We start from the raw sequence: 115,343 nt of genomic DNA, 5'->3' as shown, positions 1-115,343 counted from the left end.
CAGGCGAAGGCGCGCCCGCGCCCGGCGGCCTGATCGGACTGTTTCCAGTGTTGAGCGAGACGCCGGAGCGGCTGATCGCCGGCTTCAATGATTATCACCTCGATTTTCGCATTGTCGTGGACGTGGCCGGGGATGCACCGAGCCGCGAGGTCACATTGACCACGCTGGTGAAGACCAACAATCTTCTCGGCCGGACCTACCTCATGATCATCACGCCGTTCCACAAGGTCGTGGCCCGCAGCATGATCGGGGGGATCGCGGAGCCGGCGCGATGACGCTGTCCGTCGACCTCTTTTATTCGTTTCGGAGTCCCTACAGCTATCTGGCACTGCCCCGGACGCTGAAGCTGGTCGATGAGTATGATCTCGCGGTGAACTTGCGGCCGGTCTACCCGATCGCGGTCCGCGTGCCCGGCTTCTTCAAGAAGGCCAGCCCGCAATTCGCGCGCTACATCGTGCTGGACAGCCGCCGTGTCGCCGAGCACGCAGGCATTCCGTTCCGCTTTCCCCGGCCCGATCCGATCGTGCAGGACATGACGACGCTCGACGTCGCGGCCGAGCAGCCCTACATCCATCGCCTGACCCGGCTAGGCGCCATGGCGCAGCTCGAGGGCCGCTCGCTCGAATTCACTTATGCGATCGCGCGTGTGCTGTGGGACGGTTCGGTCGCGGGGTGGAACGAAGGCGACCATCTCGCGCGCGCCGCCGCGAAGGCCGGCTTCGACCTCGCCGCCATGGACGCCGCGATCACTGCCGACCCGGATCGCTACGAGCAGGTGATCGCGGAGAACGAGAAGGACCATGCCGCGTCGGGCCATTGGGGCGTGCCGACCTTCGTGTTCGAGAACGAGCCATTCTTCGGCCAGGACCGCATCGACCTCCTGGTCTGGCGCATGGCGGCGAAGGGGCTGGCGAAGCGGTAAAGCCCTACTTGGCTCGAAAGCGCTTTAGCCCGCCGACGTGAACCGATATCTCCAAGCGCGCGACTGAGACGTGGTGCCCCGATGCCGGCGGCGCCTTCGGAGGCCGCATGCATCTGGCAAAATTCTTCCACCGTCCGCCCGGCGACGACGACCGCGAGCTGATGCTGATCCCGGGAAGAGATTCCATGGTGATCGGCGTCCACATGAACTGGAAGGGCGATCCCGATTCGAACGAATTCCTGCGCAAGACATTTTCCGGCATTGCCGACGCGGCCTCGGCGTTTCGCCGTCACGTCGCCGATCTCGTCGCGGCCGGCTATGTCGAGACCAGCCACACCAATTACACGCTGCGCGACCTGCCGCCCGATCCGGAAACCAAGCCGGATTGGCAGAAGGGCCTGGACGAGCTGATGATCCTGGCGCTCGCCGCGCCGATGGACGAGCAGGCAAGGCAGCTCGAGGCGCTCAGGGGCACGCCGGCCGAGCATGAGCCGCTCTATCTCTGGCATGCCGCGCGTCGCAGCTCCTCTGCCGGAGACGACGCGGCACGGACAGTGCGCCTCGCCGAGCAGGCGCGCGACACGCTCCTTGCACGGCGCGCCGCCGGACAGCCGCATTATGCGTGGTCCATCTACGAAGGCGATCTCGAAGGACGCATTCTGGAATTGCTGAGCGACGCCCAGCTCGAGGCCGGCAATCCCGACGCCGCGCTGAAGACGATCGAGCATCTGTGCAAGGTCGCACCGGACCAGGAGCGCATCATCAAGCGCGCCGAGCTGCTCTGCGGCTATTTTCCCGAGCGGCAGGAGGAAGCCTTCGACGATGCCTATCAATGGTCGCGGTTCGGCGGCTACGAGGACATCATGGCGCTGCCCGGCTATGCCGAATATGAAGCACGTCGCAAGGCGACAAAGTCCGCCAAAGGCTGGCGCTGGAAGCGCGGCACGCCCGCCAGCAAGACCGATGTCAGCGCAGCCGAAGAGGCGCTCGGTGTCCGGCTGCCCGACGACTATCGCAATTTCCTGCTGAAGCGCGGCGAGGCCGAGCTCCTGGTGCGGCTGCCGGAATCCTCCTCCGAGCTCCGCTTCTATGCTCCTGGCGAGCTCGCCACGCAGCAACGCAATGTGCTCGACTTCATCGCCCATTCCGAGGACGAGCTCGAAGAGGCCTGCGCCTATTTCCGAAAGGAATACGGCGTGTCGCTGAAGCACCTGGTGCCGGTCGCCGAGCCCTCGCAACTCAGCCGCTGCCTGCTGCTCCATGTCGAGCCCGGCGAGCGCTATGGCCAATGCTTCCAGTGGGACCATGACGGCGCATGGGAGCTGGAGCAGGAGCAGCCGAGTTTTGAAATCGCGCTGAAGGCGCTGACGGATGGCATCGCGCAGCGCGATTCGACGCAGCTCGCGTTCTTCGATCTCTAGAGAAAAGAACTACTCCGCGACGCGCACCGACTTGTCGCTTGCGGCCTCCGACCATTCGCCGACGACGCGATCGAGATCGCAGAGATTCTGGTGCATCTGCTCCAGCGAGAAGCCTAGCGCGAAGAAGCGCTCGGCGGTGTCGCCGGGCTGGCCGCGGATCAGGCCGTCATGGCGGACCGACGCGACGGCCTCGGCGTAGTGCTGGAGCGCGACGTGGACGGGATGGATCGGCGGCGCGCCGGCGCCTTCGCGCAGCGCGCTGGCTGCGGAGCGCAGGAAGCGCGCGATCACGGTCGAGACCTCCGTGAGCGGGCCTGCCAGCCGCGTCTGCACCTCGGCCGGCAGCGGCACCACGGTGGCGCGGCCGATCATCACGACGTCGTGGCGCAGCCGCAGCACGGTGCGCAACAGCGGCCCGGTGTCGGGCCCGCTCGACAGCCGCACCGCGCGCTCGCGCTCGGCTTCAGCGCCGATGGCATTCATGCCCACCATGGCCGTGCCGATGCCGTCCTGGATCCGGTGTAGCGCGTCGTTGTCGCGGCCGCGCGTCAGGCCCGCGAGCAGCTCGGTGAAGGCATCGGCGATCAGCTCGAGCAATTGTGCCGCGGCGGCGCGGATCTGCCGCACCGCGCGCGAGGGCAGCACCAGGAACGAGACCAGCAAGCCGGTGATGGCGCCGACGCCGACCTCGCTGACACGGTCGATCGCCGAGGCCATGGGATCGGAATGATGCATGGTCGGGACCAGCAGCACGATGATCGCGGTCACCGTCGCCGCGTTGAGGCTCGGGTTGATCGCGGCCACGAAGGCGAGCGGCGCGACCGCCAGCACCAGCAGCGCCAACAGGCCCACCTCGGTGGAATAAGGGATCAGGACCGCGATGGCGCCGCCATAGATCGCGCCGCCGATGGTGCCGAGCACGTAGTCGCGCGTCGCCTTCAGCGAGCGGCCGACGCTCAGCTGGGTCACGATCAGCGAGGTCAGCACCGCCCAGAGCGGCAGCAAGAGATGCAGCGCGGTGGCGATGGCATAGGCCGCGGTCGCGGCGACCGTGACCCGGATCGCGAGCCCCAGCTGCGTGCGCCGCGCCCGGACCCGCTCGAACACCTTCCCTGCGAATGCCATGCTCGACTGTCCCGGTCCGATCCCAAATCACCAAAAGCATGGCTGATGCCCGCGGCCGCAAGGCCGCTTGAAAGGCCAAATCAGCCCGCCTAACTTGCGCGCCAAAACGAGGAAACACGATGGCCCACGAAACCGCAACGCTCGCCGCCTATGTCTTCAATCTGAAATACCAGGATATTCCGGCGGAGGTGCTGGAGCGTGCCAAGGTGCTGACGCTGGACTTCCTCGGCAGCGCGATCCGGGCGCGGCGCGAGGCGGAATCCACCCCGTCGATGCTGAAGATGCTGGAGGCGCTGGCGCTCGACACCAAGGGCGAGTCCACCGTGTTCGGCGATACCAAGACCTGGACCCCGGCGGTGGCGGCGCTGCTCAACGGCGCGCTCGGCCATTCCCTCGACTTCGACGACACCCACGCCGATTCCTCGCTGCATCCGAGCGCGCCGGTGGTTCCAGCCGCTTTCGCCGTCGGCGAGATGGTGGGCGCCTCGGGCCGCGACGTGCTGACCGCGATCGTCGCGGGCTATGAGGTGTGCTGCCGGCTCGGCAATGCGCTCGATCCGACCTCGCATTATGCGCGCGGCTTCCACCCGACCGCGACCGCCGGCACCTATGGCGCAGCGGCGGCCGCCGGCAAGCTGTTCGGCCTGTCCGAGAAGCAGCTGGTCGCCGCGTTCGGCGTCTCCGGCAGCCAGGCCGCGGGCTCGCTGCAATTCCTGGTGAATGGCGCCTGGAACAAGCGCTACCAGGTCGGCGCCGCCGCGATGAACGGCGTGATCGCCGCAACGCTGGCGCGCAACGATTTCGTCGGCGCCACCGAATCGGTCGAGGGCAAGCACGGCCTGCTCGCCGGCTACACCGACGATGCCCATCCCGACAAGGCGGTCGCCGGGCTCGGCAACACCTACGAGACCATGAAGATCGGCGTGAAGCCGTATCCGAGCTGCCGCTACACCCATGCCGCGATCGACGCGCTGATCGCGATGCGGCGCGAGCACAATCTGACGCCGGACCAGGTCAAGCGCGTCGAGATCGGCCTGCACCGCAACGGCATCACGCTGACCGGCGATGCCGCGACCAAGCGGCATCCGACGTCGATCGTCGGCGGCCAGTTCTCGATGTTCTTCACCGGCGCGCTTGCGCTCGACCAGGGCTCGTTCGGATGGGACGATTACAACCGCCTTGGCGATGCCGCCATCGACGCGCTCGCCGACAAGTTCGACGTGGTGCAGGACGACCGGCTCGAGGTCGGCCGCACCCATCCATTCGGCGCCCGCGTCAGCATCACCACCGACGACGGCGTGCATGAGCGGCTCTATGCCGATCCCTCCGGCGAGCCGACCTCGTTCCCCGATGCGCAGGCGATGCAGCAGAAGTTCTTGACGCTGGCGCGTCCGGTGCTGAACGCGCGCGCGGAAAAATTCGCCGACGCGATCATGACGCTGGAACGGTTCGATCGCGTGACGAAGGCGACGGAGCTGGGGAGGTAGTCGGCGGCGCGTCTTCTTTCCTTCTCCCCTTGTGGGAGAAGGTGGCGCGAAACGCCGGATGAGGGGCACGTCTCCGCGAAATCAACTGCATTAGAAGTGCGCGGAGAGATACCCCTCACCCGTCTCGCCGCTACGCGGCGAGCCACCCTCTCCCACAAGGGGAGATGGGAAGAAAGCGCCGCACTTCGCGCTTCTCTCAATCCACCCCCGCCAGCTTCCCCTTCTCGCGCGTGGCCGCCACCACGTCGCGCACCAATTCGAACACGCCGTCTGCTTCCGGCGGGGTGTTCGGCGAGCGGCCCAACCGCACGATCACCAGTTTCTCCGACGGGATCACGATGGTGTACTGCCCGATCGTGCCCTTGGCGAAGAAGGCATCGCGCGGCCAGCCGTGATTGACGCGAAACTTCGCGCCAAAACTGTCGTCCTGGTTGGTCCAGAAGCCGGCGCCGATGCCGACCCAGGCATTAGGCGTCGCCGTCGCCGAATAGTTCACCCAACCCTCGGGCAGGATGCGCTTGCCGCCGACGACGCCGTCGTTGAGATAGAGCTGGCCGAAGCGCGCCCAGTCGCGCGCAGATGCGAGCATCTCGCCGGAGCCCTCGATCGTGCCTGCAGCGTCGAGCTGAAGCGTGACGTTGTTCATGCCGAGCGGCGCGAACAATTCGCGGCGCGCAAAGCGGAGCGCGTCAGCGGGCTTGCCGCCTGACGCATCGCGCAGCAGGTGCGCGAGGATGACGAAGTTGCCGTCGTGATAATTCCACACCGTGCCCGGCGCGGTCGCAAGCGGCGTGCGCTCGGCAAAGCTCGCCATATCGTCCTCGGCGTATTTCATGGTGTTGACCGGCTCGAGCACGGAGCCGAGCGAGGCCTGCAACGAACTTCCGAGCGCAAGGCCCGCGGTGTGACGCAGCAACTGATCGACGGTGACGGCATGGCGCGGATCATCCGGATTTTTCCAGGCGGCGACGGGTGCGGGCCCGTCGAGCGTCAACTTGCCCTGGCGCACGAGAATGCCCATCAATGCCGACATCACCGACTTCGTCATGGAGAAGCCGAGCAGCTGCGTCTCCGGTCCGATGCCGTCGGCATAGTGTTCGGCGATGACGCGGCCGGCCTTCATGACGACGATCGCGCGGGTGCGGCGGTAGGGCGGCTGCGCGGGCTCGGCGAAGGCGCGGTCGAGCGCGGCTGCCAGGACCTCGCTTTGCGGAAGCACGAGCCCGCGGCCGGCGATCTCGGGGAGCAACGTGGGCTGCTTATCGTCAGGCGGCAACGCAACGTCGGCGATCCCCGGGCCATGCTCGAGCGCGCAACCAAGTCCTTCACGATAGACGGCATGGCTGCGGCCGATCCCGAACAGGGACACCGTGACATCCTTGCGTGCGCGATCGACCTGAAAATCCATCGCGCGGGTGAGCAGCCCCGCGCCCGGCATCGCGTCGATGGTCTCGGCGAGGTCGTGCACGGGATCGAGGCCGGAGACGAAGACCTCCGAACAGAGCGTGTGGGCGATGAATCCGGTCGCAACCCTGGGCACGTCGCGGGCCCGCGCCATGCCGAACGCGAGGCCGGCACAGGCGATGGCGGTGGTGACAAGGAGGATCTTACGGCGACGGGTCACGGGCTTTCTCCGGCTGCGGGGTGTGTGCCGGAGAGCGAGCCGGATGCGGGCGATACGCGCTCGCCGGATTTGGAAATCGGCCTCGTCGAAACTGATCGGGGCTAGTCGATTTCGAAATTCCTACATGATTCCAATAATATGAAAATCTAGACCGGATCGGCCTTGGGCCGCCGGTACTCCGTCGGCGTCACCCCGGTGACCGCCTTGAAGGCGCGGTTGAAGGGGCCGAGCGACTGGAAGCCGGCGTCCATCGCGATGGTGATGACGGGAACCTCGGCTTGCGCCGGATCGGCGAGCGCGGCCTTGGCTTCCTCGATCCGGTGGTTGTTCAGGAACACATTGAAATTGCGATAGCCGAGCCGCTGGTTGATCAGCCGGCGCAGCCGGTATTCCGGAAGTTTCAGCCGGGTGGCCAATACGCCGATGGTGATGTTCTCCTGGCGGTAGATCCGCTCGTCCGCCATCAGGCGCATCAGGGCGTCGACGAGCTTTTGATCGGCGGAATCATCGGCCGCGGGCTGACTGAAAATAGTCGGCGGCGCAGGCTCCGCCGCGGCCTGAAACAGACCTGCGCCATCAACGCGCATCATGGCATAGACGATCGCCGCGACAGTGCAGGCGAGCACGCCGGCATTGATGGTTTCGGCGACGGCGCCGACGTGGTGGCCGGCGACGGCGATCTGGAGCACCGCATTCAGCCCGCCATAGAGCGCGATCGCGCAGACGATGAAGACACGAACGCGGCGGCGGCGCTCGACCAGGTCGGCCGGCCAGGAGGCAATCATCTGCCCGACCGCAAGCGCGATGAAACCCAGCACGATCAGATTGACCACCGTCACCGAGAATCGCACATGGCCGCTGGGAGCAATCCAGACGCAACCTGCGAAGCTGAAGGCAGCCACCAGCGCCCAGATCAGACCGTGCCACCAGCGGAGGCGAAACTCGTCGTCGAACAGGGCGCGTGTGAACAGCCAGAACACCACGATTGTCCCGGTCGACAACGCGATCAGCGGTGCATGCCAGAGCGGGACGGGCGACGTGACATCCAACGAATAGCTCACGGCATGCGCGACCACGCCCAGCACGAAGGCCGCACCGAGGCGGGCGGCCAGCACATTGCGGAAATCATGTAACAACGACGCCGCCAGCACCAGCAGCAGCGCAACGCTGGCAGCGCGAAAGGCGAACTCGAGATTGGTCAGCAGCATCCCATCGGTCCGATCGTCAGGGCCGCGAACTTAGGTCAGATCGGAGATCGATTCAATTTTGCCGCCACGCCGCGCGCGTGGTGATCCAGGCATCCGCGGGCTTGCCGAACAGATCGATCTCGCGATCCCTCCGTGCGCCCAGGCTGCGCGCCACGGCTTGCGACGGTGCGTTCGCGCTCTCGATGCAATGCATGATCTCGTCGATCTCAAAACTGTCGAACGACCAGTCGATCGACGCCCGGGCGGCTTCGACCGCATAACCCCGGCCGCGAAATTCCGGGGCGATGCCCCAGCCCACTTCGAAGGCGGGCCAGCCCGGCGGACACCAGGGACCAACGCGCCCGGCATATTTGCCGCTCGCCTTTTCCTCGACCACGAACATGCCGAAGCCATAGAGCGCCCAGTGGCCGGATATCACGGCCGCATTACGCCAGCCGGCAATTGCGGTGGCGACCGGCTTGCCGGCCGCGGCGATGAAGCGCGCCGTGCCGGGATCGCTCAGCATCGCCGCATTCGGGGCGATATCGCTCGCGCGCCATGGGCGCAGAATCAGGCGTTCCGTCTCGATTTGGGGACCCGAGGCCTGAAGCAGCACGGCGCCGGGCTTGAGCGGCGGAATCATCACGCGTCTCCCGTTTGCAGCATTGTTCTGCTACGATCATACCAGCAAGAAAACAGGAGTTCACCATGAGCTGGCAACCTTCCAACGATCCCGTGCTCGGCGATCCCATGTCCTGCGACGCGCTCGATCTCGTCATCGTGCCGCGCACGCGCGACCTCGGCGACGGATTTCAGGTGCGGCGCGCGCTGCCGCATGGCAAGCGGCAGATGGTCGGCCCCTTCATCTTCTTCGATCATTTCGGGCCCGTGCAGTTCGTCTCCGGCAAGGGCATGGACGTGCGACCGCATCCGCATATCGGGCTCGCCACAGTCACTTATCTGTTCGACGGCTCGATCATGCACCGCGACAGCGAGGGCAACGTCCAGGAGATCGCGCCCGGCGCGATGAACCTCATGACCGCCGGGCGCGGCATCGCCCATTCCGAGCGCACGCCGGATGCGCAGCGCGCCTCGGGCCAGAAGATGCTGGGCCTGCAGAGCTGGATCGCGCTGCCGGCCGGCTCCGAGGAGATCGATCCCTCGTTCCAGCACTACGGCGCGGGCGATTTGCCGATGATCTCCGAACGCGATTTCACCGCGCGGATGATTGCGGGCTCGTCGTTCGGCATCAAATCGCCTGTGACGATGGTCTCGCCCTGGTTCTACACCGAAGTCACGGCCGCCGCCGGCGCGAGCGTGCCGCTCGACCCCGATCATGAGGAGCGCGCGATCTACATCGTGGACGGCGAGGTCGAGATCGCAAACGAGCGCTATGAGGCGCCGCGACTGCTGATCTTCCGCCCGGGCGACCGCATCACCGTGAAGGCGCTGAAAGCGACGCGGATGATGTTTCTCGGCGGCGATGCGCTGGAGGGGCCGCGCCACGTCTGGTGGAATTTCGTCTCCTCCAGCAAGGAGCGGATCGAGCAGGCCAAGCAGGACTGGAAAACCGGCCGCTTCGCCGCGGTTCCGCAGGAACATGAGTTCATTCCGCTGCCGGAATAGGCTAATCCGGTCTCCGGCCGCACCATCTGGTGCGGCCGGATTCTCTGCCCGAAAGATCTGCCGATGACAGCCATGCTCTCCAGCGACCTGCCCCTGACCAAGATCGGCCGCGGCAAGGTGCGCGATATCTACGCCGTCGACGACGACCGCCTGCTGCTGCTCACCACCGACCGCATCAGCGCCTTCGACGTCGTGATGGGCGAGACCATTCCGATGAAGGGCGCGGTGCTGACGCAGATCAGCGCCTTCTGGTTCAACAGGCTGGAAGGCGTGGTGCCGCATCACATGATCAGCGCCGACACCGACGAGATCATCGCGGCCGTGCCGGCCTTGAAGCCGCACCGCGCCGAGATCCTCGGCCGCGCCATGCTGTCGCGCCGCACCACCGTGTTTCCGATCGAATGCGTGATCCGCGGCTATCTCTCGGGCTCGGCCTGGAAGGAATATGCCGCCTCGGGCACGCTCGCCGGCGAGAAGCTGAAGGCGGGTCTCGTCGAGAGCGAGAAGCTGGAGCCGTCGATCTTCAGCCCCGCGACCAAGGCCGAGACCGGCCATGACGAGAACATCACCATCGCGAAGATGCGCGAGGTCCTCGGCGACGACGTCGCCTACACGCTCGAGAGCATGACGCGCGCGATCTACACGCTCGGCGAGGAGCTGGCGCGCGAGCAGGGCATCATCATCGCGGACACCAAGTTCGAATTCGGCCGCGACAAGGACGGCCGCATCATCCTGATCGACGAGGTGATGACGCCGGATTCGTCGCGCTTCTGGGCGGTCGATGCCTACAAGCCCGGCCAGCCGCAGGCGAGCTTCGACAAGCAACCCTTACGCGACTATCTCGACGTCGAGCGCCGCGCCGGCCGCTGGAACGGCGACGCCCCGCCCCCGCCGCTGCCGGCAAGCGTGGTGGATGCGACCAGCAAGCGGTACCTGGAGGCGTATCGGCGGGTGACGGGGCAAGAGCTGAAGATCTAGAGCGGCTCTCGTTGTCGTCCCGGCGGAAGCCGGGACCCATACCGCGTGATCTATCGATTGCGGATTGGTAGACGTACCGAACGACTGATCTTCGCCAAACATCTGCCTGTGGCTATGGGTCCCGGCCTCCGCCGGGACGACAGTCGAATGTGGGGTATCAGCTTCAATCCACCCACGTCGTCCTGGACAAGCGTAGCGAAGCGGAGCGCCGATCCAGGACCCATTACCACAACTTATCATTTGACGAGGATTCGCAGTTTCGAGTCTTCGTCAATCTGCACCCTGGGGTAATGGGTCCTGGCTTTCGCCAGGACGACGCTGGATGCGCGATCTTCGGTTTTTCTACCCACCGTATGATCGACAGTTCACACGCCGGGGTCGCAAGAACTGCCGGATATTTCATAGGTCCAAGAATCCTGTTGCGCTAAGCCCGCGTTCGTCTACGTCTCGGACGAGATTTTCAGGGGCGAGCGCAATCGCGTGACCGATCCAGCAATCATTTTGAGTCCGGCTCCCCGAGCCAATCCATCTCTGAAGCATGCGCTGAATGACATATTGGGCGGTAGCGCCGCGAGCGTTCTGACCGTCACGTTCGGGCTCTCCTACGCGCTGCTGATCTTCGCCGGGCCGCTCTCGCCCTATCTGTCCTACGGGATCACGGCGACCTTCGTCAGCTCCGCGGTGCTTGCAGCCATCGTCGCGCTCGGCAGCTCGCTTCCTTTCGCGGTCGCCGCCCCCGACAGCTCGACCGCCGCAGTCACGGGCATTCTGGCGGCCTCGCTGGTCGAGCGGATCGAAGCGGCCAACCTCTCGACGCCGCTGCTCTCGCCGGTGCTGATCACGCTCGGCCTGTCGACGGTGCTGACCGGAATGGTGCTGTGCGGGCTGGGGCTGACGCGGATGGGCCGCGCCATCCGCTATGTGCCCTACCCCGTGGTCGGCGGCTTCCTCGGCGCCACCGGGCTCCTGATCGTGATGGGCGCGATCCGGGTCATCACCGATCATCCCGTGCAGTTCACGACGCTGCTGCGCTTCACCAACACCACCACATTGCTGGAGCTCGGCGCCGCCTGCGCCATGGCGCTGGTGCTGTATCTCACCTGGCATCGCTCGCGCAGCCCGTTCGGACTGCCGATCATCCTGGTCGCCGGCGTGCTCACGGCGCATCTGGCGTTCTGGGTCACGGGCGTCCCGCTCGGTGAGGCCCGCGCGCTGGGCTGGACCTTCCAGCCGCCGCCGCAGGCAGCCTTCATGGTGCCTTGGCACACCGACGCTCTCATTCATTATCCCTGGTTCGCGGTGCCTGACCTGCTCGGCAACCTCGTCGCCGTGATCTTCGTCACCGCGTCGAGCACGCTGTTCAACACCACCGGCATCGAGGTCGCCGTGCACCGCGAGGCCAATCTCGAGCGCGAGCTGAACGTCACCGGCGCCGCCAACATGCTGACCGGCGTGCTCGGCGGCTATGCCGGCTGCGTCTCGATCAGCCGCTCGATCCTCAATTTCAGCAGCGGCGGCCGCGGGCGCCTGTCCGGCCTCACGGTCGCGGCGATGTCGCTGCTGATGCTGGCGGTGGCGCCGGATCTGCTCGGCTTCATCCCGAAATTCGTGCTCGGCGGCCTGCTGCTCTATCTCGGCGCCGACCAGCTGCACAAGTGGATCATCGAGTCGCGCAAGCGGCTGTCGAAGCCCGAATATCTCTCGCTGATCGCCATCATCGCGATCATCGTGGTCTGGGGTTTCGTGCCGGGCATCCTGATCGGTGTGATCATCGGTTGCGCCACGTTTGCGTTCAGCGCCGCAAGGGTCGAGTCGATCAAATACAGCTTCGACGGCTCGGAATACCGCTCCTCGCTCGATCGCTCGCGTGACGACCAGGAGGTGCTGCTCGCCCATGGCGGCAAGATCCAGGGCCTCAATCTGCAGAGCTATCTGTTCTTCGGCTCGGCCAACCGGCTCTACCAGCACGTCAAGCGGCTGCTGCAGGAGCGCCCCGAATGCCGCTATCTGCTGTTCGACTTCAAGCTGGTCACCGGTGTCGATTCCTCTGCCGCCTACAGCTTTGCCCAGATCAAGCGCAGCGCGCGCGACCTCGGCGTCGAGCTGATCCTGGTGCACCTGTCGGCCGCCGCCGAGAAGGTGCTGCGCTCCAGCGATTTCATCGGCGAGGGCGTCACCATCATCCCCGAGCTCGATCACGCGCTGGAATGGTGCGAGAACGAGATCATCTCCCAGCATCAGGACCTGGCGCAGGAGGAGGCCTCCTTGCGCGACTGGTTCGCGCGCCTCCTCGAGAGCGAGAGCGACGCCGACGAGCTGATCCGGCGCTGCCAGCGCATCGAGGTTGCGACCGGCGAGATCATCGTGCGGGCCGGCGATCCCGCCGATTCCATGCATTTCATCCTCGACGGCCGCGTCGGCATCATGGTGCCCGCCGACGACGACCGCACCACGCGCGTGCGCAGCCTCGGCCGCTACACCACGATCGGCGAGATGGGCCTGGTGTCACACGCCCCGCGCAGCGCCACGATCCAGGCCGAGGTCGACAGCGTGCTCTACGTGCTCAACACGCATCAGTTCGATGCGATCAAGGAGGAAGATCCCGTGCTCAGCCACAAGCTGCTGACCTATTTCGTGTCGGTGATGGCAGAACGGCTGACGTTTGCGAACAGGACGATCGCGGTGCTGCGGCGGTGACAGGTCCGCAGCCCGGATGGCGCGCAGCGCAATCCGGGGTCGTGCCACAAGCAAAAAAGGCCCCGGACTGCGGCTACGCCCATCCGGGCTGTGACACCTACAAGGCACGCTCAACCGTCGAGAAACGTTCTGCAGTGTGCGACGAACAGTTGCGGGTACTGGAAGAGCGCGCCGTGCCCGGAGTCCGGATACAGGATGAGCTGCGCATCCTTCATGGCCTTGAACATGGCGTAGGCATTGATGCTCGGGAACATGGTATCGTCGCTGCCGTGGACGATGAGCGTGGGTTGATCGATCATCCGAAGCATGTCTGCGCTTTCATCTTTCCGGGCGCACCATTCGATGATCGCTTTTGCCTGAGGGCCGCTCACACTCTCGCCGCTTTCGGGATCGCGGTCCTTCGAACGCATGAGCGCCCGCGCGATGAATTCGCGCCCGGCGCGCTGGCTGGCCTCGGTCGGCGTAAAAAACAGCGGCAACCGAATATCCGCCGCGCCGCGCGAGAATGCGTTCTCTACAACCGAGAGAAGATGCTCCTCGCCACCGAGAGGTGCTGCTCCAACCACGACGATCTTCCGGATCCTGCCGCGATTTCGCGTGGCGAGAACCTGGGCAAGCATGCCGCCGAGCGAGAAGCCGAGAAGATCTATCTCCGGCAGGCCGAGGGCCTTGATGAAAGTTTCGGCGTCTGCCGACATCTGCTCGACACTGTCGGGGGTGACGCCGGTCGTCGTACCGACACCGGCATTGTTGAAAACGATGACCGGCCTCGTCTCGGACAAACCGTTCACGACAGCCGGGTCCCAGGAATCCATATTGCCGGTGAAATGCTGGAGAAGGACCACAGGCGTGCCCGTGGCCACGCCAAGGCGCCTGAACGCGAAGCGAATGCCTCCTGCTTCGATGAACTCAGTTCTCGTCGTTTCGAGTGACATGCCATGTCCCGTTTGATGATGTGCAGAAGCGCGGCGTATCAGCCGGAACCCGGCACCGACAGGACATAGTTGCCATCATTTCGGCCATGCGATTGACGTGGCGCGGGCGCACGACCACATAGGTTGGGCCGTGCGTCGAGGAGAGATCATGAGAGTTGGCTTGGTTCTGTGCCCAGGCTTCCAGGCCGTTTGTTTTGGTGCGATCGCTGCCTTCGACGTCGCCAACAAGCATGCCGGAGAGAGCGTCTACGACGTCCACGTGCTGTCCGAAGAAGGCGGGGTCGTGACATCGTCGGCGGGCGTTCGGGTCCTGACCGAGCCGTTCGGCCGGGTTCCGTTCGACACGCTCATTGTCGCGGCCGGCCTTGAAATTCCGACCTCATCGCCGGGCCTGATTCGGCTGCTGCGGGCATCTGCCCAGGACGCGCGGCGTGTCGCATCGATTTGTCTCGGCTCGTTCGTTCTCGGCGACGCCGGGCTGTTGAACGGGCGGCGCGCGACCACGCACTGGCGATACGCCCGCGAGTTGCAGGCGAGATTTCCAAGCTGCCAGGTCGACATGGACAAGATCTTCATTGAAGACGGCCATGTCTGGACGTCCGCGGGGATGAGTGCCGGCACCGATCTGGTGGTTGGGATGATCGAACGCGATCTGGGCCCCGAGCGCGCCCGTGCCGTCGCCAAGGGGATGGTCATGTACCATCGTCGCTCCGGTGGGCAGTCGCAGCATTCAGCCCTGCTGGATCTGGGTACGAGCGAAGACAGGGTGCAGAAGGCACTCAATTACGCCAGACAAAATTTGCGTGAGAGCCTGACGATTGACGATCTGGCGCGCGCCGCTTGTCTCAGTCCGCGGCAGTTTACGCGCCTCTTCCGGTCCGAGACGGGAACGACGCCGGCCAAGGCGATCGAAGCGTTACGCATCGAATCCGCGAAATTGATGCTCGAACAGAGTCGGTTGCCCATCGATGTCGTTGCGCGCGAGACCGGCTTCGCTAACCGCGAGCGGATGCGGCAGGCCTTCGTGCGCGTGCATGGCGAGGCACCGCGTGCCATCCGCAAGGAGGCGGGCCCCCTCGCCATGCTGTAGCGTCCGCGCGTCAGCTCAGGCGGATGTTGGATAGATCGATCGAGACCACCAGCGGCTCGGTGCTGAAGCTGCCGTCGGGTTGCCGCGCGAAAATGCGCCGCTTGGTCGGAAATCGGATGCCCGAGACTTCGACGTAGTCGCTGATCAGATGGGCGCCAGGCGTGTTGCCCGCGATCTCGACGTCATAGTCGTGGCGCTTCAACAACCCATCCGCGTCGAAGTAGAGCGTCTGCACGGCGCTGTGGGTCGCGATGTCCTTCGGAAACCGAACCGCAAGACGGCGCCAGAGGCCATCGCTCATGCGCAGCGGCTCCATTTCCTCCGTCTCGACACCAGGCCAGGCCAGCACGAACGGCGTGTTGAGATAAGTCCACATGGCACAGCCGGCGAAATATGCCAGCTGGAGCTCCGTCCATGGCGTTTGCAGGGTGTGACTTGCAAAACTGCTGCGGGGATCGCCCAGTTCATCCAGCAGCGTACCGTCGACGGATTCGAGTGCGACCCGGCCTGGTTCGAATCTCGAACGCCGGCGTTCCGGACCAAAGGGCGCGTGCGACGCCCATTCCTTGCGCAAACCAACGGTTACAGTCGTCTGCTGGAGGGTTTCCGGCTGCCCCTTCAGGGACCACAGCGCCCCACCCTGCCTGAGATCGGCCGAGACCTGCTTGAACTGCTTCCAGCGCTGTAGGCCTCCGTGCGCCTCGATCGCCAGCTCACTCAACTTCGTCATGACATGCTCCTGCTTACGGACCATTTCATTCGGCCCGCGTCGCAGGGAACGCTACGCGCTCATGACGCAGCGGCGAACGCCGTAGATGCCATGTTTCCGGCCACGGCGGAGCGGCGGTCCTAAACCCCCGCCATCATCACGTATTTGATCTCAACATATTCTTCCATTCCGTGACGGGAGCCTTCGCGGCCGAGGCCGCTTTCCTTGACGCCGCCGAAGGGCGCGACTTCCGTGGTGATCAGGCCGGTGTTGACGCCGACCATGCCCGACTCCAGTGCCTCGGCGACGCGCCAGACGCGGCCGAGATCGCGGGAATAGAAGTATGACGCGAGGCCGAACGGCGAAGCGTTGCACATTGCGATGACGTCGGCCTCGTCCTTGAAGCGGATCACCGGCGCGAGCGGGCCGAAGGTCTCTTCCTGCGATACCAGCGAGTCCGCCTTGACGTCGGCGAGCACGGTCGGCTCGAAGAAGGAACGGCCGAGCTCGCTGCGCTTGCCGCCGGTGACGATCTTGGCGCCGCGCTTGACGGCATCCGCGATGTGGCGCTCGACCTTGTCGACCGCCTTCAAATTGATGAGCGGACCCTGGGTGACGCCGGCTTCCGTGCCGTCGCCGATCTTCATCGCCGCGACCTTCTTCGACAGCTTCTGCACGAACTCGTCGTAGATCTTGTCCTGGGCGTAGATGCGGTTGGCGCAAACGCAGGTCTGGCCCATGTTGCGATATTTCGAGACGATCGCGCCTTCGACGGCGGCATCGATGTCGGCATCGTCGAACACAACGAAGGGCGCGTTGCCGCCGAGCTCGAGGCCGAGCCGCTTCACGCCGACCGAGGCCTGCTGGTAGAGGATCTTGCCGACGGCGGTCGAGCCGGTGAAGCCGACGAAGCGCACCGCGGGATGCTCGCACAGCACCTTGCCGATCGGCGGCGCATCACCCGTGATGATGTTGAGCACGCCCTTGGGAATGCCGGCCTTCTCGGCGAGCGCAGCCAGCGCCAGCGCCGACAGCGGCGTCTCGTTGGCGGGCTTGAGCACCACGGTGCAGCCGGCGGCCAGCGCCGGCGAAACCTTGCGGGTGATCATCGAGTTCGGGAAGTTCCATGGCGTGATCGCGCCGCAGACGCCGATCGGCTGCTTGATCGCGAGCAGGCGCGCATCGGCGCGCTGGGTGGGAATGGTCTCACCATAGACGCGGCGGGCCTCCTCGGCGAAGAACTCGATATAGGCGGCGCCGATATCGACCTCGCCCAGCGCCTCGGAGAGCGGCTTGCCCTGCTCGGAGGTGAGGATCAGCGCGAGGTCCTCGCGGTTGGCGGTGATCAGCTCGAACCATTTGCGCAGGATGTTGGAGCGCTGCTTGGCGGTGTGCTTGGCCCAGGCCGGGAACGCGCGCTCGGCGGCTTCGACCGCCTTGGTCGTCTCGGCCGCGCCAAGCTGCGGCACTTTGGCAAGCTCGATGCCGGTCGCGGGATTGTTGACGGCAAAAACCGGCGTGCCGACCCAGGCGCCGTCGATGTAGCAGGCTTCCTTCAGCAGCGAGGGGTCCTTCAGCCGGTCGCGCAGGGTGGCGGTGGCTTGCGGGGCGCGGGCGGCGGCAGTCGGGGTCATGGCGTTCTCCCAGGGGCGATCGGATCGGCCCGGAATATAGGGACAGACGGTGCGCAATGCACCGTCCCGCAACGCACATCTGATGGGAGCTAAACTGACAGCGGCGAACTTATTGTTTGAGCATGATCTTTCCGGAAAACCGCTGCACACTTTTCCGGATCATGCTCTAGGCCGCGCCGCTCATATAGGTCTCGCGCCGGCCGATCATGCGCTCGGCGGCGGCCTTGGCGTCGGCCTTCGAGGAGGTCGCGCAGGTCCGGTATTCGAGATCGGGAACGTCGGAGGTGTCGCGGCGGCCGAACCAGCTCTTCGAGCCGACCGGGAGCAGTGCCAGCGACTGCGCCAGATTGTCCACGGCGCCGAAGGAATAGAGAGCGCCGGTGCCGGCGACGCGGACCTCGTAGATGCCGGGCGAGATTGGCGCCTCGAGATTGTCGCCCCGTCCGGGACGGGGATAGCGCTTCCATTCGCTCCAGGTCGAAATCATTTGAGGTCCCCTCGCGGCCGATGGCCGCCAAATTTGCATCAAGTCTTAAGGTCGGCCGCGAAGCGGGCCGAGAGTTTGAACGTCGCAACGCACAAAATGTTTCAAGTGCTTCAAAACACCGAAAACATATCGCCACAGCCCATCCACGGTCACTGCGAAGTGCCGCCATCCACCGCAGATTGTGACAGAGTGTTGCAGTTCAGCCGTCCTTGTCGTCCTGCGCACGGCGCAGATCGTCAAGTCACGACATCGCGACCGGCGCACAGGTAGAGAGGCTTGCCGCCTGCGACCTGCGGGAGGACAATCCGGATGCTTCCAACAATAATCAAACCGGAGGAAACGCGCATGCGAAGCCAGGCTCAGATCGACGAGATTCTGCGCAAGACAACCGAGGCCAAGGACATTCCCGGCGTGGTCGCGATTGCCGCCAGCGGTAACGAAGTCCTCTATCAAGGCGCGTTCGGCAAGCGCGACCTGTCGAAGCCGGACGCGATGACGGCGGATAGCGTGTTCTGGATCGCCTCGATGACGAAGGCGGTGACGTCGGCGGGCGCGATGCAGCTGGTCGAGCAGGGCAAGCTGTCGCTGGATGCGCCGGTCGGCGAGCTGCTGCCCGATCTCGCCAAGCCGCAAGTGCTCGAAGGTTTCGACGCCAAGGGCGAGCCGAAGCTGCGGCCGGCCAGGGGCGCGATCACGCTGCGCCAGCTCATGACCCACACCGCCGGCTTCTGCTACGACATGTGGAACGGCGAATTCGCGCGCTACATGGAGAAGACCGGCACGCCCGGCATCATCACCTGCCAGAACGCTGCGCTGAAGACACCTGTCATGACCGACCCCGGTACGCGCTGGGAATACGGCACCAACATCGACTTCGTCGGCAAGGCGGTGGAAGCCGCCAGCGGCAAGAAGCTTGACGCCTACCTCCGCGACAACCTGTTTGCGCCGCTCGGAATGTCCGACACCGGCTTCAAGATCACCGACGACATGCGCAAGCGCCTGGTCGGGATGCATGCCCGCGGCGAGGACGGCCAGCTCGCCGCGATCCCGTTCGAGCTCGAGCAGAATCCGGAATTCCACATGGGTGGCGGCGGCCTCTATTCAACTGCGGCCGACTACATCAAGTTCACCCAGATGATCCTGAACAAGGGCCGCGGCAACGGCAACCAGGTGCTGAAACCCGAGACGATCGCCATGATGGGGCAGAACCAGATGGGCGATCTCAGCATGACCAAGATGACGACGGCGGCGCCGCCCTACACTAACGACGTCGATCTTTATCCGGAGCAGGTGAAGAAGTGGGGCCTCAGCTTCATGATCAACACCGCCAAGACTGCGGAAGGCCGCAGCGCCGGCAGCCTCGCCTGGGCGGGCCTTGCCAACACCTACTACTGGATCGATCCGGCGCGCGACGTCACCGGCGTGATCCTCATGCAGCTGCTGCCGTTTGCCGACGCGAAATGCCTCCAGGCGTTCGCAGGCTTCGAGCGCGGGGTCTACGCCGGGCTCGATGCGGGAAGCGGGCAGAAGGCGGCGTAAGGGAGCCGACCTCTCTCCACACGTCATGGCCGGGCTTGTCCCGGCCATCCACGTGCGGCAGCTTATGCGGAGAGACGTGGATGCCCGGGTCATAGGCGAGCGAAGCGACGCCGTCCTTCAGACGGCTATGCCCGGGCATGACGGCGGAGAAAGTGTGCCGACGTTCTCTGACGAGGAGATTTTGATTTGGTGGATAAAAGCGACAGCTACGTTTGCGGCGTCTCGGACACGCCACTGCTCGGCGACACCATCGGCCACAGTCTCGACAATGCGGTGCGGCGCTGGGGCAAGCGCGAAGCGCTGGTCTCGCCAAGCCATGGCGTACGATGGACATGGGCGGAATTCGCCGAGCGGGTCGAGGCGCTCGCCGCCGGCTTTCTCGCGCTGGGTCTCGTGCGCGGCGAGCGGATCGGCATCTGGTCGCTGAACCGGCCGGAATGGACGTTGACCCAATTCGCCGCCGCCAAGGCCGGCCTGATCCTGGTGACGATTAATCCCGCCTATCGGCTCAGCGAGCTGGAATTCGCGCTGAAGAAGGTCGGCTGCGCCGCGATCGTCACCGCCACGTCGTTCAAGACCAGCCAGTACATGGAGATGCTCAACACGCTGCTGCCGGAGCTGGCGGGTTCGACGCCGGGGAAGCTGCAGGCAGCGCGGCTGCCGGAGCTGCGGATGGTGATCCAGATCGGCGGCCCCGCGGCACCCGGGACGATCCCATTCGAGGACGTCGCACACATGGGCGCCTCCCAGCACCGCGAGCAGCTCGCCGCGCTCGGCGCTACGCTTCAGTTCGACGATCCCGTCAATATCCAGTTCACCAGCGGCACCACGGGCTCACCGAAGGGCGTGACGCTGACGCACCACAACATCCTCAATAACGGCTATTTCACGGGACGGGCGATGCGCCTGACGGAAGCGGATCGCATCTGCATTCCCGTGCCGCTCTACCACTGCTTCGGCATGGTGATGGGCAACCTCGCATCCGTGACGCTCGGCACGACCATGGTCTATCCCGGCGAAGGTTTCGACCCGCTCGCGACCCTGCGCGCGATCGAGCAGGAGAAATGCACGGCGCTGTACGGCGTGCCGACCATGTTCATCGCGGAGCTCGATCATCCGGAATTCAGGAATTTCAACCTGACATCGCTGCGCACCGGCATCATGGCGGGCGCGCCCTGTCCGATCGAGGTGATGAAGCGCGTCAACACCGAGATGAACATGGGTGAGGTCACCATCGCCTATGGCATGACCGAGACCAGCCCGGTCAGCTTCCAGAGCGCGACGGACGACCCACTGGAGCGACGCGTCTCCACCGTCGGGCGGATTCATCCGCATGTCGAGGTGAAGGTCGTCGACCTCGAGGGCAGAATCGTCAAGCGTGGCGAACGCGGCGAGCTCTGCACCCGCGGCTACAGCGTCATGCTCGGCTATTGGGAAGAGAAGGAAAAGACCGGCGACGTGCTGGATGCCAACGGCTGGATGCACACCGGCGATCTCGCCACCATCGACGACGCCGGGTATTGCAACATCGTCGGCCGCATCAAGGACCTTGTGATCCGCGGCGGCGAGAACCTCTATCCGCGCGAGATCGAGGAATTTCTATATCGTCACCCGAAGATCCAGGACGTGCAGATCTTTGGCGTCGCAGACACCCGTTACGGCGAGGAGCTCTGCGCCTGGATCCGCGTCAAGCCGGGCGAGACGCTGACCGCCGAGGAGGTGCGCGCCTTCTGCGACGGCCAAATCGCCCACAACAAGATCCCGCGCTACGTCGAGTTCGTCGACGAATTCCCGATGACCGTGACCGGCAAGATCCAGAAATTCGTGATGCGCGATGCGGTGGAGCAGCGGCTGGGATTGAAGGCGGCGAAGACGGCGTGAGGGGGCCGACCTCTCTCTAAACGTCATGGCCGGGCTTGTCCCGGCCATCCACGAAAATGCCGCGCGCGTGGAAGAACGTGGATGCCCGGGACAAGCCCGGGCATGACGGCTGAAGGTGGGCGGGCACCTGCATCCACATCGTCATTGCGAGCGGAGCGAAGCAATCCAGCCTGTCGTCGCGGAGAGACTCTGGATTGCTTCGTCGCTGCGCTCCTCGCAATGACGGGGAGAGAGTTTTCCTTAAACCGTCAGCCCGCGCTGCTGGGCCAGCTCCTTCAGCGAGACCTGCGGACGCGCGCCGATGTGCTGGATCACTTCGGCGGCCGCGAGCGCGCCGAGCTCGCCGCACTGCTTGTGCGCGAGATTGCGCGCAAGACCGTAGAGGAAGCCTGCGGCGAACAGATCGCCGGCGCCGGTGGTGTCCACCAGTTTCGCGATCGGCGAGGCCGGCGCCGCGACGGCGTCGGTCGGGGTCACCACCACGCAGCCCTTCTCGCTGCGGGTGACGACGCCGAGCTTGACGTCGTTGCGCAGCTGCTTCAGCGCGGTGTCGAAGTCCGAGGTCATGTAGAGCGAATGCAGCTCGGACTCGTTGGCGAACACGATGTCCACGGTGCCGTTCCGCATCAGACCCAGAAACTCGTCGCGGTAGCGGTCGACGCAGAAGGAATCCGACAGCGTCAGCGCCACCTTGCGCTTGGCCTCATGGGCGATCGTGGCCGCCTTGACGAAGGCGTCCTTGGCGTTCTTGGGATCCCAGAGATAGCCCTCGAGATAGACGATGCCGGCGGAGGCGATCTCGGCCGGGTCGATGTCGGCGGGCGACAGATCCTGCGCGGCGCCGAGATAGGTGTTCATGGTGCGCTCACCGTCGCCGGTGACCAGGATATAGGAACAGCCGGTGGCGGGACCGTCCTTGGCGGCGGGCGTGTTGAAGGCGACGCCGGCTGCGCGGATGTCGTGGACATAGAGCTTGCCGATCTGATCGTCCTTGACCTTGCCGACATAGGCCGCGCGGGCCCCCAGGCTGCCGATGCCGACGATGGTGTTGGCGGCGGATCCCCCCGAGACTTCCGTGGCCGGGCCCATGTCCTTGTAGATGGCGGCGGCCCGGGCCTCGTCGATCAGGGACATGCTGCCCTTGGTCATGCCGTGCTTGGCCAGAAAGGCCTCGTCGGTCCTGACCAGCACGTCGAACAGCGCGTTGCCGATGCCGAGAACGTCATATTTCACGTCAGCCATTCACCTTGATCCTGTTTGGCGGATTGCGATTGCCGGAGAAATCCGCTTCCTGTCGGCCTGAAATCTGGCTCGCGGCCTATCACGACCGGCCCTGCCCGGGCAAGCAACGAGCGTTGTCTTTTGACGCGTTTTCTTCACGCGAACCGGAGGCCACTTCGCTCGAAAACGCTATGGTATATCCACCCGATGATCCGCTCCTTCCTGACAGTTTCGACGGGAACGCTGGCCTCGCGGCTCCTCGGCTTTGCGCGCGATTCCATGATCGCCGCCCTGCTCGGCACCGGCGCGGTGGCGGACGCGTTCCTGGCGGCGTTCCAGCTCGTCAACGTGGTCCGGCGGCTGCTCAGCGAGGGGGCCCTCAATGCGGCGCTGATCCCGGCCTGGCTGCGCGTCCGGGACCGCGACGGCGAAGCGGCCGCATCCGCCTTCGCGGGCCGGGTACTCGGCACCGTCAGCGTGGCCCTGATCGTGATCTCGGCCGTCATCGCACTGGCGATGCCGCTGATCATCACGGTGATCGCGCCCGGGTTTCTCGGCAGCAGCACGCTCGATCTCGCGGTCGCGAATGCGCGGCTGATGCTGCCCTATCTCGCCTTCGCCGGCCCCGTCACGGTGCTGATGGGACTGCTCAACGCGCAGGGGCGCTTTGCGCTGACGGCATTCTCGCCGCTGCTCTTCAACATCGCGCTGATCGCCGCAATTGCGATGCTGCTGGTCTGGCACGCCGATGCCGGTTTTGCCGCGTGGATGCTGGCGGCCACCGTCGGCGTGGCCGGCCTGCTGCAACTGCTGATGCTGCTGTCGCAGCGGAGCGCTAACCTGGCGACGCCGTTACGTGCAAGCTTCGACAAGGAGATGCGCGGCTTCTTCGCCAAGGCGATTCCAGGCATGATCGCAAGCTCGGGCCCGCAATGGCTGATGGTCGCGGGCGCGATCATCGCATCTGCGACGCCATCGGCCGTCTCGTGGCTCTATTTCGCCAACCGCCTGATCGAGCTGCCGCTCGGCATCGTCGGCGTCGCCATGGGCACGGTGCTGGTGCCGGAGCTGACGCGGGCCGTCACCAGCGGCGACCGTGACGCGGTGGCGCATGCGGAATCGCGCGCGCTGGAGCTTGCGACCGGGCTCGCGCTGCCGGCGACGCTCGGCCTGATCGTGCTGGCCGAGCCGATCGTGCGGCTGCTGTTCGAGCACGGCGCGTTCGGCGCGGACGACAGCGCGGCGACCGCCCGTGCGCTGATGTGGCTGGCGCTGGGGCTGCCGGCACATGTGCTGATCAAGGCACTGTCGCCGGCCTTCTTCGCCCGCGGCGACACCATGGCGCCGCTGCTCGCCACGGCCAAAGGCTTTTTGGTCGCGGTCGCCCTCGCCGTGCTGCTCGGTCATTTCTACGGCGCGAGCGGCATCGCCGCGAGCATCGCAGCCGGGGCCTGGAGCAGCGCGCTCTCCCTGCTCCGGAAGGGCACCGGCGAGTTCGGCTTCTCGGTCGACGTCGCCGCGCGAAAGCGGCTGCCGCGGATCGTGCTCGCCGCCGCGGCCATGGGCGCCCTGCTCTGGCTGACCATCGGTCTCGTGCCGTCAGAGGCGCATGGCCTGATCCGCTTCGTCGTGCTGGGCCTGCAGATCGGGGCGGGGATCGCCGTCTACGCCGTGCTCCTCCAGATCCTCGGCGCGGCCTCGTGGCGCGAGGCGGCTTCTGCCCTGAAGCGGCCCGCCTGAACCGGCCGGACCAGCGAATTACCCTTGACGGGGCAGCGCCGCTGTTGGAAACGACGGCGAATACCTATGGGAAGGCCGACCATGCCATTCGTTGAACGGGTTTTTTCGGGCGTCCAGCCGACGGGCAATCTGCACCTCGGCAACTATCTCGGCGCCATCGTCAACTTCGTGAAGATGCAGGAAACTCACAACTGCATCTATTGCGTCGTGGACATGCACGCGATCACGCAGGGCGTGGACGTCTGGGGCGGCCCGGTCGAGCTCGCGCGCAACACCCGCGAGGTCACCGCGGCGTTCATCGCCAGCGGCATCGACCCGAAGAAGCACATCGTGTTCAACCAGAGCCAGGTCTCGGGCCACGCCGAGCTCGCCTGGATCTTCAACTGCGTCGCGCGCATGGGCTGGCTCGGCCGCATGACCCAGTTCAAGGAGAAGGCGGGCAAGGACCGCGAGAACGCCTCGGTCGGTCTGTTCGACTATCCCGTGCTGATGGCCGCCGACATCCTGCTCTACCGCGCCACCCACGTTCCGGTCGGCGAGGACCAGAAGCAGCATCTCGAGCTCTCGCGCGACATCGCGCAGAAGTTCAACAACGACTTCGCCGATTCCATTCGCGCCCAGGGCGCCAATGACGGCCTGTTCTTCCCGCTGCCGGAACCGCTGATCACCGGCCCGGCGACGCGCGTGATGAGCCTGCGCGACGGCACCAAGAAGATGTCGAAGTCGGATGCCTCCGACAATTCGCGCATCAACCTCACCGACGATGCCGACACCATCGCGCAGAAGATCCGCAAGGCGAAGACCGATCCGGAGCCGCTGCCGACCGAAGAGAAGGGCCTGGAAGCGCGCCCCGAGGCCGACAATCTCGTCGGAATCTTCGCCGCGCTCTCCGGCCGCTCCAAGGCCGACGTGCTCCGTGAATTCGGCGCCGGCCAGTTCTCCAGCTTCAAGAACGCGCTGGCCGAGCTGTGCGTGACCAAGCTCGCGCCGATCGCCGGCGAGATGAAGCGCCTCGTCGCCGACCCCGGCCATATCGACACCATCCTGAACGAGGGTTCCGACCGGGCCCGCGCCATCGCCGACGAGACCATGAAGCTCTCGAAGGACATCGTCGGGTTCATCCGCCGCCGATAGAGAGACCGCATCGATGAGAGCGCCGGACCTTCACAGAGACGGCTGGCGCCTCAACGATGGCGAGGAGCGGCACCGCGAGGCGCCCGCAACGTTTCAGATTCCGGACCTGGCCCTCCGCAAGATGCTCCGGGTGGGCGACTACGCCAAGTTGATCTTCGAGATCACCGTCGAGGGCGACGAGCATCCGGCCGTCGAACGGATGTGGGTGATCATCCGCGAGCACACGCCGGATGGCTATGTCGGCATGCTCGCCAACCAGCCGCATTCGATCGCCGAGAACGATGAATTCTGGCACGGAACCGAGCTTCCGTTCGAATACCGGCATATCATCGCGGTGCAGCCCGGCGACGCCGAGAGTGTTGCGGCCGCAAAGGCGCCCGCGCCGATCCCCTGGGACCGATCGGCCTGACCGCGGTCATTGACGCCGCTTGTCGAAAGCGGCTGCGGCGTGGCAGCATATCGGTCTTGCACATTCCGGGACATGCATGACCAGCAAGCGACTTTGCTTCGAGCCGGGTCACAAGCCCAAATGCCTCGTCATCGTCGACGACAGCGCCGAATGGGATCGCGCGGTCTATTACGCCAGCCGCTGGGCGATCCGCGCCGGCGGCGGCGTGGTGATGCTGCGCATCATCGAGCCTGAGGAGCAAACGCAGGAATGGCTTGGTGTCGCCGAGATCATGCGCGCCGAGGCACATGAGGCCGCCGAAGCCGCGCTCGACCGCGCCGCCGGGAGAGCCAACGGCATCGCCGCGATCACGCCGGAACGAGTGATCCGCGAAGGTGCGGCCATGGAACAGCTGCTCGCGGTCATCGACGAGGACCCTGATATCGCCATGCTGGTGCTCGCCGCCAGTCCCGGCGCGGAAGGTCCGGGCCCCCTGGTCTCGCTGCTCTCGCATGCGCTCGGCACGTTCCCGGTGCCGGTGACGGTCATTTCGGGCGCGCTGAGCGACCAGAGCGTGGATTCGCTGTCGTAGTTCAGGGGCCCGTCATGTCCGGGCTTGTCCCGGGCATCCACGTTCTTGATTCCGCGGAGCAAGGCGTGGATGGCCGGGACAAGCCCGGCCATGACGACGCAAAGGCCTTTTGCCGCCTAACCCGCTGAAATAACAACGAAACAGCCTCGATCCCCCTTGATCGTGCGTTCGCCGTCGCCATCTGCTAGGGAAGAGAGCACGCGCCGGCCTTGAACCGGCGACGTCTGGAGAAAACCATGTTCATTCAAACCGAAGCGACCCCCAATCCCGCCACGCTGAAGTTCATTCCCGGCCGCGTCGTGACCGACGGCAACCCCATGGAATTTTCGAGCCGCGAATCGGCCGTGCGCTCGCCGCTGGCCGAAAAGCTGTTCGACGTGCCCGGCGTCACCGGCGTGTTCTACGGATCGGATTTCATCACCGTGACCAAGGCGAGCGGTGAGTGGCAGCAGCTCAAGCCCGCGATCCTCGGCGCCATCATGGAGCACTACATGTCCGGCGCGCCGCTGCTCGCCGACGGCGCGGCTCAGGGCGATGTCGATCTCGACGACGAGGACGAGTTCTTCGACGAGGCCGATGCCGAGACGGTCGATATGATCAAGGACCTGATCGAGACCCGCGTGCGGCCGGCGGTCGCCAATGACGGCGGCGACATCACCTTCCGCGGCTTCAAGGACGGCGTCGTCTATCTCAACATGAAGGGCGCCTGCTCCGGCTGCCCGTCATCGACCGCAACGCTCCAGCACGGCATCCAGAATTTGCTGAAGCATTTCGTGCCCGACGTGGTCGAAGTCCGGCCGATGTGACGACGAAGTCGTCATTCCGGGGCGGTCCGTCAGGACCGAACCCGGAATCTCGAGATTCTCTGGTGCGCAATTGTGCACCAGAGTTCGATGCTACGCGTCGCCCCGGAATGACATCATCAATTCTACGCCGCCTGGCCGATGCTCGCCGCTTCTTCCGCGGCCTTGCGCATGTTCGCCGACATCTCGCTGGTGACCGTGCTCTGCTCCTCGACGGCGGCGGCCGTTGACGAGACATACTCGCTGACGCCCTGGATCGCGCTCTTGATCTGCTCCAGCGCGGCGACGACGTCGACCGAGATACCGCTCAGATTGCCGATCTCCTGCTCGATCCTGTCGGCAGCCTGCTTGGCCTGATTGGCGAGGCTCTTCACTTCGGACGCGACCACGGCAAAGCCGCGGCCGGCCTCACCGGCGCGCGCGGATTCGATGGTGGCATTGAGCGCCAGCAGGTTGATCTGGCCGGTGATGCTGCCGATAAGCTGCACGATCATGCTCATCGATTCCGCCGCCTGCGTCAGCCGGTGCGCCTGCTGGTCGGCCGCCTCGACCCGGTCGACCGCGGTCGATGCGGTCTCGCGCGAGCGCGTCATCGCCTCCGCGATCTCGCGCACCGAGGCGTTGAGCTCCTCCGCGCCGGCGGCGACGGATTCCATCATGTCGCGCACCTTCTCGCTGCGCTTGCGCGCGATCACTTGGTCGGTGGTGTCGGAGGCGTATTTCACGACCTTGAACGGATTGCCGTTGAGATCGCGGATCGGGTTGTAGGACGCCTGGATGAAGACCTGCCGGCCGCCCTTGCCGACGCGCTGATATTCGCCGGACTGGAATTCACCGGCGTTCAGCCTGGCCCAGAAGGCGCGATAGGCTTCGCTGTCGCGCTCCTCCGCGCCGACGAACATGCTGTGATGCCGGCCGACGATCTCGGCCAGCGTGTAGCCGAGCGCGCCGAGGAAGTTCTCGTTGGCGGTCAAAACCTTCCCGTCCATGCTGAACTCGATCACGGCCTGCGACTTGCCGATGGCCTCGATCTGCCCTGCGAAATTCGCATTCGACAGCTTCTGCGCGCTGACGTCGGTGGCGAACTTCACCACCTTGAACGGCTTGCCGGCGTCGTCGAGGATCGGATTGTAGGAGGCGAGGATCCAGATCTCCTTCCCGCCCTTGCCGAAGCGCTTGTACTCGCCGGACTGGAATTCGCCGCGCGCGAGCTTCGCCCAGAATTCGCGATAGGCCGCGCTGTCGCGCTCACCGGGTCCGGTGAACATGCTGTGATGGCGGCCCTGGATCTCGTCGAGCCGGTAGCCGAGCGTGGCCAGGAAATTCTCGTTGGCGGTGATGATGGTGCCGTCGAGAGCGAACTCGATCACCGCCTGGGCACGGCCGATCGCAAGGATCTTGCCGGCGTCCTCGAGGCTGCGGATCTTGCGCGCGGTGATATCGGTGGCGAACTTGACGACCTTCACCGGCTTGCCGGCCTCGTCGATGATCGGGTTGTAGGACGCCTGGATCCATATCTCGCGGCCGCCCTTGCCGAGCCGCTTGTACTCGGCGGATTGATATTCGCCGCGGCCGAGCCGCGCCCAGAACTCGCGATAGGCCGCGCTGTCCCGCTCCTCGCGCATCACGAACATGCTGTGGTGCTTGCCCGCGATCTCGTCGAGCCGATAGCCCACCGCGTCCAGGAAATTCTGATTGGCCGTGATGATGGTGCCGTCGAGATGGAATTCGATGACCGCCTGCGACTTGCCCAGCGCAATGACCTGAGCCAAAGCCTCCTTTGCCGAAGAACCGCTTCGCCAAAAAGACATAAATGAATCCTTCCAAATGACCGAAACGGGCGCGGCTTGATCCGCCGATGCGCCGTCCGAGTCGCCATTGACTCGCTCTCCTGTCGCCCGACCGTGTCATTGGCTCACTAATGATTGCTTAAAATGTCATTATTTCAAGTACTTAGACATCTCTAAGGTTGCAAATCCATGCATCTGCTTCGAAAAAGGGGCGCGAAAATTTTATCGACTTCGCGTCCACGTAGAATTACGGGACCGATCGTGCGCCTGTCGAGAAATCAAACTTGCACTGGTTCGACCGCGGCCCGACCGACTAAGCTGATTCGATGCTGATCCTTGCCATCGACACTGCACTTGAGGCGTGCGCGGCCGCCGTGCTCGACACCGACGCCGGCGAACTCCTCGCCCAGGAGTCGCAGCTCATGAAGCGCGGCCATGCCGAAGCGCTGATGCCGATGATCGCGCGCGTGATGCAATCGGCCAATCTCGCCTTCACCTCGCTCGACCGCATCGCCGTCACGGTCGGCCCCGGCAGCTTCACCGGCCTGCGCGTCGGCATTTCCGCGGCGCGCGGCCTTGCGCTCGCGGCGAAACGGCCGGCGGTCGGACTGACGACGCTGTCCGCCTATGCCGCCACCGTCGTCGGCCAGAGCAAACCGGCGCCGGTGATTTCCGCGATCGATGCCCGTCACGATCACGTCTATTTCCAGATCGTCGCAGGCGACGGCAGCCCGCTGGTGCGGCCCGCTGTCGCGCCCATCGACGAGGCGATCGCGGCCTCGCAATTCGGTGCGCCGCATCTGGTCGGCAATGCCGCCAGCATCCTCGCCGATCGATGGCCGAAGGATGCGCCGCAGCCGGTCGCGGTCGACGCGCAAGCTGCGCCCGACATCGGCTGGGTCGCCTGGCTTGGCGCCGCGGCCGATCCCGAGACGACGCCGGCGCGGCCGTTCTATCTGAAGGCGCCCGACGCAAAGCCGGCCGCAGCTCCTCAGTTCGCACAAGCCGCAAGCTCATGATCGGATGGTTGTCGGAATGGTGGCGCGGCGGCACCGCCGCCGTCGAGCCCGCGTCGGCGCGCGATGCCGCGCGGCTGGCACAACTTCACGGCGCCTCCTTCGCGCACGGCTGGGGCGAAGGCGAGTTCGAGAGCATGATGAGCGAGCGCAACACGCTCGTGCACCGGCTGCGCCTCGGCCGCAAGACGATCGGCTTTGCGGTATCGCGCATCGGCGCGGACGAGGCGGAGATTCTCTCGATCGCGGTCGACCAGGCCAGTCGCGGCCGCGGGCTCTCCCGCACGCTGCTGATGACCCATCTCGGCCATCTCGCAGGCCGCGGCGTGCGCACGATATTTCTCGAAGTTGAGGAAAATAACCAGCCGGCCCGGCGGCTGTACGACCGGGCCGGATTCATGGTGGTCGGACGCCGCGAACGCTACTATAAGCAGCCGAACGGGGAACAATTGAACGCCCTTCTGATGCGGCGTGACTTGTCGTAACATTGATGGCAGAAAGCGCCCCTCAGGCAGACAGATCATGACCGCACTGAAACCTTCTTCTGCATCCAAGGCGTCCGGCATCGAGGCGCGCTGTGCCGCAACCGGCATGCGCATGACTGAGCAGCGCCGCGTCATCGCGCGCGTGCTCGCGGAGGCGGTCGATCATCCCGATGTCGAGGAATTGTACCGGCGCTGCGTCGCCGTCGACGACAAGATCTCGATCTCGACCGTGTATCGCACCGTCAAGCTGTTCGAGGATGCCGGTATCATCGAACGCCATGATTTCCGCGAGGGCCGCGCGCGCTACGAAACGATGCGCGACAGCCATCACGATCATCTCATCAATCTGCGCGACGGCAAGGTGATCGAGTTCACCTCCGAGGAGATCGAGAAGCTGCAGGCGGAGATCGCCCGCAAGCTCGGCTACAAGCTGGTCGATCACCGGCTCGAGCTCTATTGCGTCCCGCTCGACGACGACAAGCCGACGTCCTAAGCGGCATGATCTCCGCGCAAACGCGTTCCGCGCTTGCCGCGCGGGATAACCGCTTCACACTTTTCCGGATCATGCCCTAGTGCCCATCGATCTCATCATCTTCGATTGCGACGGCGTGCTCGTGGACAGCGAGGTCATCTCCTGTCGCGCGCATGCAAATGCTCTGACCCGGCACGGCTATCCGATCACCTCGGAGCAGGTGTCGAGGCGCTTCCTCGGCCGTTCGACAAAACAAGCCAATCTCGAGATCGAGACCGAGCTCGGCCGCACGCTGCCGGAGGCCTATCACGGTGATCTGCAGGACGAGCTGTTCCGCTCGTTCGAGGCCGACCTCGAAGCGATCCGCGGCATCCACGACGTGCTCGATGTGGTGACGCAAGCGGTCTGCGTCGCGTCGAGCGGTTCGCATCAGCGCATGCAGGTGAGTCTCGGGAGCACCGGCCTCCATGAGCGCCTCGCGCCAAACATCTTCTCATCCTCGCAGGTGAAGAACGGCAAGCCGGCGCCCGACCTGTTCCTGTTCGCAGCGAACCAGATGGGCGTGCCGCCGGAGCGCTGCGTCGTCATCGAGGACAGCCTCGCCGGCATCGCCGGCGCGCGGGCGGCGGGCATGACCGTGTTCGGCTTCTGCGGCGGCAGCCATTGCGGGGACGGCCATGCCGAGACCCTGCGTCAGGCCGGCGCCAACCTGACCTTTGCCGACATGCATCAGCTCCCGGAGCTGGTCCGGCGGGTCGAGGCGGAGGCCCTGGCGGGCTAGTCCCTGGCCGTCATTCCCGGGCGATGCGCGGCATCAAGCCCGGAATCTCGCCCAAAACCTCGGGATTCCCGGTTCGATCGCTCTGCGGTCGCCCCGGAATGACCGTAGGGGGCCGCAATCGCTGGATTTTCGGCCCTCCAGCCTATATTTGAGGGCCGTCCTCCACCGCCATTTCGGGTTCCATGACGCCGCCGCGCAAGCTGCACATCAAATCATATGGCTGCCAGATGAACGTCTACGATGCCCAGCGCATGGTGGACACGCTGGCTCCGGAAGGATTCGTCGAAACGGCGAGTGCCGAGGAGGCCGACCTCGTCATCCTCAACACCTGCCATATCCGCGAGAAGGCCTCCGAGAAGGTCTATTCGGAGCTCGGACGGCTGCGTGTCGCCAAGGACGAGGCTGCGCGCGAGGGTCGCGCGATGCAGATCGCCGTCGCAGGCTGCGTGGCACAGGCCGAAGGTGGCGAGATCACGCGCCGCGCACCCGTCGTCGACGTCGTGGTGGGACCGCAGAGCTATCATCACCTTCCCGAGCTTCTGAAACGCGCGCGCGACGAAGGCCGCGCGATCGAGACCGAGTTTCCCGCGGCCGACAAATTCGGCTTTCTGGCCCAGCCCAAGCCCGACGCGATCCGCGCGCGCGGCATTTCCGCGTTCGTCACGGTGCAGGAAGGCTGCGACAAGTTTTGTACGTTCTGCGTCGTGCCGTACACGCGCGGTTCGGAAGTTTCCCGCCCCGTCGCGAAAATCGTCGACGACGTGAAGCGCCTTGCCGACAACGGCGTGCGCGAGCTCACGCTGATCGGGCAGAACGTCAACGCCTATCATGGCGAGGGGCCGGACGGAAAAACCTGGCCGCTCGGCCGCCTGCTCGAGCATCTGGCGACGATTCCCGGCATCGCGCGGCTGCGCTATTCGACCAGCCATCCCCGCGATGTCGATGACAGTTTGATTGCGGCCCACCGCGATCTCGCGGCCCTGATGCCGTTCGTGCACCTGCCGGTGCAGTCGGGCTCGGACCGGATTCTGGCGGCCATGAACCGGAAACATACCGCCGATGATTATCGGCGTGTCATCGACCGTTTCCGTACCGCTCGCCAAGACATTGCTTTTTCATCGGATTTTATCGTCGGCTTCCCCGGCGAGAGCGAGCAAGATTTTCTCGCCACACTCGCGCTTGTCACGCAAATCGGCTACGCTGCGGCTTATTCGTTCAAATACTCCGCCCGGCCGGGAACGCCGGCCGCGGATATGCAGGAGACGGTGTCCCCCGCCGAGATGGACCAGCGATTGGAGCGGCTCCAGGAACTGATCGACAGCCAGCAATCGGCCTTCAACAAGGCTGCGATTGGCTCAACGGTCGACGTGCTGTTCGAGCGTCCGGCGCGCAAGGACGGCCAGATCGTCGGCCGCACCGCCTTCCTCCAGCCCGCCCACGTCATGGCCTCGGCCGACATCATCGGACAGATCCTGCCCGTGCGGATCGACAGCCTCGAGCGTTACAGTTTCCTCGGCGAGCTCGCGACACCGCGCACTGCGCGCGAGCCCGCTTTATCGCAAGCCATCGGAGCCTGAACCCTTGCCAAAAAGCGCATCGGATTCGTCTTCTATCGCTCCCAGCCGCAAATTTGACCGCGACATGCAAGTTCCGCCCGAGACCCAGGTCGTCATCGATTTCGACGACAACCGTGCCGCTTCCGCGCTGGTCGGCCCCTATGGCCAGCACCTCGCGCAGATCGAGCGGCGGCTCGGCGTCGTCGTCGATTCCAAGGGCAACCACATCACCATCGGCGGTACGCGCGACGGCTGCGACGCCGCGCGCCGCGTGCTGGAGATGCTCTACGCACAGGCCGTGAAGGGCCAGGATCTCGACCAGGGCGAGGTCGAAGGCGCGATCCGCGCGGTGATCGCGCAAGGATCGCTGTTCGAGTTCGACGCCAAGTCGGCGAAATCGACCTTCGACAGCATCAATTTGCGCAAGCGCCCGGTACGTGCGCGCACCGCCGCGCAGGACTCCTATATCCGCGCGCTGAAGCGCCACGAGCTGGTGTTCGGCATCGGACCCGCCGGCACCGGCAAGACCTGGCTCGCCGTGGCGCATGCCGCGCAGCTGTTCGAGCGCAAGGAGGTCGACAAGATCATCCTGTCGCGTCCGGCGGTGGAGGCCGGCGAGCGGCTCGGCTTCCTGCCCGGCGATCTCCGCGAGAAGGTCGATCCTTATCTGCGCCCGATCTACGACGCGCTCTACGACCTCATGGACGCGCGCATCGTCGAGCGCGCGCTGCAGACCGGAGAGATCGAGATCGCGCCGCTCGCCTTCATGCGCGGCCGCACGCTGACCAATGCCGCCATCATCCTGGACGAAGCGCAGAACACCACGTCGATGCAGATGAAGATGTTCCTGACGCGTCTGGGCGAGAACAGCCGCATGATCGTGACGGGCGATCCCTCGCAGATCGATTTGCCGAACGGCCAGACCTCGGGTCTTGCCGAGGCAACGCGCCTCCTGGGCGGCGTCGAAGGCATTGCCCAGGTTCATTTCAAAGCCGAGGACGTGATCCGCCACGAGCTCGTGGCGCGGATCGTCGCCGCCTATGAAGGTTCGCCGCAGCGGCCGGCCACGGATAAACGCTGACGGGACAACAACCGGACCATACGGGCGCGGACACGGCGCCTGATCGTTCCGAACAAAGACAATGTCACACCCCAACCTTCCCATGACCGAGGTCCTCGTCGTTGCCGATTGCTGGCAGCGCGAACCTGATTCCGAAGCCGTGATCCAGCGCGCCGTCGCCGCCGCCGCCGAGAGCGTCGACGAGGACGTCGCCGACGCCGAAGTGGCCGTGATGCTGACCGATGATTCCGGCATCCGCACCCTCAACAGCAACTGGCGCGGCATCGACAAGCCGACCAACGTGCTGTCGTTTCCCGCGCTCCAGCCGGAGGGTGAATGGAAGGAAGGCGATGCGCCGCGCATGCTCGGCGACATCGCGATCGCCTACGAGACGATGCGGCGCGAGGCGGACGAGGAACACAAGCCGTTCGACCATCATTTGAGCCATCTCGCCGTGCACGGGTTCCTGCATCTGATCGGCTACGATCACGAGAACGACGACGACGCCGAGGAGATGGAAGCGTTGGAAACGCAGATCCTCGCGCATCTCGGCATCCCCGATCCCTATGCCGACCGCCCGGGGACGCACTGAGATGCCCGACTCCGAGCCAACCCACGACAATCCGCGCAACACGGCCAACCTTCCGGCCGTGGTGACGCCCGGCGAGGTGCTGCGCCCGACCGCGGAAGGCTGGCTGCTGCGCGCCATCCGCACGCTGTTCGGCTGGAAGGCCGGCTCGGTGCGCGACGATCTGCAGGTCGTGCTCGACGCCACGACGCCGGACGACACCGGCTTCTCCGCGGTCGAGCGCACCATGCTGCGCAACATCCTCGGCCTGCACGAGCGCCGCATCGCCGACGTCATGGTGCATCGCGCCGACATCATCGCGGTGAAGCGCGACATCCCGCTCGGCGAATTGATGGACCGCTTCGAGAGCGTCGGTCATTCGCGCCTCGTGGTCTACAACGAGACGCTCGACGATCCCGTCGGCATCGTCCACATCCGGGACCTGCTCGCCTTCATGACGGCGCGGGCGCGCGTGTCGGAGGCCACCAAGACCAAGCGCAAGAAGCCGCCGCCGGCCGGGCTCGATTTGAAGGCCGTGGACCTCGCGCTGCCGCTCGAGGACGCACGCATCATCCGCAAGCTGCTCTACGTGCCGCCGTCGATGCGGGCGATCGACCTGCTCGCGCAGATGCAGGCGACGCGCATCCACCTCGCGCTGGTCGTGGACGAATATGGCGGCAGCGACGGGCTGGTCTCGATCGAGGATATCGTCGAGCAGATCGTCGGCGAGATCGACGACGAGCACGACAGCGACGAGCCGCCCTCGATCGTGCGCCTGCCGGACAACGCCTTCATCGCCGATGCCCGCGCCAGCCTCGACGACGTCCGCGAAGTGATCGGCGCGGACTTCGTCACCGGCGAGGCCGGCGAGGAAGTCGAGACGCTCGGCGGTTATCTCGTCAGCTTCGTCGGACGCCTGCCGGTGCGCGGCGAGGTGATCTCGGGCCCCGGCAATTACGAGGTCGAGGTGCTCGATGCCGATCCGCGCCGCGTCAAGCGGCTGCGCATCGCGACGCGCAAGGAACGGCCGGCGCCGCGCACCCAGCGCGAGAGCCGGCGCCGCGAGGCCGCGCCGGAGAGCAACCAGCCGCCGTCGAGTGACACGCCGACCCCGCCGCCCAGCGACGGGACCGGTCCGCAGTGAGAGCGTTCCAGCGATTCAAGCAGATCGCGCTTGCCATCATCCTCACCTGGGGATGGAAGCGCGCGTTGATTGCGATGGGGTGCGGCGCACTGTCGGTGCTCGCGCTGGCGCCGTTCAATCTTTTTCCCGTGCTGTTCATCACGTTCCCCGTGCTGGTCTGGCTGATCGACGGCGCCGGCGCCGGACGCTATGGCGGCGTGCCGGCCGCAGCGCTGACCGGATACTGGTTCGGGCTCGGCTATTTCGTGCCCGGCCTCTATTGGATCGGCTACGCGTTCTTCGTCGACGCCGACATCTTCGCCTGGCTGACGCCCTTCGCCGTGCTGGGCCTGCCGGCATATCTCTCCATCTTCACGGCGCTTGGCTTTGCGCTGGCGCGCCTGCTCTGGACCAAGAACGCCACGCGCGTGCTCGCGCTCGCAGCAAGCCTCACCATCAGCGAATGGCTGCGCGGCCACGTGCTGACCGGCTTTCCCTGGAACGCGTTCGGCTATGCGCTGTCCGAGCCGCTGGCGCTGGCGCAGACCGCGTCGCTGATCGGCCTGTGGGGCATGACGTTCCTGACGGTCGCGATCTTCGCAAGCCCGGCGGCGCTGATCGACCGCACGCCCGATCGCAGCATCGCGTGGCGCGCACCGGCCGCGGCAATCGCGCTTCTGATCGTCATGAGCATCTTCGGCGCGATCCGCCTGTCGCTGCATCCGACCACGATGGTCGCGGGCACCAAGCTGCGCCTGATGCAACCGAACCTGCAGCAGGACGCGAAGTTCAACTATTCCGCCAAGGCGGAGGTGATGAAGAAATACCTCGCGCTGTCGGACCGCGCCTCCGGGCCGCAATCGACCGGCGTGCGCGATGCCACGATCCTGATCTGGCCGGAATCGGCGTTTCCATTCTTCCTCACGCGCGAAGCCGACGCGATGGCGCAAATCGCCGATCTGCTGCCGAAGGGCACGGTGCTGATCACCGGCTCGGTCCGCGCGCCCGATCTGCCGCGCGGCACGCCGATCACGCGCGCGTATAATTCGATCTACGTGATCGACCATGACGGCAGCGTGCTCTCGGTCTACGACAAGCTCCACCTCGTGCCGTTCGGCGAGTTTCTTCCCTATCAGGATCTGATGGAGAAGCTCGGCTTCGAACAACTCACGCGCGTGCGTGGCGGCTTCATTCCGGGGACCGTGCGTCACGCACTCAACGTGCCGGGCGCGCCGAGCGCATTGCCTCTAATTTGCTACGAGGCGATCTTTCCCGGTGAGGTTGCCGGACGCAACGAACGTCCAGGCTGGATCGTGAACCTCACCAATGACGGCTGGTTCGGTATCTCGACCGGTCCCTACCAGCATCTCGAGCAGGCGCGGATGCGCGCGATCGAGCTCGGATTGCCGCTGGTCCGCTCCGCCAATACCGGCGTCTCCGCCGTGATCGATCCGGTCGGGCGAACAATCGCCAGTCTCGGCCTCGGAATCGAAGGCATTTTGGATGCAAGCTTGCCCGCCGCGATCCCGCCGACCGTCTATGCGCGGCTCGGCGACGTGCCCGCAGCCATGCTCGTCGCCCTGGCCGTGATTCTCGCGATGCGCCGACGTGTTGCCAAACGGCACCCCTGATTTCGCTGCTACGGCGAAGGCGGCCGGAATCCTTTGACAACCGTAGTCCCACGGTTGACGACTGCACCCGGGTTCCTCATTCTGCATTCGCTGCGAAAGACAGCGGGCGTTGCTAAATTTCTCCGCAATGTTTCCCAATAACAGGGTTTGATTTTTACGCTGCTGGCACCTGAGGCATCCAATCGATTGCGCTGAAGGTGGTGTTTGGAGGCTGAGGAAATGTCGAAAGCGCCCAACCCTGTTGACAAATATGTCGGCAGCCGCGTGCGCATGCGCCGCATCATGTTGGGCATGAGCCAGGAGAAGCTCGGTGAGGCCTTGGGCCTGACTTTCCAGCAGATCCAGAAATACGAGAAGGGCACGAACAGGGTCGGCGCGAGCCGCATCCAGCAGATTGCCGAGATTCTCCAGGTGCCGGTGTCGTTCCTGTTCGAGGGCGGACCGAGCGGCGTGGCCGGGCCGGATGGCTTCGCCGAAGGCGCTTCGCCCTCTTATGTCTCCGACTTCCTCGCGACCTCGGAAGGACTCGCCTTGACCAAGGCGTTCACGCGAATCACCGATTCGAAAATGCGCCGCTCGATCGTCGATCTCGTCGAGCAGATCGCCGCCCGCGAAGGTCCCGACAAGCGCTGAGGCGCCATCTCATTCCGATTTGAGGCTGCGCCAAATCTGGCCTATGTCGTCATTTGCGGCCGCGCCCTGATGCGCGCCGTCACGGATGATACGATTCAAAGGCATAGATGCGCCCATGGCGAGCTCCAACTGGTTCGATACCCAAACTATTCTCGACGGCATCCAGCGCTGGGTGGAGATCGAGACGCCGACCGAGGCGCCTGACCAGGTCAACAAGTTGGTGTCGCTGGTCGCGGATCAGTATCGCGACTTGCCCGTCACGCTCGAGCGCGTCGCCGGCATCAACGGCTGCGGCGATCATCTGCTGGCCCGCTCGACCTGGGGCCAGGAGCAGCCGGGCATCCTGGTGCTGAGCCACCTCGATACCGTTCATCCCCTCGGCTTCATCGAGCGCCTTCCGTTCAAGGTCGAGGGCGACAGCGCGTTCGGCCCCGGCATCTACGACATGAAGGGCGGCGCCTACATCGCCCATCACGCCTTTGCCGCGCTCTGCGCCGGCGGCGATCGTTCGCCGCTCGGCATCACCCACATGTTCACCTCCGACGAGGAGATCGGCAGCCCGACCTCGCGGGCGCTGATCGAGAAGGAAGGACGCAAGGCCAAATACGTGCTGGTGACGGAGCCAGCGCGCGACGGCGGCAAGATCGTCACCGGACGCAAGGGCGTCGGACGCTTTCAGGTGTTCATCAAGGGCGTGCCCGCACATGCCGGCTCGCGGCCCGAAGACGGCCGCAGCGCGGTGCGCGAGCTCGGCAACGTCATCCTCGCGCTGGAAGGCATGAACGATCTCAAGCGCGGCGTCACCGTGAATGTCGGCGTGGTGCGCGGCGGCACGCGCCCCAACGTGACGCCGGAAGAGGCCTATGCCGAAGTCGATCTGCGCGTGCCGAGCTTCACTGATGCGGACGAGTTCGTCGGCAAGATTCTGGGGCTGACGTCGAAGACCGAAGGCGTGACCGTCAAGGTCACCGGCGAGCTCAACCGCCCGCCTTACGAGAAGGGCAATGCGGGCGCCTCGCTCTACGAGCATGCCAGGTCGCTCGCCACCGAGATCGGCTTCGAGCTGATCGACACCTATACCGGCGGCGGCTCCGACGGCAATTTCACGGCCCCGCACACCGCGACGCTCGACGGACTCGGCGTCGACGGCAAGGGCGCGCACACCCACTATGAGCAGCTCTACGTCTCCTCGCTCGCACCGCGCGCGCGGCTGCTCCACCGCCTGTACCAGACGCTGCGATGAGCGAGCGCAAATCGGATCCCGATCGTGACGACAGCGAGCGCGCGTTCTTCGGGCGGCGCAAGGGCCACAAGCTCAGGCAGCACCAGGCCGAGCTGATCGACCATCTGCTGCCGCATCTGTCGCTCGACATCGCGCGCGAGGCGCCGAGCGATGCCCGTGAAATCTTCGATCCCGCGGCCGACGATGTCAGGCTCGAGATCGGCTTTGGCGGCGGCGAGCATCTTGCGGCGGAAGCGCAGCACTTCGCCACGACCGGCTTCATCGGCTGCGAGCCCTATGTCAACGGCATGGCAAAAATCCTCGCGCAGATCGAGGCGGCCAACATCGCCAACATCCGCCTGTTCGCAGGCGACGCCGCCGAGCTGCTGGCCTGGCTGCCAAAGGCTTCGCTGTCGCGGATCGATCTGATCCATCCCGACCCCTGGCCGAAGCGGCGGCACTGGAAGCGGCGCTTCGTGCAGGACCGCACGATTGCCGCGATGGCGCGCGTGCTGAAGAGCGGCGGCGAATTCCGCTTCGTCTGCGACATCGACGATTACTGCGCCTGGACGCTATCGCACCTTGCGCGCTCGCCGGATTTCAAATGGCTCGCGGAGCGCGCCGACGATTTCCGCCAGCCATGGGACGGCTACACCATGACGCGCTACGGCCGGAAGGCCACGCGCGAAGGCCGCAAGACGACGTATCTGCGGTTCAGGCGAGTGGGTTAGCCGTCATTGCTAGGAGCGAAGCGACGAAGCAATCCAGAGTGATTTCGCGGAGGGATTTCTGGATTGCTTCGCTCGCAATGACGGAGCGTGATGCTAGATCGTCTGCCGGTTGCGCCAGAAATTCACGACGCGTTCGGCCGTCGTCGGCATCAGGCGTGTGAAGTTCACGCGCGCCGTCTCGATGTCGGCATCGGCAGGGGTGCGGTTGGGACCGTACCAGAGCAGGATCAGCGCGCGCACAGTCGGCCAGCCGAGATTGAGCACGCGGCCAAGGATCAAGATCGGATCGTAACGATCGCCTGCGATCAGACGGTCGAGGATCGAGATGCGGATGCCGGTCATCGCCGAGAGCGAAGCGATCGATTCCTCGTATTTGTGCGCCTTGGCGAAGCCGAGCAGCGCGCTCTCGCCGAGATGGCCCTCGCGATGCAAGGTCAGCACGGTGCGCTGCGCGCCCGAGAAATCGCGCCGCGGCCCCGGCGGCAATGCGGCCTCCTCGATCGCCGCCATCGCGCGCTTGATCTCGACCTGGCGCACGGGATTGACCACGCTGGAGAGGCGGCGGCGGATGACGTCGAGCGTGCCGTCGAGAAGCTCTTTCAGATGCTCGCCGGAGAGATCGGTGCGCTGGCCGATCTTGAGCGTCAGCACGCCGTCCTGTGCGGCACGCTTGACCAGCTCGGAATAACTGCCCGGTGAAAACACCGCGCCGGCATTGCCCGCGGCGCGACGCACGACGTCGCGATCGCCGCGCTCGACCAGCACGTCGGTGACGACGGCCGGCAGGACGGGACGTTCCGTCATCGCCAGCAGATGGCCCTGGCCCTTCAGGCGCGCGATCTCGACCAGCGCGGCATCGTCGAGCACGGGCGAGCGGCGCAGCACGGGGCCCGCCACCATGATCTCGTTTTCGCGCGCGAGCTGGTTCACCAGATGCGGCGGCGCGTTATCCAGCCGCGAGAAGCGCTCGGCGAGATCGACGCGCGAGGTGAGCTCGGCATGCGGCACGAGATCGATCAGCAGATCGTCGAAGAGGTCGATGAGCTCGGGACGGAGTCTTTCGGGATCCTGGAAGAACAGCTCGGCGATGGCACGCGCGATCTCGCCACGGCGGCGTGGATCGCCGCGTTTGACGATAGCGTCCAGTCCAGGAATGAGCGACGTGGCAACGGTCATGAAAACGCAAACTCGTATGGGGCACGCCGCGGGTGCGCCCTTGGTCCAAGCCGCCCCACAATCAGGGAATTTAGGCCTCGGAGATGAAAGAAGCGTTGCGCGGAAGCCCGCAAACCGGGCGCAAAAAGCCCGATCCGGCCCGTGATGGGCCTTGTCCGGAGGAGCGGAAAGGGCTATATCAGCGCCAATTCATCTTCTCATACGATCCGCGTAGTGAGAGTGGGCCCGAAAGGACCCGCTCTTTTTTATTACCTGAACGCGGGTTGGCGGAAGATCCGGCCCGACGCGCTGTCGGGAGAGTTCCGAAGCGGGCTTTGAAGTCTTAACCAGGCCTTAACCCAAGCCTTAACCATCGAGCGCCTTGACCCCTGATATGACCGAACCGAACACTGGTTCCACGGATGCCGAATTGCTGGCCGAGCCGAGGCTCGTGGTCGAGCCGGGCGTGGCGGCACGGGTGTCTGCGGTCGCGGCTCCCGTGCTCGAAGGCATGGGCTACCGCCTGGTGCGGATCCGTATCTCCGGGGAAGCCGGCTGCACCGTGCAGATCATGGCCGAGCGGCCGGACGGCTCCATGCAGCTCGAGGATTGCGAGGCGATCTCGCGGGCGCTGTCGCCCGTGCTCGACGTCGCCGACCCCATCGATCGCGCCTATCGCCTCGAGATCTCCTCGCCGGGGATCGACCGTCCGCTGGTGCGCCGTTCCGATTTCGAGCGTTATTCCGGCCATCTGGTGAAGGTCGACATGGCGGTCGCCCATGAAGGGCGCAAGCGGTTTCGCGGCACGCTCGGTGCCGTCGAAGGTGACCGCGTCCATCTGCATCGCGACGACGCCAAGGCCGGCGACGATACCGACGTTCTCCTGACGATGGAGGATATCGGCGAGGCGCGACTGGTGCTGACCGACGAACTGATCGCGGAGTCCATGCGCCGCGGCAAGGCCGAAGAGCGCCAGATGCGCCGGGATCTCGGCCTCGAGCCGCCGCTGGCACCGCACGCGAAGATCGGCGAAAAAGCCGCCAAGAGCACCAAGCCGAAAAAGAAGCCGGCCCCGACCAATACGAAGAAACATCGCCTTGCCGCCGAACGCGCGCGGCGCGGCGAGATCGAGCCTGACCAAGGAGACTAGCCATGGCAGTCAGCGCCAATCGACTTGAATTGCTTCAGATCGCCGATGCCGTCGCACGCGAGAAATCGATCGACCGCGGCATCGTCATCGCGGCGATGGAGGACGCCATCGCCAAGGCCGCGCGGGCCCGTTACGGCAGCGAGACTGACGTTCACGCCGAGATCGACCCGAAGAAGGGCGAGCTGCGGCTGTCGCGCCACATGCTGGTCGTCGACAAGGTCGAAAACCATTCCAACCAGATCTCGCTGGTCGATGCGCAGCGCGCCAATCCCGGCGCCCAGGTCGGCGACACCATCGCCGACACCCTGCCGCCGCTGGAATACGGCCGCATCGCCGCGCAGTCGGCCAAGCAGGTGATCGTGCAGAAGGTGCGCGAGGCCGAGCGCGACCGGCAGTACCAGGAATTCAAAGACCGCATCGGCGACATCGTCAACGGCGTCGTCAAGCGCGTCGAATATGGCAGCGTGATCGTCGATCTCGGCCGCGGTGAAGCCATCATCCGCCGCGACGAGATGCTGCCGCGCGAAGTGTTCCGCAACGGCGATCGCGTCCGCGCCTACATCTTCGACGTCCGCCGCGAGACGCGCGGCCCGCAGATCTTCCTCTCCCGCACCCATCCGCAGTTCATGGCGAAGCTGTTCGCGCAGGAAGTGCCGGAAATCTATGACGGCATCGTCGAGATCAAGGCGGTTGCCCGCGACCCGGGCTCGCGTGCCAAAATCGGCGTGATTTCCCGCGATTCCTCGGTGGATCCGGTCGGTGCCTGCGTCGGTATGCGCGGCTCGCGCGTGCAGGCCGTGGTGAACGAGCTGCAGGGCGAGAAGATCGACATCATCCCGTGGTCGCCCGACATCGCGACCTTCGTGGTCAACGCGCTGGCGCCGGCGGAAGTCTCCAAGGTCGTCATCGACGAAGACCGCGAGCGCATCGAGGTCGTTGTCCCCGACACCAACAACCAGCTCTCGCTGGCGATCGGCCGCCGCGGCCAGAACGTGCGTCTGGCCTCGCAGCTCACCGGCTGGGACATCGACATCCTGACCGAGCAGGAGGAATCGGAGCGCCGCCAGGCCGACTTCGAGAACTCCACCCGTGTCTTCATGGAATCGCTCAACGTCGACGAAGTGGTCGGTCAGTTGCTGGCGTCCGAAGGCTTCACCTCGGTCGAGGAGCTCGCCATGGTGGACGTCAAGGAACTCGCCGGCATCGAGGGCTTCGACGAGGAGACCGCGCAGGAACTCCAGAACCGTGCCCGCGAGTATCTCGAGCAGCAGGAAGCCGAGCTCGAGGCCCGGCGCAAGGAGCTCGGCGTCGAGGACGCCGTCAAGGACGTGCCCGGCGTCACCTCGAAGATGCTGGTGAAGTTCGGCGAGAACGACATCAAGACCGTCGACGACCTCGCCGGCTGCGCCACCGACGATCTGGTCGGCTGGACTGAGCGCAAGGAAGGCGGCGAGCAGACCAAATTCCCGGGTGCGCTCGACGGTATCGAGATCTCCCGTGACGATGCCGAGGCGATGATCATGCAGGCCCGCGTCAAGGCCGGCTGGATCACCGAGGCCGATCTCGCCAAGCCCGCTGAAGAGGCTGAAGCGACCGAAGATCAGCCGGCTTAAGGGCGAAGGAGAATGTCGCCCGGATGCTCGCAGACACTGACCACGATCTTGACCATGGCCCGCGGACCGAAAGGTCCGCGACCATGCGCATGTGCGCGGTCAGCCGGCAGGTCCGGCCGATCGACGAGCTGATCCGCTTCGTCGTCTCGCCGCAAGGCGACCTGGTTCCCGATCTCAAGCGCAAGCTGCCCGGACGCGGCATGTGGGTCACCGCCTCGCGCGAGGTGGTTGCGGAAGCCGTCCGGCGTCACCAATTTAGCAAGGCCTTCAAGCGCGAGCTGCGCATTTCCCAGACGCTTCCCGCCGACATCGAGGCGCTCCTGGTCAGGAGCGTGACGGAAGCTCTTGGAATCGCCGCCAAGGCGGGCCAGATCGTGGCCGGCTTCGGCAAGGTCGAGAGCGCCCTGCGGGAAGGCACGGCCGAGGTCCTGATCCACGCCAGTGACGGGGCTGCGGACGGAATCCGCAAATTGGACACGCTGGCACGTCAAAATGCCGGGAATCGCGGCTCCAAGCCGCAGATTCCCGTCGTCACCGCACTGAAATCGTTAGAATTGGATTTGGCACTAACCCGGTCAAATGTGATACATGCTGCGCTGCTCGCGGGCCCGGCGAGCAAGTCATTCCTGTCACGTAGCCAGATGCTGGTCCGATACCGGATGGCGGACGATGACAAGACTGCCGAAAAGCACGGCCAGGATTTCTGAGAGACACGACGAACCGATCTGACGGTGCGGCAACGCACAACACTGATAAATCAGGATTAGGACTGCTGAATGGTTGATACCAAGACCCCTGGCGACAAGAAGCTGAGCGTTCCGAGCAAGACGCTATCGCTCAAGCCGCGCGTCGAAACGGGCACCGTGCGCCAGAGCTTCAGCCATGGCCGCAGCAAGCAGGTCGTGGTCGAGAAGCGCGGCAAGCGTCGCATCGACGGCACCCCTGAGCCGCACACGCCTGAGGTCGCTGCCAAGCCGGCGCCGGCCGCACCTGCTCCGTCGCGCCCCGCTCCGCCGCCCCCGCCGCGCAATGCCGGTTCCGGCGTCGTGCTGCGCACCCTGACCGAGGACGAGCGCTCCGCCCGCGCCAGCGCGCTGGCCGATGCCAAGGTGCGCGAAGTCGAAGAGCGCCGCCAGGCCGAGGAAGAGGCCCAGCGCCGCGCTGTTCGCGAAGCCGCTGAACGCGCCGAGCGCGAGGCCGCCGAATCCCGCCGCAAGGCCGAGGAAGAGCGCCACCGTCACGAGGACGAAGCCAAGCGTAAGGCCGAGACCGAAGCCAAGAAGCGTTTCGGCGAAGGCGAGCAGCCGGCGTCCGCTCCGCGTCCGGCGGCTGCAACCCCGGCCGCTCCCGCGCCGCGTCCCGGCGCGCCCGCAGCGCGTCCTGGCCCCGCCACGACCACCACGGCACGTCCTGGAACCGCGACCGCGCGCCCCGGCACGACGACGGCGCGTCCGACCGGCGGCCCCCTGGGCCGCGCTCCCGGCGTTGCGGCTGGCCCCGACGAGGACGATGGTCCGCGCCAGATCCGTCGCGGTCCCGGCGGCGCCGCGCGTCCCGCGGCGGCTCCCAAGACCACCCACAAGCCCGGTCCGCAGAAGGAACGCGGCCGCCTGACCGTCGTCACCGCGCTCAATGCCGATGAGGTGCGCGAGCGCTCGATCGCCTCGTTCCGCCGCCGTACCCAGCGCCTGAAGGGTCACGCCTCGAACGAGCCGAAGGAAAAGCTCATCCGCGAGGTGACGATTCCGGAAGCGATCACGATCCAGGAACTCGCCAACCGCATGTCCGAGCGCGCGGTCGACGTCATCCGCATGCTGATGAAGCAGGGCGCGATGCACAAGATCACCGACGTGATCGACGCCGACACCGCGCAGCTGATCGCCGAAGAGCTCGGCCACACCGTCAAGCGCGTTGCCGCCTCCGACGTCGAAGAGGGCCTGTTCGACCAGGTCGACGATTCCACCGACACCGAGACCCGTTCGCCGGTCGTGACCGTGATGGGCCACGTCGACCACGGCAAGACCTCGCTGCTCGACGCGCTTCGTCACGCCAACGTGGTGTCCGGCGAAGCCGGCGGCATCACCCAGCATATCGGCGCCTATCAGGTGCTGTCGCCCGAGAGCGGCAAGAAGATCACCTTCATCGACACGCCCGGCCACGCCGCGTTCACCGCGATGCGCGCCCGCGGCGCCAAGGTCACCGACATCGTCGTGCTGGTGGTCGCGGCCGATGACGGCGTGATGCCGCAGACGATCGAAGCCATCAACCACGCCAAGGCGGCGCGGGTGCCGATCATCGTTGCCATCAACAAGATCGACAAGCCCGACGCCAAGCCCGAGCGCGTGCGCACCGAGCTGCTCCAGCACGAGGTGCAGGTGGAATCCTTCGGCGGCGACGTCGTCGACGTCGAGGTGTCCGCCAAGAACAAGACCAATCTCGACAAGCTGCTCGAGATGATCGCGCTGCAGGCCGACCTCCTCGAGCTGAAGACCAACTCGGAGCGTCCGGCCGAGGGCACCGTGATCGAGGCCAAGCTCGACCGCGGCCGTGGTCCGGTCGCCACCGTGCTGGTCCAGCGCGGCACGCTTCGTGTCGGCGACATCATCGTCGCCGGCGCCGAGATGGGTCGCGTTCGCGCGCTGATCTCGGATCAGAGCGAGACCGTGCGTGAGGCAGGTCCTTCGGTGCCGGTCGAGGTGCTCGGCTTCAACGGTCCGCCGGAAGCCGGCGATCGTCTCGCCGTGGTCGAGAACGAAGCCCGCGCCCGCCAGATCACCAGCTACCGCGCGCACCAGAAGCGCGAGAACGCGGCTGCCTCGATCTCCGGCATGCGCGGCTCGCTCGAGCAGATGATGTCGCAATTGAAGACCGCGGGCCGCAAGGAATTCCCGCTGATCGTCAAGGCCGACGTGCAGGGCTCGCTGGAAGCCATCCTCGGCTCGCTGGAGAAGCTCGGCACCGACGAAGTCGCCGCCCGCATCTTGCATGCCGGCGTCGGCGGCATCTCGGAATCCGACGTGACGCTCGCGGAAGGCTTCAACGCCGCGATCATCGGCTTCTCGGTTCGTGCCAACAAGGAGGCCGCTGCGGCCGCCAAGCGCAACGGCATCGAGATCCGCTACTACAACATCATCTACGACCTCGTGGACGACGTGAAGAAGGCGATGAGCGGCCTGCTCGCGCCGACCTTGCGCGAAACCATGCTGGGCAATGCCGAGATCCTGGAGATCTTCAACATCTCCAAGGTCGGCAAGGTCGCCGGCTGCCGCGTCACCGACGGTACCGTGGAACGCGGCGCCAATGTGCGCCTGATCCGCGACAACGTCGTCGTGCACGAAGGCAAGCTGTCGACGCTGAAGCGCTTCAAGGACGAAGTGAAGGAAGTCCAGGCCGGCCAGGAATGCGGCATGGCCTTCGAGAGCTACCACGACATGCGCGCAGGCGATGTCATCGAGTGTTATCGCGTGGAGACGATCCAGCGCTCCCTGTAAGTCCAAATCTTACCGAAGCGACTGGATCTTTTTTGAGCTGAAATAGCGGGAGTGCGATGGCCGGATTTTTTCCGGCCATCGCGCCGCATTCGTTTCAACCAGGAAAAATGACAATGCCCGTGTCCCAAACGCGGTCATGACGAGGTGATTTTCGACCATGCCACGGCATCATCAGAAGAAGAGTTCCGCGCCCGGCGGCTCGCAGCGCCAGCTGCGCGTCGGCGAGCAGGTTCGCCACGCGATGGCCGAGATTCTGGCGCAAGGCAATGTGCATGATGCGGACCTCGAAGGTCACATCATCACCGTGCCGGAGGTGCGGATGTCGCCCGATTTGAAGCTCGCGACCGTTTACGTGATGCCGCTCGGTGGACGCGACACCGAGATCGTCATCGCTGCGCTCGAGCGCAACAAGAAATTCCTGCGCGGCGAGGTCGCGCGGCGCGTTAACCTGAAATTTGCACCTGACATTCGCTTCCGCGTCGACGAACGATTCGACGAGGCGGAACGGATCGAGAAGCTTTTGCGAACACCTGCGGTGCAAAAGGACTTGGAACAGGATCCGGATACGGATCGGGAAGAAGAGCAATGACGATGGACCCCGCTCACGGCACGATCGACGGCAGCGACGCCGATCAGCGCGATGTGCAGAAAAATAATTTTGCGGACATGGGCGGCAATTCTCAGCCGCATCAGGAGCCGCGCCGCGTCAACAACGATCCGCGCGCCAAGCAGCAGAAGGGCAACCAGGTTCGCCGCGACCGCCGCGACGTCCATGGCTGGGTGGTGCTCGACAAGCCGATCGGCATGACCTCGACGCAGGCGGTTGCCGTGCTCAAGCGCCTGTTCAATGCCAAGCGCGCCGGCCACGCCGGCACCCTCGACCCGCTCGCCTCCGGCGGCCTGCCCATCGCGCTTGGCGAGGCCACCAAGACGGTTCCCTTCGTGATGGACGGCCGCAAGCGTTACCAGTTTACCGTGTGCTGGGGCGAGGAGCGGGATACCGACGATATCGAGGGCCGCGTCACCGCGACCTCCGACCAGCGCCCGACCCGGGAGGCCATCCTGGCCCTCCTGCCCCGCTTCACGGGGGTGATCGAGCAGGTCCCGCCGCGCTATTCGGCGATCAAGGTCCAGGGCGAGCGCGCCTATGACCTCGCCCGCGACGGCGAGGTCGTGGAGCTGGCCCCCCGTCCGGTCGAGATTCACCATTTAACCCTTGTGGATCAACCAGATAACGACCGGGCCGTGTTCGAGGCCGAGTGCGGCAAGGGTACCTATGTCCGAGCGCTGGCCCGCGATATGGGCCGGATTCTCGGCACTTTCGGCCATATCTGCGCGCTCCGGCGGACCCTGGTCGGCCCATTTGGCGAGAACGACATGATTCCGCTGGATCAGTTGGAGGCTTTGTGCGATAGAGCCGCGTCCGGCGAGGGTAGCCTCGCGGACGCGCTTATGCCCGTTGAGACCGCGCTGGACGACATCCCGGCACTGGCCGTCACTCGGGCTGATGCGGCAAGGCTCCATCGGGGCCAAGCCGTTTTGTTGCGCGGACGGGATGCGCCCACAAGTAGCGGCACAGTCTATGTCACGGTGGCAGGCCGTCTTTTGGCGCTTGCTGAAGTTGGCAATGGCGAAATCATCCCCAAGCGTGTGTTCAACCTGACCGGCTTGACTGCCTCAACCGGTCGCAACGAGAGAAATTGACGATGTCGATTGCCGCAGAACGCAAAGCGGAAGTCATCAAGACGAATGCCACCAAGGCCGGCGACACCGGCTCGCCAGAGGTTCAGGTCGCGATCCTTTCGGAGCGCATCAACAACCTGACCAACCACTTCAAGACCCACGTGAAGGACAACCATTCGCGTCGCGGCCTTCTGAAGCTGGTCTCGACCCGCCGCTCGCTCCTCGACTATCTCAAGAAGCGGGACGAGGCGCGTTACAAGGCGCTGCTCGAGAAGCACAACATTCGTCGTTAAGAGCTACTGCGCGCGCCAACGGCGCGCGTTTTCGCGTAGTTTCGAACGAAAGCGCTTATTTAAAGGTTTTTGATCGAGGCTGCGTACGCGTCGGGTGCGAGCCGACAAGGATTCGCATCCGGGGCATGAAGGGCGAAGACCGCAGGTTCGGTGTTCGCATTCGTGCCGACTGACAGTCCAGCAGCAATCCGGCGGCTGGGCACAACGGGCAAGGCGCCCGTATGACCCGAAAGGATGGACGCCATCCGACATCCAAAAACCATGGCAGGATCGCAGGACGCTGATCGCCCGCTTCGATCAGCATCCCGCAATCTTGCGCATGGTTTTTGTTTTTCGGCGCCGTCCCTTCTTTCGAGAACCATGAAAGAAGACATCTATGTTCAATAAGCATTCGGTCGAGATCGACTGGGGCGGACGCCCTCTCAAGCTCGAAACCGGCAAGATCGCCCGTCAGGCCGACGGCGCCGTCATCGCCACCTACGGCGAGACCGTGGTGCTCGCCACCGTCGTCGCGGCGAAGGCGCCGCGCGAGGGCGTCGACTTCCTGCCGCTGACCGTCGACTATCAGGAGAAGACCTACGCCGCGGGCCGCATTCCCGGCGGCTATTTCAAGCGCGAGGGCCGTCCGACCGAGAAGGAGACGCTGGTCTCCCGCCTGATCGACCGTCCGATCCGTCCGCTGTTCGTCGACGGCTGGCGCAACGAGACCCAGGTGATCGCCACCGTGCTGTCGCACGATATGGAGAACGATCCTGACATCGTCGCGCTGGTGGCATCTTCCGCTGCGCTGACGCTCTCCGGCGCGCCGTTCAAGGGCCCGATCGGCGCCGCGCGCGTCGGCTTCGCCAATGACGAGTTCATCCTCAACCCGACGCTCGACGAGATGGTCGACACCCAGCTCGACCTGGTCGTCGCCGGCACCGCCGACGCCGTGCTGATGGTGGAATCGGAGGCCAAGGAGCTGAACGAGGACATCATGCTCGGCGCCGTGATGTTCGGTCACCGCCACTTCCAGCCGGTGATCAACGCGATCATCGAGCTCGCCGAGAAGGCCGCCAAGGAGCCGCGCGAAGTCACCGTGATCGACAACGCCGCGCTCGAGAAGGAGATGCTCGGCATCGTCGAGCAGGAGCTGCGCGCCGCCTACGCCATTCCGGTCAAGCAGGACCGCTACGCCGCAGTCGGCAAGGTCAAGGAAAAGGTGATCGCCCACTACTTCCCCGAGGGGCAGGAGCCGAAATACGACAAGCTGCGCATCAGCGCCGTGTTCAAGGAACTCGAGGCGAAGATCGTTCGCTGGAACATCCTGGACACCGGCAAGCGGATCGACGGCCGCGATTCCAAGACCGTCCGCAACATCGTCGCCGAAGTCGGCGTGCTGCCCCGTGCCCACGGTTCGGCGCTGTTCACCCGCGGTGAGACGCAAGGTCTGGTCGTGACCACGCTCGGCACCGGTGAGGACGAGCAGTACATCGACGCGCTGTCGGGAACGTACAAAGAGACGTTCCTGCTGCACTACAACTTCCCTCCCTACTCGGTCGGTGAGACCGGCCGTCTCGGCGGCACCAAGCGCCGCGAGATCGGCCACGGCAAGCTCGCCTGGCGCGCGATCCACCCGGTGCTGCCGCCCCATCACGAGTTCCCGTACACGATCCGCGTGGTCTCGGAGATCACCGAATCGAACGGCTCGTCCTCGATGGCTTCAGTCTGCGGCGCTTCGCTCGCGCTGATGGATGCCGGCGTGCCGTTGAAGCGGCCAACCGCGGGCATCGCGATGGGCCTGATCCTCGAAGACAAGCGCTACGCGGTTCTCTCGGACATCCTCGGTGACGAGGACCATCTCGGCGACATGGACTTCAAGGTCGCCGGCACGGAGCAGGGCATCACCTCGCTCCAGATGGACATCAAGATCGAGGGCATCACCGAAGAGATCATGAAGGTGGCGCTCGCCCAGGCCAAGGATGGTCGTATCCACATCCTCGGCGAGATGGCCAAGGCGCTCACCAACGCCCGCGCCGAGCTCGGCGAATATGCGCCGCGCATCGAGACCTTCAAGATCGCCACCGACAAGATCCGCGAAGTGATCGGCACCGGCGGCAAGGTGATCCGCGAGATCGTCGAGAAGACCGGCGCCAAGGTCAACATCGAGGACGACGGCACCGTGAAGGTCGCTTCCTCCGACGGCGAAGCGATGAAGGCCGCGATCAAGTGGATCAAGTCGATCGCGTCCGATCCGGAAGTCGGCCAGATCTATGACGGCACCGTCGTCAAGGTCATGGAGTTCGGCGCTTTCGTGAACTTCTTCGGCTCCAAGGACGGCCTCGTCCACATCAGCCAGCTCGCCTCGGCGCGCGTGCAGAAGACCTCCGACGTCGTCAAGGAAGGCGACAAGGTCAAGGTCAAGCTGCTCGGCTTCGACGATCGCGGCAAGACCCGCCTGTCGATGAAGGTGGTGGACCAGACCACCGGCGAAGACCTCGAAGGCAAGGACAAGGGCGGCGAGGGCGAGAAGGCCCCGCGCGAAGCCGCCGGCGAGTAAGTCTGGCGACATCCCAAAAAACGAAGGGCGGCCGAAAGGCCGCCCTTTTTGTTTGTGCTCTTCTGCAAGCGCGCTGCGCTCCCTCTCCCGCATGCGGGAGAGGGAGCGGCAACATCACGCCACGATGTCGAACCGGTCGAGGTTCATCACCTTGGTCCAGGCCTTGGCGAAGTCCTTGACGAACTTCTCCTTGGAATCCGAGGTGGCGTAGACCTCGGCGAAGGCGCGGAGCTGCGAATGCGCGCCGAAGATCAGATCGGCACGCGCGCCGGTCCACTTCACCGCGTTGGTCTTGCGGTCGCGAGCCTCGTAGCTGCCGTCAGCCACCGGCGTCCACTGCGCGCTCATGTCGAGCAGGTTGACGAAGAAGTCGTTGCTCAGCGTGCCCACCTTGGCGGTGAATGCGCCGTGCTTCGAGCCCGCATTGGCGCCGAGCACACGCAGGCCGCCGACCAGGACGGTCAGCTCCGGGCCGGTGAGCTTGAGCAGCTGCGCGCGATCGATCAGGGCTTCTTCCTCCTGCAGGAACTGCTGCCGCTTGGAGACATAGTTGCGGAAGCCATCGGCGCGCGGCTCGAGCGGCGCGAACGAGGCGACATCCGTCTGCTCCTGCGAGGCATCCATGCGGCCCGGCGTGAACGCAACCTTGACGTCGACGCCGGCATCCTTGGCGGCCTTCTCGACCGCGGCAGTGCCGCCGAGCACGATCAGGTCCGCAAGCGAGACCTTCTTCGCGCCGGCCGAGGCGTTGAAGTCCTTCTGGATCGCTTCGAGCTTGCCGAGCACCTTGGACAGCTGGGCCGGCTGGTTCACCTCCCAGTCCTTCTGCGGAGCAAGGCGGATGCGCGCGCCGTTGGCGCCGCCGCGCTTGTCCGAGCCGCGGAACGTCGAGGCCGACGCCCAGGCGGTCGAGACCAGCTCGGAGACCGAGAGGCCCGAGGCCAGGATCTTGCTCTTCAGCGAGGCGATGTCCTGCTCGCTGGCCAGCTCGTGGTTCACGGCCGGAATCGGATCCTGCCAGATCAGCGTCTCCTTCGGCACCAGCGGGCCGAGATAGCGCTGGATCGGGCCCATGTCGCGATGGGTGAGCTTGTACCAGGCGCGGGCGAAGGCGTCCGCGAACTGATCCGGATGCTCCAGGAAGCGACGCGAGATCTTCTCGTAGGCGGGATCGAAGCGCAGCGACAGGTCCGTCGTCAGCATGGTCGGCCGATGCTTCTTCGACTTGTCGAAGGCATCAGGGATGACCGCGTCGGCGCCCTTGGCGGTCCACTGGTTCGCACCGCCCGGGCTCTTCGTCAGCTCCCATTCGTAGTTGAACAGGTTCTCGAAGAAGTAGTTGCTCCACTTCGTCGGGGTCTGCGTCCATGTCACCTCGAGACCGCTGGTGATGGAATCGCCCGCGAGGCCCGATGCGTGCTTGCTCTTCCAGCCGAGGCCCTGCTCTTCCAGCGCGCCCGCTTCCGGCTCGGGTCCGACCAGCGACGGATCGCCCGCGCCATGGGTCTTGCCGAAGGTGTGGCCGCCGGCGATCAGCGCGACGGTTTCCTCGTCGTTCATCGCCATGCGGAAGAAGGTCTCGCGGATGTCCTTGGCCGCGGCGACCGGATCCGGCTTGCCGTTCGGGCCTTCCGGGTTGACGTAGATGAGGCCCATCTGCACGGCGCCGAGCGGCTCGGCGAGCTGACGCTCACCGCTGTAGCGCTCATCGCCCAGCCAGGTGCCTTCCGGACCCCAATAGAGCTCTTCCGGCTCCCACACGTCGGCGCGGCCGCCGGCGAAACCGAAGGTCTTGAAGCCCATCGATTCCAGCGCGACGTTGCCGGCGAGCACCATCAGATCGGCCCAGGAAATCTTGCGGCCGTATTTCTGCTTGATCGGCCAGAGCAGACGGCGCGCCTTGTCGAGATTGGCGTTGTCGGGCCAGCTGTTGAGCGGCGCGAAACGCTGCTGACCGGCACCGGCGCCACCGCGCCCGTCGGTGATGCGGTAGGTACCCGCGCTGTGCCAGGCCATGCGGATCATGAGACCGCCATAGTGACCGAAGTCGGCCGGCCACCATTCCTGCGAATCCGTCATCACGGCGGTCAGGTCCTTGACGACCGCGTTCAGGTCGAGCGACTTGAATTCCTTGGCGTAGTCGAAATCCTTGTCCATCGGGTCGGACAAGTCGGAATTCTTGTGCAGTACCTCGATGCTGAGCTGGGTGGGCCACCAGTCGCGGTTCGCGCGCGTGGGTTTTCCGCCCGAAAACGGGCACTTTGAAGTGTCGTCCATGATTACCTCCTCTGGTGGCGTCCGACGGCGCCTTTGACCAGGTAGAACCACTCTAAGCGCCCCCTCCTATCAGGTGAAGTTGACTTTAGTGATCGCTGCGATAGGATTTTCTTATGATCAATCTGACGCTGCGCCAGCTCCGATATTTCGATGCGCTGGCGCGTCACGGCCATTTCGGCCGCGCGGCTGAATCCTGTTCCATCTCGCAGCCGGCCCTGTCGATGCAGATCAAGGAACTGGAGGAGACGCTCGGCGGCCTGCTGCTGGAGCGCAGCGCGCGGCAGGTCGCCCTGACCCGGTTCGGCGAGGAGCTCGCCCAGCGCGTCCGCGACATCCTGCGCTCGGTCGACGAGCTCGGCGATTTCGCCCGGGCCTCGCAGGACCGCTTCGCCGGGCGCCTGCGCATCGGCATGATTCCGACGATCGCGCCGTATCTGCTTCCCAAGATCACCAAGAACCTCACCCGCATGCATCCGGAACTCGACATCCGCGTGCGCGAGACGATGACGCCGCGGCTGATCCAGGAGCTGGTCGAAGGACGGCTCGACACCGCCATCGTCGCGCTGCCGGTGTCGGAGCCCTCGCTGACCGAGGTCGCCCTGTTCGAGGAGAAGTTCCTGCTGGTGCGGCCGGGCGCGGACGAGGGAACGCCGGCGCCCTCGCGCGAGATGATGCGGGAGATGCGGCTCTTGCTGCTCGAGGAGGGACACTGCTTCCGCGATCAGGCGCTGTCGTTCTGCAACATGCAATCGGCGCCGCCGCGCGAGATGCTGGACGCCAATTCGCTGTCGACGCTGGTGCAGATGGTCAGCGCCGGCATCGGCGTGACCCTGATTCCGGAGATGGCGGTGCCGGTGGAGACGCGATCGGCGACGGTCTCGCTGACGCGCTTCCGCGACCCCGAGCCCTCGCGCACCATCGGCATGGTCTGGCGCAAGACCAGTCCGCTGGCGCGGCAGCTGCTGCAGATTTCCGAGGTGGTGTGTTTGTCGGCCGGCAAGGCGCGCCCGAAGCAGGTCGCGCGAAGCCAACGGGCCTAGGCAAGAAGAGCGCCGATGTCTGATCTCATCATCCGTCCCGCCCGCGCTGAGGAATATGACGAGATCGGCCGGGTCTGGATGGAGAGTTGGGTTTCGACCGGGCTCGGCGAAACGAGCGATTTCCTGTTGGCGAATCTTCGCGCCCGCATCAGGCGGGAGATGGAGAACGGCTGGAGCCTGTTCGTCGCCGACGACAACGGCACCATCGCCGCGATGCTCGCGCTGCATCTGCCGAAGCTTTATCTCGACATGCTGTTCGTCGGTCCCACCTATCAGGGCCAATCGCTCGGGCGAAAGCTGCTCGCCTTCACGCGCACGCAAATGCCCGACGAGATGCACCTGCGCTGCGTCCGCGAGAACGAAAAGGCCTGGCGCTGGTACGAGCGCGAAGGTTTTGTGTTCGAGAAGCAAGAGATCGAGCCGTCGAACGGGTTCACGATGAAATACTACCGGTGGAAGCGGCGGTCCAGCGACAGGTAGGAGGAGGACCGGCTCTTCGCCTTGCGGTTGTCGCCGGCGCACTCTAGTAGATGTCTCTCGCCGACGAGAACATCCTGGAAGCCGCAACCCGCATCAAACGCCCATGTTTCGCATCTGCTTGACGACGATCTTCCTGTTCGGGCTCATCGCGGGCGCGGCGGCCCAATCCGTTCCACCGCCAACGCGGCCAGCCAAAGGCGCCGCGCCGAAAGCTGCCTCGGGTTCGAAGCAGCCGGCCGCTGTCGATGCGGGACCGTGCGGGATTGGCCTCATTTCCGTCGTCGGCAACCGATTCGGTGTTCAGCAGGTTGGCTTCACCATGTTCGGCAACGAGTACGCGCCCGTTGCGATCGATGGCTGGGGACTTGATGACATCGTCACGTCGCGGGTTCGCGCGGCCGCGTCCGGCAAATCCGTCAGGCGGCTGGCGTATTCGCCGAGCGCCTGGACGCAGGCCGGCGGATCGGGATCGCCGATGCTGAGGCGAAACCCGGAGCGACAGGAATTCGTTCAGCAGAGCGCCGCCGGCACCAAATGCCAGCTCTATGTCCTGGTCGAGAGATTCCAGAATGGCTTCAGCAACACCAACCAATCCGTCGAAGGGTTTGGAATCGTGAAATGGGGCAATCCCATCAAGCGGCGCACGTTCCTGTTCGCGCTGACCTACATCACCGTGTACGACGGGCAGTCGTTCGAGGTGATCAAGAAGGCCGCGGCGTCGACGAATGACGAACCCATGATGTCACGCCTGATCGGGATCAACCCGATCAGCGGCCCCAACAAGGAATTGGATGAGACGGCGTTTCCGGCGTCGTCCAACGAGGTGGTGGGTAACCAGGCGCTGCGCGATGGTGTCCGCACGCTGCTGACGACGAGCCTCGATAAGACGCTACCCCAACTGCTCCGGCAATAAAGGAATCCGCCATGATCAAGCTCTATTGGTCGCCCCGCTCGCGCTCGTTCACGACGCTCTGGCTGATGGAAGAAAGCGGCCTGCCCTATGAGCGCGTGCTGACCGACATCTCGACCGGCGCGCAGAAGGCGCCGGATTTCCTCAAGATCAATCCGATGGGCAAGGTGCCGGCGCTCTCCGACGACGATGCCGCGCTCGGCGAAGCCGCCGCGATCTGCGCCTACATCGCGGACCGCTATCCCGAGACGAAGCTTGCGCCTGCCGTGACCGATCCGCACCGTGCGCGCTATCTGCAATGGCTGTTCTTCTCGCCGAGCTGCATCGAGCCGGCCATCATCCAGATATTCACCAAGATCGAGATCCCGACCTCAACCGCGGCCTGGGGCAGTGCGACGCAGGTGTTCGACGTGCTGGAGGCCGCGCTGGCCGAAGGACCGTGGATTCTCGGCGAGGAGTTCTCCGCCGCCGACCTCACGGTCGGCTCAGGCCTGAACTACGCGGTGCGCCTGTTCAAGATGGTGCCGTCGCGTCCGGCCTTCGATGCCTATCTCGCGCGCTGCATGGCACGGCCGGCATTCCAGCGCGCGGAGAAGATCGCGGCGGGCTGAACCGGCGCGCTTACAGCCTGATCTTGAGCACGGCGAGCCCGGATTGCTGAAGCAGTCCGGAAGATGTCGCCGCAACGCCGTAGCGGATGCCGAGATCGAAGTTCCTGCCGTCGGCTGCGACGAGTCCCACCGCGGTCGAGTAGATCCATGGCGACAGCGCAAGGCCGTTGGTGACAAAAGTGTCGCCGGCACCCGCAAATGCCGCTCTGATCTGAAGTCCCTGGTTCAGCGTATTGTAGCCAACGCCGATATCGCCGGTGAGATAGAGCTGCTTCGCGAGCTCGTAAGCACCCTTAACCCCCGCCGTCAGTGTCAACTCACGGTAGGTTTGCGCATCCACGTTGAGGCTGAATCCGTTCGCGCCACCCTCCTGATAAGCGGGCGAGCGAACGTAGCCATAGTCAAGCCGCAGCGACGGCGCGACCGCAAATCCCGGCTCGATCGGGATCAGCTTGCGGATGGCGGCGCCGGCGTGACCACTGTAGGAGCGATAGGAGGCACCGGCGGTGCTGTTGATGAAGGTGAGCGAACGGCTCTCGCCATTGTCGTTGATCGCGCCGTCGAGCTGGCCATCGATCCTGAAGCCATTGCCGAGCGCGTAAGCGCCGTAGAACCCCGCCTGATATGAATCGATCCTGAGCCGATTCGATACCGCGTCGTCGCTCCCGGTCATGGTGTGATGGGAATAGGCGAACACGCCGCCAAGCATCGCGCGCACAGAGATGGTCGTGTCCGCGCCGACGGCGATGCCGCCGCCGGACGCGTTGTATCCGGCAACGCCATCGACGCCGCCTTGCCGCACGCTACCGCCGAGCGGCTTCATCCAGATGTTGCGCTCCGGCGTCATGCCGCCGTTCAGACCAAGCACGTCGTCGAGGCGTCCTGTCATTGCCTGCTGAAACACGCGCTGCGTAGCGTAGGTCGCCTGCGACGCCGCACCGTTCAGAACCGGCAAAGTCTGGTTGACGGCATTGACGAGGTTTTGGCCGCTCAGATTGTCGAGTGCGACGAAACCGGGCGCCATGGTACCGGTCCAACCGAGCGACGTCGCGGACAGGCGATAGAGCATATCGGCCGCAGCCAGACCCGCGCGACTGTTCTGCGCTTGCAGGGTCTCGGCATAGGGCCGTACCAGCGAAAGATAGGCGATGCCGCCGGTCGGGTTGCCCGAGAGGTCGTAGGTGCTGACGAGCATCTGCGCGCCCGATGCGTCGCCCCCCGCGGCACCGTAGAGGCTGCTGAGCGTGCCCTTCGAGAGCGTGTTGAAGAGAACGTTGCCTTCGGGTGTCACGGAGCCCAGCAACGTGAAGTTCGCCGTACTGCTCCCTGCGGGCGCGACGCCGGCGCCCCAAAAATATCCGTTCTGGTAATTCGTGATGACGAAACGACCGGGAGCAGAGCTGCCGAACAACGTCGGGCTGACGATCCGCCACGGCGTGCCCGAAGTCCACGCCCATTGCGGAACGGAGTTCGCGGGGATTGCTTGCGATGCCGGCGGCGTGAATGTCGCGGGATCGTAGGGCAGCATGTAGGCCCAATGCGTCACGAGCAGGCCGTCGCCCGTGATCATCTGCATTTCCATTCCGGTCACACCATTGACGGTTCGCATGTGGCCGAGACCGACGGTCACCGCGCCGCCCGCGGTCGGCGTGAACAGCATCGTGATCTGGCCCGCGGTCGTGACGAATCCCTGGATGGTCGAGGTATCCGTCAGAAGCGCGGGCCCGAGCTTGAGCTGCGCAACGCTTGTTCCGGTAAAGGCGCCGTTGGTCGCAGTCGCGAGCGACCACAGCGTCTGGTCGCCGATCGGGATCGGATTGGAAAAGCCGGTCTTCGGCGCGGCATAGGCCAGCAATTGCGCTGTCGGCACGTACCAATTCGTGTTGGAGAGGGTCGAATCCCAGATCGCCGACTGAGCCCAGGCATGCGAGCCGCCGCAGAGCAGCACGGTGCCGCCAACGGACGCCAGCGCAGCCGCTCGACACATCGCATGCACCGTCGGCAAGACCGTTCCTCCCGAACCGCGGGACACGACCCTGCGGCGCTATCGGGCGCAGCAAACATGATTTTGTTGGGGAGTCAGCCCCATGATCGTGGGGTGCCGGGGAAGGACGCACACCTCGGGCGCGCCCAGAGGGAGATCTCGTAGGGTGGGCAAAGCGGAGCGTGCCCACGACCTGCATCGCCATGGAAAAATGGTGGGCACGTCGCTTACGCGCCTTTGCCCACCCTACGGCATCCTCGCCTAGTCCGGCGTCTTCAAATCGTCCGGCCGCGGCATCAGCACGATGTTGTAGCCGGAATCGACATAATGGATTTCGCCGGTGACGCCGCCGGAGAGGTCCGACAGCAGGTACAGCGCCGAGCCGCCGAGCTCGTCGAGCGTGACGCCGCGGCGGAGCGGCGAGTGCTTCTGCATGAAGGCGAACATCGCGCGCGCCTCGCCGATGCCGGAGCCGGCGAGCGTGCGGATGGGCCCGGCCGAGATCGCGTTGACGCGAATGCCGCGCGGCCCGAAATCGGAAGCGAGATAGCGCACGGAAGCTTCTAGCGCCGCCTTGGCGACGCCCATCACATTGTAGTTCGGCATCGATCGCTCGGAGGCACCGAAGGTCAGCGTGATCATGCTGCCGCCTTCCGTCATCAGCTCGGCGGCGCGCTTTGCCACTTCCGTGAACGAGAAGCAGGAGATCACCATGGTGCGCGAAAAGTTCTCGCGGCTGGTGTCGGCGTAGCGGCCCTTCAACTCGTTCTTGTCGGCAAAGCCGATCGCGTGGATGACGAAGTCGAGCTTGCCCCACTTCTCGCGCAAGGCGGCGAACGTGGCGTCGACGCTGGCGATGTCCTCGACGTCGCAGGGCAGCACCAGATCGACACCGAGCTGCTCCGCCAGCGGCTTGACGCGCTTGCCGAGAGCCTCGCCCTGGAAGGTGAAGGCAAGCTCGGCGCCATGGGCATGAAGCGTCCGCGCCATGCCCCACGCGATCGAATGATCATTGGCGATGCCCATGATCAGACCGCGCTTGCCTTTCATCAAACCTTCCATTGCCTGCTAGTCTCCACTCTTCGTCATGCCCGGGCATAACCGTTCGAAGAACGGCGTCGCTTCGCTCGCCCACGTCCCGCGCATCCACACCCTTCGCAGCCCGAAGCTAAGACGTGGATGGCCGGGACGAGCCCGGCCATGACGAGAAATCAACCTCGGGTCCGCAACGACGTCACACATCCAGCCGGCTGAACACCAGCGTGGCGTTGGTGCCGCCGAAGCCGAACGAGTTCGACAGCACGGTGCCGACCTTCACGTTGTCGATGCGCTTGCGCACGATCGGCATGTCCGCGAACACCGGATCGAGCTCCTGGATGTGGGCGCTCTCGCAGATGAAACCGTTGTTCATCATCAGCAGCGAGTAGATCGCCTCCTGCACGCCGGTGGCGCCGAGCGAGTGGCCGGTCAGAGCCTTGGTCGCCGAGATCGGCGGACACTTCTCGCCGCTGCCAAACACGCGGCGGAGCGCGTCGATCTCCGGCGGATCGCCGGCCGGGGTCGAGGTCGCGTGCGGATTGATGTAGTCGACCTTGGTCTTCACCGTCGACAGCGCCATGCGCATGCAGCGCTCGGCGCCTTCACCCGACGGGGCGACCATGTCGTAGCCGTCCGACGTCGCGCCATAGCCGACGATCTCGCCATAGATGCGCGCGCCGCGGGCCTTGGCATGCTCGAGCTCTTCCAGCACCAGCACGCCGGCGCCGCCGGCAATGACGAAGCCGTCGCGGTTGACGTCGTAGGGACGCGAGGCGGTCGCGGGCGTGTCGTTGTACTTCGAGGACATCGCGCCCATGGCGTCGAACAGCACCGAGAGCGACCAGTCCAGCTCCTCGCAGCCGCCGGCGAAGACGACGTCCTGCTTGCCGATCTGGATCGTCTCATAGGCATTGCCGACGCAGTGGTTCGAGGTCGCGCAGGCCGAGGAGATCGAATAGTTCACGCCCTTGATCTTGAACCAGGTCGCGAGCGTCGCCGAAGCGGTGGAGGACATCGCCTTCGGCACTGCAAACGGCCCGACGCGCTTCGGCCCCTTGGTGCGGGTGATGTCGGCGGATTCGACGATGGTGCGGGCCGAAGGTCCGCCCGACCCCATGATGATGCCGGTGCGGATGTTGGAGACTTCGTCGGGCGACAGACCGGAATCCTGGATCGCCTGCTCCATCGCGATGTGATTCCACGCCGCGCCCTGACCGAGGAAGCGCATGGCGCGGCGATCCACCACCGTCGAGGGATCGAGCGTCGGCTCACCTTGCACCTGCGAACGGAAGCCAAGCTCGGCATATTTCTCAGCCCGCGAAATGCCCGACTTCGCCTCGTGGAGGCTCGCAAGCACTTCCTGGGTGTTGTTTCCGATGGACGAGACGATGCCCATTCCGGTGACCACAACCCGCCTCATGACAGCCTCGCCTAAATCGTTGTCTTTCTTGGTGATGCGCTTCAGCCCAGGCTCGTGCCCTGCTTGAACAGGCCGACCTTCAGATCCTTCGCGCGATAGATAATCTGGTCATCGACCGAAAGCCACCCGTCGGCGATACCGAGCACGAGCTTTGACCGCATCACGCGCTTGATATCGACGTTGTACACAACCTTACGGGCTTCGGGCAGCACCTGGCCGCTGAACTTCAGCTCGTTGAGACCGAGCGCGCGGCCACGGCCTTCGCCGCCGATCCAGCCCAGATAAAAGCCGACCATCTGCCACAGCGCATCGAGGCCGAGGCAGCCGGGCATCACGGGGTCGTTCTTGAAGTGGCAGCCGAAGAACCAGAGGTCGGGCTTCACGTCGAGCTCGGCGCGGACCACTCCTTTGCCGTACTCGCCGCCATCGTCGTTGATGTCAGTGATGCGGTCGAACATCAGCATCGGCGGCAGCGGCAGCTGGGCATTGCCCGGGCCGAACATCTCGCCGCGCGCACATGCCAGCAAATCCTCGTATTCGTAACCGTTGCGCCTGTTCAGCATGCACGAGCCTCTGTTCAAATGCCGGTTGAGCGGCGTTCTTTGGCGAAAATAGGCCCCGTCCGGAGAGCAACGCCAATTGCCGTCGTCAGGCGTAACTCCCGCAAGCCCCGGATGGACTGCGGACCGGGCCACCTGCCCGGTTGCGCCAAAATCGGCTAAGCGGAACCGCGGGCTCTCTAACACAGGCTATTTCGGTGGCAAAGCGCTGTCATGAAGGTAAAATGACGGTCGTCTCGCCCGGTTCCAAGCCTGATTAGAACCCCTCTAGTTGCGAGAAACTTGCATCTGCATCTTTCTATTCTTATATTGCAGAGAGATATTGTTCACGCGTGCCCGAAATCTGGAAATGAGCGAGAATACCGCGCCCCATCACGACGACGAGGCCCATGCCGCGGCCCTCATGTCCGGCCGTCAGCCGGCCCTGACCGGTTGCCCCTGGCACGACGTCAATGAAATGCTCCAGTCCGCCGGGCTCCGTCCGACGCGCCAGCGCATGGCGCTGGGCTGGCTCCTGTTCGGCAAGGGTGCCCGCCACCTGACGGCCGAAATGCTGTACGAGGAAGCCACGCTCGCCAAGGTTCCGGTGTCGCTGGCGACCGTCTACAACACGCTGAATCAGCTCACCGATGCCGGCCTGCTCCGCCAGGTCAGCGTGGACGGCACCAAGACCTATTTCGACACCAACGTCACCACCCACCACCATTATTACCTCGAGAACAGCCACGAGCTGGTCGACATCGAGGACCCGCATCTGGCGCTGTCCAAGATGCCGGAGGTGCCGGAGGGTTACGAGATCGCGCGCATCGACATGGTCGTGCGCCTGCGCAAGAAGCGCTGAGATCGATCCAATCTGCTGAATTCTGGCGTCATGGCCGGGCTTGTCCCGGCCATTGTCGTTTCAGGCCGTCATTCCGGGACGGTGCGCTAGCACCAGACCTCAGGCGCGCAAATTGCGCGCTGGGGAATCTCGAGATCCTGGATTCGATGCTGCGCATCGCTCCGGGATGACCCTTCGGGTCAATTCACCTGCTCGTCCGAATAGACGCCCCAGAGGCGTTCCTGCTGGATCCAGCCGTCAAAACCGTTGCCGGTGACGCGGCACCAGTTTGCAGTGCACTTCTTCACCGTCGTGACGACGCCGGCCTGGAGCCTGGCCGCAACCGCGCTGTCGGGATCGGCCCGGTCGTAGATCGGCGCGAGGTCGTCCTTGTGCTTCATGGTGACCACCGCAGTGCGGCGGCCCGACAGCAGCGAGTGATAGACCCAGCCCTCGGAGCCCTCGGAATCGCGCACCCGGCGCCAGTTCTCGAACTCGGCGGTGATTTCGACCGGCAGGCCGGCGCGGGTATAGACCCAGGCCACATCGTTGTCCTTGGTCGGGCCGGCGCGGACGTTGACGTGATCCGACTTGAGGCTGACATAGCGCGGCACCGGCAGGCCGCTGGTGGTCTGCGGGGTAGCATCCTTCGCCGAATGCGAGGGGCCGACCGAGGCGCTCCACCAGGTGCAAACGAGCGCCATCACCGAACAAAAACGCCCCAACGCCATCAACCCGTCTCCTGTCGGGGACCCGGCCAGGCCGCATCCCCACCCCAAAACCACAATGCCTGCCGCGCCCGTCCCCTGACCCGCCCCACGCGGGTGTTCCGCCAAGCCTTGACCCGTGGTTCTTGTCTTGGCCCGGCCTTCTGCTAGAGAGGACGAGCACTTGAACAACCAGTTTGCCCCGATTTTCCAGCCTGGAAATGTCGGGAGAGCTTGAAGGAAACGCCGGGGACGACACGGCAAGGGCAGTGTCGAACAACCGGGTTAATGAGGCCTGAACAGCCGTCCTTTGGCGACAGAGGCGGCCGCTCACGCCTCATGAGAGCAGGACATGTCGGTGAAGAAAAAGCCCCTCGTCGTCGTGACGCGCAAGCTGCCGGATTCGATCGAGACGCGCATGCGCGAGCTGTTCGACGCGCGGATCAATCTCGATGACACGCCGCTGTCGCCCGAGCAGCTCGCCGAAGCCGCGCGCACCGCCGACGTGCTGGTCCCGACCGTCACCGACCACATCACCGCCGACATCGTTAATCAGGCGGACTGCAAGCTGAAGCTGATCGCCAATTTCGGCAACGGCGTCGACAATATCGACGTCGAGGCCGCGCATGCCCGCGGCATCACCGTCACCAACACGCCGAAGGTCCTGACCGAGGACACCGCCGACATGACCATGGCGCTGATCCTGGCCGTGCCGCGCCGGATGATCGAAGGCGCCTCGATCCTGACCGAGGGAAAACCGTGGGCCGGCTGGTCGCCGACCTGGATGCTCGGCCACCGCATCGGCGGCAAGCGTCTCGGCATCATCGGCATGGGCCGCATCGGCCAGGCAGTCGCGCGCCGCGCCCGCGCCTTCGGCCTGCAGATCCACTACCACAACCGCCGTCCCGTTGCCCCGAAGATCGCCGAGGAGCTCGGCGCGACCTATTGGGAAAGCCTCGACCAGATGCTGGCGCGGATGGACATCATCTCGGTGAACTGTCCGCACACACCGGCGACCTACCACCTTCTGTCGGCCCGGCGGCTGAAGCTGATCCGCAAGGACGCCTACATCGTCAACACCGCGCGCGGCGAGGTGACCGACGAAGACACGCTGATCAAGCTGATCGAAGGCGGCGAGATCGGCGGCGCCGGTCTCGACGTCTACGAGCACGAGCCCGCGGTGAACCCGAAGCTGGTGCGGCTCGCCAAGGCCGGCAAGGTGACGCTGCTACCGCATATGGGCTCGGCCACGATCGAGGGCCGCGTCGAGATGGGCGAGAAGGTGATCATCAACATCCGCACCTTCCTCGACGCCCACAAGCCGCCGGACCGCGTGCTGCCGAGCATGCTCTGAGTTTTCCTCGACTGAGCGACAAGCCCTCCGTCCCTCATCCTGAGGAGACCGCGCAGCGGTCGTCTCGAAGGATGGCCACGGACGAGATCGCGGGCCTTTCATGGTTCGAGACGGCGCTTCGCGCCTCCTCACCATGAGGATCTACTGTCTCCGCGTTTCGCGCTTGCGCCAATCGCTAACGAAATCGATGAAAGCACGCAGCGCCGGCGGCGTCTGGCGCCGGCTCGGATAATACAGGAACGGGCCGGGAAACGGCTCGCACCAATCCTCCATCAGGCTGACCAGCGCACCGGACTTCAGGGCATCGCCGACATAGCCGTCGAGCGTCGCCCAGACACCGGCGCCGTCGAGCGCGGCGCGCATCGCAAGGCCCATATTGGTCGAGATCAGCTTGGCCGGCGGATCGACCTTCACGACCTGGCCGGCCTTCTCGAACTCCAGATCGTGCATGACGCCGCTCGAGTAACGCGCGCGGATGCAATCGTGCTCGAGCAGATCCTTCGGATGAAGCGGCCTGCCGCGACGCGCGATGTAGTCGGGCGAAGCCACGACAACATAGCGCTGCGGGCCGCTCAGCGGGATCGCCACCATGTCCTGCGCGAGATGCTCGCCATAACGCACGCCGGCGTCGTAGCCGCCGCTGACGATGTCGACGAAGCCGCTCTCGGAGACGATGTCGAGATCGACCTGCGGATGCTGGCCAAGGAACGGGCCGACCATCGGTGCCAGCACGAGATCGACCGCCGGCGGCGGCGCGTTGATGCGCAGCCGGCCCGAGGCGACCTCGCGCAGGCCCCGCACCTGGTCCAGGGCATCGCCGACATCGCGCAGCGCAGGCGCCACGCGCGACAGCAGCAGCTCGCCGGCTTCCGTCAGGGCGACACTGCGGGTGGTGCGGTTCATCAGGCGGACGCCAAGGCGCTCCTCGAGGTCCCGTAGCCGCTGGCTCAGGCTCGACACGGACACGCGCATATCAACCGCCGCGCGCCGGAAATTGCGGGTGCGGGCGACCGCCACGAAGGCATCGAGATCGCGCAGGTCGGGAGGATCCATTGTTCGATATAATGAACAAGCTATTCCGCATTGTCCAGCTTATCGCGGCAATGGAGCGGGCGCATATCAACCTCGTCAGGCGGCCCCGTCGGCCGCCGCTTTCGAGGAGAGCCATCATGGAACAGCGCAAACTCGGTTCGACCGGCCCCAATGTGTCCGCCCTTGGCCTCGGCTGCATGGGCATGTCGGAGGTCTATGGTCCCGCCGATCGCGGCGAAGCCATCGCCACGGTCCACGCCACGCTCGAGGCAGGGATCACGCTGCTCGACACCGGCGATTTCTACGCCATGGGTCACAACGAGATGCTTTTGCGCGAGGCGCTCGCGAATGCGCCGCGTGAAAAGCTGCAGCTCAGCGTCAAGTACGGCGCGCTGCGCGGCCCCGCCGGGGAGTTCGCCGGTATGGACACGAGGCCAGGCGCGACCAAAAACTTCCTCGCTTATTCGCTGCAGCGGCTCGGCACCGACTACATCGACGTCTACCGCCCGGCCCGGCTCGATCCCAACGTTCCCATCGAGGAGACGATCGGCGGCATCGCCGATCTCGTGAAGGCCGGCTATGTCAGGCATATCGGCCTCTCCGAGGTCGGCTCCGACACCATCCGCCGCGCCCATGCCGTGCATCCGATCGCCGATCTCCAGATCGAATATTCGCTGATCGAGCGCGGCATCGAGCGCGACATCCTGAAGACCTGCCGCGAGCTCGGCATCGCCATCACCGCTTACGGTGTGCTGGCGCGCGGCCTGATCAGCGGCCACTGGTCGAAGGATTCAGGCAAGGCCGGCCGCGACTACCGGCTGATGACGCCGCGTTTCCAGGGCGCGAATCTCGACGCCAATCTCGCGCTGGCGGAGCAGCTGCGCGCGATCGCCGGCGAGATCGGTGCCACGCCGGCGCAGGTCGCGATCGCCTGGGTCGCAGCGCAGGGCAAGGAAATCGTGCCGCTGGTCGGCGCGCGCACCCGCAATCGCCTCACCGAGGCGCTCGGCGCAACGAAGGTGGTGCTGACGCAAGCGCACCTCGCGGCGCTGGCCAAGGCGTTTCCGCCCGACGTCGCTGCCGGAACGCGTTATGCGGCCGAGCAGATGGCACATCTCGACAGCGAGAAGCCGGCCAGCGCCTGAGCGCTATAATCAATCGCGATGGGCGCTGAGATCGGCGATCACGGGCCCGTCGCCATTGAGCGGATTGGCGGGATCGCGCCCATAGCGCAGCGTCTCGAAGCGCATCGCGCGCGCATCGATCATCAGGAGGCGGCCGACGAGGCCGTCGCCGAAACCGACGATCTCACGGATCGCTTCCAGCGCCATCATCGAGCCGAGCACGCCGGCAAGCGCGCCCATGACGCCGGCCTCGGCGCAGGCCGGCACCGTGCCGGGCGGCGGCGCCTCCGGGAACAGGCAGCGATAGGTCGGATTGAACTCGCCCTGCTCGTTGGTCTCGTGCGCGCGGATGGTGGTGAGCGAGCCGTCGAAGGTGCCGAGCGCCGCCGTGATCAGCGGCCGCTTCGCGAAGAAGCAGGCGTCCGAGACCAGATAACGCGTCGAGAAATTGTCGGAGCCGTCGAGCACGAGGTCGTAATCGCCGATCAGGCCGAGCGCATTGTCGGCATTGAGCCAGGTGGCGTGGCCGACGAAGCGCACATGCGGATTGAGCGCCGAGATGCGCTCGGCCGCGCTCTCGACCTTGTGCCGGCCGATGTCGGGCGTGGTGTGAATGACCTGGCGCTGCAAATTGGACAGCGAGACCACGTCGTCATCGACCACGCCGAGCGTACCGACACCGGCGGCGGCCAGGTACATCAGGGCGGGCGCACCGAGCCCGCCGGCGCCGATCACGAGCACAGAGGCTTTCTTCAGCGCGGCCTGGCCGGGGCCACCGACATCGCGCAGCACGATGTGGCGGGCATAGCGTTCGAGTTCGTCCGGGCTCAGCATCGTACGTTCCTCTCAACCCTCATGGTGGGGAGCGCGCAACGCGCTCTCCGGACGATGCTACGCATCGCCGGGCGAACCATGAAGGCCCTGATCTCGCCCGTGACCATCCTTCGAGACGCGGCCTTTTGGCCGCTCCTCAGGATGAGGGCCTGGGTGCTTGGCTCGCTCACGAGCCTGAACCAGCGCAACATTGTTCGCGACCAACGAGATGTGCTTCAATGGCACTGCGTTCAATGGGCTGGCTGGATTTGTCATGAGATCGATGCTTGCGGCAACACTGATGTTGGCCTCTGCCACAGGCGCGAACGCCCAGATGACGGCGCCGCAGGTCCCCGGCACCAAGCCGAAAACGGTCCAGACCGTGCCGATCAAGCCGCCCGCCGTCCAGACGCCCTCGGAAACCGCCGATGCCATGGCGCAGGCCGAGCGGCTGTCGCTGCAGTCCGACCTCGCCTGGGTCGGGCAATATAACGGCGCCATCACCGGCGACGTCAGCGAGCGCATGGTCAACGCCATCAAGGAATACCAGAAGGCCAAGGGCGGCAAGCCGACCGGCGTACTCAATCCGCAGGAACGCGCCGCGCTCGCCGAGACCGCGAGGCGCAAGCAGGACGGCGTCGGCTGGAAGATCGTGATGGAGCCGACCAGCGGGGCGCGGCTCGGCATTCCCGCCAAGCTGGTGCCGCAGCAGGCGAGCGACGGCAACGGCTCGAAATGGACCTCGCCGACCGGAACCGTGCAGGTGCTGCTCAGCCGCCGCAAGGAGGCCGGCCCGACCACCGCAAAGCTCGCGGACGCCGAGAAGAAGGAGCCCAACCGCAAGGTCGACTACACCGTGGTGAAGCCCGACTTCTTCGTGCTGTCGGGTTTGCAGGGCCTGAAGAAGTTTTACGTGCGCGGCACCTTCAAAGGCGACGAAGTCCGCATCATGACGATCCTCTACGACCAGGCGATGGAGAATACGGTCGAGCCGGTCGTGATCGCGATGTCGAGCGCCTTCAACGCATTTCCGTCCACCCCGATGGCCGGACCGCCGCCGCGCAAGAACGTCGAATACGGCACCGGCGTCGTCGTCAGCGACGACGGTGCGATCCTGGCCGACCGCCTCGTCACCGACAGCTGCCTTGCGATCACCATCGCGGGCTATGGCAATGCCGACCGCCTTGCCGAGGACAAGGAGCACGATCTCGCGCTGCTGCACATCTATGGCGCGCGCGGCCTGAAGCCGCTCAGCCTCGCCAGTGGCGCGGCGAAGACGAGTGTCGACGTCATCGGCATCGCCGATCCGCAAAGCCAGGGCGGCGCGGCCGGCGTGTCGAGCGCCAAGGGCGCGCTCGCCCCGGTCACGTCGAGCGATTCCGCGCTGTCGCCGCCGCCCGCGGTGGGCTTCTCCGGCGCTCCCGCGATCGATGGCGACGGCAAGTTCGCCGGCATCGCGCTGCTCAAGCCGGCGATGGTCGCCGGACCCGCGACATCGGTGCCGTCCTCGCAGGCCGTGATGGTCGCCGCGGAAACGGCGCGCGATTTCCTGAAGGCGAACGGTGTCGGCGCGAACGGCACCTCGACCGACGCCAAGGCCGCGGTCGTGCGCGTGATCTGCGTGCGGAAGTGACTCAGGCCGCGAGCACAACTCTCGTGTCCCGGACGCGCTGCAGCGTGCAACGCTGCTGCGCAGAGCCGGGACCTATGCATCCACAAACTCCGAACGCGAAGTTGCTGGGCCCCGGCTCTGCAGCGCACCACCATAGCGCGTCGAAGACGCGCGTAAACGCGCTTATGGTGATGCGCAGCGTCCGGGGCACGAGAGCTAGGCAAGCCTGAACCTGATCCCGGCCTTCGCGAGCCCGCCCGACATTCCCACCGGTGTGCCGTCCGCGCGCCAGCAGGCCGCGCCGGTCATGGTGCCGTCGTCGTGGAAGGCGATTCCATTCATGCCGCCGGCGACGGTTGCGACCGGCTGCACCTTGTGGCCGAGCGCCGCGAGCTTCGAACGCACGCTCTCCGGCACCGCCTGTTCGACCTCGAGCGCGTTGCCCTCGGTCCAGACGCGCGGCGCCTCGACCGCTTCCTGCAGGCTCATGCCGTGGTCGATCAGATTCACCAGCGCCTGCATCGCGCTCGGGAAGATGCGTTTTCCCCCGGGCAATCCGAGCGCATAGCGCAGCTTGCCGTCGCTTAGCGCCATCATCGGCGACATCGAGGTCGTCACCCGCTTGCCCGGCGCCAGCGACAGCGCGTGGCCGGGACGCGGGTCGAACAGGTTCATGTAATTGTTGGCGATGGCGCCAAGGCCCGGGATCATGATCTTGGCGCCGAACAGATTGTTGATGGTCTGCGTGGTCGCGACCACGTTTCCAAAAGCGTCCGCGGCCGTCATATGCGTGGTGTGCGCGCCTTCGAGCTGCGTCACGCCGGCACCAAAAGCCTGCGCGCGCGCCGGATCGATGGTCCGGCGGCGCTCCTCGGCATAGGCCTTCGAGGTCAGCTGCTCCACGGGCACGCCGACATAATCAGGGTCGCCGCTGGCCGCAGCGCGGTCGGCGAAGGCGATCTTCAGCACCTCGGCGAGATAGTGGATCGTCTCCGGCGTGCCGAAGCCGAGCCCGCCGATGTCGTAGCCCTCCAGAATGTTCAGCATCTGCGCGATATGCACGCCGGACGCGGCCGGCGGCGGCGGCCCGAGAATGGTCCAGCCGCGATAGTCGGCGCGGATCGGCTGCCGCTCGACCGTCCTGTAAGCCGTGAGGTCATTGCGGCGGATGAAGCCGCCGGCCTTCTCCATGTAGTCGGCGAGGATGTCGCCGAGCGGCCCCTCATAGAGTGCGGTCGCGCCGTGGTCGGCGATATAGCGCAAGGTTTCGGCATATTCGGCCTGCACCACGCGCTCGCCGACCTTGAGCGGCTCGCCGTTCGGGAGGAAGATCGCTGCAATCGGCTTGTCCTTGCGCATCTCGGCGGCGCTCTCGCTGATGCATTCGTGCAGGTATGGCGTCGTCGCATAGCCGCGCGCGGCATGCTTGATCGCAGGCTGCATCACATCGGCAAGGCTCATGGTGCCGAACCTTTGCAGCGTCTCGCACCAGGCCTTGAGCGAGCCCGGCACCGCGACGGCCTTCGACCCGTTGAGGTTCTCGTTGCCGACGGTGTCGAACACGTCGTGGGCCGAGCCAGGCTTCGACGTATAGGTGGTGTCGCGCACTGCCGCCGGCACCGTGCTCTGGCCGTCGATGAAGCGGTGGCTGCCGTCGGCGAGGCGGATATGGGCCATGCCGCCGCCGATGATGCCGACCATCATCGGCTCGACCACGGTCAGCGTGAACAGGGTGGCGATCGCGGCATCGATGGCATTGCCGCCGGCGGCCAGCATCTCGGCGCCGGCGCTGGAGGCGAGCGGATGGTTGCTGACCACCATGCCGCGGCTCGAGACCGCCGGCATCTTCTGGCAGTCAAAGGTGGTTGCCGTCCGGTCGCGCCAATTGCCGCTCATGCTCGTCCCTCTCACATTCACAGCGCGAGCACATCATAGGCACAACTACGGGTCCAGTATTGGTACGGATTAGCTGGCATTCCCGATTCTGCCATCATCGTTGGCGTTGATTCGGACATCCGCGGTCCCCCTTTGGACCGGGCAGGGCACGTCCTGAGCGAGAAGAGCTCAGCATCGAGAAGCGATGCACGTTCGCGTGTGGCGTTACCCCAAAGACCCAGGCATTCCAAAGGATTCAACTTCCAATGCATACGATCGTACTGGCCACCCAAAAGGGTGGCAGTGGCAAGAGCACGCTTGCCATCGGCCTCGCGCTGGCAGCCAAGCAGGCCGGCTTCACCGTCCGCCTGATCGAGACCGACCCGCAGGGCACCCTCTCCAACTGGCAACGCCGCCGCAACAATGACGACATCGTCGTCGAGCCGATCTATCACGCCGCCGACATCGCGCCGCGCCTGAAGATGCTGGCCGACAGCGGCCTCCAGCTCGCGATCGTCGACACCGCCGCCGGCCTGTCCGCCGCGACCACCGCCGCGATCCGCCATTCCGATCTCTGCCTGATCCCGGCCCGCCCGAGCGTCGCGGACATCGAGGCGACCGTCTCGACGCTGAGCGTCGCGCGCGCCTGGAAGCGGCCCTACAGCTTCGTGCTGAACCAGACCCCGATCCGCGGCCAGCGCATCGACAACGCCGCGGGCGCGCTCGCCGAGGAAGTCGCGCTCGATCTGTCCGAGGTGCTCGCGCGCCCGCTGATCGTGATGCGCAACGACCATCAGGACTCGCTCGCCAGCGGCCTCGCCGTCAGCGAGTTCGCGCCGAACGGCAAATCGGCTGACGAGATCCGCGGCCTCTGGCGCTGGGTCGAGACCCGGCTCGAGCTCGAAGCCACGACCAATGTCCTGATCGACCAGGTCATCTCGGCGGCCGACGGCATGCTGCACATCGCCGACCTCGCGACCGACGAGACCACGCCCCTGGCGTCCTGAGCGGGGCGATCGCCCGGACGACAGCCGGCCCTTCTCCATCCGGAAGGGCCCCAGCGACGAAGCAATCCGGCCACCAGCCCGGCCGGATTGCTTCGCTTCGTGGCCTTATGCACTCACCTGTCCGTCATGCCCGGGCTTGTCCCGGGCATCCACGTCTTGGCTACAGGGAGGAAGAACGTGGATGCCCGGGACAAGCCCGGCCATGACGCCAAGACAGCATCGCCCTTCAATCACGACCTGCCGCGCAGCCAGGCCTCACGCCGCACGATCCATTTCTCGGACCGAGTCTGTCCGCTGTGATGGGCAAGCTCGATGAAGCCGACGAACTCTGCACCGGTCTTCTGCTTGACCCGCCGCGAAGCCTCGTTGGTGGCTGCATTGCAGACGTAGAAATGATCCAGGCCGAGCGTGAGGAATGCAAAGTCGTTCACCGCGGTAATGGCCTCCGTCATCAAGCCACGGCTCCAGTAAGGCTCGGCCAGCCAGAAGCCGCGATTGCCTTTTGCACCGTCGGCATAGGGGCGGAAATGAATATTCCCGATGGCCTCGCCATCGCTGCCTTTCAGCACAAGGACCCAATGATAGAGAGCCTCGCCGGCTGAGATCTTGTCGAGCTGTATTCTGACGAAGGTCTCCGCTCCATCGGCCGGATACGGCCAGGGCACGACGGCCGCGAGATGCCGGATGATGTTCCAATTGTCGAAATGGCGCTGGATCGCCGGCACGTCGGACAGCGCGAGCGGGCGCAGGATCAACCGTTCGGTTTCAAGCTGCGGCGTCTGCATGGTCCGTTATTTCTGACATTTCGGGCACCAGAAGGTCGAGCGGCCGTTCTGGGTGAAGCGCTTGACCGTGCCGCCGCAGCGCGGCGTCGTGCATGTCTCGCCCTCGCGGTCATAAACCTTGAAGGAGTGCTGGAAATAGCCGAGCTCGCCGGTGGTCTGGCGATGGTCGCGCAGCGACGATCCACCGGCCTTGATGGCATCGTTCAGCACGGTGTGGATCGCGCCGACCAGACGCTTCGCATGATCCGTCGGCTCGCCCTTCTTCGTCGACAATGTCGCGGCAATGCGTCGCGGCGACAGATGCGAGCGGTGCAGCGCCTCGCAGACATAGATGTTGCCAAGCCCTGCCACGACGCGCTGGTCGAGCAGCGCGGCCTTCAGGCTGGTGGCCTTGCCCTCGCAGGAATGCGCCAGCATCGCGGCGTCGAATTCGTTGCCGAGCGGCTCGGGTCCGAGCCCGCGCAGCAGCGGCTCGTCCTCGAGCGCATTGCGCGCGATCACTTTCATGTAACCGAAGCGGCGCGGATCGTTGAAGACGATGTCGGCGCCCGAGGACATCCGAAACAGCACGTGGTCGTGCGCGGAATCCTTGGCCTTCGGATAGTGAAACTCGCCCGGCTGCGCCTCGTTGTCCGGCTTGATGACGCGGAACGAGCCCGACATGCCCAGATGCATCAGCAGCACGTCGCCGGAGCCGAGATCGGCCATGAGATATTTTGCACGGCGTCCGAGGCCCGTGACGACCTGCCCCTGGAGCCGGGCCACGAAGTCGGGCTGGAAGGGGAAGCGCAGGTCCGGCCGGCGGGCCTCCGCAACCACGATTTTCGCACCCTCCATGACGGGCTGAAGGCCGCGGCGGACTGTCTCGACTTCGGGCAATTCAGGCATGGTCAGGCATTCACCTTATGAGGGCGGTGTGATAGCGCCATTGCGGCGGGCAGGCTATGGTCCGCCCTGCGGAGTAGAGTAATGGATCGGCCCGGCGAAACCACGCATTTTGGCTTCAAAGACGTTCCCCTGGGGGACAAGCAGACGCTGGTGAACGATGTGTTTCACAGCGTGGCGTCGCGCTATGACTTGATGAACGACCTGATGTCCGGTGGCCTGCACCGGGTCTGGAAGGACATCATGATCAACGCGCTGGACCCGCCGAGGAGCGACCGGCCGTTTGCCCTGCTCGACGTCGCCGGCGGTACCGGCGACATCTCGTTCCGCGCCGCCAAGGCGGCAGGCCCAGGCTTCCATGCCACCGTCTGCGACATCAATTCCGACATGCTCGCGGTCGGCCGCGAGCGTGCCGCCAAGCGCCATCTCGAGACCCAGGTCGATTTCGTCGAAGGCAACGCCGAATCGCTTGGCTTCGCCGACCGCAGCTTCGACGCATATACGATCGCTTTCGGCATTCGCAACGTGCCGCGGATCGACCTTGCGCTGAGCGAGGCCTATCGCGTGCTGAGGCCCGGCAGCCGCTTCCTGTGCCTGGAATTCTCGACCGTCGAGATGCCCGGCCTCGACAAGATCTATGATCTGTTCTCGTTCAAGGTGATCCCGCCGCTCGGCCGCATGGTCACGGGCGACGCCGAGTCCTATCAATATCTCGTCGAATCGATCCGCAAGTTTCCGAAGCCCAACGTCTTCGCCGACATGATTCGCGACGCCGGCTTCTCCCGCGTGAGCTGGCAGACATTGTCCGGCGGCATCGTCGCACTGCATTCGGGCTGGCGTTTGTGATCTCTGCCATCACCCACATTGCGCGCCTGATCCGCGCCGCGTTCGTGTTTGCGCGCGAAGGCGTGTTCGGCTCGGTCGATCCCAGCCTGGTGCCGCCGCCCGGACAGCTCGCGCTGAAGCTTGCGCGCATCGTCGAGCGCCGCGGCGTCAAGCAGGGCCCCCGAATCTCGCGCGCGCTGACGCGCATGGGCCCGGCCTATCTCAAGCTCGGCCAGTTCCTGGCAACGCGCCCCGACGTGGTCGGCTTTATCATGGCGCGCGACCTCGAAAGCCTTCAGGACCGGCTGCCGCCGTTCCCGCAAGCAGAAGCGGAAGCCGCTATCGCGACCTCGCTGGAACGGCCGCTGAAGGATGTCTTCGTGACCTTCGGCCCGCCGGTGGCGGCCGCCTCGATCGCCCAGGTGCATCGTGGCGAGGTGCTGCACGACGGCATTCGCAAGCCCGTCGCGGTCAAGGTGCTCAGGCCGAACGTGGCCGCGCGTTTCCGCCGCGACCTCTCGGATTTCTTCTTCGTCGCACACAAGGCCGAAGCCTATTCGTCCGAAGCGCGGCGGCTGCGCCTGATCGAGGTCATCAACACCATGTCGCGCTCGGTCGCGATGGAGATGGACCTGCGGCTGGAAGCTGCGGCGCTGTCCGAGATGGCGGAGAACACGCAGAACGATCCAGATTTCCGCGTGCCGACCGTCGACTGGGACCGCACCACGCACAACGTGCTGACGATGGAGTGGATCGACGGCATCGCGCTGAACGATCACAAGCGCCTCGCGGAAGCGCAGGTCGATCTGCCCGATCTTGGCCGCAAGGTGATCCAGAGCTTCCTGCGTCACGCGCTGCGCGACGGCTTCTTCCACGCCGACATGCATCCGGGCAATCTGTTCCTCGATGACGCCGGCCGCCTCGTCGCGGTCGATTTCGGCATCATGGGCCGGCTCGGCATGAAGGAGCGGCGCTTCCTCGCCGAGATCCTGCTCGGCTTCATCACCCGCGATTATCGCCGCGTGGCGGAAGTGCATTTCGAGGCGGGCTATGTGCCCGCGCACCATTCGGTCGAGAATTTCGCGCAGGCCATCCGTGCCATCGGCGAGCCCATCCACAACCGCACCGCCGAGGAGATCTCGATGGCGCGGCTTTTGACGCTGCTGCTCGAGGTCACCGGCCTGTTCGACATGACGACGCGGCCCGAGCTGATCCTGCTGCAGAAGACCATGGTGGTGGTCGAGGGCGTCGCCCGCGGCTTCGATCCCAGGCTCGACATCTGGAAGGTCGCCGACCCCGTGGTGCGCGAATGGATCGAGCGCAATCTCGGCCCGATCGGCCGGGTGCAGGGCGCGATTGCCGGCGGCGGTGACATCGCGCGCGTGCTGATGCGCATGCCCGACATCGTGCAGCGCTCGGTGGCGGCGCTGGAGCAGCTCGAGACCATGACCCGGGAGGGCATCCGCCTGTCGCCGGAGAGCATCGCGGCCATGGGCCGCAGCGAGGGCCGCAAGAACCGCTGGCGCACCGTGGCGCTCTGGATCATCGCAGCCACCTTTATCGGCATCCTGATCGCCGTCCGGAATCTGTGATTGCACTGCAATCACAGCGGTGATAGCATCGCTATCATTCCGTGCTGGAGGGCGTCATGGCAAGCCTGACCATCCGCAAGCTCGATGAGGGCGTCAAAACCTATCTGCGCCTGCGCTCGGCCAGAAACCGCCGATCGGTCGAGGAAGAGGTCCGCATCATCCTGGGCGAGCTGATCCAGGGCCATGAGGAGCCGCTGACGCCGATGGCCGCTCCGCCGGACCACGCGCCGGCGCCTGTCTCCCAGCGCACCGGCGCCGTTCCCGAGGCCAGCGTCACCCTGATCATCGGCGGCGGAATCGCGGCCTACAAGTCGCTCGACCTGATCCGCAGGCTGAAGGAGCGCCGCATCGAGGTCCGCTGCGTGCTGACCCAGGCCGCACAGCAATTCGTCACGCCGCTGGCGGTCAGCGCGCTCTCGCATGAGCGCGTCTATACCGACCTGTTCGACCCCCAGAGCGAGTTCGACGCCGGCCATATTCGCCTCGCGCGCGACTGCGACCTGATCGTGGTGGCGCCCGCGACCGCGGATCTGATGGCGAAGATGGCGAACGGCCACGCCGACGACCTCGCCAGCGCCATCCTGCTCGCGACCAACCGCAAGATCCTGCTGGCGCCGGCGATGAATCCGCTGATGTGGAATAACGCTGCGACCCGCCGCAACGTCACGCAGCTCCAGCGCGACGGCGTGGTGCTGATCGGACCCAATTCCGGCGAGATGGCGGAAGCGGGCGAAGCCGGTGTCGGCCGCATGTCGGAGGCGATCGAGATCGCCACCGCGGCCGAGCGCCTGCTGCGGCCGCCGGTGCCGAAGCCGCTCGCCGGCAAGCGCGTGCTGATCACAGCGGGCCCGACGCACGAGCCGATCGATCCCGTGCGCTACATCGCCAACCGCTCCTCCGGCAAGCAGGGCTTTGCCATTGCCGCTGCCGCGCAGGCCGCAGGCGCCGAGGTGATCCTGGTCAGCGGCCCGGTCGATCTCGACGATCCCGCAGGCGTCACCGTCAAGCACGTGGAATCGGCGCGGCAGATGCTGGAGCAGGTGCAGGCCGCGCTGCCCGCCGACATCGCGATCTTCGCCGCCGCCGTGGCCGACTGGCGGGTCGCCAACGAGGGCGAGCAGAAGCTGAAGAAGACGTCGGCCGGCATGCCGCCGCTGCAACTGGTCGAGAACCCCGACATCCTCGCCACGATCTCGAAGCTCACCGAGAAGCGCCCGCCGCTGGTGATCGGCTTTGCCGCCGAGACCGAGCATCTCATCGACAACGCCAAGTCCAAGCTCGCCCGCAAGGGCTGCGACTGGATCGTCGCCAACGACGTCTCGCCCGCCACCGGCGTGATGGGCGGCGACCGCAACACGGTTCACCTCATCAGCCGCAAGAATGGTGAGAAGGACGGCGAGATCGCAGTTGATTCCTGGCCCGTGATGTCCAAGGAACAGGTCGCCATCGAACTGGTCGCGCATGTCGCCAAGAGCGTGACCGGCAAATCCCTGGAGCCCGCATCTTGAGCACGAAGGTCACCGTCGAACTGCAACGCCTCGCCCATGCCGAAGGCCTGCCGCTGCCGGCCTATCAGACGGCGGACGCCGCCGGCCTCGACCTGATGGCGGCGGTGCCGGACGCCGAACCGATGACGCTCGCCCCCGGGCAGTATGCGCTGGTGCCGACCGGCCTTGCGATTGCACTGCCGCCCGCGCACGAGGCGCAGGTGCGGCCGCGTTCGGGGCTGGCCGCCAAGCATGGCGTCACCGTGCTCAACACGCCGGGAACCATCGACGCCGACTACCGCGGCGAGATCAAGGTGATCCTGATCAATCACGGCAGCGCGCCGTTCGTGATCAAGCGCGGCGAGCGCATCGCGCAGATGGTGATCGCCCCCGTGCTGCAGGCCGCGCTGGTTCCGGTGGCGACCTTGTCCGCCACCGATCGCGGCGCCGGCGGCTTCGGCTCGACCGGCCGCTAACGCACGGCAATCCCAGCCGAATCACCCGAAGAATTACGTACGTCCGGAACCGCGCGGCCGGCATTTTTTTGGGGCCGCGTTTGCGTTCACGATCTGGACTCTTACCGGTGGAGTCACGGTGGGGGTATTGTCTTTTGATTCGCGTGCGGCGGGGGTCGCCGCGCGTAAATCCGTGCGGTCTTGGGGCAACTATGTCAGGCGTGATCGTGTCGATGCGTCGGACGCTGCTGTCGTGCACATCGTTGGTGCGCACCAGCCTGTTCGGAGGCGCTCTTGCGGCGGTGCTGCCGGCTGCGCCGGCCGAGGCCGCCGACCTCATCGACACCCTCTCCACATTGCTGGACTTCAACCGGCAGGAACTCGCGGTGCTCGCCACCGCGCTGGCCCTGCTCGGCTTCTCGGTCGTGGCCGCGATCCTGCTGATGCGCACGCGCGTGCGCACCTCGAAGAACGAGGCGCAGCTGCGCGCGCGAATCGGGGAACTCCAGCTCCAGGCCGACCGCTTCGGCGCGCTGCTGTTCGCCGAGCCGCAGATCCTGATCTCATGGCCGGCCGGCGACAATCGCGCGCAGATCTCCGGCGACATCTCGATGGTGCTGCCGCGCGATTCCTCGCCGCAGCGCGTGCTGGCGTTCGGAACCTGGCTGCCGCCGGAACCCGCGTTGCAAATGGACCATGCCGTCGATGCGCTGCGTGACCGCGGCGACGGCTTCCAGCTGACGCTGACCACCGCGCATGGCCACACGCTGGAAGCCATCGGCCGCGCCATCGGCGGCCAGGCCATCGTCCGGATCCGCGAGCTCTCCGGCCTGCGGCGCGATCTGGCCGAAACCAATCTGCGCTACAAGGCGCTCTCGGACGAGACCGAGATGCTGCGCGGCTTCGCCGCCGCCGCGCCGTGGCCGATCTGGGCCAAGGGCGAGAACGGCGCGCTCACCTACGCCAATCCGGCCTATGTCCGCGCCACCGAGGCGGCCAGCATCACCGACGCGCAGGAGCGCAAGCTCGAGCTGCTCGATAGCGCCGACCGCACCGCGCTGGAGCGGGGGCTGAAGGATGCCGCCAGCTTCACCTCGCGGCTGCCGATCGTGATCGGCGGCGAGCGGCGCATGTACGACGTCCGCGCCGTCAATGTCGGCAGCGGCAGCGTCGGCGTCGCCATCGATGCCAGCGAGGCGGATGCGCTGAGCTCGGCACTGGTGCGGATGGCGGAGGCGCATCGCCGCACGCTGGACCAGCTCTCCTCCGGCGTCGCCGTGTTCGACGGCCAGCGCCGGCTCGCCTTCTACAACGATTCCTACCGCCGGCTGTGGGACCTCGACCGTACCTTCCTCGACGCCAACCCCGACGATTCCAGCGTGCTCGACCAGCTTCGCGCCGCGCGCAAACTGCAGGAGCAGCCGGACTTCCGCGCCTGGAAGGCCAAGCTGCACGAGGCCTATCGCGCGGTCGAGGCGGCCAAGGACACCTGGTACCTGCCCGATGGCCGCGCGCTCTCCGTCGTCACCACGCCGAACCCGGAAGGCGGCGTCACCTATCTGTTCGACGACGTCACCGAGAGCCTCGACTTGGCCCGCCGTTTCGACGGCATCGTCCGGGTCCAGCGCGAGACGCTGGACAGTCTCGCCGAAGGCGTCGCCGTGTTCGGCAGCAACGGCAAGGCGCAGCTCTTCAACCCGGCCTTCGTGCGGATGTGGAAGCTCTCCAGCGACGCCATGCGCGACGAGCCGCACATCCAGACCGTCGAGGGCTGGTGCCATCAACTGTTCGACGATCCCGTGGTCTGGCGCCAGATCCGCGAGGCCATCACCTCGATCGAGAACCGCGCCGACGTGCCGCTCAAGCTGGAGCGCAAGGACGGCAGCGTGCTCGACGGCATGATCCGGCCGCTGCCCGACGGCGCCACCATGCTGACGTTCCAGGACATCACCGACACCGAGAATGTCGAGCGCGCGCTGCGCGAGCGCAATGAGGCGCTGGAGACCGCCGACCAGATGAAGGTGGATTTCGTCCACCACGTCTCCTACGAGCTGCGCTCGCCGCTCACCACCATCATCGGCTTCGCGCATTTCCTCAGCGACCCCTCGACCGGGCCGCTGACGCCGAAGCAGGCAGAATATCTCGACTACGTCACCAAATCGACCAATGCGCTGCTCGCGCTGACCAACAACATTCTCGATCTCGCCACCATCGATGCCGGCGCGATGAAGCTGGAACTCGGGCCGGTCGACGTCAGCAAGACCATCGAGCTGGCCGCCGAGGGCATCCAGGATCGCCTCGCCACCGACCGCATCCGCCTCAAGGTCGAGATCGCGCCCGATGTCGGCAGCTTCGTCGGCGACGAGAAGCGCGTGGTGCAGGTGCTCTATAACCTCCTCGCCAACGCCGTCGGGTTTTCTCCACAGGATTCCACCGTCGGCATCAGCGCGCGCCGCACCGAACGCAGCGTGGTCTTCACTGTGACAGATTCCGGGCCTGGAATACCTGCCGACATGAAGGACAAGGTGTTCAACTGGTTCGAAAGCCGCTCGCAGGGCTCGCGTCACCGCGGCGCCGGGCTCGGCCTGTCGCTGGTGCGCTCCTTCGTCGAGCTGCATGGCGGCAAGGTGCGGGTGGATTCGATCGTCGGCCGGGGCACGGTGGTGATCTGCGACTTCCCGACCGACCAGGCGGCGCATCGCGACGCCGCCGAATGACAGAACCAACCACCTTCTCCGTCGCGCTTCACAACGAGACGGCCACCGCGCAACTGATGGCCGATCTCGCTTTGCTGGTCGGCCCCGGCGACGTCATCACCCTCACCGGCGATCTCGGCGCCGGCAAGACCGCGGCGGCCCGCGCACTGATCCGCTATCTCGCCGGCGACGACGAGCTGGAAGTGCCGAGCCCGACCTTCACGCTGGTGCAGGGCTATGAGCTGCCGCCGTTTCCGGTGATGCATGCCGACCTCTACCGCGTCGAGGACGAGAGCGAGCTCGAGGAGATCGGGCTGTCGCCGCTCCCCGAGGCAACGCTTGTGCTGATCGAATGGCCGGAGCGGGCGCCGTCGGCGATGCCCGCGGATCGCATCGACATCGCCCTGACGCATCGGCCGGCGCTGGGCTCGAATGCGCGCGCTGCCGATATCACCGGCCATGGCAAGGCCGCCGCCATTGTCGCGCGGCTGCAGGCGTTGCGCGAATTCCTCGATACGTCCGGCTACATGGATGCAACGCGCCGGCGTATGGCGGGCGATGCCTCGACACGCTCCTATGCGCGGCTGCTGCGTGATGACGAGGTCGTCATCCTCATGAACTCGCCGCAGCGCCCCGACGGCGCCGCGCTCTACAACGGCAAGTCCTACAGTGCCGCGGTGCATCTCGCCGAGAACGTCAGGCCCTTCGTCGCCATCGACGAAGGCCTGCGGGCGCTGGGGATTTCGGCGCCTGCGATTCATCATTTCGATCTCGGCCACGGCTTCCTGATCAGCGAGGATTTCGGCAGCGAAGGCGTGATCGAGGGCGATCCGCCGCGCCCGATTGCCGAGCGCTACGAAGCTGCGACCGACGTGCTGGCCGCGCTTCACGGCAAGACGCTGCCGGAGACGCTGCCGCTGGATGGACAGACCTACGACATCCCCGTCTTCGACATCGAGGCGATGCTGATCGAAATCGGATTGATGCCGGAATGGTATCTGCCCGATCGCAACGCGCCATTGAGCGATGAGAAGCGCGCGGAATTCTTCGCGATGTGGCGCGAGCTGCTGAAGAAGCCGCTTGCGGCGCCGCGGACGTGGATCATCCGCGACTATCACTCGCCCAATCTGATCTGGCTCGCTGACCGCTCCGGCACCGACCGCGTCGGCGTGATCGACTTCCAGGACACGGTGCTGGGCCCGCACTCCTACGACGTAGTCTCGCTGCTGCAGGACGCACGTATCGATGTGCCCGAAAACGTCGAGCTGACGCTGCTGTCGCGCTACATCAAGGCGCGGCGCGCAGGCGATGCGGGCTTCGATGCCGCCGGCTTCGCCGAGCTCTACGCGATCATGTCGGCGCAGCGTAACACGCGCCTGCTCGGCACGTTTGCCCGGCTCAACCGCCGCGACGGCAAGCCGCACTATCTGCGCCACCAGCCGCGGATCTGGACCTACCTGCAGCGCTCGCTGGCGCATCCCGCGCTCGGCCATCTGCGCGACTGGTATCTGGCCAACGTGCCGCCGCCCCAACGCCCTTCACAAGCCTGATTCGGGCCCGATTTACCGGCTGTTAGCCAAGGCATCGCTATTCTCGCGGCCAGGCAGCCGGATAAATACGGGCTGGAGCGGGGCTGATGGCGGTAAAGACGGACCAGCGCGGCAACAGCCGGGTTGTTTTCGAACGCGGGATACCGGCCCAGATGATGGGAATCGACGGCACCTGGCGGCGCGACTGCACCATGGAGGACGTCTCCGAGAGCGGTGCCAAGCTGACCATCGACGGTTCGGTCGAAGGCCTGCATCTGAAGGAGTTCTTTCTCCTGCTGTCCTCCACCGGACTCGCTTACCGGCGCTGCGAACTGGCCTGGGTCAATGGCGACCAGATCGGCGTCAACTTCCTGAAGATTGGCGACAGGAAGAAAAAGGCGCGTTCCACCGCCGTTGGGGCGTAACGGCAACACCCGTCGCACAACCGTCACGGCGGGTGGCTAAGGCGGTTGAGACGCGGTGCGGCTGGTGCAGTCCCGTGCTAGGATTTGCTGCAAACGCGAAACCAGCGGGTTCAAGAGAGAAGAGTTCTGAGAAGGCAAAGGATGTCCGTCAAGCCGACCAAAGCCATGGTGCTCGCCGCAGGTTTCGGCCTGCGCATGCGTCCGTTGACGGACAAGATGCCGAAGCCGATGGTGCCGGTCGCCGGTCAGCCGCTGCTCGACCACGTGCTCGACAAGCTCGGCCAGGCCGGCGTCACCGAGGCCGTGGTCAATGTGCATTACCTGCCGGACCAGATCATCAACCACACCGCATCGCGCCAGCTTCCGCACGTGACCATCTCGGACGAGCGCGACCAGGTGCTCGGCACCGGCGGCGGCGTGGTCAAGGCGCTGCCGCTGCTCGGCGACGCGCCGTTCTTCCACGTCAATTCCGACACGCTGTGGATCGACGGCGTGCGCTCCAACCTGACGCGCCTTGCCGAGAACTTCGACCCCGAGCGCATGGACATCCTGCTGCTGATGGCGCCGACCGCGACCAGCATCGGCTACAGCGGCCGCGGCGATTACGGCATGCTGCCCGACGGCGCCCTGCGCAAGCGCAAGGAGAAGGAAGTCGTCCCGTTCGTCTATGCGGGCGCGGCGATCCTGTCGCCGTCGATCTTCAAGGATGCGCCGCAGGGCGAGTTCTCGCTGACCAAGATGTTCGACCGCGCCAATGAGCAGGAGCGGCTGTTCGGCCTCCGCCTCGACGGTGTCTGGATGCATGTCGGCACGCCCGATGCGGTGCACGCCGCCGAAGAGGCGTTTCTGGAGAGCGTGGCGTAGAGCCAGCCCCGAAGACGGTGCCGCAGGGTGGGCAAAGCGAAGCGTGCCCACGCATTTTTTATGATCGAGAGAGAACGTGGGCACGGCGCTGTCGCGCCTTTGCCCACCCTACGGCTCCTGTGCCAGCCCCGTCGAACAACGGGGACGACTCCCTCCCGCCCCATGACCATTCGCGCGCGGCTCCCTATATTGCCCTGATTCCCGAATCAGGCAGTCCATGCGCGTCTTCAGCGTTCCCATCTCAGTTCCGTTCCTGCGCACGGTCGTCACCGCCCTGCTCGACGGCCGGCTCGTCGAGGGATTCGAGGCGCGCAAGGAACCAGCGCGGCTGGCCGACGCGACGCTGTACCTGCCGACGCGGCGCGCGATGCGCGTCGTCCGCGAGATATTCCTCGACGAGATGCAGGCGGATGCGGTGGTGCTGCCGCGCATCGTCGCGCTCGGCGACATCGACGAGGACGAGCTCGCCTTCGCCGACGAAGGCGAACAGTTCTCGACCAACGCCCCGCTCGACATTCCGCCCCGGCTTGACGAGCTGGAGCGGCGCCTGACGCTGGCGCAACTCGTCGCGGCCTGGGCCAAGGGCCCGGTGCTGGCGCCGCTGGTGGTCGGCGGTCCGGCTTCGACGCTCGCACTCGCCGGCGACCTCGCGCGGCTGATCGACGACATGGTGACGCGCGGCGTCGACTGGAGCGCGCTCGACGGCCTCGTGCCGGACAACCTCGATCGTTACTGGCAGCACTCGCTCGAATTTTTGCGCATCGCGCGCATCGCCTGGCCCCATCATCTCGCCGAGATCAACCGCATCGAGCCCGCGGCACGGCGCGATATGTTGATCGCTGCCGAAGCAAAACGGCTGACCGCGCATCCCCGTGGCCCCGTGATCGCAGCGGGCTCGACCGGCTCGATGCCCGCCACCGCCAAATTCCTGCACGCGGTCGCCGCGCTGCCGCACGGCGCGGTGGTGCTGCCGGGGCTCGACACCGATCTCGACGACGACGCCTGGCGGACCATCGGCGGCGTGCGCGACTCGCTCGGCAAGTTCGCCGAGCATCCGGCCTCGAACCATCCGCAATATGCCATGCATGCGCTGCTGCAACGCTTCGGCATCAAGCGCAGCGACGTCGAGATTCTGCAGCCGCCGGCCGCAGGCGGCCGCGACATCCTCGCATCCGAATCGATGCGGCCATCGGCGAAGACGGAAGTCTGGCACGACCGGCTGAAACAGCCTGATGTCGCCGCGAAGCTCGCCGGCGGCATGAGGAACCTCGCCGTCGTCGAAGCCCCCAATCCCGAAATGGAGGCGCTCGCCATCGCCATCGCGATGCGAGAGGCGCGGCATCTCGACAAATCGGCGGCGCTGGTGACGCCGGATCGCGCGCTGGCGCGGCGAGTGATGGCGGCGCTGACGCGATGGGATCTCGACTTCGACGATTCCGGCGGTGACGTGCTGATGGAGACCTCCGCCGGTGTCTTTGCGCGTCTTGTGGCGGAAGCTGCGACCAAGGGCCTGGAGCCGCCGACATTGCTGGCGATGCTGAAGCATCCGCTGTGCCGGCTCGGCCGCGCGCCCGGCGCGTGGAAGGCGGCGATCGAAGGCCTCGAGCTCGCGGTCCTGCGCGGCACACGCCCGCCTGCGGGCACCGCCGGCCTGTTGCGCGAATTCAACCGTTTTCGCGACGAGCTCGCAAAGCTGTGGCGCAGCGAGGTCTCCGCGCTGCACAGGGCCGAGCCCCGCGCGCGTCTGAAGGCCGAGGATCTCGATCGCATCCAGACCCTGATCGATGCCCTGCAGAAGGCACTGGCGCCGATCGAGTGCCTGCCGCCGCCAAAGCCATACGACTTCGCCGAGCTCGCGCATCGTCATCGCGAGATCATGATCGAGCTGTCGCGCGACGAGCAGGGCGTCCCGCTCGCCTTCGAGGAGCGCGAAGGCCTTGCGCTGGCCGGCGCCTTCGACGATCTCCTGCGCGGCGGCACGACCAGCGGTTTGATGGTGCAGCTAGCGGACTATTCCGATGTGTTCCAGACCGCCTTCGGCGACCGCGCGGTGCGGCGACGCGACAGGCCGGGCGCGCGCCTGCAGATCTACGGCCCGCTGGAATCGCGCCTGATGCAGACCGACCGCGTCATCATCGGCGGCCTGATCGAAGGCGTGTGGCCGCCAGCGCCGCGCATCGATCCCTGGCTCAGCCGACCGATGCGTCACGAGCTGGGACTCGACCTGCCGGAGCGTCGTATCGGCCTCTCCGCGCATGACTTCGCGCAGTTGCTCGGCGGCGACGAGGTGATCCTCACCCATTCCGCCAAGGCCGGCGGCGCGCCGGCGGTCGCCTCGCGCTTCCTGCACCGACTGGAGGCGGTGGCGGGCGACGAGCTCTGGAAGGCGGCCGTGCGCGCGGGCGAGAAATACGTGCAGTTCGCGGGCGCGCTCGACCAGCCCGCCGAGGTCACGCCGATCAAGCAGCCGGAACCGCGGCCGCCGCGCGCGACGCGGCCGCTGAACATGTCGGTGACCGCGATCGAGGACTGGCTGCGCGATCCCTACACGATCTACGCCAGGTACATCCTGCGGCTCGATGCGCTCGATCCCGTCGACATGCCGCTGTCGGCCGCCGACCGCGGCTCTGCGATTCACGAAGCGATCGGCGAATTCACGGAAACCTATGCGACGCGCCTGCCCGCCGATCCCGCCCGCGTGCTGCGCGCGATCGGCGAGAAGCATTTTGCGCCGCTAATGGAACGCCCCGAAGCGCGCGCGCTGTGGTGGCCGCGCTTCCAGCGCATCGCGCGCTGGTTCGGCGAATGGGAGACGGCGCGGCGCGAAGCGATCGGGACGATCAATGCGGAGACGCGCGGCGAGATTTCGATCCAGCTCGATCCCGCGCGCAGTTTCCGCCTCTCCGCGCGTGCCGACCGCATCGAGCGACGCCAGGGCGGCAGCTATGCCATTCTCGACTACAAGACCGGCCAGCCGCCGACCGGCAAGCAGGTCCGCATGGGCCTGTCGCCGCAGCTCACGCTGGAAGCGGCGATCCTGCGCGAGGGAGGCTTCCCCGATATCGACGCCGGCGCCTCCGTTAGCCAGCTCGTCTATGTCCGTCTCAGCGGCAACAACCCGCCCGGCGAGGAACGCATCCTCGAGCTGAAATACAAGCAGGGCGACGAGCCGCAGCCGCCGGACACCGCGGCCGCCGAAGCGCGCGCAAAACTCGAGGCGCTGATCCGCGCCTTCGAGGACGAGAACCAGCCCTACACCTCGTTGAACCTGCCGATGTGGGCGAACCGCTACGGCACCTATGACGACCTCGCCCGGATCAAGGAATGGTCCGCGGCCGGCGGACTGGGGATCGAGGAATGGTGAAGCTGCCGCGCCCGATTCCGGACGAGGTGCGTGCGCGACAGGCGCGTGCATCCGATCCGACCGCCTCGGCCTTCGTGTCGGCCAATGCCGGCTCGGGCAAGACGCATGTGCTGGTGCAGCGTGTGATCCGCCTGTTGCTGTCGGGCGTGCCGCCGGAAAAGATCCTCTGCATCACCTTCACCAAGGCCGCCGCCGCCAACATGGCTGAGCGCGTGTTCACCACGCTTGGTCATTGGGTCACGCTCGATGATGCCGGACTAGACGCTGCGATCCGCGCCGTCGGCATCCCGCATCCTGATCGAAAGCTGCGCCGCGACGCGCGAAAACTGTTCGCCTGCGCGCTGGAGACGCCGGGCGGATTGAAGGTGCAGACCATCCACGCATTGTGCACGCGCCTGCTCCAGCAATTTCCGTTCGAGGCCAATGTCCCCGCGCGCTTCTCGGTGATCGACGAGCGCGACCAGACCGACATGATGGAGCGCGCCAATTTGAAGGTGCTGCTGGAGGCCGCGCGCGACCCCGACAGCGTCACCGGCCGCGCGCTGCTGACGGCGATGGCGAACGCCGCCGACGTCACCTTCAAGGAGGTCGTGCGCGAGGCTTGTCTGAGCCGCGATCATTTCATGGCCTGGACCGATGAGGCCGGTAACGCGGAAGCGGCCGCTGCGCAGATGGCTGCCGTGCTCGGCGTCGACGCGAGCGACCGCATCGAGGACGTCGAGACCGAGATCCTCGATGGCCCGTTCCTGCCGCGCTCGCGCTGGGACGACATCGCGTTCGCGCTGGAGGATGGCAGCAAGTCCGACAACGATCAGGCCGGCCGGCTCCGCGAGGCAAAGGTGTTCTCCGGCGCAGCCCAGGTCGATGCTTACCTCGGCGTCTTCCTCACCGACGAGAAGCTGCCGCGCAAGGCGGTGCTGACCAAGAAGTTCGGCGACCACAATCCATCCGTCGCGCGCCTGTTCGAGAACGAGGCACAGCGCATCGGCGGACTGGTCGAGAAGCGCCGTGCCGTGACCATGCGAGACCGCACCGCGGCCCTGCTGCACATCGCGACCGCGGCTGCAGCGAACTATCGCCGCGAGAAGCAGGAGCGCGGGCTGCTCGACTACGACGACCTCATCGACAAGACGCTGGCAATGCTCAATCGCGTCTCCTCGGGCTGGGTGCATTACAAGCTCGACCGCGGCGTCGATCACGTGCTGATCGACGAGGCCCAGGACACCAGCCCGCGGCAATGGGACATCGTCGCGCACATCATCTCCGAATTCACCGCCGGCGAAGGCGCGCGCGAGGGTCTCAACCGCACCATCTTCGCCGTCGGCGACGAGAAGCAGTCGATCTTCTCGTTCCAGGGCGCCGACCCCCATGAATTCGACACGCGCAAGCGGGAGCTGGACCGCAGGTTCAAATCTGCCGGGCTGAAGTTCGATCCGGTCGCTTTCACCTATTCGTTCCGCTCGGGTGCCGCGATCCTGCACTCGGTCGACCACGTCTTCCGCGAGCCCCAGATCTACAAGAGCATCCATTCGGTCGACATCGGCCATCCCCTGCACAATTCGCTCAGCGACGCCGGTCCGAGCGTCGTCGAGCTCTGGGATCTCGCGGAAGCCGACGACCGGCAGGAGATCGAGGGCTGGCGCGCGCCGTTCGACGGCGTTGCCGCCACCAGTCCCGAGGTCAAGCTGGCCCGCCGCATCCAGGCCGAGATCAAGCGGCTGGTGGAGAGCGGCACGCTGACCGGGCACGAAGGCGAGCGCCGTCCACTGCGCTATGGCGACATGCTGATCCTTGTGCGGCGCCGCGGCAACGCATTCGACGCCGTGATCCAGGCGCTGAAGCACGCCAACATCCCTGTCGCCGGCGCCGACCGGCTGAAGCTGACCGAGCACATCGGCATCATCGACCTGATGAACCTAGCGGACGCGCTGCTGCTGCCGCAGGACGACCTCGCGCTCGCGGTGGCGCTGAAGAGCCCGCTGTTCGGGCTCGACGACGACGATCTGTTCCAGCTCGCGTGGGATCGCAAGGGCTCGCTGCGCCGCGCGCTCGGCGAGCACGCGGAGACGAGCGAGAAATTCGCGACAGCGTTGCGGCGGCTGGAGGCTTGCGAGATCCGTGCGCGCGAGGAGACGCCGTTCGCCTTCTATGCCTGGCTGCTCGGCGGCGACGGCGGCCGTGCCCGCATCCTGCGCCGGCTCGGCCACGAGGCCAACGACGCGCTCGACGAATTCCTCGAGCTGGCGCTGAACTACGAGCGCAAGGCGCCGGCCTCGCTGCAGGGTTTCATGGCCTGGCTGCGCTCGGCCGACACCGAGGTGAAGCGCGACATGGAGATCTCGCGCGACGAAGTGCGGGTGATGACCGTGCATGGCGCCAAAGGCCTGGAGGCCTCCGTCGTGTTCATGGTCGACACCACGTCGTCGCCGGCGGACTCGCAGCGGCTGCGGCTGATCCAGGTGCCGCGCGGCAATGGCGGCGAGGTCGTGGTCTGGGCCGGCCGCAAGGCGGACGATCCCAAGCCGGTCGTCGAGGCGCGCAAGGCGATGATCGAGGAGACCGAGGACGAATACCGTCGGCTGCTCTATGTCGCGATGACGCGCGCGGCCGACCGGCTGATCGTCGGCGGCTGCATGCCCGGCAACATGAGGACGGTGCGCAAGCTGAGCTGGTACGACCTTATCGACACCGGTCTCTCAGGCTCGGGCCTCGACAAGCAGACGATCGAGACGCCGCTCGGCAAGGTCACCCGATTCGCCCGGCCGGAGGACGTCGCCGCGCTGGGCACGCCGGCGAAATCCGTGGACCAGACGATCGCATTGCCGGACTGGCTGAGGACGCCCGCGCCCCGCGAGGCCGGCGATGAGGATCTCGTGCGCCCGTCCGGCCAGTCGGCCGAGGACGGCCGCAGCGTACGCTCCGGCGAATCGGTGCAGTCCCGCGCACTGGCACTGCAGCGCGGCACGCTGGTGCACCGTCTGCTGCAATCCCTGCCCGACCTCGGCCCCGAGCGCCGGCGCGAGGCCGCGCTCGGTTTCATGACGCGCAACGCCCCGGACTGGCCGGAGGCCGACCGCATTGCGCTCGCCGACAAGGTGCTCGCCTTGATCGCCGAGCCGCGGTTTGCGCCGGTCTTCGCCGCCGGCAGCCGGGCGGAGGTGGCCATTGCCGGCCGGCTCGACCGGCCGGGCGGCACGCCGGCACTGGTGTCGGGGCAGATCGACCGGCTGGTCGTGCGTCCGGATGAGGTCCTGATCGTCGATTTCAAGACCAACCAGGCCGCTCCCAAGAGCGCCGCTGAAGCGCCTGCCGCCTATGTCCGGCAGCTCGCGCTGTACCGGGCCGTGCTGGCGCGGCTTTATCCCCAAAAGCCCATCCGGGCGGTCCTGCTCTGGACCGAGGCCCTTGAATATATGGAGATTTCGGCCCCCGCGCTGGACGCGGCGCTGGCATCCCTTCATCTCGGTGTGAGCGTCCTTGACCCGGCAAGGGGCCGTTCATAGGTTCAGCCCATGATCCCGGGCGCGATTCCCAAGCGCGCCGATTCTCTTTCAACCGAGTGAGGTACTCCAATGGCCGTTAGCAAGGTTTCCGACGCCGATTTCGAAGCCGAAGTGCTCAAGGCGAACGGCCCCGTGGTCGTCGATTTCTGGGCCGAGTGGTGCGGCCCCTGCCGCATGATCGCCCCCGCGCTCGACGAGATCGCCGGCGCGATGGGCGACAAGGTCAAGATCGTGAAGCTCAACGTCGACGAGAGCCCGAAGACCGCGTCCAAGTACGGCGTGATGTCGATCCCGACCCTGATGATCTTCAAGGGCGGCGAGATGGCCTCCCGCCAGGTCGGCGCGGCGCCGAAGGCGAAGCTCCAGCAGTGGATCACGTCGGCGGTCTGATCCGCGGCGCATTCTGATTTCGACGACGGCCGGCGAAAGCCGGCCGTTTTGTTTTGTCTGGTGCCCGGCGACGTCTAGGCTTCCGCGAGCTTGACCAGGCTCGCGAGGACCTCTGGAAAATCAGACGCGACGGCGGGTCCGATCTCCGCGGCTTGCGGCCCGCTGGCGTCGACCGCGTAGACGATGCGCGTACGCGCCGATCCAAGCGGCTCGATGCGATGGGCGACTTTGATGACGAGATCGCCGACCCGCGTTTCGTCGACGAAGCACGAATTCTCGCGAACCTCGATGAGTTGCGAGCGCAGCGCCTCCTCTCCCGGCGGCTTCATCGTGAACCAGGTGCCGGCCGCGAACGGTCCGTCGATGGCGATCTCTTCGATGCCCGCGTTCCAGTTTTTCCAGCCGGGGACATCGCGAAAGATGCGCCAGATCGTCTCGGCGGCTGCCGACGTCTCGATCGCATATTCGTGCCGCCAGACATCGTCCATTGCGCCGCTCCCTCTTTTTATATGGTTATAGCGTAGCCCGGATGGAGCGCAGCGTAATCCGGGAATCGCGCCACAAACGATCGCGGCCCCGGATTGCGCTTCGCTCCATCCGGGCTACCAGACCCTACTTGATCCAGCCTGTCGCAAGCGCGTTGGCGAGCTCCGGCTGATTGTTGCGGCGTGCGAGCGCGGCCATGGTTTCATGATCGTAGGCGACGTGGCGGAACGTCACCTGCCAATTGCCGCCGGTCAGCTCGAGGATCGCATAGCGCGCGTGCGGCGTGCCGGCTTCGACGAGATGCGGGAATGGATGCACGTCGCGATAGCCGGGGCTGCCGACGCTGCCGGGATTGACGATCAGGCGGCCGTCGCGAAGTTGCACCGCGCGGGCGAGGTGGGTGTGAGCGCACAGGATCAGCGATTGCGTGACGCCTCGCGCGAACTGCTCGATGCGGTCGAGCGGCGATAGCGCCACGGTGCCGTCGGGATGCACCGTGTCGAGCCAGTAGATTTCGTCGTCATTTGGCGTCGCGTGGCACAGGAAAACCTGATCGCGAAACACGCGCGTCATCGGCAGCGCGCGCAGCCAGTCGAGCTGCGCGACGTCCAGCTGTGCATGCGCGGGCCGGTCCCACGAGCCCATCTTCTCCGGCGTACGATCGAGCAGATAACGGTCGTGATTGCCGAGCACGTGCACCGCATCGAGCTTCATCAGGATCTCGATGGTGCGCCGCGCATCGAGCGGGCCGCTCAGCATGTCACCGAGATTGACGATATCGGCGACGCCCTGTGCGCGGATGTCGGCGAGCACCGCCTCCAGCGCGAGATAGTTTCCGTGAACGTCGGCGATCGCAGCAAAGCGCATGGGCATTCCTCACTCAATCGTGCCCCGGACGCAGCGCAGCGCCTCTTCGGTGGTGCGCTGCAGAGCCGGGGCCCACCTGGCTTCTGGGTCCCGGCTCTGCGGAGCAGCGTTGCACGCTGCGCCGCGTCCGGGACAAGAGAGCCTATGCAGGAGGCGTGCCGTTGAGGCCGAGCACATGGCCGGCGAGGTACAACGAGCCGGTGATCAGGATGCGCGGCGGCACCTCATAGGCCAGCTTCGACAAGGCGCGCAGCGCGGCCTCGATGCCGGGCGCGATCTCGACGCGCATGCCGAGGCTGCGCGCGGCATCGGCGAGGCGGTCGACCGGCATCGCGTTCTCGGTATCGGGGATCGGCACCGCGACGATGTGACGGGTGAGGCCGGCGAAATTGGCGAGGAAGGCTTGCGCATCCTTGTTGGCCATCATGCCCGCGATCACCACCAGCGGCCGCGAGACGCGCTCCTCGAGATCGCCGAGCGCGGCGGCCGCGACGCGCCCGCCTTCGGCATTGTGGCCGCCGTCGAGCCAGATCTCGGAGCCCTGCGGTCCCCAGGACAGCAGCTCGCCCGAGGTGATGCGCTGCATCCGCGCCGGCCATTCGGCGCCGACAATGCCGGCTTCGAAGGCAGCGTGATTGACCTTGAAGGTCGGAATCGCGCGCAGCGTCGCGATCGCAAGGCCGGCATTGTCGAACTGGTGGCGGCCGAACAGGCGCGGCGTCGCCAGGTCCATCAGGCCGCGGTCGTCCGAGTAGACCAGCCGCCCGTGCTCGAAATTGACGTGCCAGCTCTCGTTCGCCGCAAACAGCGGGGCCCGCATGCGCTTCGCCTGGGCCTCGATCACGGCCATCGCCTCCGGCAATTGCTCGGCGCAAATCACGGGCACGCCGCGCTTGATGATTGCGGCCTTCTCGGCGGCGATCAATGGCAGCGTGTCGCCGAGGAAATCCATGTGGTCCATGCTGACCGGCGTGATCACGCAGGCTGCCGGCGTCTCGACCACATTGGTCGAATCGAGCCGGCCGCCGAGACCGACTTCCAGCAGCACCACGTCGGCCGGGTTCTGCGCGAACAGATGAAACGCCGCGGCGGTCTTCAGCTCGAACACGGTCGCGGGCTCGCCGGCATTGACGCGCTCGACCTCTTCGAGCGCCGCGCGCAGCTCGTCGTCACCGACCAGCACGCCGCCGCCGACGCGGCCGAGCCGAAAGCATTCGTTGATGCGGACCAGATAGGGCGAGGTGTAGGCGTGGACGCGCAGGCCGGCGGCCTCCAGCGTCGCGCGCAGATAGGCGAGCGTGGAGCCCTTGCCGTTGGTGCCGGCGATGTGGATCACCGGCGGCAGCTTGCGTTCGGGGTGCCCGAGCCGCTCGAGCAGGCGGTGCATCCGCTCGAGGCCGAGATCGATGCGCTTCTGATGCAGCGCCGACAGCCGCCCGATCAATTCGCCGAGCGGTGTCTTCGTGCTTTCAGAGGACGCGTTCACGCGTGCGGCGCGGCCGGCGCCGTTTCGGCGGCCGATACGATCTGCGCCGGGCTCGTCACCGGCTGCGTCGGCTTCGATGCGCCTTCCAGCGCCGGCGCCTTGGTCAGCAGACGGCAGAGCCGCGCCAGCGTCGGACGCAGCTCGTGGCGGTGCACGACCATGTCGACCATGCCGTGCTCTTTCAGGTACTCGGCGCGCTGGAAGCCCTCGGGGAGCTTTTCGCGGATGGTCTGCTCGATCACGCGCGCGCCGGCAAATCCGATCAGCGCGCCGGGCTCGGCGATCTGCACGTCGCCGAGCATCGCGTAGGACGCGGTGACGCCGCCGGTGGTCGGATTGGTCAACACGACGATATAGGGCAGCTTTGCCTCGCGCAGCATCTGCACCGCGACGGTGGTGCGCGGCATCTGCATCAGCGACAGGATGCCTTCCTGCATGCGCGCGCCGCCGGACGCGGCAAACACGATGAACGGCGACTTCTTTTCGACCGCGAGCTCGAGCCCGCGCACGATGGCCTCGCCCGCGGCCATGCCGAGCGAGCCGCCCATGAAGTCGAAATCCTGCACGGCGACGACGACGGCGGCGCCTTCGAGCTTGCCGTAGCCGACCTTGATCGCGTCATTCAGGTTGGTGCGCGCACGCGCGTCCTTGACGCGGTCGACGTATTTCTTCTCGTCACGGAACTTGAGCGGGTCGGGCGTAACCTCGGGCAGCGCGACGTCGAACCAGGTCTCGTTGTCGAAGATCGACTTCAGGCGCGCCACCGCGCCCATGCGCATGTGGTAGTTCGAGCCGGGAATGACGAACTGGTTGGCCTCGACGTCCTTGTAGAACACGAGCTGTCCGGAATCCGGGCACTTGATCCAAAGATTCTCCGGCGTCTCCCGCCGCAGCATGTTGCGGATCTTCGGCCGGACCACATTGGTAAGCCAGTTCATGGTTTGCTCCGATGTGCGAACCCGCTGGGGCTCGCCTGAAGGGATATATGGCCGCCGGACCTAGCCCCGGCAAGCCGTCGTCTTGCGGCCTATTCCGCCGCCTGCTGCGCGCCCTTGACGCCCTTGGCCAGCGCCGCCGTCAGCTCGGCCACGGCGTTAACGGTTTTGGCGGTCGCGCGCCCCTCGGCGTCGAGGCTGTTCTTGAGCGCATCGACCAGCGCGGTGCCGACCACCGAACCATCGGCCTTCTCGGCAATGGCGCGGGCCGCCTCCGGCGTGCGGATGCCGAAACCAACGCAGATCGGCAGCTTGGTGTGCCGCTTGATGCGCGCGACGGCGTCGCCGACGACATTCGCGTCCGCTGCCGCTGCGCCGGTGATGCCGGCGATGGAGACGTAATAGACGAAGCCCGACGTGTTCGCGAGCACCGCGGGCAGCCGCTTGTCGTCGGTGGTCGGGGTCGCCAGGCGAATGAAGTTCAGGCCCGCCTTCAGCGCGGGAATGCAGAGCTCGTCGTCTTCCTCCGGCGGCAGATCGACGATGATCAGGCCGTCGACGCCGGCGCTCTTGGCATCAGCCAGGAACTTGTCGACGCCGTAAATGTAGATCGGATTGTAATAGCCCATCAGCACCAGCGGCGTGACGTTGTCGGACTTGCGGAAGTCGCGCACGAGATCGAGCGTTTTCTTCAGCGTCATGCCGACCTTGAGCGCGCGCAGACCCGCAGCCTGGATCGAGGGGCCATCGGCCATCGGATCGGTGAAGGGAATGCCGAGTTCGATGACGTCGGCGCCTGACTTCGAGAGCGCCTTGACGATCTCGAGCGACGTCTTGGGATCGGGATCGCCGGCCATCACATAGGTGACGAAGGCCGCGCGGCCCTCTTTCTTCAGCTCGGCGAAACGGGTGTCGATACGCGTGGTCACTTCTTGCCCCTCAGGATGTCGCCGACCTGCGGGACGTCCTTGTCGCCGCGGCCGGAGAGATTGACGACCATCAGGTGGTCTTTCGGCCGCTTCGGCGCGAGCTCCATCACCTTGGCGATGGCGTGCGCGGGCTCGAGCGCAGGGATGATGCCTTCGAGCTTCGACAGCAGCTGGAACGCGGCAAGCGCCTCGTCGTCGGTCGCGGAGAGATAGTTCACGCGGCCGACCTCGTGCAGCCAGGAATGCTCGGGGCCGATGCCGGGATAGTCGAGGCCGGCCGAGATCGAATGCGCGTCCTGGATCTGACCGTCGGCATCCATCAAGAGATAGGTGCGGTTGCCGTGCAGCACGCCGGGGCGGCCGCCCGCGATCGAGGCCGCATGCAGTTGCGTGAGCCCGTGACCCGCGGCTTCGACGCCGAAAATCTCGACGGAGGGATCGTCGAGGAACGGGTGAAACAGCCCCATCGCATTCGAACCGCCGCCGATGCAGGCGACCAGCGAGTCCGGCAGGCGACCTTCGATCTCCTGCATCTGCGTCTTGGTCTCGTTGCCGATGATCGACTGGAAGTCGCGCACCAGCGTCGGATAGGGATGCGGACCCGCCACCGTGCCGATGCAGTAGAAGGTGTTGTGCACGTTGGTGACCCAATCGCGCAGCGCCTCGTTCATTGCGTCCTTCAGCGTGCGCGTGCCCGACTGCACCGGAACCACGGTGGCGCCCAGCATCTCCATGCGGATGACGTTGGGCTGCTGCCGCTCGACGTCCACGGCGCCCATATAGACCACGCATTCGAGGCCGAAGCGCGCGCACAGCGTCGCGGTAGCGACGCCGTGCTGGCCCGCGCCGGTCTCGGCGATGATGCGCTTCTTGCCCATGCGCCGCGCCAGCATGATCTGGCCGAGCACGTTGTTCACCTTGTGCGAACCGGTGTGATTGAGCTCTTCGCGCTTCAGATAGATCTTGGCGCCGCCGAGATGCTCGGTCAGGCGCTCGGCGAAATACAGCGGCGAGGGCCGGCCGACATAGTTCTTGAGATAGCCGTTCATCTCGGCCTGGAAGGCCGGATCGGCCTTGGCCGCGGTGTAGGCCTTTTCCAGATCGAGGATCAGCGGCATCAGGGTTTCGGCGACGAAACGGCCGCCGAAGATGCCGAAATGACCGCGCTCGTCGGGGCCGCTGCGGTAGGAATTTGGTTTGGCGATGTTCATCGGACGCTCAACTCTTGACTGGCGCGCGCGGCGCGAATGAAGGCCTTGATCAGCTCGGGGTCCTTGACCCCCGGGGCGCTCTCGACACCGGAGGACACGTCGGCGCCGCCGGCGCCCGTGACGCGCAGGGCTTCGGCGACGTTGCCGGCATCCAGGCCGCCCGAGACCATGTAGGGCAATTTCAGATCGAGATTTTCCAGGAGATGCCAGTCGAAGGGTTCGCCGAGGCCACCGGGCCGCGTCGCATCCTTCGGCGCACGCGCATCGAACAGGATGCGGTCGGCGACCGCGGCATAGCCGGGCAGCACGGCGAGATCGCTGGCGGTTGCGACCGGCACCGCCTTCATCACGGGGCGGCCGAACTTCTGCTTGATGTCGCGCAGGCGGGCGACGCTCTCCTTGCCGTGGAGCTGGAACATGTCCGGAGACAGCGCATCCATGATGTTGTCGAGCGTGGCGTCGTCGGCATCGACCGTGAGCGCCACCGTCAGCGCGCGCCGCTTCACCTGGCGGCCGAGGTCCCGGCCCGCCTCCAGCGAGAGATGCCGCGGCGAGGGCGGAAAGAACACGAACCCCACCATGTCGGCACCCGCCTCGAGCGCCGTTTCGAGCGTCTCGCGCGTGGACAGGCCGCAGATTTTGACGAGCAGGGACATGGTCTTAAAGCGGGGTGGCGGCCGCAAGCGGCGGCCCGGAAACGGGTTTTTCGGTCGGGGCCGCTTCTACAACGTCGCGCGCTGCTTGTCTCGCCCGATGGGCCCGTAAAGGCCGGCCCCGGCGGGAACGGGAAGGCGCTGGGGCTCCGGCCTTGCGGCAGCCACCTGGGCCCGCAGATCGGCCAGTTCGCCCCTCGCCGTCCGGGCATCCGCCTCGTTCCGGCGCGCGGCGCGCCGCCAGCGCCGCTGGCCGAACCAGACGGCCAGGCCGCCCACGACAACCCCGATGGCGGCGGTCAGGATCAGGAGCAGGAACAGCGGCAGCGTCACCGAGAACGAGGGGTCGCTGGAGACAAAGGGATCGAAGGAGACCGTGACGAAATGCCGGTTGGCCACGGCAAAGGTCACCAGGATCAGGCCCAGCGGTATCACGATCAGCGCGGTCAGAAACTTTCGCATCTCGCTTCGCTCGCCTTGAATCAAGCCAGCGGCCGCATCGCTCGCGACCGCAAAAACCCCTGGCGCCGGCCTCAGTCTGGCGCGCCGGGATCCGGATGGTCGCGGTTCAGCCGCTCGCGCATTTCCTTGCCGGTCTTGAAGAACGGAACGCTCTTCTGGTCGACGGGCACATGGGCGCCGGTGCGTGGATTGCGCCCGGCGCGTGCCGGGCGATGCTTGACCGAGAAGGCACCGAAACCGCGCAGCTCGACGCGGTCACCGCGTGCGAGGGCCGCTACGATCTCTTCGAGAATCGCATTCACAATGTTCTCGACATCCCGCTGGTACAGATGCGGGTTGTGCTCGGCGATACGCTGAACAAGTTCGGATTTGATCATCGAGAGATAGGACCCGGGAGCGTGCGGATGACCATTTCCGTGAAAATACTGTGATCTGTCAAGACGCTAAATCAAGGTTGAGCGTCGTGAAATTGCGTGACAAATGCCGAAAAAGCGGGCTGCCCCGACACTCGCGGCGCGAGAAAACCTTCGGGAACTCGCCTGTCTGTTCAGTTTGACGCAGCCGGCTGCCACAACGCCAGCATTCCATCCATTCCGAACCTGTCGACTGCCTGCGCGACGCCGGTTTGTCCGATTTGATGCGCAATCGAGCCCAAACCAAGCGCTTCCAGCGTCACGGCCGCGGCAGTCTTGAGGAACGGCAGGTCGCCAAAACGCGGCTGCAGCTTGTAGTCGCGCACGGAAAGGCCCTTCTTGACGCCCTTCTGCTCGACCAGCCAGGTCACCGCCGTCTTCTCGTCGCCGATCTGATCGATCAGCTTGAGATCGATCGCCTGCCGGCCGGTGAAGACGCGGCCGTCGGCCACTTTCTCGAGCTGCGTGTCATCCATGCCACGCCGTTCCTTCACCAGTCCCTTGAACCAGGCGTAGGAATCCTTCACCAGCGCATCGAGCGCGGCGCGCGCTTCGGGGCTTGTCGGCTCGAAACCGTTGGGCGCAGCCTTCAGCGGCGAGGATTTCACCTCCTCGACCTTCACGCCAATGGTCTTCAACAGCTCGGTGACGTTGGGATACTGGAACAGCACGCCGATCGAGCCGACCAGCGAGCTCTGCTGCGCGATGATGTGATCGCTGGCGATCGCGGTGATGTAGCCGCCGGAGGCGGCGAGACCTTCGACCACGACGACAAGCGGCTTCTTTGCCTTGAGCCGCACGAGCGAGTCGTAGAGCTGCTCGGAGCCCGCGGTGGTGCCGCCCGGCGAGTTGATGTGAACGATGACGGCGGCGGCCTGCGAATTCTCGAGCCGCTCCAGCGCCTGCGTGCGATCGGAATCGCTGCGGATCAGGCCCTCGATCTGAACCCGCGCGATCGAACCGGCGGATGCGAACGTGCCGCGCGCACCGGGCGTTGCGATCAGCGCAAAGCTCGCGATCGCCGCGATCGCGATCAGCGCTGCCACCACGCGCCAGAACGTCAGCTTGCGGCGAATCCTGCGGCGATCGACGATGATGTCCGAATCGAGCGACATCGGAATGTCTCCAAATGAAAGGCCGTGCGCGTTGTGCCGTCACAACGTGAGCATTGGCTTAGCTGGATACATCAATTGCGGCGCAATTTGAAGAAATGAAGGCTTGGGGGGTGTAGCCCGGACGGAGCCACACATTCTCTGTCGTCCCGGCGAAGGCCGGGACCCATACCGCGGAATCCATCGGTTGCGATTGGTCGCAGTACCGCACGAAGGGTCTTTGCCAAACTACTCCCTGGGGTTATGGGTCCCGGCCTTCGCCGGGACGACATAGCAACAAAAAAGCCCCGGCTTGCGCCGGGGCTTCCCTGTCAGCGAAACGTTTCGCTTACTTGCTGTCGCGGTTCTTGAGCGCGGTGCCGAGGATGTCGCCCAGCGTCGCACCCGAATCCGAGGAGCCGTACTGCGCGATGGCTTCCTTCTCTTCGGCCACTTCGAGCGCCTTGATCGACACCTGGACCTTGCGGGCCTTCTTGTCGAACTGGATCACGCGGGCATCGACCTTCTCACCGACGGCGAAGCGTTCGGCGCGCTGGTCGTTGCGGTCACGCGCGAGCTCGGAGCGCTTGATGAAGGTGGTGAAGTCGGTACCGGCGATCTTCACCTCGATACCGCTCTCCTTCACTTCGAGCACTTCGCAGGTCACGACCGCGCCCTTCTTGACATCGCCCGGCTCGGCGAAGGGGTCGCCTTCGAGCTGCTTGATGCCGAGCGAGATGCGCTCCTTCTCGACGTCCACATCGAGCACCACGGCCTTGACCATGTCGCCCTTCTTGTAGTTGTCGATCACCTGCTCGCCCGGAAGCTTCCAGTCGAGGTCGGAGAGGTGGACCATGCCGTCGACGTCGCCCTCGAGACCCAGGAACAGGCCGAACTCGGTCTTGTTCTTGACCTCGCCCTCGACCACCGAACCGGTCGGGTGACCTTCGACGAAGACCTCCCACGGGTTGCGCATGGTCTGCTTGAGGCCGAGCGAGATACGGCGCTTGACGGAATCGACCTCCAGCACCTGCACGTCGACTTCCTGCGAGGTCGACACGATCTTGCCGGGGTGCATGTTCTTCTTGGTCCACGACATCTCGGAGACGTGGATCAGGCCTTCGATGCCCGGCTCGAGCTCGACGAACGCACCGTAGTCGGTGATGTTGGTGACGCGGCCGGTGAAGCGGGCACCCAGCGGGTACTTGGCTTCGATGCCCTGCCACGGATCGTCCAGCAGCTGCTTCATGCCCAGCGAGATGCGGTGCGTCTCGTGGTTGATCTTGATGATCTTGACCTTCACGGTCTGGCCGATCGAGAGCACCTCGGTCGGGTGGTTGACGCGGCGCCACGCGATGTCGGTGACGTGCAGCAGGCCGTCGATGCCGCCGAGGTCAACGAACGCACCGTAATCGGTGATGTTCTTGACCACGCCGTCGATGACCTGACCCTCTTCGAGGTTCTGCACCAGCTCCTGGCGCTGCTCGGCGCGGGTCTCTTCGAGAACCGTGCGGCGCGACACCACGATGTTGCCGCGGCGGCGGTCCATCTTGAGGATCTGGAACGGCTGCGAGTTGTTCATCAGCGGCGCGACGTCGCGGATCGGACGGATGTCCACCTGCGAGCGCGGCAGGAACGCAACGGCACCGTCGAGGTCGACGGTGAAGCCGCCCTTGACCTGGTTGAAGATGACGCCGTTGACCTTCTCGTTGTTCTGGAAGGCCTTCTCGAGCTTGCCCCAGCTCTCTTCGCGGCGCGCCTTGTCGCGCGACAGCACGGCTTCGCCGAGGGCGTTCTCGATGCGATCGAGGAACACTTCCACCTCGTCGCCGACCTTGAGTTCGGAGTCACGGCCGGGGCCGGAAAATTCGCGAAGGGCAACGCGGCCCTCGGTCTTCAGGCCGACGTCGATGACGGCCATGTCCTTTTCAATTGCAACCACCTTGCCCTTGACGACCGAGCTCTCCTGCAGGTTGCCACCTGCGAAGGACTCGTCGAGCATCGCGGCGAAATCGTCGCGCGACGGGCTATAGGTATCAGCAGAAGTCGAAGCCATTTGTTCTCCAGTTGCGGATGTCTTGCCGGCCGTTGGGTTCATGGGCGCATCGCACACGCAGTGTCGGAAGGTCCGCAAGACCTTCGAGCGACCGCTCGTTGCTCCGCCCCAAAAGGCGAACCAGCGGAAGCGGGCCGGCAGGGCCCGCGCGTTCGATACGTGGAAATCTGTTGTCCGGAGCCTGGATCGCACCGGTCCCGAAACGAAGGACCTGATGTATCGACCTCAAAGAGCGGGAGCGGGCACTTCCTCCAATGACGGTGGCGGCTTAACCCCGCGACCGGCCCGCTCGGACGGCCTCGATAATGTCGATGGCGGCCCGGACGCCGCCCTCTATATCCAGTTGGGAGTTATCTAGCAAGTAAGCATCCGAGGCCGGCTTTAAAGGCGCAATCGGCCGGTTCTTGTCGCGTTCGTCGCGCCGGATGATGTCGGCGAGCACGGCCGCTTCGTCGGCCTCCTCGCCCCTGGCCCTCGCCTCCATGGTGCGGCGGCGGGCGCGGACCTTGGGGTCGGCGACGACGAAAATCTTCACATCGGCATGGGGGCAGATCACGGTTCCAATGTCCCGGCCGTCCAGCACGGCCCCGGGCGGATCGGCGGCGAATTGCCGCTGGAAATTGACCAGGACCTCGCGGACCCTCGGGATCGCCGAGACGATCGAGGCGCCCTCGCCGGCCTCCTGGGTCTTCAGGGCGGGATTGCCGAACTTTTCCGGATCGAGCTCCAGGGCAGCCTGCACCGCGGCCGCCTCGTCCCGGAGATCATGACCGGACTGCGTGAGGGCATAGGCCACCGCGCGGTAGATCACGCCGGTATCAAGATGACGATAGCCGTAATGGTGGGCGAGACGTTTGCCGAGCGTGCCCTTGCCCGAGGCCGCGGGCCCGTCGATCGCGATAATCATGAAAACTCGGCCCCTAGCGAACGCATCATCGGAATGAAATCCGGGAAACTGGTGGCGATGAAGGCGGTGTCGTCGACGGTCACCGGCTGGTCGGAGGCGCAGCCCATCACCAGCGCCGACATCGCGATGCGATGATCCATGTGGGTGGCCACCGTGCCGCCGCCGGGGACATGGCCGCGGCCCTCGACGATCAGGTCGTCGCCGGAGATCTCGACCTTGACGCCGTTGACGCGCAGCATCGCGGCGGTGGCCTCAAGGCGATCGGATTCCTTGACGCGGAGCTCCTGCAGGCCGCGCATGATGGTCGTGCCCTCGGCAAACGAGGCCGCCACCGCCAGCACCAGATATTCGTCGATCATCGACGGCGCCCGCTCCGGCGGCACCTCGACGCCGCGCAGCTTCGAGGCGCGCACGCGCAGCTGCGCCATCGGCTCGCCGGCATCGCCGCGCACGTCGCTTTCCTCGATGGAGGCGCCCATTTCGCGCAGCGTGGTGAACAGGCCGGTGCGCAGCGGATTGGTCATGACGTCGGACAGAACGACATCCGAGCCCTCGACAATCAGCGCAGCGACAATTGGGAATGCGGCCGACGAGGGATCGGCGGGCACGACGACATTGGCGCCATGCAGCTCAGGCTGGCCGACCAACGTGATGCGGCGGCCGTGCAGGCCTTCCTGCACCGAGGTGATGTCGGCGCCGAAGTGCTTGAGCATCAGCTCGGTGTGGTCGCGGCTGGCCTCGTTCTCGATGACCGTGGTGGTGCCCGGCGCGGCGAGGCCCGCCAGCAGCACCGCCGATTTGATCTGGGCCGAGGCGACCGGGGTCTTGTAGGTGATCGGCAGCGGATCGCGCGCGCCCTGGAGCGTCAGCGGCAGGCGGCCGCCCTCGCTCCCGGAGGTGACTTTCGCGCCCATCTTTTCCAGGGGATCGAGGATCCGGCGCATGGGGCGGCTGCGCAGCGAGGCATCGCCGTCGAACACCGCCGAGATCGGGCAACCGGCGACGGCGCCCATGACCAGCCGGCAGCCGGTGCCGGAGTTGCCGAAATCCAGCGCCGCCTTGGGCTGGGCAAAGCCGCCGACCCCCACGCCGTTGACCTTCCAGGCGAAATCGCCGGTGCGTTCGACGCCGGCGCCCAGCACCTGCATCGACTTGGCGGTGTTGAGGACGTCCTCGCCCTCCAGAAGGCCCGAAATCCGGGTCTCGCCGACCGCGAGCGCGCCCAGGATCAGGGCGCGGTGGGAGATCGACTTGTCCCCGGGCACCCGTACTTTCCCGGTCAGGGGACCGCTGGCGCGAGACTGGAGCGGCCTCGGTTCGTCGGAATGGGTCAAGATTGTGTCCTTGGATAGGCCCCTGGACGCATCCATCGGGCTGGCGCGCAGGTACCACATGGTCTGCGTCCCGTCACGGGCATGTCGTTCTCCCGTAATGCGCTATTGACAGCGGGCCGCCAACTAGCCAAGTGAAGCACCGCTTTTCAGACATTCCCAGGATTCCTGCCGTGGCCAAGTCCGAACTCGGAACCAAACGTATTTGCCCGACCACGGGCAAGAAATTCTACGACCTCAACAAGAATCCGGTGATCTCGCCCTATACCGGCGAAGTTGTGCCGATCGCGCCCGTGGCGCCCGCCCGCGTGCCTCGCGGCGCCGAGGCCCGCCATGCAGCCGCCGCCGACACCACGCCGGAGCCGGCGGAGGTCGAGGAGGTCTCGCTCGAGGAGGCCGACGCCGAGGAGAACACCGGCAAGGTCAAGGCTGCCGTGCCCGAATCCGAGGACGATATCGAGGTCGATGAGACCATCGACGACGACGATGACGACGATTCGACCTTCATTGCCGACGAAGAAGAGGGCGATGAGGACGTGACCGACATCATTGGTGATGTCGGAGGTGATGAAGAGACTTGAGATCAGCCCTGATCTGTGAAAAAGGGTGCACCGCGCGAGTCGCAAGGCTCGCCGGTCCAGGGGTGATCAACCAGGTTCACCCCGGTTAAGGACTAAGGGGCCATAGCTCAGCTGGGAGAGCGCTTGCATGGCATGCAAGAGGTCGGCGGTTCGATCCCGCCTGGCTCCACCAGCCTTCGCGAAGCGAAGGCTGCCGCGGCGCAGCCCGAAGGGCGAAGCCGGGCTTTGAATTAAATCCCGACTACTCCCCGATCACCGCATTCAGCCGGTCCCTGAGCGCGACGATCTCGTCCTTCATCGTCACCAGCTCCGACACCGAACAGTCCGACGCCGCCAGGATCGACTGCGGCACGGCGCGCGCCTTTTCTTTCAGGGCGTGGCCCTGCGGCGTCAGCGAGATCAGGACCTGGCGCTCGTCCTCGCGCGAGCGGGTGCGCCTGACGAGATGGGCGGCCTCGAGGCGCTTGAGCAGCGGGGTCAGCGTGCCCGAATCCAGGAACAGTTTTTCGCCGATGTCCTTGACCGGCACGTCGTCGCGCTCCCACAGCACCAGCATGACGAGATATTGCGGATAGGTCAGGCCGAGCCGGTCGAGCAGCGGCTTGTAGACGCGGTTGAAGGCGTGCGCGGCCGAATAGACCGCGAAGCAGATCTGGTTATCGAGCTTTTGCGGATCGAAGGTCGATGATTTCCGGGCCATAGAGAATCTCACGGGTTTCTCCCATTCTGGGGCCGGCCGGCGGCACATTCAATTGCGAACAATTAAATGTGAGGCATGCCGATTTAGATTGCGCACAATCTAATTGCCTGCGATAAAGATTGCACCCCAACCCGCAAGGACCCGAGGAGACGACAATGTCCGTGAACGTGCTCTACAAGACCAGCGCAAAAGCCACCGGCGGCCGCGACGGCCATGCTGCGACCCTCGACGGCGCGCTCGACGTCAAGCTGACCACGCCGAAGGAGCTCGGCGGCGGCGGCGGTGCCGGCAACAATCCCGAGCAGCTGTTCGCGGCCGGCTATGCCGCCTGCTTCATCGGCGCGATGAAGTTCGTGTCGTCGCAGGGCGGCCCCAAGGTTCCCGCCGACGCCTCCGTCACCTCGACCGTCGGCATCGGCCCGCGCTCCGAGGGCGGCTTCGGCCTCGATATCGACCTCGCCGTCTCGCTGCCGGGCCTCGCCCGTGCGGAAGCCGAGGCGCTGGTCGCCAAGGCGCACCAGGTGTGCCCGTACTCCAATGCCACGCGCGGCAATGTCGACGTTCGCCTGACGGTCGTCTGATCCGACGGTGAATTGGCTGGCCCGAGACCCCCCTCGGGCCGGCCGCTTTCGTTGATTTCCCACATTGCGGGATTGCGCGGCAGCCGTGCATGCGGCCCTACGCGGCAGCCCATTGCTGGCTCAAAAAAACCTCGCTAGGCCTGTGATCAAATATCGACACAGGGAAGCGACGGCATGACTGAAGCAGCATTGGGCGCAATGAGCGGACTGCGCGTCATCGATCTCACGCGCGTGCTCGGCGGTCCCTATTGCACCCAGATCCTCGCCGACCACGGCGCCGACGTGATCAAGGTCGAGCCGCCCGCGGGCGACGAGGTGCGCGAATGGGGCCCTCCCTTCCATGAGGAGGACGCGGCCTATTTCGTCGGCATCAACCGCAACAAGCGCTCGATCGGCCTCGACCTCGCCTCCGAGGGCGGCCGAATCGTGCTGCTCAAGATGCTGGAGACGGCCGACGTCCTGATCGAGAATTTCAAGCCGGGCACGCTGGAGAAATGGGGCATCGGCAACGATGTGCTCAGCAAGAAATTCCCGCGCCTCGTGCATTGCCGGATCTGCGGCTTCGGCGCCGACGGCCCGCGCGGCGGCAATCCCGGCTACGACGCCATCATCCAGGCCATGACCGGCATGATCGCGGCGACCGGCTCGCCCGAGAGCGGCCCGATGCGGATCGGCGTGCCGCTGGTCGACATCACCACCGGACTTTACGCGGCGATCGGCATCCTGATGGCGCTGTCGGAGCGCCAGCGCTCCGGCAAGGGCCAGTTCCTGGAGACGACGCTGTACGAAACGGGCCTCGCCATCATGCATCCGCACACCGCGAACTATTTCATGCATGGCAAGCCGCCCTCGCTCACCGGCAACGAGCATCCGAACCTCGTGCCTTACGCGATCTTCCCGACCAGGACCGACAACATCTTCATCGGCGTCGGCAATGACGGCACCTTCCGCAAGCTCGCCAAGGAGATCGGCAAGCCCGAGCTCGGCACCGATCCGCGCTTTGCCCGCAACAAGGACCGCATCGCCAACCGCGAGGCGCTGCGCGCCGAGCTTGCCGCGGTGTTCAGCCAGCACGAGGCCGAGCCGCTGTGCAACCGCCTGCTCGCGGCGGGCCTGCCCGCCGGCCCGGTGCAGAAGATCGACCAGGCCCTGACCAACGCGCACACCATCGCGCGCGGCGATATCATCGAGAAGGACTGGTACAAGGGCGTGGCCTCGCCGATCCGGCTCGATCGTAGCAAGCCGAGCCTGCGGCGCGTGCCGCCGAAGTTCAGTCAGCACGCGGCCGAGGTGCTGGGCGAGTTCGGCTATACCAAGGCCGAGATCGACGCGATGGTCGAGAAGGGCACCGTCTGCGGCCCCGAGCGCAAGCGCTGATCGACTAGAAACCGCCGAGCCGCAACGCAGGCGCGCTCCCTCTCCCGCTTGCGGGAGAGGTTAAGGGGAGACCGGAGTTGCGCCGGCTCTACCCAACGCCCACGGCCGATCGCCACCCCCATCAACCAATGCCGCAGTGCGGCGCGACCCACGCGCGTGCACCGCGAACGGCTGCCGCCGTCCGCGGCGCATTCGCCTATTTGACGGCTTCCCTTTTCCAGCGCTTGCCGCTTTCGTTTCGGCCGCTTACACAGTCATGTGAACGTCATATGGCGCTGCTAGCGCAAGCGCTTCTCGATTGACGGGCAAGGGAGGTTTTCTTGATGACTCTTCGACATTTTGGCGCGGCTGCTGCTGTTGCACTCACGGTTGGACTCGGCGCCTCGCCGGCCCTGGCCGTCACCGAAATCCAGTGGTGGCACGCGATGACCGGCGCCAACAACGACGTCATCGTCAAGCTCGCCAACGACTTCAACGCGTCGCAGACCGACTACAAGGTGATCCCCACCTACAAGGGCAACTACCCCGATACGATGAACGCCGGCATCGCCGCGTTCCGCGCCGGCAACGCCCCGCACATCATGCAGGTGTTCGAAGTCGGCACCGCGACCATGATGGCCGCGACCGGCGCCGTGAAGCCGGTCTACAAGCTGATGGCGGAAGCCGGCGAGAAGTTCGATCCGAAGAACTATCTGTCCGCGATCACCGGCTATTACTCGACCTCGAAGGGCGAGATGCTGTCCTTCCCCTTCAACTCGTCGTCGACCGTAATGTGGGTCAATCTCGACGAGCTGAAGAAAGCCAATGTCGAGATCCCCAAGACCTGGCCTGAGGTGTTCGAGGCCGGCAAGAAGCTGAAGGCGGCCGGTCACGACACCTGCGGCTTCTCCGGCTCCTGGGTCACCTGGGTCAATCTCGAGCAGCTCTCGGCCTGGCACAACGTGCCGCTCTCCAGCAAGGCGAACGGCCTCGACGGCTTCGACACCGTGCTCGAGTTCAACGGACCGCTCCAGGTCAAGCATCTCGAAAACCTGGTCGAGCTGCAGAAGACCAAGGTCTACGACTATGCCGGCCGCACCAACACCGGCGAAGGCCGCTTCACCTCGGGCGAATGCCCGATCTACCTGACCTCGTCGGCGTTCTTCGGCAACGTCAAGGCGCAGGCCAAGTTCAACTTCACCGCGGTGCCGATGCCGTATTATCCGGACGTCAAGGGCGCACCGCAGAACTCGATCATCGGCGGTGCTTCGCTCTGGGTGATGGGCGGCAAGTCGGCCGACGAATACAAGGGCGTCGCGAAGTTCCTGACCTTCCTCTCGGACACCGATCGCCAAGTCTACATCCACAAGGCCTCGGGCTATCTGCCGATCACCAAGGCGGCCTACGCCAAGGCGAAGGAAGAAGGCTTCTACAAGGATCAGCCCTATCTCGAGACCCCGCTGATCGAGCTGACCAACAAGGAGCCGACCGACAATTCGCGCGGCCTGCGCCTCGGCAACATGGTTCAGCTGCGTGACGTCTGGTCGGAGGAGATCGAGCAGGCTCTGGCCGGCAAGAAGACCGCCAAGCAGGCCCTCGACGCCGCCGTCGAGCGCGGCAACACCATGCTGCGGCAGTTCGAAAAGACCGCCGTGAAGTAAGGCGACTGGCGGCAGGCCGGCCACCCGGCCTGCCGCTCTCGGGGCATCATGCAAAAGCAAGCCATTTTCCAATCGAAGCTGTTGCCCTACGCGCTGGTTGCGCCGCAACTCGCGATCGTCCTGATTTTCTTCTATTGGCCGGCCCTGCAGGCGGTGATCCAGTCCTTCCTGCTGCAGGACGCCTTCGGCCTGTCGACGACCTTCGTCTGGTTCGACAATTACATCGAGCTGTTCAGGGATCCCGCCTATTTCGAGGCGATCGTCCGCACCTTCTTCTTCTCGTTCGCCATCGCGATCTCGTCGCTGTCCTTTGCGCTGCTGCTCGCGGTGATGGCCGACAAGCCGCTGCGCGGCTCGATGCTCTACCGCACGCTGCTGATCTGGCCCTATGCGGTGGCGCCGCCCGTGGTCGGCGTGCTCTGGATCTTCATGCTGCATCCCTCGCTCGGCGTGGTCTCGCGTTACTTGCGCGCCGCCGGCGTCGACTGGAATCCGCTGCTCGACGGCAACCAGGCCGCGGCGCTGATCATCCTCGCCGCCGCGTGGAAGCAGATCTCCTACAATTTCCTGTTCTTCCTCGCCGGCCTGCAGGCGATCCCGAGGAGCGTATTCGAGGCCGCCGCGATCGACGGCGCGCGCCCGATGCGGCGGTTCTGGACCGTGACCTTCCCGCTGCTGTCGCCGACCATCTTCTTCCTGCTGGTCGTCAACATCGTCTACGCCTTCTTCGACACGTTCGGCATCATCGACACCATGACCCGCGGCGGTCCCGGCACGTCGACCGTCACGCTGGTCTACAAGGTCTATTCCGACGGCCTGCTCGGCGGCAATCTCGGCAGCTCGGCGGCGCAGTCGGTGATCCTGATGATCATGGTCATCGTGCTCACCGGAATCCAGTTCCGCTTCGTCGAACGCAAGGTGACCTACTGATGGTCGAGGACGAGGGCATCCGGCGCTACGTCGCCCATTTCATCCTCTGGATCGGGATCGCGATCGTCGCGTTCCCGGTCTATATCGCGATCGTGGCCTCGACCCAGGACAACGCGCTGATCGCCAACGGGCAGATGTCGCTGCTGCCGGGCGGCCATTTCTTCGAGGTCTACTACCAGACCATCTTCGTCGGCACGAGCGGCTCGACCCGCGAGCCCGTCGGCAACATGATGCTCAATTCGCTGGTGATGGCGCTGGCGATCGCGATCGGCAAGATCGCGATCTCGATCATCTCGGCCTATGCGATCGTGTATTTCCGCTTTCCGTTCCGGATGTCGATCTTCTGGATCATCTTCATCACGCTGATGCTGCCGGTCGAGGTGCGCATCTACCCGACCTACAAGATCGTCGCCGACCTGCACATGCTCGACAGCTATGCGGGCCTCGCGCTGCCGCTGATCGCTTCCGCCACCGCGACGCTGCTGTTCCGCCAGTTCTTCATGACGGTGCCAGATGAATTGCTGGAGGCCTCACGCATCGACGGCGCCGGCCCCTTGCGCTTCTTCTGGGATACGCTGCTGCCGCTGTCGCGCACCAACATGGCCGCGCTGTTCGTGATCCTGTTCATCCTCGGCTGGAATCAATATCTCTGGCCGCTGCTCATCACCACCCGCGATGACATGCAGACCATCCAGGTCGGCATCCGCAAGATGATCACCACCACCGACGCGCTGACCGAATGGCCGATCGTGATGGCGACCGCCGTGCTGGCCATGCTGCCGCCGGTGTTCGTCGTCGTCGCCATGCAGAAATTGTTCGTGCGCGGCCTGGTCGAGACGGAAAAGTAACAAGCGAGTTTTCATGGCCAACGTCACCCTGCGCAACGTCCGCAAGACCTACACCGGCGGCTTCGAGGCCATCAAAGGCGTCAACGTCGATGTCGCGGACGGGCAGTTCTGCGTGCTGGTCGGCCCCTCCGGCTGCGGCAAGTCCACGCTGCTGCGCATGGTCGCAGGCCTCGAGACCGTCACCGGTGGCGAGATCGACATCGGCGGGCGCGTCGTCAACCAGATCGAGCCCGCCGATCGCGACATCGCGATGGTGTTCCAGAACTACGCGCTCTATCCGCATATGAGCGTCTACAACAACATGGCCTACGGCCTGCGCAACCGCGGCATGGCCGAAGCCGAGATCAAGACCCGCGTCGAGGAAGCCGCGCGCGTGCTCGAGCTCTCCGCGATGCTGGAGCGCAAGCCGCGCCAGCTCTCCGGCGGCCAGCGCCAGCGCGTCGCCATGGGCCGCGCCATCGTGCGCCAGCCGAAGGTGTTCCTGTTCGACGAGCCGCTGTCGAACCTCGACGCCAAGCTGCGCATCTCGATGCGCGTCGAGATCCGCAAGCTGCAGCGCCGGCTCAACGTCACCTCGATCTACGTCACGCACGACCAGCTCGAGGCGATGACGCTCGCCGACATTCTCGTCGTCATGAACGGCGGCCAGGTCGAGCAGGTCGGCAATCCCCTCGCGATCTACGAGAAGCCGGCGACCACCTTCGTCGCCTCCTTCATCGGCGCGCCGCCGATGAATTTGATGTCGACGCGCCCCGACGAGATCAAGTCGCAGCTCGGCGGCAGCGCGACCGATGCCGGCATCGTCGGCATCCGCCCGGAAGACTTCGCCATCACCGACCAGACGCCCGCCGGCGGCGTCGCCCTGCCGCTGACCGTCGAGGCCATCGAGCGCGTCGGCGCCGAAACCTTCGTCTACGGCTCGCGCCAGCATGAGGACCAGCGCGTCGCCGCCACCCCGGGCGAGCTGCCGCCCGGCGAGATCATCGTCCGCATCCCCGGAACCGAGGCGCCCGCCATCGGCGCGAAGATCCGGGTCGCCGCGGTTCGCCAGAAGCTGCATTTGTTCAGCGGCGACGGGCGGACGCGGATCGAGGCCTGACCGGTTCCGAAGGGCCCCTCGCCCAAAAGTTCGAAAACAACCCCATGCACAGTAGAAGGGGCGCTGTTTTCATTGGGATAAATCGGCTCACCGATTCGTCATGCCCACCCTTGCGGGCCCACCACGAATTGTAAGCATTTTGTGCGATGGCAGAGGGGGTGGGCGGCAGGAGCGGCCATCCACAGCCCCCGGCTACGTCCTTGAACCACCACAGGGATATGCCCATATTGCTGACCAAGGGGTGCCTTCATCGGGCCCCGAAACACCAAAGTCGCTTCGAGAGGACTTTGTAAACTATGTCTCGTGTTCCCACGCTTTCCAGTCCGTTCCTTCTGGGCTTCGACGAGATCGAGCGCGTGCTCGACCGCGTCGTCAAAGGCGCCGACGGCTACCCTCCCTACAATATCGAGCGGTGCAACGGCGCGGACAACCAGCCCGAGCGTTTGCGCATCACGCTGGCGGTCGCCGGCTTCACCCGCGACCAACTCGATGTAACCATTGAGGAAAACCAGCTCGTGATCCGCGGGCGGCAGCAGGACGACAAGGCCCGGCAATACATCCATCGCGGCATCGCCGCGCGCCACTTCCAGCGGACCTTCGTGCTGGCGGAGGGGATGCTGGTGCTGGGTGCGGATCTGAAGAACGGGTTGTTGTCGATCGACCTGGCCCGGCCTGAACCGGAGAGGATCGTTAAGACAATCGCTATCAATGAGCACGAATAATGGAACGAGTAGCGGACTCGACCGCTTAGTTCGTTAGAGGAGTCGAGACCATGAGTGAAGGTCACGTTGCGTTCGAATTCGAAGCCAAGAACGTCTCTCCGGAGACGCTGGCAACCTTGGGCGAAGGCCATATCGCCTATGTGAAGCAGATCCGCTCCGAGGATGTGCCGGACCTGTTTCCCGAGGCGCCCAAGATTGCGCCGGGTCTCAAGCTTTTTGCGCTCCACGCCGCCGACGGCACGCCGATCATGCTGACCGACAGCCGCGAAGCCGCGGTTGCGAATGCCTGGAGCAACGAGCTGCAGGCGGTGAGCGTGCACTGAGCGCACGCGCGTCGCACGATTAGAGTTTTGACGGGCATGCCTTCAGGCGAAGGCGTGCCCGTTTTTATTTTGCGGCACGCACCGCACTCTCCTCGCAATGACGAAGTGTGAGGCTATCGCGTCCTCGGCTCTCGTGGCCTGGAGGCGGCGCAGCAGTCTCACCACGCGTAGCGCGCCACGCCCTTGCCGGCGTAGCTGCGCGTAACGTTCGAGAATTCGCCTTCGAACGTCGCAGCAGCGGCCCAGCCGTTCAGCCATTTCTTGTCGACGGACGCGGTGACGAGCGCGGAGTCGGCGGCTTGCGCGGCGCCGTTGACGACGAAGCTCGAACCGGGGAGCGCCTGGAAGGTCGCGCCGATGGCGCGGTCAGGATTGAAGTCATGGGCCCAGGCGAGACGGCCGCGCAATGTCGCGATGCCGTCGGTCATGGCGAAGGATTTGTCGGTGCGAAGGCCGAACTCGCTGCGGGTGTCGGTGACGCTCCTGGCGCCGTAAGTCAGGGCAAACGTGTTGTTGCCGGTGATCGCCTGCTCCGTATAGGCCGGCAGATCGAACGTGGTGAACTGCGCGGCCGCATAGGGCGTGACGCCGACGCCGCCGATCACGGGAGCGACGAAGCGATAGCCACCTTCCAGCCGGCCGGAATACGCATTCGCGTTGAAGCGTGCCTGGAGATGATCGAGGCCTGCGATCGTGACATTGCGATCGGTGACGATGTCCTGCCAGCCATAGGCCAGCGCGCCCGTGACATAGGCCGCACCTGCATGGTGGCGCACGAAGGCGCCGGCCTGGAACAGGTCGGAACGGCCGGTGCCGCCATTGGCCACGGAGAAGCTGGTGCCACCGCCGGCGAGCGCGAAGCCTGCGACCGTATCGGGCGAGAACCAGTAGTCGGCGCCCGCGGTCGCGCCGGCGATGCGGCTGGTGGCGGCGTTGGCGCCGGTCGTTGCGTTGCCGTCGGTGGTTTGCGAGCCGCCGAAGCCGGCAGCCCACACACTCCAGCGCGACTCGAAGGCCTGCACCGGAGCTTTACGATAGATCGCGGCGTAGGCGTCACGCTCGGCGCCGCTGCGCTTGCGGCCGGCAGCATAAGCGAGCGCGTCGCTGTCCTCGGCCGCATAACCCGCAGCACCGCCGGGCGAACGCGGATCGCCGCGACCGGCGACGAACGGATCGGTCAGCACGCCCATGAACATGTTCATCGCGTTGAACGTGGTTTGCTGCGTGCCGGTGGCCGTCTCGCCCGAGGCCTGCGTCAGCGCGTTGAGCAGAGGGGTGCCCGAGAGCGCGAACAGCGCATTGAAGCTGGCCGATATCGCAGCGCCGCCGATCAGCGCATTGTCGATTCCGGCCGCAACGTTCCGCTGATTGATGCTGGCATTGCCCGGCAGCGAGGACGAGAGCGTGCCGGCATCGAGCGTCAGCAGCACATCACTGCCGACATAGCTCAGCCGCGCGTTACGGGCGAAGCTGTTCGCGGTGAGGAATTCAGCGCCGGAGAAGCTGCCGCTCACCGTGCCCGCGGTCATGATGGTATAGGTCGTCGTCGCCGACACCCGCGTCAGCGGATCCACCACCACCTTGCCATTGATGCTGGCGATGCCCGTGACGATCGTCTTGTCGGAGGTCGCGCCGGAGACCTGCACCAGATAGGTCGAGGCCGCCGTCATGGTCAGGCTCGCGGTTGTCAGCGTGCCAATCGAATTGCCGGGCGCCAGCGAGCCGCCATTGATGGCGACGGCACCGAGAGTGCCGCTGCCGCCGAGCGTGCCGCCGGCATTCACGGCGATGCTGCTGGCCGAGGAGAGATCGCCGTTCACCGACAAGGTGCCGCCGTTGACCGTCACCGGACCGGTATAGGTCGCGGTACCCGTGAGCGTCCAGTTGGACGACCCCGTCTTGTCGAGCAGCGCCCAACCGGTCGATATCTGGCTGACGTCGAAACTGTTGCTCCCGCTGCCCGCGAAACGGAAGCTGTCCGTGCCGTGGCCGATGGCGAGGCCGACGAGCTTTGCGTTCGGTCCGTCCATCACGAGAAG

Annotated in this window: 101 protein-coding genes and 1 tRNA gene (2 of these 102 only partly in view); 65 read left to right on the top strand and 37 right to left on the bottom strand. The window is 65.6% G+C overall.

The genetic code is table 11. The features are described 5' to 3' along the window. The 3 genes from A7X65_RS14635 to A7X65_RS43020 form a co-directional block, all read left to right on the top strand. Positions 1–275 carry the 3' portion of a DUF2867 domain-containing protein gene (locus A7X65_RS14635; protein WP_063685872.1) on the top strand. It extends 214 nt beyond the left edge of the window, so only the last 275 of its 489 coding nucleotides appear in the window; its start codon lies beyond the left edge, outside the window; it ends in the stop codon at positions 273–275. After that, positions 272–922, top strand: a complete 651-nt coding sequence (locus A7X65_RS14630; protein ID WP_063685870.1) for a 2-hydroxychromene-2-carboxylate isomerase — start codon at positions 272–274, stop codon at positions 920–922. The genes A7X65_RS14635 and A7X65_RS14630 overlap by 4 nt, the downstream gene beginning before the upstream one ends. A 107-nt stretch (positions 923–1,029) precedes the next feature. Further along, positions 1,030–2,343, top strand: coding sequence for an SMI1/KNR4 family protein (locus A7X65_RS43020; RefSeq protein ID WP_063685868.1), 1,314 nt, complete (start codon positions 1,030–1,032; stop codon positions 2,341–2,343). 9 nt (positions 2,344–2,352) lie between these two features. Here the strand turns inward: A7X65_RS43020 and A7X65_RS14620 are convergent, their stop codons facing one another. After that, positions 2,353–3,468, bottom strand: coding sequence for an FUSC family protein (locus A7X65_RS14620; protein WP_063685866.1), 1,116 nt, complete (start codon positions 3,466–3,468; stop codon positions 2,353–2,355). Positions 3,469–3,587: 119 nt separating this feature from the next. Between A7X65_RS14620 and A7X65_RS14615 the strand changes: the two genes are divergently transcribed. Beyond that, positions 3,588–4,955 carry an MmgE/PrpD family protein gene (locus tag A7X65_RS14615; RefSeq protein WP_063685864.1) on the top strand — a complete coding sequence of 456 codons (1,368 nt, stop codon included), beginning with the start codon at positions 3,588–3,590 and terminating at the stop codon, positions 4,953–4,955. A 196-nt stretch (positions 4,956–5,151) separates the two neighbouring features. Here A7X65_RS14615 and A7X65_RS14610 read toward each other — a convergent pair whose 3' ends face one another. The 3 genes from A7X65_RS14610 to A7X65_RS14600 form a co-directional block, all read right to left on the bottom strand. Further along, positions 5,152–6,579, bottom strand: coding sequence for a serine hydrolase domain-containing protein (locus tag A7X65_RS14610; RefSeq protein WP_063685862.1), 1,428 nt, complete (start codon positions 6,577–6,579; stop codon positions 5,152–5,154). 146 nt (positions 6,580–6,725) lie between these two features. After that, the gene (locus A7X65_RS14605) at positions 6,726–7,787 is read right to left on the bottom strand and encodes an AraC family transcriptional regulator (protein ID WP_063685860.1); all 1,062 of its coding nucleotides are present in this window, start codon (positions 7,785–7,787) and stop codon (positions 6,726–6,728) included. A 52-nt stretch (positions 7,788–7,839) separates the two neighbouring features. Continuing rightward, positions 7,840–8,409, bottom strand: a complete 570-nt coding sequence (locus tag A7X65_RS14600; RefSeq protein WP_063685858.1) for a GNAT family N-acetyltransferase — start codon at positions 8,407–8,409, stop codon at positions 7,840–7,842. Between the two features lie 65 nt (positions 8,410–8,474). Between A7X65_RS14600 and A7X65_RS14595 the strand changes: the two genes are divergently transcribed. The 3 genes from A7X65_RS14595 (at position 8,475) to A7X65_RS14585 (ending at position 13,067) form a co-directional block, all read left to right on the top strand. Beyond that, complete coding sequence (locus A7X65_RS14595; RefSeq protein WP_063685856.1) at positions 8,475–9,392, top strand: pirin family protein; 918 nt, start codon at positions 8,475–8,477, stop codon at positions 9,390–9,392. 63 nt (positions 9,393–9,455) lie between these two features. Further along, positions 9,456–10,370, top strand: a complete 915-nt coding sequence (locus tag A7X65_RS14590; RefSeq protein ID WP_063685854.1) for a phosphoribosylaminoimidazolesuccinocarboxamide synthase — start codon at positions 9,456–9,458, stop codon at positions 10,368–10,370. Between the two features lie 480 nt (positions 10,371–10,850). Further along, positions 10,851–13,067 (top strand): SLC26A/SulP transporter family protein, encoded by a 2,217-nt coding sequence (locus A7X65_RS14585; protein ID WP_063685852.1) that lies wholly within the window; start codon positions 10,851–10,853, stop codon positions 13,065–13,067. 110 nt (positions 13,068–13,177) lie between these two features. Here the strand turns inward: A7X65_RS14585 and A7X65_RS14580 are convergent, their stop codons facing one another. Further along, entirely contained in the window at positions 13,178–14,002 is an 825-nt protein-coding gene (locus tag A7X65_RS14580) for an alpha/beta fold hydrolase (RefSeq protein WP_063685850.1), read from the bottom strand. A gap of 148 nt (positions 14,003–14,150) precedes the next feature. Here A7X65_RS14580 and A7X65_RS14575 point away from each other — a divergent pair, with 148 nt between their 5' ends. Beyond that, complete coding sequence (locus tag A7X65_RS14575) at positions 14,151–15,092, top strand: GlxA family transcriptional regulator (protein WP_063685848.1); 942 nt, start codon at positions 14,151–14,153, stop codon at positions 15,090–15,092. Between the two features lie 10 nt (positions 15,093–15,102). On the opposite strand, the gene A7X65_RS14570 is transcribed toward A7X65_RS14575, so the two are convergent. The 3 genes from A7X65_RS14570 to A7X65_RS14560 form a co-directional block, all read right to left on the bottom strand. Further along, a complete protein-coding gene (locus tag A7X65_RS14570) occupies positions 15,103–15,822 on the bottom strand; it encodes a hypothetical protein (protein ID WP_063687697.1) in 720 nt (239 codons plus the stop codon). A gap of 119 nt (positions 15,823–15,941) precedes the next feature. Further along, on the bottom strand, positions 15,942–17,435 hold the full coding sequence (locus tag A7X65_RS14565; protein WP_063685847.1) for an NAD-dependent succinate-semialdehyde dehydrogenase: 1,494 nt from the start codon (positions 17,433–17,435) through the stop codon (positions 15,942–15,944). Positions 17,436–17,601: 166 nt separating this feature from the next. Then, positions 17,602–17,922: a hypothetical protein gene (locus tag A7X65_RS14560; protein WP_063685845.1), complete on the bottom strand. Its 321-nt coding sequence runs from the start codon at positions 17,920–17,922 to the stop codon at positions 17,602–17,604. Positions 17,923–18,267: 345 nt separating this feature from the next. Between A7X65_RS14560 and A7X65_RS14555 the strand changes: the two genes are divergently transcribed. Beyond that, positions 18,268–19,461, top strand: a complete 1,194-nt coding sequence (locus tag A7X65_RS14555) for a serine hydrolase domain-containing protein (RefSeq protein ID WP_063685843.1) — start codon at positions 18,268–18,270, stop codon at positions 19,459–19,461. A gap of 186 nt (positions 19,462–19,647) precedes the next feature. Beyond that, complete coding sequence (locus tag A7X65_RS14550) at positions 19,648–21,342, top strand: AMP-binding protein (RefSeq protein ID WP_063685841.1); 1,695 nt, start codon at positions 19,648–19,650, stop codon at positions 21,340–21,342. A 240-nt stretch (positions 21,343–21,582) separates the two neighbouring features. On the opposite strand, the gene A7X65_RS14545 is transcribed toward A7X65_RS14550, so the two are convergent. Next, positions 21,583–22,584 (bottom strand): adenosine kinase, encoded by a 1,002-nt coding sequence (locus tag A7X65_RS14545; RefSeq protein ID WP_063685839.1) that lies wholly within the window; start codon positions 22,582–22,584, stop codon positions 21,583–21,585. Between the two features lie 186 nt (positions 22,585–22,770). Between A7X65_RS14545 and murJ the strand changes: the two genes are divergently transcribed. From murJ to A7X65_RS14520, 5 genes are all read left to right on the top strand, one after another. Further along, positions 22,771–24,303 carry a murein biosynthesis integral membrane protein MurJ gene (gene murJ, locus A7X65_RS14540; RefSeq protein ID WP_063685837.1) on the top strand — a complete coding sequence of 511 codons (1,533 nt, stop codon included), beginning with the start codon at positions 22,771–22,773 and terminating at the stop codon, positions 24,301–24,303. Positions 24,304–24,384: 81 nt separating this feature from the next. Next, positions 24,385–25,437, top strand: coding sequence for a tryptophan--tRNA ligase (trpS, locus tag A7X65_RS14535; protein ID WP_063687695.1), 1,053 nt, complete (start codon positions 24,385–24,387; stop codon positions 25,435–25,437). A 13-nt stretch (positions 25,438–25,450) separates the two neighbouring features. Next, positions 25,451–25,846 (top strand): hypothetical protein, encoded by a 396-nt coding sequence (locus A7X65_RS14530; RefSeq protein ID WP_063685836.1) that lies wholly within the window; start codon positions 25,451–25,453, stop codon positions 25,844–25,846. 76 nt (positions 25,847–25,922) lie between these two features. Continuing rightward, positions 25,923–26,417 carry a universal stress protein gene (locus A7X65_RS14525; RefSeq protein ID WP_063685834.1) on the top strand — a complete coding sequence of 165 codons (495 nt, stop codon included), beginning with the start codon at positions 25,923–25,925 and terminating at the stop codon, positions 26,415–26,417. A 236-nt stretch (positions 26,418–26,653) separates the two neighbouring features. Next, a complete protein-coding gene (locus A7X65_RS14520; protein ID WP_063685832.1) occupies positions 26,654–27,223 on the top strand; it encodes a NifU family protein in 570 nt (189 codons plus the stop codon). A gap of 122 nt (positions 27,224–27,345) precedes the next feature. Here the strand turns inward: A7X65_RS14520 and A7X65_RS14515 are convergent, their stop codons facing one another. Then, the gene (locus A7X65_RS14515; protein ID WP_063685830.1) at positions 27,346–29,031 is read right to left on the bottom strand and encodes a methyl-accepting chemotaxis protein; all 1,686 of its coding nucleotides are present in this window, start codon (positions 29,029–29,031) and stop codon (positions 27,346–27,348) included. A 305-nt stretch (positions 29,032–29,336) separates the two neighbouring features. On the opposite strand from A7X65_RS14515, the gene tsaB reads away from it, so the two are divergent. The 12 genes from tsaB to trmB all read left to right on the top strand — a co-directional run bounded on the left by tsaB (position 29,337) and on the right by trmB (position 40,288). Then, positions 29,337–30,029: a tRNA (adenosine(37)-N6)-threonylcarbamoyltransferase complex dimerization subunit type 1 TsaB gene (gene tsaB, locus A7X65_RS14510; RefSeq protein WP_063685828.1), complete on the top strand. Its 693-nt coding sequence runs from the start codon at positions 29,337–29,339 to the stop codon at positions 30,027–30,029. Then, positions 30,026–30,511, top strand: a complete 486-nt coding sequence (gene rimI, locus A7X65_RS14505) for a ribosomal protein S18-alanine N-acetyltransferase (protein WP_063685826.1) — start codon at positions 30,026–30,028, stop codon at positions 30,509–30,511. Before tsaB ends, rimI begins: the two co-directional genes overlap by 4 nt. A gap of 37 nt (positions 30,512–30,548) precedes the next feature. Next, the gene (locus A7X65_RS14500) at positions 30,549–31,004 is read left to right on the top strand and encodes a Fur family transcriptional regulator (RefSeq protein ID WP_011083619.1); all 456 of its coding nucleotides are present in this window, start codon (positions 30,549–30,551) and stop codon (positions 31,002–31,004) included. A 79-nt stretch (positions 31,005–31,083) separates the two neighbouring features. Further along, positions 31,084–31,764: an HAD family hydrolase gene (locus tag A7X65_RS14495; RefSeq protein ID WP_063685824.1), complete on the top strand. Its 681-nt coding sequence runs from the start codon at positions 31,084–31,086 to the stop codon at positions 31,762–31,764. Between the two features lie 182 nt (positions 31,765–31,946). Continuing rightward, positions 31,947–33,341: a tRNA (N6-isopentenyl adenosine(37)-C2)-methylthiotransferase MiaB gene (gene miaB, locus A7X65_RS14490; protein ID WP_063685822.1), complete on the top strand. Its 1,395-nt coding sequence runs from the start codon at positions 31,947–31,949 to the stop codon at positions 33,339–33,341. Between the two features lie 64 nt (positions 33,342–33,405). Then, a complete protein-coding gene (locus A7X65_RS14485; protein ID WP_063685820.1) occupies positions 33,406–34,401 on the top strand; it encodes a PhoH family protein in 996 nt (331 codons plus the stop codon). Between the two features lie 82 nt (positions 34,402–34,483). After that, on the top strand, positions 34,484–34,972 hold the full coding sequence (gene ybeY, locus A7X65_RS14480; protein WP_430643006.1) for an rRNA maturation RNase YbeY: 489 nt from the start codon (positions 34,484–34,486) through the stop codon (positions 34,970–34,972). A 1-nt stretch (position 34,973) separates the two neighbouring features. Further along, entirely contained in the window at positions 34,974–36,092 is a 1,119-nt protein-coding gene (locus tag A7X65_RS14475) for a hemolysin family protein (protein ID WP_063685816.1), read from the top strand. Then, positions 36,089–37,702, top strand: coding sequence for an apolipoprotein N-acyltransferase (lnt, locus tag A7X65_RS14470; protein WP_063685814.1), 1,614 nt, complete (start codon positions 36,089–36,091; stop codon positions 37,700–37,702). The genes A7X65_RS14475 and lnt overlap by 4 nt, the downstream gene beginning before the upstream one ends. A 219-nt stretch (positions 37,703–37,921) precedes the next feature. Next, on the top strand, positions 37,922–38,335 hold the full coding sequence (locus A7X65_RS14465; RefSeq protein ID WP_008131807.1) for a helix-turn-helix domain-containing protein: 414 nt from the start codon (positions 37,922–37,924) through the stop codon (positions 38,333–38,335). 85 nt (positions 38,336–38,420) lie between these two features. Continuing rightward, on the top strand, positions 38,421–39,578 hold the full coding sequence (locus A7X65_RS14460) for a M20 family metallopeptidase (RefSeq protein ID WP_063685812.1): 1,158 nt from the start codon (positions 38,421–38,423) through the stop codon (positions 39,576–39,578). Further along, on the top strand, positions 39,575–40,288 hold the full coding sequence (trmB, locus tag A7X65_RS14455) for a tRNA (guanosine(46)-N7)-methyltransferase TrmB (protein WP_063685811.1): 714 nt from the start codon (positions 39,575–39,577) through the stop codon (positions 40,286–40,288). Before A7X65_RS14460 ends, trmB begins: the two co-directional genes overlap by 4 nt. Before the next feature lie 93 nt (positions 40,289–40,381). Here trmB and A7X65_RS14450 read toward each other — a convergent pair whose 3' ends face one another. After that, positions 40,382–41,464, bottom strand: coding sequence for a DUF2336 domain-containing protein (locus A7X65_RS14450; protein ID WP_063685810.1), 1,083 nt, complete (start codon positions 41,462–41,464; stop codon positions 40,382–40,384). A 373-nt stretch (positions 41,465–41,837) separates the two neighbouring features. Here A7X65_RS14450 and rimP point away from each other — a divergent pair, with 373 nt between their 5' ends. The 8 genes from rimP to pnp all read left to right on the top strand — a co-directional run bounded on the left by rimP (position 41,838) and on the right by pnp (position 52,212). Continuing rightward, positions 41,838–42,593: a ribosome maturation factor RimP gene (gene rimP, locus A7X65_RS14445; protein WP_063685809.1), complete on the top strand. Its 756-nt coding sequence runs from the start codon at positions 41,838–41,840 to the stop codon at positions 42,591–42,593. A 2-nt stretch (positions 42,594–42,595) separates the two neighbouring features. Continuing rightward, positions 42,596–44,206, top strand: a complete 1,611-nt coding sequence (gene nusA, locus A7X65_RS14440; RefSeq protein ID WP_063685807.1) for a transcription termination factor NusA — start codon at positions 42,596–42,598, stop codon at positions 44,204–44,206. A gap of 23 nt (positions 44,207–44,229) precedes the next feature. Beyond that, positions 44,230–44,913 carry an RNA-binding protein gene (locus tag A7X65_RS14435; RefSeq protein ID WP_063685804.1) on the top strand — a complete coding sequence of 228 codons (684 nt, stop codon included), beginning with the start codon at positions 44,230–44,232 and terminating at the stop codon, positions 44,911–44,913. 69 nt (positions 44,914–44,982) lie between these two features. Beyond that, a complete protein-coding gene (gene infB / locus A7X65_RS14430) occupies positions 44,983–47,697 on the top strand; it encodes a translation initiation factor IF-2 (protein WP_063685802.1) in 2,715 nt (904 codons plus the stop codon). Between the two features lie 157 nt (positions 47,698–47,854). Next, positions 47,855–48,286 carry a 30S ribosome-binding factor RbfA gene (gene rbfA, locus A7X65_RS14425; protein ID WP_063685800.1) on the top strand — a complete coding sequence of 144 codons (432 nt, stop codon included), beginning with the start codon at positions 47,855–47,857 and terminating at the stop codon, positions 48,284–48,286. Beyond that, positions 48,283–49,401: a tRNA pseudouridine(55) synthase TruB gene (gene truB, locus A7X65_RS14420; RefSeq protein WP_063685797.1), complete on the top strand. Its 1,119-nt coding sequence runs from the start codon at positions 48,283–48,285 to the stop codon at positions 49,399–49,401. Before rbfA ends, truB begins: the two co-directional genes overlap by 4 nt. A 2-nt stretch (positions 49,402–49,403) precedes the next feature. After that, on the top strand, positions 49,404–49,673 hold the full coding sequence (gene rpsO, locus A7X65_RS14415; protein WP_018644188.1) for a 30S ribosomal protein S15: 270 nt from the start codon (positions 49,404–49,406) through the stop codon (positions 49,671–49,673). 376 nt (positions 49,674–50,049) lie between these two features. After that, complete coding sequence (pnp, locus tag A7X65_RS14410) at positions 50,050–52,212, top strand: polyribonucleotide nucleotidyltransferase (protein ID WP_063685795.1); 2,163 nt, start codon at positions 50,050–50,052, stop codon at positions 52,210–52,212. Between the two features lie 114 nt (positions 52,213–52,326). Here pnp and katG read toward each other — a convergent pair whose 3' ends face one another. Beyond that, positions 52,327–54,489, bottom strand: a complete 2,163-nt coding sequence (gene katG, locus A7X65_RS14405) for a catalase/peroxidase HPI (protein WP_063685793.1) — start codon at positions 54,487–54,489, stop codon at positions 52,327–52,329. Between the two features lie 113 nt (positions 54,490–54,602). Between katG and A7X65_RS14400 the strand changes: the two genes are divergently transcribed. The 4 genes from A7X65_RS14400 (at position 54,603) to A7X65_RS14385 (ending at position 57,530) form a co-directional block, all read left to right on the top strand. After that, positions 54,603–55,529 carry a hydrogen peroxide-inducible genes activator gene (locus A7X65_RS14400; RefSeq protein WP_063685791.1) on the top strand — a complete coding sequence of 309 codons (927 nt, stop codon included), beginning with the start codon at positions 54,603–54,605 and terminating at the stop codon, positions 55,527–55,529. Positions 55,530–55,544: 15 nt separating this feature from the next. Continuing rightward, positions 55,545–56,009: a GNAT family N-acetyltransferase gene (locus tag A7X65_RS14395; protein ID WP_063685789.1), complete on the top strand. Its 465-nt coding sequence runs from the start codon at positions 55,545–55,547 to the stop codon at positions 56,007–56,009. A 103-nt stretch (positions 56,010–56,112) separates the two neighbouring features. Further along, entirely contained in the window at positions 56,113–56,922 is an 810-nt protein-coding gene (locus A7X65_RS14390) for a hypothetical protein (protein ID WP_063685787.1), read from the top strand. A gap of 11 nt (positions 56,923–56,933) precedes the next feature. Beyond that, the gene (locus tag A7X65_RS14385) at positions 56,934–57,530 is read left to right on the top strand and encodes a glutathione S-transferase family protein (RefSeq protein WP_063685785.1); all 597 of its coding nucleotides are present in this window, start codon (positions 56,934–56,936) and stop codon (positions 57,528–57,530) included. A 10-nt stretch (positions 57,531–57,540) separates the two neighbouring features. On the opposite strand, the gene A7X65_RS14380 is transcribed toward A7X65_RS14385, so the two are convergent. From A7X65_RS14380 to fabA, 4 genes are all read right to left on the bottom strand, one after another. Next, on the bottom strand, positions 57,541–59,526 hold the full coding sequence (locus tag A7X65_RS14380) for an autotransporter family protein (RefSeq protein ID WP_245323644.1): 1,986 nt from the start codon (positions 59,524–59,526) through the stop codon (positions 57,541–57,543). Between the two features lie 249 nt (positions 59,527–59,775). Further along, entirely contained in the window at positions 59,776–60,576 is an 801-nt protein-coding gene (gene fabI / locus A7X65_RS14375) for an enoyl-ACP reductase FabI (protein ID WP_063685783.1), read from the bottom strand. A 172-nt stretch (positions 60,577–60,748) separates the two neighbouring features. Then, a complete protein-coding gene (gene fabB, locus A7X65_RS14370; protein ID WP_063685782.1) occupies positions 60,749–61,972 on the bottom strand; it encodes a beta-ketoacyl-ACP synthase I in 1,224 nt (407 codons plus the stop codon). A 41-nt stretch (positions 61,973–62,013) separates the two neighbouring features. Further along, positions 62,014–62,535 (bottom strand): bifunctional 3-hydroxydecanoyl-ACP dehydratase/trans-2-decenoyl-ACP isomerase, encoded by a 522-nt coding sequence (gene fabA, locus A7X65_RS14365; RefSeq protein ID WP_063685780.1) that lies wholly within the window; start codon positions 62,533–62,535, stop codon positions 62,014–62,016. A gap of 346 nt (positions 62,536–62,881) precedes the next feature. Between fabA and irrA the strand changes: the two genes are divergently transcribed. Then, positions 62,882–63,373, top strand: a complete 492-nt coding sequence (irrA, locus tag A7X65_RS14360; protein ID WP_063685778.1) for an iron response transcriptional regulator IrrA — start codon at positions 62,882–62,884, stop codon at positions 63,371–63,373. A 179-nt stretch (positions 63,374–63,552) separates the two neighbouring features. Here irrA and A7X65_RS14355 read toward each other — a convergent pair whose 3' ends face one another. Next, a complete protein-coding gene (locus A7X65_RS14355; RefSeq protein WP_063685776.1) occupies positions 63,553–64,083 on the bottom strand; it encodes an SH3 domain-containing protein in 531 nt (176 codons plus the stop codon). A gap of 328 nt (positions 64,084–64,411) precedes the next feature. Here A7X65_RS14355 and A7X65_RS14350 point away from each other — a divergent pair, with 328 nt between their 5' ends. Continuing rightward, a complete protein-coding gene (locus A7X65_RS14350) occupies positions 64,412–65,413 on the top strand; it encodes a 2-hydroxyacid dehydrogenase (RefSeq protein WP_063685774.1) in 1,002 nt (333 codons plus the stop codon). Between the two features lie 141 nt (positions 65,414–65,554). Here the strand turns inward: A7X65_RS14350 and A7X65_RS14345 are convergent, their stop codons facing one another. Further along, positions 65,555–66,466 (bottom strand): LysR family transcriptional regulator, encoded by a 912-nt coding sequence (locus A7X65_RS14345; RefSeq protein WP_063685772.1) that lies wholly within the window; start codon positions 66,464–66,466, stop codon positions 65,555–65,557. Positions 66,467–66,582: 116 nt separating this feature from the next. Here A7X65_RS14345 and A7X65_RS14340 point away from each other — a divergent pair, with 116 nt between their 5' ends. After that, positions 66,583–67,590, top strand: coding sequence for an aldo/keto reductase (locus A7X65_RS14340; protein WP_063685770.1), 1,008 nt, complete (start codon positions 66,583–66,585; stop codon positions 67,588–67,590). Between the two features lie 9 nt (positions 67,591–67,599). Here the strand turns inward: A7X65_RS14340 and A7X65_RS14335 are convergent, their stop codons facing one another. Next, positions 67,600–68,403: a HesA/MoeB/ThiF family protein gene (locus A7X65_RS14335; RefSeq protein ID WP_063685768.1), complete on the bottom strand. Its 804-nt coding sequence runs from the start codon at positions 68,401–68,403 to the stop codon at positions 67,600–67,602. Between the two features lie 253 nt (positions 68,404–68,656). On the opposite strand from A7X65_RS14335, the gene A7X65_RS14325 reads away from it, so the two are divergent. After that, entirely contained in the window at positions 68,657–70,015 is a 1,359-nt protein-coding gene (locus tag A7X65_RS14325; RefSeq protein ID WP_063687691.1) for a serine protease, read from the top strand. Positions 70,016–70,210: 195 nt separating this feature from the next. Here A7X65_RS14325 and ggt read toward each other — a convergent pair whose 3' ends face one another. Then, positions 70,211–71,890, bottom strand: a complete 1,680-nt coding sequence (gene ggt, locus A7X65_RS14320) for a gamma-glutamyltransferase (protein ID WP_063685764.1) — start codon at positions 71,888–71,890, stop codon at positions 70,211–70,213. Between the two features lie 245 nt (positions 71,891–72,135). Between ggt and A7X65_RS14315 the strand changes: the two genes are divergently transcribed. Next, positions 72,136–72,876 carry a ParA family protein gene (locus A7X65_RS14315; RefSeq protein WP_063685762.1) on the top strand — a complete coding sequence of 247 codons (741 nt, stop codon included), beginning with the start codon at positions 72,136–72,138 and terminating at the stop codon, positions 72,874–72,876. Between the two features lie 230 nt (positions 72,877–73,106). On the opposite strand, the gene A7X65_RS14310 is transcribed toward A7X65_RS14315, so the two are convergent. Continuing rightward, positions 73,107–73,661, bottom strand: a complete 555-nt coding sequence (locus tag A7X65_RS14310) for a GNAT family N-acetyltransferase (protein ID WP_063685760.1) — start codon at positions 73,659–73,661, stop codon at positions 73,107–73,109. A 6-nt stretch (positions 73,662–73,667) separates the two neighbouring features. Further along, complete coding sequence (gene mutM, locus A7X65_RS14305; RefSeq protein WP_063685758.1) at positions 73,668–74,549, bottom strand: bifunctional DNA-formamidopyrimidine glycosylase/DNA-(apurinic or apyrimidinic site) lyase; 882 nt, start codon at positions 74,547–74,549, stop codon at positions 73,668–73,670. Between the two features lie 81 nt (positions 74,550–74,630). Here mutM and ubiE point away from each other — a divergent pair, with 81 nt between their 5' ends. The 11 genes from ubiE (at position 74,631) to trxA (ending at position 91,676) form a co-directional block, all read left to right on the top strand. Beyond that, complete coding sequence (ubiE, locus tag A7X65_RS14300) at positions 74,631–75,392, top strand: bifunctional demethylmenaquinone methyltransferase/2-methoxy-6-polyprenyl-1,4-benzoquinol methylase UbiE (protein ID WP_063685755.1); 762 nt, start codon at positions 74,631–74,633, stop codon at positions 75,390–75,392. Next, positions 75,389–76,963: a 2-polyprenylphenol 6-hydroxylase gene (ubiB, locus tag A7X65_RS14295; protein ID WP_063685753.1), complete on the top strand. Its 1,575-nt coding sequence runs from the start codon at positions 75,389–75,391 to the stop codon at positions 76,961–76,963. The genes ubiE and ubiB overlap by 4 nt, the downstream gene beginning before the upstream one ends. Before the next feature lie 56 nt (positions 76,964–77,019). Next, positions 77,020–78,471, top strand: coding sequence for a bifunctional phosphopantothenoylcysteine decarboxylase/phosphopantothenate--cysteine ligase CoaBC (coaBC, locus tag A7X65_RS14290; protein ID WP_063687690.1), 1,452 nt, complete (start codon positions 77,020–77,022; stop codon positions 78,469–78,471). Then, on the top strand, positions 78,468–78,926 hold the full coding sequence (gene dut / locus A7X65_RS14285; RefSeq protein ID WP_063685751.1) for a dUTP diphosphatase: 459 nt from the start codon (positions 78,468–78,470) through the stop codon (positions 78,924–78,926). Before coaBC ends, dut begins: the two co-directional genes overlap by 4 nt. A 191-nt stretch (positions 78,927–79,117) precedes the next feature. Continuing rightward, complete coding sequence (locus A7X65_RS14280; protein WP_063685748.1) at positions 79,118–81,622, top strand: sensor histidine kinase; 2,505 nt, start codon at positions 79,118–79,120, stop codon at positions 81,620–81,622. Beyond that, complete coding sequence (tsaE, locus tag A7X65_RS14275) at positions 81,619–83,151, top strand: tRNA (adenosine(37)-N6)-threonylcarbamoyltransferase complex ATPase subunit type 1 TsaE (RefSeq protein ID WP_063685746.1); 1,533 nt, start codon at positions 81,619–81,621, stop codon at positions 83,149–83,151. The genes A7X65_RS14280 and tsaE overlap by 4 nt, the downstream gene beginning before the upstream one ends. A gap of 86 nt (positions 83,152–83,237) precedes the next feature. Continuing rightward, the gene (locus A7X65_RS14270) at positions 83,238–83,555 is read left to right on the top strand and encodes a PilZ domain-containing protein (protein WP_063685744.1); all 318 of its coding nucleotides are present in this window, start codon (positions 83,238–83,240) and stop codon (positions 83,553–83,555) included. A gap of 141 nt (positions 83,556–83,696) precedes the next feature. Then, complete coding sequence (locus tag A7X65_RS14265) at positions 83,697–84,419, top strand: nucleotidyltransferase family protein (protein ID WP_063685742.1); 723 nt, start codon at positions 83,697–83,699, stop codon at positions 84,417–84,419. Positions 84,420–84,636: 217 nt separating this feature from the next. Next, complete coding sequence (gene addB / locus A7X65_RS14260) at positions 84,637–87,783, top strand: double-strand break repair protein AddB (protein ID WP_063685740.1); 3,147 nt, start codon at positions 84,637–84,639, stop codon at positions 87,781–87,783. Next, positions 87,777–91,286, top strand: coding sequence for a double-strand break repair helicase AddA (addA, locus tag A7X65_RS14255; RefSeq protein WP_063685738.1), 3,510 nt, complete (start codon positions 87,777–87,779; stop codon positions 91,284–91,286). The genes addB and addA overlap by 7 nt, the downstream gene beginning before the upstream one ends. Before the next feature lie 69 nt (positions 91,287–91,355). Then, a complete protein-coding gene (trxA, locus tag A7X65_RS14250; protein ID WP_008540017.1) occupies positions 91,356–91,676 on the top strand; it encodes a thioredoxin in 321 nt (106 codons plus the stop codon). A gap of 74 nt (positions 91,677–91,750) precedes the next feature. On the opposite strand, the gene A7X65_RS14245 is transcribed toward trxA, so the two are convergent. From A7X65_RS14245 to aroA, 13 genes are all read right to left on the bottom strand, one after another. Continuing rightward, complete coding sequence (locus A7X65_RS14245) at positions 91,751–92,164, bottom strand: SRPBCC family protein (protein ID WP_063685736.1); 414 nt, start codon at positions 92,162–92,164, stop codon at positions 91,751–91,753. Positions 92,165–92,288: 124 nt separating this feature from the next. Next, entirely contained in the window at positions 92,289–93,029 is a 741-nt protein-coding gene (locus A7X65_RS14240; protein WP_063685734.1) for a metallophosphoesterase family protein, read from the bottom strand. A gap of 142 nt (positions 93,030–93,171) precedes the next feature. Then, positions 93,172–94,515: a bifunctional folylpolyglutamate synthase/dihydrofolate synthase gene (locus A7X65_RS14235; RefSeq protein ID WP_063685732.1), complete on the bottom strand. Its 1,344-nt coding sequence runs from the start codon at positions 94,513–94,515 to the stop codon at positions 93,172–93,174. Beyond that, positions 94,512–95,453 carry an acetyl-CoA carboxylase, carboxyltransferase subunit beta gene (gene accD / locus A7X65_RS14230; protein ID WP_063685730.1) on the bottom strand — a complete coding sequence of 314 codons (942 nt, stop codon included), beginning with the start codon at positions 95,451–95,453 and terminating at the stop codon, positions 94,512–94,514. Before accD ends, A7X65_RS14235 begins: the two co-directional genes overlap by 4 nt. 89 nt (positions 95,454–95,542) lie before the next feature. Next, positions 95,543–96,379 carry a tryptophan synthase subunit alpha gene (trpA, locus tag A7X65_RS14225; RefSeq protein WP_063685729.1) on the bottom strand — a complete coding sequence of 279 codons (837 nt, stop codon included), beginning with the start codon at positions 96,377–96,379 and terminating at the stop codon, positions 95,543–95,545. After that, positions 96,376–97,590 (bottom strand): tryptophan synthase subunit beta, encoded by a 1,215-nt coding sequence (gene trpB, locus A7X65_RS14220; protein WP_063685727.1) that lies wholly within the window; start codon positions 97,588–97,590, stop codon positions 96,376–96,378. Before trpB ends, trpA begins: the two co-directional genes overlap by 4 nt. After that, a complete protein-coding gene (locus A7X65_RS14215) occupies positions 97,587–98,246 on the bottom strand; it encodes a phosphoribosylanthranilate isomerase (protein WP_063685725.1) in 660 nt (219 codons plus the stop codon). Before A7X65_RS14215 ends, trpB begins: the two co-directional genes overlap by 4 nt. A 66-nt stretch (positions 98,247–98,312) precedes the next feature. Next, the gene (locus A7X65_RS14210; RefSeq protein WP_063685723.1) at positions 98,313–98,705 is read right to left on the bottom strand and encodes a lipopolysaccharide assembly protein LapA domain-containing protein; all 393 of its coding nucleotides are present in this window, start codon (positions 98,703–98,705) and stop codon (positions 98,313–98,315) included. A gap of 71 nt (positions 98,706–98,776) precedes the next feature. Next, the gene (locus A7X65_RS14205) at positions 98,777–99,082 is read right to left on the bottom strand and encodes an integration host factor subunit beta (RefSeq protein WP_007598410.1); all 306 of its coding nucleotides are present in this window, start codon (positions 99,080–99,082) and stop codon (positions 98,777–98,779) included. Between the two features lie 170 nt (positions 99,083–99,252). Next, positions 99,253–100,233, bottom strand: coding sequence for a signal peptide peptidase SppA (gene sppA, locus A7X65_RS14200; RefSeq protein WP_063685722.1), 981 nt, complete (start codon positions 100,231–100,233; stop codon positions 99,253–99,255). A gap of 325 nt (positions 100,234–100,558) precedes the next feature. Next, positions 100,559–102,265 carry a 30S ribosomal protein S1 gene (rpsA, locus tag A7X65_RS14195; protein ID WP_027561579.1) on the bottom strand — a complete coding sequence of 569 codons (1,707 nt, stop codon included), beginning with the start codon at positions 102,263–102,265 and terminating at the stop codon, positions 100,559–100,561. 268 nt (positions 102,266–102,533) lie between these two features. Beyond that, entirely contained in the window at positions 102,534–103,172 is a 639-nt protein-coding gene (cmk, locus tag A7X65_RS14190; RefSeq protein WP_063685720.1) for a (d)CMP kinase, read from the bottom strand. Then, positions 103,169–104,542, bottom strand: coding sequence for a 3-phosphoshikimate 1-carboxyvinyltransferase (aroA, locus tag A7X65_RS14185; protein ID WP_063687688.1), 1,374 nt, complete (start codon positions 104,540–104,542; stop codon positions 103,169–103,171). The genes cmk and aroA overlap by 4 nt, the downstream gene beginning before the upstream one ends. A 134-nt stretch (positions 104,543–104,676) precedes the next feature. Between aroA and A7X65_RS14180 the strand changes: the two genes are divergently transcribed. Next, on the top strand, positions 104,677–105,084 hold the full coding sequence (locus A7X65_RS14180) for a TIGR02300 family protein (protein ID WP_063685718.1): 408 nt from the start codon (positions 104,677–104,679) through the stop codon (positions 105,082–105,084). A 96-nt stretch (positions 105,085–105,180) separates the two neighbouring features. Continuing rightward, positions 105,181–105,256 (top strand) — tRNA-Ala (locus A7X65_RS14175). 69 nt (positions 105,257–105,325) lie between these two features. Here A7X65_RS14175 and A7X65_RS14170 read toward each other — a convergent pair. Further along, positions 105,326–105,784 (bottom strand): MarR family winged helix-turn-helix transcriptional regulator, encoded by a 459-nt coding sequence (locus A7X65_RS14170; protein ID WP_063685716.1) that lies wholly within the window; start codon positions 105,782–105,784, stop codon positions 105,326–105,328. A 155-nt stretch (positions 105,785–105,939) separates the two neighbouring features. Between A7X65_RS14170 and A7X65_RS14165 the strand changes: the two genes are divergently transcribed. The 8 genes from A7X65_RS14165 to A7X65_RS14130 all read left to right on the top strand — a co-directional run bounded on the left by A7X65_RS14165 (position 105,940) and on the right by A7X65_RS14130 (position 113,304). Then, positions 105,940–106,365, top strand: coding sequence for an organic hydroperoxide resistance protein (locus tag A7X65_RS14165; protein ID WP_063685714.1), 426 nt, complete (start codon positions 105,940–105,942; stop codon positions 106,363–106,365). Between the two features lie 174 nt (positions 106,366–106,539). Continuing rightward, a complete protein-coding gene (locus A7X65_RS14160) occupies positions 106,540–107,742 on the top strand; it encodes a CaiB/BaiF CoA transferase family protein (RefSeq protein ID WP_063685712.1) in 1,203 nt (400 codons plus the stop codon). Positions 107,743–108,065: 323 nt separating this feature from the next. Further along, positions 108,066–109,382, top strand: coding sequence for a sn-glycerol-3-phosphate ABC transporter substrate-binding protein UgpB (gene ugpB / locus A7X65_RS14155; RefSeq protein WP_063685710.1), 1,317 nt, complete (start codon positions 108,066–108,068; stop codon positions 109,380–109,382). A gap of 48 nt (positions 109,383–109,430) precedes the next feature. Then, the gene (ugpA, locus tag A7X65_RS14150) at positions 109,431–110,312 is read left to right on the top strand and encodes a sn-glycerol-3-phosphate ABC transporter permease UgpA (RefSeq protein ID WP_063685708.1); all 882 of its coding nucleotides are present in this window, start codon (positions 109,431–109,433) and stop codon (positions 110,310–110,312) included. Next, positions 110,312–111,160 (top strand): sn-glycerol-3-phosphate ABC transporter permease UgpE, encoded by an 849-nt coding sequence (gene ugpE, locus A7X65_RS14145; RefSeq protein ID WP_063685706.1) that lies wholly within the window; start codon positions 110,312–110,314, stop codon positions 111,158–111,160. The genes ugpA and ugpE overlap by 1 nt, the downstream gene beginning before the upstream one ends. 13 nt (positions 111,161–111,173) lie before the next feature. Beyond that, positions 111,174–112,259 carry a sn-glycerol-3-phosphate import ATP-binding protein UgpC gene (locus A7X65_RS14140; RefSeq protein WP_063685704.1) on the top strand — a complete coding sequence of 362 codons (1,086 nt, stop codon included), beginning with the start codon at positions 111,174–111,176 and terminating at the stop codon, positions 112,257–112,259. A gap of 296 nt (positions 112,260–112,555) precedes the next feature. Then, positions 112,556–112,981 (top strand): Hsp20 family protein, encoded by a 426-nt coding sequence (locus A7X65_RS14135; protein ID WP_063685702.1) that lies wholly within the window; start codon positions 112,556–112,558, stop codon positions 112,979–112,981. 50 nt (positions 112,982–113,031) lie between these two features. Then, positions 113,032–113,304, top strand: coding sequence for a BQ00720 family protein (locus tag A7X65_RS14130; protein WP_063685700.1), 273 nt, complete (start codon positions 113,032–113,034; stop codon positions 113,302–113,304). A gap of 158 nt (positions 113,305–113,462) precedes the next feature. Here A7X65_RS14130 and A7X65_RS40580 read toward each other — a convergent pair whose 3' ends face one another. Beyond that, positions 113,463–115,343, bottom strand: partial view of an autotransporter outer membrane beta-barrel domain-containing protein gene (locus A7X65_RS40580; RefSeq protein ID WP_082884936.1) — the 3' portion only. 1,233 nt of this gene lie beyond the right edge of the window; the window shows 1,881 of its 3,114 coding nt (coding positions 1,234–3,114); its start codon lies off the right edge, out of view; its stop codon occupies positions 113,463–113,465.

The sequence above is a fragment of the Bradyrhizobium stylosanthis genome (genome assembly GCF_001641335.1).
Lineage (GTDB): Bacteria > Pseudomonadota > Alphaproteobacteria > Rhizobiales > Xanthobacteraceae > Bradyrhizobium > Bradyrhizobium stylosanthis.
The sequence above is the reverse complement of the archived record's forward strand: the minus strand, read 5'-3'. Positions and strand labels throughout refer to the sequence as shown.

Excerpts from the sequence above, each read along its gene's own strand:
- A7X65_RS14630 (WP_063685870.1), top strand. The coding sequence starts at position 272 with ATGACGCTGTCCGTCGACCTCTTTTATTCGTTTCGGAGTCCCTACAGC.
- A7X65_RS43020 (WP_063685868.1), top strand. The coding sequence starts at position 1,030 with ATGCATCTGGCAAAATTCTTCCACCGTCCGCCCGGCGACGACGACCGC.
- A7X65_RS14620 (WP_063685866.1), bottom strand. The coding sequence starts at position 3,468 with ATGGCATTCGCAGGGAAGGTGTTCGAGCGGGTCCGGGCGCGGCGCACG.
- A7X65_RS14615 (WP_063685864.1), top strand. The coding sequence starts at position 3,588 with ATGGCCCACGAAACCGCAACGCTCGCCGCCTATGTCTTCAATCTGAAA.
- A7X65_RS14605 (WP_063685860.1), bottom strand. The coding sequence starts at position 7,787 with ATGCTGCTGACCAATCTCGAGTTCGCCTTTCGCGCTGCCAGCGTTGCG.
- A7X65_RS14600 (WP_063685858.1), bottom strand. The coding sequence starts at position 8,409 with ATGATTCCGCCGCTCAAGCCCGGCGCCGTGCTGCTTCAGGCCTCGGGT.
- A7X65_RS14595 (WP_063685856.1), top strand. The coding sequence starts at position 8,475 with ATGAGCTGGCAACCTTCCAACGATCCCGTGCTCGGCGATCCCATGTCC.
- A7X65_RS14590 (WP_063685854.1), top strand. The coding sequence starts at position 9,456 with ATGACAGCCATGCTCTCCAGCGACCTGCCCCTGACCAAGATCGGCCGC.
- A7X65_RS14580 (WP_063685850.1), bottom strand. The coding sequence starts at position 14,002 with ATGTCACTCGAAACGACGAGAACTGAGTTCATCGAAGCAGGAGGCATT.
- A7X65_RS14575 (WP_063685848.1), top strand. The coding sequence starts at position 14,151 with ATGAGAGTTGGCTTGGTTCTGTGCCCAGGCTTCCAGGCCGTTTGTTTT.
- A7X65_RS14570 (WP_063687697.1), bottom strand. The coding sequence starts at position 15,822 with ATGACGAAGTTGAGTGAGCTGGCGATCGAGGCGCACGGAGGCCTACAG.
- A7X65_RS14565 (WP_063685847.1), bottom strand. The coding sequence starts at position 17,435 with ATGACCCCGACTGCCGCCGCCCGCGCCCCGCAAGCCACCGCCACCCTG.
- A7X65_RS14560 (WP_063685845.1), bottom strand. The coding sequence starts at position 17,922 with ATGATTTCGACCTGGAGCGAATGGAAGCGCTATCCCCGTCCCGGACGG.
- A7X65_RS14555 (WP_063685843.1), top strand. The coding sequence starts at position 18,268 with ATGCGAAGCCAGGCTCAGATCGACGAGATTCTGCGCAAGACAACCGAG.
- A7X65_RS14545 (WP_063685839.1), bottom strand. The coding sequence starts at position 22,584 with ATGGCTGACGTGAAATATGACGTTCTCGGCATCGGCAACGCGCTGTTC.
- murJ (WP_063685837.1), top strand. The coding sequence starts at position 22,771 with ATGATCCGCTCCTTCCTGACAGTTTCGACGGGAACGCTGGCCTCGCGG.
- trpS (WP_063687695.1), top strand. The coding sequence starts at position 24,385 with ATGCCATTCGTTGAACGGGTTTTTTCGGGCGTCCAGCCGACGGGCAAT.
- A7X65_RS14530 (WP_063685836.1), top strand. The coding sequence starts at position 25,451 with ATGAGAGCGCCGGACCTTCACAGAGACGGCTGGCGCCTCAACGATGGC.
- A7X65_RS14525 (WP_063685834.1), top strand. The coding sequence starts at position 25,923 with ATGACCAGCAAGCGACTTTGCTTCGAGCCGGGTCACAAGCCCAAATGC.
- A7X65_RS14520 (WP_063685832.1), top strand. The coding sequence starts at position 26,654 with ATGTTCATTCAAACCGAAGCGACCCCCAATCCCGCCACGCTGAAGTTC.
- A7X65_RS14515 (WP_063685830.1), bottom strand. The coding sequence starts at position 29,031 with ATGTCTTTTTGGCGAAGCGGTTCTTCGGCAAAGGAGGCTTTGGCTCAG.
- tsaB (WP_063685828.1), top strand. The coding sequence starts at position 29,337 with ATGCTGATCCTTGCCATCGACACTGCACTTGAGGCGTGCGCGGCCGCC.
- rimI (WP_063685826.1), top strand. The coding sequence starts at position 30,026 with ATGATCGGATGGTTGTCGGAATGGTGGCGCGGCGGCACCGCCGCCGTC.
- A7X65_RS14500 (WP_011083619.1), top strand. The coding sequence starts at position 30,549 with ATGACCGCACTGAAACCTTCTTCTGCATCCAAGGCGTCCGGCATCGAG.
- miaB (WP_063685822.1), top strand. The coding sequence starts at position 31,947 with ATGACGCCGCCGCGCAAGCTGCACATCAAATCATATGGCTGCCAGATG.
- A7X65_RS14485 (WP_063685820.1), top strand. The coding sequence starts at position 33,406 with ATGCAAGTTCCGCCCGAGACCCAGGTCGTCATCGATTTCGACGACAAC.
- ybeY (WP_430643006.1), top strand. The coding sequence starts at position 34,484 with ATGACCGAGGTCCTCGTCGTTGCCGATTGCTGGCAGCGCGAACCTGAT.
- A7X65_RS14475 (WP_063685816.1), top strand. The coding sequence starts at position 34,974 with ATGCCCGACTCCGAGCCAACCCACGACAATCCGCGCAACACGGCCAAC.
- A7X65_RS14465 (WP_008131807.1), top strand. The coding sequence starts at position 37,922 with ATGTCGAAAGCGCCCAACCCTGTTGACAAATATGTCGGCAGCCGCGTG.
- A7X65_RS14460 (WP_063685812.1), top strand. The coding sequence starts at position 38,421 with ATGATACGATTCAAAGGCATAGATGCGCCCATGGCGAGCTCCAACTGG.
- trmB (WP_063685811.1), top strand. The coding sequence starts at position 39,575 with ATGAGCGAGCGCAAATCGGATCCCGATCGTGACGACAGCGAGCGCGCG.
- A7X65_RS14450 (WP_063685810.1), bottom strand. The coding sequence starts at position 41,464 with ATGACCGTTGCCACGTCGCTCATTCCTGGACTGGACGCTATCGTCAAA.
- rimP (WP_063685809.1), top strand. The coding sequence starts at position 41,838 with ATGACCGAACCGAACACTGGTTCCACGGATGCCGAATTGCTGGCCGAG.
- nusA (WP_063685807.1), top strand. The coding sequence starts at position 42,596 with ATGGCAGTCAGCGCCAATCGACTTGAATTGCTTCAGATCGCCGATGCC.
- A7X65_RS14435 (WP_063685804.1), top strand. The coding sequence starts at position 44,230 with ATGCTCGCAGACACTGACCACGATCTTGACCATGGCCCGCGGACCGAA.
- infB (WP_063685802.1), top strand. The coding sequence starts at position 44,983 with ATGGTTGATACCAAGACCCCTGGCGACAAGAAGCTGAGCGTTCCGAGC.
- rbfA (WP_063685800.1), top strand. The coding sequence starts at position 47,855 with ATGCCACGGCATCATCAGAAGAAGAGTTCCGCGCCCGGCGGCTCGCAG.
- truB (WP_063685797.1), top strand. The coding sequence starts at position 48,283 with ATGACGATGGACCCCGCTCACGGCACGATCGACGGCAGCGACGCCGAT.
- rpsO (WP_018644188.1), top strand. The coding sequence starts at position 49,404 with ATGTCGATTGCCGCAGAACGCAAAGCGGAAGTCATCAAGACGAATGCC.
- pnp (WP_063685795.1), top strand. The coding sequence starts at position 50,050 with ATGTTCAATAAGCATTCGGTCGAGATCGACTGGGGCGGACGCCCTCTC.
- katG (WP_063685793.1), bottom strand. The coding sequence starts at position 54,489 with ATGGACGACACTTCAAAGTGCCCGTTTTCGGGCGGAAAACCCACGCGC.
- A7X65_RS14400 (WP_063685791.1), top strand. The coding sequence starts at position 54,603 with ATGATCAATCTGACGCTGCGCCAGCTCCGATATTTCGATGCGCTGGCG.
- A7X65_RS14395 (WP_063685789.1), top strand. The coding sequence starts at position 55,545 with ATGTCTGATCTCATCATCCGTCCCGCCCGCGCTGAGGAATATGACGAG.
- A7X65_RS14390 (WP_063685787.1), top strand. The coding sequence starts at position 56,113 with ATGTTTCGCATCTGCTTGACGACGATCTTCCTGTTCGGGCTCATCGCG.
- A7X65_RS14385 (WP_063685785.1), top strand. The coding sequence starts at position 56,934 with ATGATCAAGCTCTATTGGTCGCCCCGCTCGCGCTCGTTCACGACGCTC.
- fabI (WP_063685783.1), bottom strand. The coding sequence starts at position 60,576 with ATGGAAGGTTTGATGAAAGGCAAGCGCGGTCTGATCATGGGCATCGCC.
- fabB (WP_063685782.1), bottom strand. The coding sequence starts at position 61,972 with ATGAGGCGGGTTGTGGTCACCGGAATGGGCATCGTCTCGTCCATCGGA.
- fabA (WP_063685780.1), bottom strand. The coding sequence starts at position 62,535 with ATGCTGAACAGGCGCAACGGTTACGAATACGAGGATTTGCTGGCATGT.
- irrA (WP_063685778.1), top strand. The coding sequence starts at position 62,882 with ATGAGCGAGAATACCGCGCCCCATCACGACGACGAGGCCCATGCCGCG.
- A7X65_RS14355 (WP_063685776.1), bottom strand. The coding sequence starts at position 64,083 with ATGGCGTTGGGGCGTTTTTGTTCGGTGATGGCGCTCGTTTGCACCTGG.
- A7X65_RS14350 (WP_063685774.1), top strand. The coding sequence starts at position 64,412 with ATGTCGGTGAAGAAAAAGCCCCTCGTCGTCGTGACGCGCAAGCTGCCG.
- A7X65_RS14345 (WP_063685772.1), bottom strand. The coding sequence starts at position 66,466 with ATGGATCCTCCCGACCTGCGCGATCTCGATGCCTTCGTGGCGGTCGCC.
- A7X65_RS14340 (WP_063685770.1), top strand. The coding sequence starts at position 66,583 with ATGGAACAGCGCAAACTCGGTTCGACCGGCCCCAATGTGTCCGCCCTT.
- A7X65_RS14335 (WP_063685768.1), bottom strand. The coding sequence starts at position 68,403 with ATGCTGAGCCCGGACGAACTCGAACGCTATGCCCGCCACATCGTGCTG.
- A7X65_RS14325 (WP_063687691.1), top strand. The coding sequence starts at position 68,657 with ATGAGATCGATGCTTGCGGCAACACTGATGTTGGCCTCTGCCACAGGC.
- ggt (WP_063685764.1), bottom strand. The coding sequence starts at position 71,890 with ATGAGCGGCAATTGGCGCGACCGGACGGCAACCACCTTTGACTGCCAG.
- A7X65_RS14315 (WP_063685762.1), top strand. The coding sequence starts at position 72,136 with ATGCATACGATCGTACTGGCCACCCAAAAGGGTGGCAGTGGCAAGAGC.
- A7X65_RS14310 (WP_063685760.1), bottom strand. The coding sequence starts at position 73,661 with ATGCAGACGCCGCAGCTTGAAACCGAACGGTTGATCCTGCGCCCGCTC.
- mutM (WP_063685758.1), bottom strand. The coding sequence starts at position 74,549 with ATGCCTGAATTGCCCGAAGTCGAGACAGTCCGCCGCGGCCTTCAGCCC.
- ubiE (WP_063685755.1), top strand. The coding sequence starts at position 74,631 with ATGGATCGGCCCGGCGAAACCACGCATTTTGGCTTCAAAGACGTTCCC.
- coaBC (WP_063687690.1), top strand. The coding sequence starts at position 77,020 with ATGGCAAGCCTGACCATCCGCAAGCTCGATGAGGGCGTCAAAACCTAT.
- A7X65_RS14280 (WP_063685748.1), top strand. The coding sequence starts at position 79,118 with ATGTCAGGCGTGATCGTGTCGATGCGTCGGACGCTGCTGTCGTGCACA.
- tsaE (WP_063685746.1), top strand. The coding sequence starts at position 81,619 with ATGACAGAACCAACCACCTTCTCCGTCGCGCTTCACAACGAGACGGCC.
- A7X65_RS14270 (WP_063685744.1), top strand. The coding sequence starts at position 83,238 with ATGGCGGTAAAGACGGACCAGCGCGGCAACAGCCGGGTTGTTTTCGAA.
- A7X65_RS14265 (WP_063685742.1), top strand. The coding sequence starts at position 83,697 with ATGTCCGTCAAGCCGACCAAAGCCATGGTGCTCGCCGCAGGTTTCGGC.
- addB (WP_063685740.1), top strand. The coding sequence starts at position 84,637 with ATGCGCGTCTTCAGCGTTCCCATCTCAGTTCCGTTCCTGCGCACGGTC.
- addA (WP_063685738.1), top strand. The coding sequence starts at position 87,777 with ATGGTGAAGCTGCCGCGCCCGATTCCGGACGAGGTGCGTGCGCGACAG.
- trxA (WP_008540017.1), top strand. The coding sequence starts at position 91,356 with ATGGCCGTTAGCAAGGTTTCCGACGCCGATTTCGAAGCCGAAGTGCTC.
- A7X65_RS14245 (WP_063685736.1), bottom strand. The coding sequence starts at position 92,164 with ATGGACGATGTCTGGCGGCACGAATATGCGATCGAGACGTCGGCAGCC.
- A7X65_RS14240 (WP_063685734.1), bottom strand. The coding sequence starts at position 93,029 with ATGCGCTTTGCTGCGATCGCCGACGTTCACGGAAACTATCTCGCGCTG.
- accD (WP_063685730.1), bottom strand. The coding sequence starts at position 95,453 with ATGAACTGGCTTACCAATGTGGTCCGGCCGAAGATCCGCAACATGCTG.
- trpB (WP_063685727.1), bottom strand. The coding sequence starts at position 97,590 with ATGAACATCGCCAAACCAAATTCCTACCGCAGCGGCCCCGACGAGCGC.
- A7X65_RS14215 (WP_063685725.1), bottom strand. The coding sequence starts at position 98,246 with ATGTCCCTGCTCGTCAAAATCTGCGGCCTGTCCACGCGCGAGACGCTC.
- A7X65_RS14210 (WP_063685723.1), bottom strand. The coding sequence starts at position 98,705 with ATGCGAAAGTTTCTGACCGCGCTGATCGTGATACCGCTGGGCCTGATC.
- A7X65_RS14205 (WP_007598410.1), bottom strand. The coding sequence starts at position 99,082 with ATGATCAAATCCGAACTTGTTCAGCGTATCGCCGAGCACAACCCGCAT.
- sppA (WP_063685722.1), bottom strand. The coding sequence starts at position 100,233 with ATGTCGCTCGATTCGGACATCATCGTCGATCGCCGCAGGATTCGCCGC.
- rpsA (WP_027561579.1), bottom strand. The coding sequence starts at position 102,265 with ATGGCTTCGACTTCTGCTGATACCTATAGCCCGTCGCGCGACGATTTC.
- cmk (WP_063685720.1), bottom strand. The coding sequence starts at position 103,172 with ATGATTATCGCGATCGACGGGCCCGCGGCCTCGGGCAAGGGCACGCTC.
- aroA (WP_063687688.1), bottom strand. The coding sequence starts at position 104,542 with ATGGATGCGTCCAGGGGCCTATCCAAGGACACAATCTTGACCCATTCC.
- A7X65_RS14170 (WP_063685716.1), bottom strand. The coding sequence starts at position 105,784 with ATGGCCCGGAAATCATCGACCTTCGATCCGCAAAAGCTCGATAACCAG.
- A7X65_RS14165 (WP_063685714.1), top strand. The coding sequence starts at position 105,940 with ATGTCCGTGAACGTGCTCTACAAGACCAGCGCAAAAGCCACCGGCGGC.
- A7X65_RS14160 (WP_063685712.1), top strand. The coding sequence starts at position 106,540 with ATGACTGAAGCAGCATTGGGCGCAATGAGCGGACTGCGCGTCATCGAT.
- ugpB (WP_063685710.1), top strand. The coding sequence starts at position 108,066 with ATGACTCTTCGACATTTTGGCGCGGCTGCTGCTGTTGCACTCACGGTT.
- ugpA (WP_063685708.1), top strand. The coding sequence starts at position 109,431 with ATGCAAAAGCAAGCCATTTTCCAATCGAAGCTGTTGCCCTACGCGCTG.
- ugpE (WP_063685706.1), top strand. The coding sequence starts at position 110,312 with ATGGTCGAGGACGAGGGCATCCGGCGCTACGTCGCCCATTTCATCCTC.
- A7X65_RS14140 (WP_063685704.1), top strand. The coding sequence starts at position 111,174 with ATGGCCAACGTCACCCTGCGCAACGTCCGCAAGACCTACACCGGCGGC.
- A7X65_RS14135 (WP_063685702.1), top strand. The coding sequence starts at position 112,556 with ATGTCTCGTGTTCCCACGCTTTCCAGTCCGTTCCTTCTGGGCTTCGAC.
- A7X65_RS14130 (WP_063685700.1), top strand. The coding sequence starts at position 113,032 with ATGAGTGAAGGTCACGTTGCGTTCGAATTCGAAGCCAAGAACGTCTCT.